Annotated in this window: 102 protein-coding genes, 2 tRNA genes, 2 rRNA genes and 1 pseudogene (2 of these 107 only partly in view); 47 read left to right on the top strand and 60 right to left on the bottom strand. The window is 64.4% G+C overall.

The window, feature by feature from the left end; translation table 11 throughout:
• The 10 genes from GH660_RS05500 to rplM form a co-directional block, all read right to left on the bottom strand.
• Nucleotides 1-577 (bottom strand): 23S ribosomal RNA (locus GH660_RS05500); it reaches 2304 nt to the left of the window's first position.
• A gap of 205 nt (nucleotides 578-782) precedes the next feature.
• Nucleotides 783-858: transfer RNA gene (locus GH660_RS05495), tRNA-Ala, on the bottom strand.
• 9 nt (nucleotides 859-867) lie between these two features.
• Nucleotides 868-944: transfer RNA gene (locus tag GH660_RS05490), tRNA-Ile, on the bottom strand.
• Between the two features lie 62 nt (nucleotides 945-1006).
• Nucleotides 1007-2542, bottom strand: a 16S ribosomal RNA gene (locus GH660_RS05485).
• Together the 16S and 23S rRNA genes with 2 tRNA genes alongside form the textbook arrangement of a ribosomal RNA operon.
• 377 nt (nucleotides 2543-2919) lie before the next feature.
• Nucleotides 2920-3672, bottom strand: a complete 753-nt coding sequence (tyrS, locus tag GH660_RS05480) for a tyrosine--tRNA ligase (protein WP_153145646.1) — start codon at nucleotides 3670-3672, stop codon at nucleotides 2920-2922.
• Nucleotides 3629-3979: an iron-sulfur cluster insertion protein ErpA gene (gene erpA, locus GH660_RS05475; protein WP_153145644.1), complete on the bottom strand. Its 351-nt coding sequence runs from the start codon at nucleotides 3977-3979 to the stop codon at nucleotides 3629-3631. Before erpA ends, tyrS begins: the two co-directional genes overlap by 44 nt.
• 73 nt (nucleotides 3980-4052) lie before the next feature.
• Nucleotides 4053-4445: a polymer-forming cytoskeletal protein gene (locus tag GH660_RS05470; protein ID WP_153145642.1), complete on the bottom strand. Its 393-nt coding sequence runs from the start codon at nucleotides 4443-4445 to the stop codon at nucleotides 4053-4055.
• A gap of 11 nt (nucleotides 4446-4456) precedes the next feature.
• Nucleotides 4457-5191 carry a DUF6776 family protein gene (locus tag GH660_RS05465; RefSeq protein WP_153145640.1) on the bottom strand — a complete coding sequence of 245 codons (735 nt, stop codon included), beginning with the start codon at nucleotides 5189-5191 and terminating at the stop codon, nucleotides 4457-4459.
• A gap of 142 nt (nucleotides 5192-5333) precedes the next feature.
• The gene (rpsI, locus tag GH660_RS05460; RefSeq protein WP_153145638.1) at nucleotides 5334-5726 is read right to left on the bottom strand and encodes a 30S ribosomal protein S9; all 393 of its coding nucleotides are present in this window, start codon (nucleotides 5724-5726) and stop codon (nucleotides 5334-5336) included.
• 9 nt (nucleotides 5727-5735) lie between these two features.
• The gene (rplM, locus tag GH660_RS05455) at nucleotides 5736-6164 is read right to left on the bottom strand and encodes a 50S ribosomal protein L13 (RefSeq protein ID WP_153145636.1); all 429 of its coding nucleotides are present in this window, start codon (nucleotides 6162-6164) and stop codon (nucleotides 5736-5738) included.
• Between the two features lie 501 nt (nucleotides 6165-6665).
• Between rplM and GH660_RS05450 the strand changes: the two genes are divergently transcribed.
• On the top strand, nucleotides 6666-7094 hold the full coding sequence (locus GH660_RS05450; protein WP_153145634.1) for an OsmC family protein: 429 nt from the start codon (nucleotides 6666-6668) through the stop codon (nucleotides 7092-7094).
• 30 nt (nucleotides 7095-7124) lie between these two features.
• On the opposite strand, the gene coq7 is transcribed toward GH660_RS05450, so the two are convergent.
• Genes coq7 through GH660_RS05435 form a run of 3 tightly spaced genes read right to left on the bottom strand, consistent with a single transcriptional unit; the run spans nucleotide 7125 to nucleotide 8827 of the window.
• Entirely contained in the window at nucleotides 7125-7748 is a 624-nt protein-coding gene (gene coq7, locus GH660_RS05445; protein WP_153145631.1) for a 2-polyprenyl-3-methyl-6-methoxy-1,4-benzoquinone monooxygenase, read from the bottom strand.
• A gap of 4 nt (nucleotides 7749-7752) precedes the next feature.
• A complete protein-coding gene (locus tag GH660_RS05440) occupies nucleotides 7753-8286 on the bottom strand; it encodes a CNP1-like family protein (protein WP_228276372.1) in 534 nt (177 codons plus the stop codon).
• A 1-nt stretch (nucleotide 8287) separates the two neighbouring features.
• Nucleotides 8288-8827, bottom strand: coding sequence for an RNA pyrophosphohydrolase (locus tag GH660_RS05435; RefSeq protein ID WP_153145628.1), 540 nt, complete (start codon nucleotides 8825-8827; stop codon nucleotides 8288-8290).
• Between the two features lie 111 nt (nucleotides 8828-8938).
• On the opposite strand from GH660_RS05435, the gene GH660_RS05430 reads away from it, so the two are divergent.
• Nucleotides 8939-10669: a proline--tRNA ligase gene (locus GH660_RS05430; RefSeq protein WP_153145626.1), complete on the top strand. Its 1731-nt coding sequence runs from the start codon at nucleotides 8939-8941 to the stop codon at nucleotides 10667-10669.
• Entirely contained in the window at nucleotides 10657-11268 is a 612-nt protein-coding gene (locus GH660_RS05425; RefSeq protein WP_153145624.1) for a lytic transglycosylase domain-containing protein, read from the top strand. Before GH660_RS05430 ends, GH660_RS05425 begins: the two co-directional genes overlap by 13 nt.
• Before the next feature lie 75 nt (nucleotides 11269-11343).
• Here GH660_RS05425 and ffh read toward each other — a convergent pair whose 3' ends face one another.
• A complete protein-coding gene (ffh, locus tag GH660_RS05420; RefSeq protein WP_153145622.1) occupies nucleotides 11344-12699 on the bottom strand; it encodes a signal recognition particle protein in 1356 nt (451 codons plus the stop codon).
• 29 nt (nucleotides 12700-12728) lie between these two features.
• Between ffh and GH660_RS05415 the strand changes: the two genes are divergently transcribed.
• The 15 genes from GH660_RS05415 to slmA all read left to right on the top strand — a co-directional run bounded on the left by GH660_RS05415 (nucleotide 12729) and on the right by slmA (nucleotide 25561).
• Nucleotides 12729-13568 carry an inner membrane protein YpjD gene (locus GH660_RS05415; RefSeq protein ID WP_153145621.1) on the top strand — a complete coding sequence of 280 codons (840 nt, stop codon included), beginning with the start codon at nucleotides 12729-12731 and terminating at the stop codon, nucleotides 13566-13568.
• A gap of 3 nt (nucleotides 13569-13571) precedes the next feature.
• The gene (locus tag GH660_RS05410) at nucleotides 13572-14843 is read left to right on the top strand and encodes an HlyC/CorC family transporter (RefSeq protein ID WP_153145620.1); all 1272 of its coding nucleotides are present in this window, start codon (nucleotides 13572-13574) and stop codon (nucleotides 14841-14843) included.
• An 80-nt stretch (nucleotides 14844-14923) separates the two neighbouring features.
• Nucleotides 14924-16639 (top strand): type IV-A pilus assembly ATPase PilB, encoded by a 1716-nt coding sequence (gene pilB, locus GH660_RS05405; RefSeq protein ID WP_153145619.1) that lies wholly within the window; start codon nucleotides 14924-14926, stop codon nucleotides 16637-16639.
• 16 nt (nucleotides 16640-16655) lie between these two features.
• Nucleotides 16656-17885 carry a type II secretion system F family protein gene (locus GH660_RS05400; protein WP_153145618.1) on the top strand — a complete coding sequence of 410 codons (1230 nt, stop codon included), beginning with the start codon at nucleotides 16656-16658 and terminating at the stop codon, nucleotides 17883-17885.
• A complete protein-coding gene (locus GH660_RS05395; RefSeq protein WP_153145617.1) occupies nucleotides 17885-18733 on the top strand; it encodes an A24 family peptidase in 849 nt (282 codons plus the stop codon). The genes GH660_RS05400 and GH660_RS05395 overlap by 1 nt, the downstream gene beginning before the upstream one ends.
• A gap of 72 nt (nucleotides 18734-18805) precedes the next feature.
• Entirely contained in the window at nucleotides 18806-19069 is a 264-nt protein-coding gene (locus tag GH660_RS05390; protein ID WP_153145616.1) for an FmdB family zinc ribbon protein, read from the top strand.
• Complete coding sequence (locus tag GH660_RS05385) at nucleotides 19069-19683, top strand: DUF502 domain-containing protein (RefSeq protein ID WP_228276409.1); 615 nt, start codon at nucleotides 19069-19071, stop codon at nucleotides 19681-19683. The genes GH660_RS05390 and GH660_RS05385 overlap by 1 nt, the downstream gene beginning before the upstream one ends.
• 17 nt (nucleotides 19684-19700) lie before the next feature.
• Complete coding sequence (gene aspS / locus GH660_RS05380) at nucleotides 19701-21500, top strand: aspartate--tRNA ligase (protein ID WP_153145614.1); 1800 nt, start codon at nucleotides 19701-19703, stop codon at nucleotides 21498-21500.
• A gap of 6 nt (nucleotides 21501-21506) precedes the next feature.
• Nucleotides 21507-21863: a ribonuclease domain-containing protein gene (locus GH660_RS05375; protein WP_153145612.1), complete on the top strand. Its 357-nt coding sequence runs from the start codon at nucleotides 21507-21509 to the stop codon at nucleotides 21861-21863.
• A 3-nt stretch (nucleotides 21864-21866) separates the two neighbouring features.
• Nucleotides 21867-22295 carry a barstar family protein gene (locus GH660_RS05370; RefSeq protein ID WP_153145610.1) on the top strand — a complete coding sequence of 143 codons (429 nt, stop codon included), beginning with the start codon at nucleotides 21867-21869 and terminating at the stop codon, nucleotides 22293-22295.
• Nucleotides 22292-22756 (top strand): dihydroneopterin triphosphate diphosphatase, encoded by a 465-nt coding sequence (gene nudB / locus GH660_RS05365; protein ID WP_153145608.1) that lies wholly within the window; start codon nucleotides 22292-22294, stop codon nucleotides 22754-22756. The genes GH660_RS05370 and nudB overlap by 4 nt, the downstream gene beginning before the upstream one ends.
• A gap of 116 nt (nucleotides 22757-22872) precedes the next feature.
• Nucleotides 22873-23289, top strand: coding sequence for an Hsp20/alpha crystallin family protein (locus GH660_RS05360; RefSeq protein ID WP_153145607.1), 417 nt, complete (start codon nucleotides 22873-22875; stop codon nucleotides 23287-23289).
• An 85-nt stretch (nucleotides 23290-23374) separates the two neighbouring features.
• On the top strand, nucleotides 23375-24262 hold the full coding sequence (gene argB / locus GH660_RS05355; RefSeq protein ID WP_153145605.1) for an acetylglutamate kinase: 888 nt from the start codon (nucleotides 23375-23377) through the stop codon (nucleotides 24260-24262).
• Complete coding sequence (locus tag GH660_RS05350; protein WP_153145603.1) at nucleotides 24262-24906, top strand: pyrimidine 5'-nucleotidase; 645 nt, start codon at nucleotides 24262-24264, stop codon at nucleotides 24904-24906. The genes argB and GH660_RS05350 overlap by 1 nt, the downstream gene beginning before the upstream one ends.
• 43 nt (nucleotides 24907-24949) lie before the next feature.
• Complete coding sequence (slmA, locus tag GH660_RS05345) at nucleotides 24950-25561, top strand: nucleoid occlusion factor SlmA (protein ID WP_153145601.1); 612 nt, start codon at nucleotides 24950-24952, stop codon at nucleotides 25559-25561.
• 36 nt (nucleotides 25562-25597) lie between these two features.
• On the opposite strand, the gene hemB is transcribed toward slmA, so the two are convergent.
• Both hemB and yihA read right to left on the bottom strand, forming a co-directional pair.
• Nucleotides 25598-26599: a porphobilinogen synthase gene (gene hemB / locus GH660_RS05340; protein WP_153145598.1), complete on the bottom strand. Its 1002-nt coding sequence runs from the start codon at nucleotides 26597-26599 to the stop codon at nucleotides 25598-25600.
• Between the two features lie 132 nt (nucleotides 26600-26731).
• Nucleotides 26732-27394 (bottom strand): ribosome biogenesis GTP-binding protein YihA/YsxC, encoded by a 663-nt coding sequence (gene yihA / locus GH660_RS05335; protein WP_153145597.1) that lies wholly within the window; start codon nucleotides 27392-27394, stop codon nucleotides 26732-26734.
• Nucleotides 27395-27501: 107 nt separating this feature from the next.
• On the opposite strand from yihA, the gene GH660_RS05330 reads away from it, so the two are divergent.
• From GH660_RS05330 to GH660_RS05315, 4 genes are all read left to right on the top strand, one after another.
• Entirely contained in the window at nucleotides 27502-28137 is a 636-nt protein-coding gene (locus GH660_RS05330; RefSeq protein WP_153145594.1) for a cytochrome c, read from the top strand.
• 124 nt (nucleotides 28138-28261) lie between these two features.
• Nucleotides 28262-28696, top strand: a complete 435-nt coding sequence (locus GH660_RS05325) for a CBS domain-containing protein (RefSeq protein WP_153145592.1) — start codon at nucleotides 28262-28264, stop codon at nucleotides 28694-28696.
• Nucleotides 28697-28945: 249 nt separating this feature from the next.
• Complete coding sequence (gene msrP, locus GH660_RS05320) at nucleotides 28946-29899, top strand: protein-methionine-sulfoxide reductase catalytic subunit MsrP (protein ID WP_153145591.1); 954 nt, start codon at nucleotides 28946-28948, stop codon at nucleotides 29897-29899.
• A 3-nt stretch (nucleotides 29900-29902) separates the two neighbouring features.
• Nucleotides 29903-30568 (top strand): sulfite oxidase heme-binding subunit YedZ, encoded by a 666-nt coding sequence (locus tag GH660_RS05315; protein ID WP_153145589.1) that lies wholly within the window; start codon nucleotides 29903-29905, stop codon nucleotides 30566-30568.
• Nucleotides 30569-30571: 3 nt separating this feature from the next.
• On the opposite strand, the gene GH660_RS05310 is transcribed toward GH660_RS05315, so the two are convergent.
• The gene (locus GH660_RS05310; protein WP_153145587.1) at nucleotides 30572-31450 is read right to left on the bottom strand and encodes a methyltransferase domain-containing protein; all 879 of its coding nucleotides are present in this window, start codon (nucleotides 31448-31450) and stop codon (nucleotides 30572-30574) included.
• Complete coding sequence (bioB, locus tag GH660_RS05305; RefSeq protein ID WP_153145585.1) at nucleotides 31447-32430, bottom strand: biotin synthase BioB; 984 nt, start codon at nucleotides 32428-32430, stop codon at nucleotides 31447-31449. Before bioB ends, GH660_RS05310 begins: the two co-directional genes overlap by 4 nt.
• Nucleotides 32431-32513: 83 nt before the next feature.
• Here bioB and GH660_RS05300 point away from each other — a divergent pair, with 83 nt between their 5' ends.
• The 3 genes from GH660_RS05300 to GH660_RS05290 all read left to right on the top strand — a co-directional run bounded on the left by GH660_RS05300 (nucleotide 32514) and on the right by GH660_RS05290 (nucleotide 35140).
• Nucleotides 32514-33224, top strand: coding sequence for a ComF family protein (locus tag GH660_RS05300; RefSeq protein ID WP_153145583.1), 711 nt, complete (start codon nucleotides 32514-32516; stop codon nucleotides 33222-33224).
• A gap of 59 nt (nucleotides 33225-33283) precedes the next feature.
• Nucleotides 33284-33748: a tRNA (cytidine(34)-2'-O)-methyltransferase gene (locus tag GH660_RS05295; protein ID WP_153145582.1), complete on the top strand. Its 465-nt coding sequence runs from the start codon at nucleotides 33284-33286 to the stop codon at nucleotides 33746-33748.
• A gap of 204 nt (nucleotides 33749-33952) precedes the next feature.
• Nucleotides 33953-35140, top strand: a complete 1188-nt coding sequence (locus GH660_RS05290; RefSeq protein WP_153145580.1) for a porin — start codon at nucleotides 33953-33955, stop codon at nucleotides 35138-35140.
• Nucleotides 35141-35274: 134 nt separating this feature from the next.
• On the opposite strand, the gene proB is transcribed toward GH660_RS05290, so the two are convergent.
• The 4 genes from proB to rplU all read right to left on the bottom strand — a co-directional run bounded on the left by proB (nucleotide 35275) and on the right by rplU (nucleotide 38255).
• A complete protein-coding gene (proB, locus tag GH660_RS05285) occupies nucleotides 35275-36396 on the bottom strand; it encodes a glutamate 5-kinase (RefSeq protein ID WP_153145578.1) in 1122 nt (373 codons plus the stop codon).
• Entirely contained in the window at nucleotides 36393-37469 is a 1077-nt protein-coding gene (gene cgtA / locus GH660_RS05280; RefSeq protein WP_153145576.1) for an Obg family GTPase CgtA, read from the bottom strand. The genes proB and cgtA overlap by 4 nt, the downstream gene beginning before the upstream one ends.
• A 189-nt stretch (nucleotides 37470-37658) precedes the next feature.
• Nucleotides 37659-37922, bottom strand: a complete 264-nt coding sequence (gene rpmA / locus GH660_RS05275; protein WP_153145574.1) for a 50S ribosomal protein L27 — start codon at nucleotides 37920-37922, stop codon at nucleotides 37659-37661.
• Nucleotides 37923-37943: 21 nt separating this feature from the next.
• Nucleotides 37944-38255: a 50S ribosomal protein L21 gene (gene rplU / locus GH660_RS05270; protein ID WP_153145572.1), complete on the bottom strand. Its 312-nt coding sequence runs from the start codon at nucleotides 38253-38255 to the stop codon at nucleotides 37944-37946.
• Between the two features lie 127 nt (nucleotides 38256-38382).
• On the opposite strand from rplU, the gene GH660_RS05265 reads away from it, so the two are divergent.
• Both GH660_RS05265 and GH660_RS05260 read left to right on the top strand, forming a co-directional pair.
• Nucleotides 38383-38727, top strand: coding sequence for an FKBP-type peptidyl-prolyl cis-trans isomerase (locus GH660_RS05265; RefSeq protein WP_153145570.1), 345 nt, complete (start codon nucleotides 38383-38385; stop codon nucleotides 38725-38727).
• Entirely contained in the window at nucleotides 38724-39791 is a 1068-nt protein-coding gene (locus GH660_RS05260; protein ID WP_153145569.1) for a pseudouridine synthase, read from the top strand. Before GH660_RS05265 ends, GH660_RS05260 begins: the two co-directional genes overlap by 4 nt.
• A 109-nt stretch (nucleotides 39792-39900) precedes the next feature.
• Here GH660_RS05260 and GH660_RS05255 read toward each other — a convergent pair whose 3' ends face one another.
• Genes GH660_RS05255 through GH660_RS05235 form a run of 5 tightly spaced genes read right to left on the bottom strand, consistent with a single transcriptional unit; the run spans nucleotide 39901 to nucleotide 44631 of the window.
• Nucleotides 39901-40338, bottom strand: coding sequence for a MaoC family dehydratase (locus GH660_RS05255; RefSeq protein ID WP_153145567.1), 438 nt, complete (start codon nucleotides 40336-40338; stop codon nucleotides 39901-39903).
• Between the two features lie 48 nt (nucleotides 40339-40386).
• Complete coding sequence (locus GH660_RS05250; protein ID WP_153145565.1) at nucleotides 40387-41586, bottom strand: ABC transporter permease; 1200 nt, start codon at nucleotides 41584-41586, stop codon at nucleotides 40387-40389.
• A gap of 1 nt (nucleotide 41587) precedes the next feature.
• A complete protein-coding gene (locus GH660_RS05245; protein WP_153145563.1) occupies nucleotides 41588-42796 on the bottom strand; it encodes an ABC transporter permease in 1209 nt (402 codons plus the stop codon).
• Complete coding sequence (locus GH660_RS05240; protein ID WP_153145561.1) at nucleotides 42783-43478, bottom strand: ABC transporter ATP-binding protein; 696 nt, start codon at nucleotides 43476-43478, stop codon at nucleotides 42783-42785. The genes GH660_RS05245 and GH660_RS05240 overlap by 14 nt, the downstream gene beginning before the upstream one ends.
• Nucleotides 43479-43482: 4 nt before the next feature.
• Entirely contained in the window at nucleotides 43483-44631 is a 1149-nt protein-coding gene (locus GH660_RS05235; RefSeq protein ID WP_153145560.1) for an efflux RND transporter periplasmic adaptor subunit, read from the bottom strand.
• A 513-nt stretch (nucleotides 44632-45144) separates the two neighbouring features.
• Between GH660_RS05235 and GH660_RS18120 the strand changes: the two genes are divergently transcribed.
• The 6 genes from GH660_RS18120 (at nucleotide 45145) to GH660_RS05210 (ending at nucleotide 49836) form a co-directional block, all read left to right on the top strand.
• Nucleotides 45145-45270 (top strand): hypothetical protein, encoded by a 126-nt coding sequence (locus tag GH660_RS18120; RefSeq protein ID WP_255478767.1) that lies wholly within the window; start codon nucleotides 45145-45147, stop codon nucleotides 45268-45270.
• A 49-nt stretch (nucleotides 45271-45319) separates the two neighbouring features.
• On the top strand, nucleotides 45320-45793 hold the full coding sequence (locus tag GH660_RS05230) for a hypothetical protein (RefSeq protein WP_153145558.1): 474 nt from the start codon (nucleotides 45320-45322) through the stop codon (nucleotides 45791-45793).
• Entirely contained in the window at nucleotides 45790-47127 is a 1338-nt protein-coding gene (locus GH660_RS05225) for a GAF domain-containing protein (protein ID WP_153145556.1), read from the top strand. The genes GH660_RS05230 and GH660_RS05225 overlap by 4 nt, the downstream gene beginning before the upstream one ends.
• A 135-nt stretch (nucleotides 47128-47262) precedes the next feature.
• Nucleotides 47263-48225, top strand: coding sequence for a thiamine pyrophosphate-dependent dehydrogenase E1 component subunit alpha (locus GH660_RS05220; protein ID WP_153145554.1), 963 nt, complete (start codon nucleotides 47263-47265; stop codon nucleotides 48223-48225).
• A 9-nt stretch (nucleotides 48226-48234) separates the two neighbouring features.
• Complete coding sequence (locus tag GH660_RS05215) at nucleotides 48235-49203, top strand: alpha-ketoacid dehydrogenase subunit beta (RefSeq protein WP_153145552.1); 969 nt, start codon at nucleotides 48235-48237, stop codon at nucleotides 49201-49203.
• Nucleotides 49204-49239: 36 nt separating this feature from the next.
• Nucleotides 49240-49836, top strand: coding sequence for a c-type cytochrome (locus tag GH660_RS05210; RefSeq protein WP_153145550.1), 597 nt, complete (start codon nucleotides 49240-49242; stop codon nucleotides 49834-49836).
• A 7-nt stretch (nucleotides 49837-49843) separates the two neighbouring features.
• On the opposite strand, the gene GH660_RS05205 is transcribed toward GH660_RS05210, so the two are convergent.
• Genes GH660_RS05205 through GH660_RS05175 form a run of 7 tightly spaced genes read right to left on the bottom strand, consistent with a single transcriptional unit; the run spans nucleotide 49844 to nucleotide 56476 of the window.
• Nucleotides 49844-50656 (bottom strand): M23 family metallopeptidase, encoded by an 813-nt coding sequence (locus GH660_RS05205; RefSeq protein WP_153145548.1) that lies wholly within the window; start codon nucleotides 50654-50656, stop codon nucleotides 49844-49846.
• Nucleotides 50653-51192: a protein disulfide oxidoreductase gene (locus GH660_RS05200; RefSeq protein WP_153145546.1), complete on the bottom strand. Its 540-nt coding sequence runs from the start codon at nucleotides 51190-51192 to the stop codon at nucleotides 50653-50655. The genes GH660_RS05205 and GH660_RS05200 overlap by 4 nt, the downstream gene beginning before the upstream one ends.
• 4 nt (nucleotides 51193-51196) lie before the next feature.
• Nucleotides 51197-52078, bottom strand: coding sequence for a neutral zinc metallopeptidase (locus tag GH660_RS05195; protein WP_153145544.1), 882 nt, complete (start codon nucleotides 52076-52078; stop codon nucleotides 51197-51199).
• Between the two features lie 9 nt (nucleotides 52079-52087).
• Nucleotides 52088-52900 (bottom strand): orotidine-5'-phosphate decarboxylase, encoded by an 813-nt coding sequence (gene pyrF / locus GH660_RS05190; protein WP_153145543.1) that lies wholly within the window; start codon nucleotides 52898-52900, stop codon nucleotides 52088-52090.
• A complete protein-coding gene (locus GH660_RS05185; protein ID WP_153145541.1) occupies nucleotides 52897-54081 on the bottom strand; it encodes a class I SAM-dependent methyltransferase in 1185 nt (394 codons plus the stop codon). Before GH660_RS05185 ends, pyrF begins: the two co-directional genes overlap by 4 nt.
• Before the next feature lie 5 nt (nucleotides 54082-54086).
• Complete coding sequence (locus tag GH660_RS05180; protein WP_153145539.1) at nucleotides 54087-54671, bottom strand: DUF924 family protein; 585 nt, start codon at nucleotides 54669-54671, stop codon at nucleotides 54087-54089.
• Complete coding sequence (locus tag GH660_RS05175) at nucleotides 54671-56476, bottom strand: glutamine--tRNA ligase/YqeY domain fusion protein (RefSeq protein WP_153145538.1); 1806 nt, start codon at nucleotides 56474-56476, stop codon at nucleotides 54671-54673. Before GH660_RS05175 ends, GH660_RS05180 begins: the two co-directional genes overlap by 1 nt.
• 73 nt (nucleotides 56477-56549) lie before the next feature.
• Here GH660_RS05175 and crcB point away from each other — a divergent pair, with 73 nt between their 5' ends.
• Nucleotides 56550-56957 carry a fluoride efflux transporter CrcB gene (crcB, locus tag GH660_RS05170; RefSeq protein WP_153145536.1) on the top strand — a complete coding sequence of 136 codons (408 nt, stop codon included), beginning with the start codon at nucleotides 56550-56552 and terminating at the stop codon, nucleotides 56955-56957.
• Nucleotides 56958-56977: 20 nt separating this feature from the next.
• Here the strand turns inward: crcB and GH660_RS05165 are convergent, their stop codons facing one another.
• The 4 genes and pseudogenes from GH660_RS05165 to GH660_RS05150 form a co-directional block, all read right to left on the bottom strand.
• Nucleotides 56978-57364 carry an MAPEG family protein gene (locus GH660_RS05165; RefSeq protein WP_153145534.1) on the bottom strand — a complete coding sequence of 129 codons (387 nt, stop codon included), beginning with the start codon at nucleotides 57362-57364 and terminating at the stop codon, nucleotides 56978-56980.
• Between the two features lie 262 nt (nucleotides 57365-57626).
• Nucleotides 57627-58616, bottom strand: coding sequence for a hypothetical protein (locus GH660_RS05160; RefSeq protein ID WP_153145532.1), 990 nt, complete (start codon nucleotides 58614-58616; stop codon nucleotides 57627-57629).
• Nucleotides 58617-58676: 60 nt separating this feature from the next.
• Nucleotides 58677-58940 (bottom strand): annotated as a pseudogene (locus tag GH660_RS05155) (ankyrin repeat domain-containing protein); the annotation flags it as partial.
• Nucleotides 58941-59023: 83 nt separating this feature from the next.
• Nucleotides 59024-60685, bottom strand: a complete 1662-nt coding sequence (locus tag GH660_RS05150; protein WP_153145529.1) for a nitroreductase family protein — start codon at nucleotides 60683-60685, stop codon at nucleotides 59024-59026.
• A gap of 128 nt (nucleotides 60686-60813) precedes the next feature.
• On the opposite strand from GH660_RS05150, the gene GH660_RS05145 reads away from it, so the two are divergent.
• On the top strand, nucleotides 60814-61548 hold the full coding sequence (locus GH660_RS05145; RefSeq protein WP_153146180.1) for a dinitrogenase iron-molybdenum cofactor biosynthesis protein: 735 nt from the start codon (nucleotides 60814-60816) through the stop codon (nucleotides 61546-61548).
• Between the two features lie 24 nt (nucleotides 61549-61572).
• Here the strand turns inward: GH660_RS05145 and GH660_RS05140 are convergent, their stop codons facing one another.
• The gene (locus tag GH660_RS05140; protein WP_153145528.1) at nucleotides 61573-61836 is read right to left on the bottom strand and encodes a hypothetical protein; all 264 of its coding nucleotides are present in this window, start codon (nucleotides 61834-61836) and stop codon (nucleotides 61573-61575) included.
• 114 nt (nucleotides 61837-61950) lie between these two features.
• Nucleotides 61951-62871: a LysR family transcriptional regulator gene (locus tag GH660_RS05135; protein WP_228276370.1), complete on the bottom strand. Its 921-nt coding sequence runs from the start codon at nucleotides 62869-62871 to the stop codon at nucleotides 61951-61953.
• A 136-nt stretch (nucleotides 62872-63007) separates the two neighbouring features.
• Between GH660_RS05135 and GH660_RS05130 the strand changes: the two genes are divergently transcribed.
• Together GH660_RS05130 and GH660_RS05125 are read left to right on the top strand one after the other, a co-directional pair.
• On the top strand, nucleotides 63008-63304 hold the full coding sequence (locus GH660_RS05130; RefSeq protein WP_153145526.1) for a hypothetical protein: 297 nt from the start codon (nucleotides 63008-63010) through the stop codon (nucleotides 63302-63304).
• A gap of 98 nt (nucleotides 63305-63402) precedes the next feature.
• The gene (locus GH660_RS05125; RefSeq protein WP_153145524.1) at nucleotides 63403-63681 is read left to right on the top strand and encodes a hypothetical protein; all 279 of its coding nucleotides are present in this window, start codon (nucleotides 63403-63405) and stop codon (nucleotides 63679-63681) included.
• Between the two features lie 207 nt (nucleotides 63682-63888).
• On the opposite strand, the gene GH660_RS05120 is transcribed toward GH660_RS05125, so the two are convergent.
• Both GH660_RS05120 and GH660_RS05115 read right to left on the bottom strand, forming a co-directional pair.
• Nucleotides 63889-64041 carry a hypothetical protein gene (locus GH660_RS05120; protein WP_194266231.1) on the bottom strand — a complete coding sequence of 51 codons (153 nt, stop codon included), beginning with the start codon at nucleotides 64039-64041 and terminating at the stop codon, nucleotides 63889-63891.
• Between the two features lie 46 nt (nucleotides 64042-64087).
• Nucleotides 64088-64675, bottom strand: a complete 588-nt coding sequence (locus GH660_RS05115; protein WP_228276408.1) for a pyridoxamine 5'-phosphate oxidase family protein — start codon at nucleotides 64673-64675, stop codon at nucleotides 64088-64090.
• Here GH660_RS05115 and GH660_RS17855 point away from each other — a divergent pair.
• The 4 genes from GH660_RS17855 (at nucleotide 64625) to GH660_RS05100 (ending at nucleotide 70368) form a co-directional block, all read left to right on the top strand.
• Nucleotides 64625-64825, top strand: coding sequence for a hypothetical protein (locus tag GH660_RS17855; RefSeq protein WP_194266265.1), 201 nt, complete (start codon nucleotides 64625-64627; stop codon nucleotides 64823-64825). The genes GH660_RS05115 and GH660_RS17855 overlap by 51 nt on opposite strands.
• A gap of 101 nt (nucleotides 64826-64926) precedes the next feature.
• On the top strand, nucleotides 64927-68880 hold the full coding sequence (gene hrpA / locus GH660_RS05110) for an ATP-dependent RNA helicase HrpA (RefSeq protein ID WP_228276369.1): 3954 nt from the start codon (nucleotides 64927-64929) through the stop codon (nucleotides 68878-68880).
• Entirely contained in the window at nucleotides 68873-69607 is a 735-nt protein-coding gene (locus tag GH660_RS05105) for an EI24 domain-containing protein (protein ID WP_153145523.1), read from the top strand. The genes hrpA and GH660_RS05105 overlap by 8 nt, the downstream gene beginning before the upstream one ends.
• Nucleotides 69604-70368 carry a molybdopterin-binding protein gene (locus GH660_RS05100; RefSeq protein WP_153145522.1) on the top strand — a complete coding sequence of 255 codons (765 nt, stop codon included), beginning with the start codon at nucleotides 69604-69606 and terminating at the stop codon, nucleotides 70366-70368. The genes GH660_RS05105 and GH660_RS05100 overlap by 4 nt, the downstream gene beginning before the upstream one ends.
• A 73-nt stretch (nucleotides 70369-70441) precedes the next feature.
• Here GH660_RS05100 and GH660_RS05095 read toward each other — a convergent pair whose 3' ends face one another.
• From GH660_RS05095 to GH660_RS05070, 6 genes are all read right to left on the bottom strand, one after another.
• The gene (locus GH660_RS05095) at nucleotides 70442-70990 is read right to left on the bottom strand and encodes a phasin family protein (protein ID WP_153145521.1); all 549 of its coding nucleotides are present in this window, start codon (nucleotides 70988-70990) and stop codon (nucleotides 70442-70444) included.
• A 73-nt stretch (nucleotides 70991-71063) separates the two neighbouring features.
• Nucleotides 71064-71618: a phasin family protein gene (locus GH660_RS05090; protein ID WP_153145520.1), complete on the bottom strand. Its 555-nt coding sequence runs from the start codon at nucleotides 71616-71618 to the stop codon at nucleotides 71064-71066.
• Nucleotides 71619-71849: 231 nt separating this feature from the next.
• Nucleotides 71850-72452: a lipopolysaccharide transport periplasmic protein LptA gene (gene lptA, locus GH660_RS05085; RefSeq protein ID WP_153145519.1), complete on the bottom strand. Its 603-nt coding sequence runs from the start codon at nucleotides 72450-72452 to the stop codon at nucleotides 71850-71852.
• Nucleotides 72449-73030, bottom strand: a complete 582-nt coding sequence (gene lptC / locus GH660_RS05080; RefSeq protein ID WP_153145518.1) for an LPS export ABC transporter periplasmic protein LptC — start codon at nucleotides 73028-73030, stop codon at nucleotides 72449-72451. The genes lptA and lptC overlap by 4 nt, the downstream gene beginning before the upstream one ends.
• Nucleotides 73027-73554, bottom strand: a complete 528-nt coding sequence (locus GH660_RS05075) for an HAD family hydrolase (protein WP_153145517.1) — start codon at nucleotides 73552-73554, stop codon at nucleotides 73027-73029. Before GH660_RS05075 ends, lptC begins: the two co-directional genes overlap by 4 nt.
• Nucleotides 73554-74552 (bottom strand): SIS domain-containing protein, encoded by a 999-nt coding sequence (locus tag GH660_RS05070; RefSeq protein ID WP_153145516.1) that lies wholly within the window; start codon nucleotides 74550-74552, stop codon nucleotides 73554-73556. Before GH660_RS05070 ends, GH660_RS05075 begins: the two co-directional genes overlap by 1 nt.
• A gap of 52 nt (nucleotides 74553-74604) precedes the next feature.
• On the opposite strand from GH660_RS05070, the gene GH660_RS05065 reads away from it, so the two are divergent.
• Nucleotides 74605-76566, top strand: coding sequence for a monovalent cation:proton antiporter family protein (locus GH660_RS05065; protein WP_153145515.1), 1962 nt, complete (start codon nucleotides 74605-74607; stop codon nucleotides 76564-76566).
• Between the two features lie 42 nt (nucleotides 76567-76608).
• Here the strand turns inward: GH660_RS05065 and GH660_RS05060 are convergent, their stop codons facing one another.
• A complete protein-coding gene (locus tag GH660_RS05060; RefSeq protein WP_153145514.1) occupies nucleotides 76609-77253 on the bottom strand; it encodes a prepilin-type N-terminal cleavage/methylation domain-containing protein in 645 nt (214 codons plus the stop codon).
• A gap of 131 nt (nucleotides 77254-77384) precedes the next feature.
• On the opposite strand from GH660_RS05060, the gene GH660_RS05055 reads away from it, so the two are divergent.
• Complete coding sequence (locus tag GH660_RS05055) at nucleotides 77385-79079, top strand: ATP-binding protein (protein ID WP_153145513.1); 1695 nt, start codon at nucleotides 77385-77387, stop codon at nucleotides 79077-79079.
• Here the strand turns inward: GH660_RS05055 and GH660_RS05050 are convergent.
• The 4 genes from GH660_RS05050 to GH660_RS05035 all read right to left on the bottom strand — a co-directional run bounded on the left by GH660_RS05050 (nucleotide 79057) and on the right by GH660_RS05035 (nucleotide 82840).
• The gene (locus tag GH660_RS05050; protein WP_153145512.1) at nucleotides 79057-80370 is read right to left on the bottom strand and encodes an adenylate/guanylate cyclase domain-containing protein; all 1314 of its coding nucleotides are present in this window, start codon (nucleotides 80368-80370) and stop codon (nucleotides 79057-79059) included. The two genes, GH660_RS05055 and GH660_RS05050, sit on opposite strands and share 23 nt — an antisense overlap.
• Before the next feature lie 87 nt (nucleotides 80371-80457).
• Entirely contained in the window at nucleotides 80458-81246 is a 789-nt protein-coding gene (trpC, locus tag GH660_RS05045; RefSeq protein ID WP_153145511.1) for an indole-3-glycerol phosphate synthase TrpC, read from the bottom strand.
• Nucleotides 81246-82271, bottom strand: coding sequence for an anthranilate phosphoribosyltransferase (gene trpD / locus GH660_RS05040; protein WP_153145510.1), 1026 nt, complete (start codon nucleotides 82269-82271; stop codon nucleotides 81246-81248). The genes trpC and trpD overlap by 1 nt, the downstream gene beginning before the upstream one ends.
• Complete coding sequence (locus GH660_RS05035; protein ID WP_153145509.1) at nucleotides 82268-82840, bottom strand: aminodeoxychorismate/anthranilate synthase component II; 573 nt, start codon at nucleotides 82838-82840, stop codon at nucleotides 82268-82270. Before GH660_RS05035 ends, trpD begins: the two co-directional genes overlap by 4 nt.
• A gap of 112 nt (nucleotides 82841-82952) precedes the next feature.
• On the opposite strand from GH660_RS05035, the gene GH660_RS05030 reads away from it, so the two are divergent.
• From GH660_RS05030 to GH660_RS05015, 4 genes are read left to right on the top strand one after another with little or no spacing between them, the layout of a single operon-like run.
• On the top strand, nucleotides 82953-83963 hold the full coding sequence (locus GH660_RS05030; RefSeq protein WP_153145508.1) for a glycosyltransferase family 2 protein: 1011 nt from the start codon (nucleotides 82953-82955) through the stop codon (nucleotides 83961-83963).
• Entirely contained in the window at nucleotides 83960-85435 is a 1476-nt protein-coding gene (locus GH660_RS05025) for a glycosyltransferase family 39 protein (protein WP_153145507.1), read from the top strand. The genes GH660_RS05030 and GH660_RS05025 overlap by 4 nt, the downstream gene beginning before the upstream one ends.
• A complete protein-coding gene (locus GH660_RS05020; protein WP_153145506.1) occupies nucleotides 85416-86108 on the top strand; it encodes a phosphatase PAP2 family protein in 693 nt (230 codons plus the stop codon). Before GH660_RS05025 ends, GH660_RS05020 begins: the two co-directional genes overlap by 20 nt.
• A gap of 10 nt (nucleotides 86109-86118) precedes the next feature.
• Complete coding sequence (locus tag GH660_RS05015) at nucleotides 86119-86739, top strand: triacylglycerol lipase (protein ID WP_228276368.1); 621 nt, start codon at nucleotides 86119-86121, stop codon at nucleotides 86737-86739.
• 16 nt (nucleotides 86740-86755) lie between these two features.
• Here the strand turns inward: GH660_RS05015 and GH660_RS05010 are convergent, their stop codons facing one another.
• The 7 genes from GH660_RS05010 to GH660_RS04980 form a co-directional block, all read right to left on the bottom strand.
• The gene (locus GH660_RS05010) at nucleotides 86756-88072 is read right to left on the bottom strand and encodes a sigma-54 dependent transcriptional regulator (RefSeq protein ID WP_153145505.1); all 1317 of its coding nucleotides are present in this window, start codon (nucleotides 88070-88072) and stop codon (nucleotides 86756-86758) included.
• Nucleotides 88069-89991, bottom strand: a complete 1923-nt coding sequence (locus tag GH660_RS05005) for an ATP-binding protein (protein ID WP_153145504.1) — start codon at nucleotides 89989-89991, stop codon at nucleotides 88069-88071. Before GH660_RS05005 ends, GH660_RS05010 begins: the two co-directional genes overlap by 4 nt.
• A 68-nt stretch (nucleotides 89992-90059) precedes the next feature.
• The gene (locus tag GH660_RS05000) at nucleotides 90060-91460 is read right to left on the bottom strand and encodes an aspartate ammonia-lyase (RefSeq protein WP_153145503.1); all 1401 of its coding nucleotides are present in this window, start codon (nucleotides 91458-91460) and stop codon (nucleotides 90060-90062) included.
• Nucleotides 91461-91499: 39 nt separating this feature from the next.
• Complete coding sequence (locus tag GH660_RS04995) at nucleotides 91500-92144, bottom strand: MarC family NAAT transporter (protein ID WP_153145502.1); 645 nt, start codon at nucleotides 92142-92144, stop codon at nucleotides 91500-91502.
• 76 nt (nucleotides 92145-92220) lie between these two features.
• Complete coding sequence (locus GH660_RS04990; RefSeq protein WP_153145501.1) at nucleotides 92221-92949, bottom strand: amino acid ABC transporter ATP-binding protein; 729 nt, start codon at nucleotides 92947-92949, stop codon at nucleotides 92221-92223.
• A gap of 25 nt (nucleotides 92950-92974) precedes the next feature.
• Entirely contained in the window at nucleotides 92975-93655 is a 681-nt protein-coding gene (gene gltK / locus GH660_RS04985; RefSeq protein ID WP_153145500.1) for a glutamate/aspartate ABC transporter permease GltK, read from the bottom strand.
• A gap of 1 nt (nucleotide 93656) precedes the next feature.
• Nucleotides 93657-93912: the 3' portion of an amino acid ABC transporter permease gene (locus tag GH660_RS04980; RefSeq protein WP_153145499.1), read on the bottom strand. The gene runs 482 nt beyond the window's last position; the window shows 256 of its 738 coding nt (coding positions 483-738); the start codon falls outside the window, past its right edge; its stop codon occupies nucleotides 93657-93659.

Here is a 93912-nt window from a genome sequence, read left to right as displayed (position 1 = left end):
GACCCATTATACAAAAGGTACGCAGTCACCCCACAAGGAGGCTCCCACTGTTTGTATGCATGCGGTTTCAGGTTCTATTTCACTCCCCTCCCGGGGTTCTTTTCGCCTTTCCCTCACGGTACTGGTTCACTATCGGTCGATCACGAGTATTTAGCCTTGGAGGATGGTCCCCCCATGTTCAGACAGGGTTTCACGTGCCCCGCCCTACTTGTCGCTAACTTAGTACCACAGCGATGTTTTCGCATACGGGGCTATCACCCACTACGGCCGGACTTTCCATTCCGTTCTGCTAACAAAGCTGCTATCACTAGCAGGCTCTTCCCCGTTCGCTCGCCACTACTTGGGGAATCTCGGTTGATTTCTTTTCCTCCGGCTACTTAGATGTTTCAGTTCACCGGGTTCGCCTCCCATGCCTATGTATTCAGCATGGGATACCTCTTGCGAGGTGGGTTTCCCCATTCGGATATCGGGGGATCAAAGCTTCATTGCCAGCTCCCCCCCGCTTTTCGCAGGCTTGCACGTCCTTCATCGCCTGTGATCGCCAAGGCATCCACCACATGCACTTAGTCGCTTGATCCTATAACCTTGGGGTCTCGGCAGAGACCCGGCTACAGGCAACTCGTTTGTGCTGTCTCGTACTAGCTGTAATACGAGAACAGATGCAATCACAACGTGTATCTGCTGCTCATCACAGCGATACACAACCTTCTTCCGTTTTGTTAAAGAGCGTAGCAATTGATTTCTCAAAAGCCAGAGATAAACACCCGCTTATCTCTGGATTCTGGTGGAGGATGACGGGATCGAACCGACGACCCCCTGCTTGCAAAGCAGGTGCTCTCCCAGCTGAGCTAATCCCCCGTGGTGACGTGGTGGGTCTGGTTGGAATCGAACCAACGACCCCCGCCTTATCAAGACGGTGCTCTAACCGACTGAGCTACAGACCCTCGTCTGTTTGCTACTCATTGAACAACCGATAGGTTGTGGGTGCCAGAGATGCTTTCTCTAGAAAGGAGGTGATCCAGCCGCAGGTTCCCCTACGGCTACCTTGTTACGACTTCACCCCAGTCACGAACCCCGCCGTGGTAAGCGCCCCCCTTGCGGTTAGGCTACCTACTTCTGGCGGAACCCGCTCCCATGGTGTGACGGGCGGTGTGTACAAGACCCGGGAACGTATTCACCGCGACATGCTGATCCGCGATTACTAGCGATTCCGACTTCATGCAGGCGAGTTGCAGCCTGCAATCCGGACTACGATCGGCTTTCTGGGATTGGCTCCACCTCGCGGCTTGGCAACCCTCTGTACCGACCATTGTATGACGTGTGAAGCCCTACCCATAAGGGCCATGAGGACTTGACGTCATCCCCACCTTCCTCCGGTTTGTCACCGGCAGTCTCGTTAAAGTGCCCAACTAAATGATGGCAATTAACGACAAGGGTTGCGCTCGTTGCGGGACTTAACCCAACATCTCACGACACGAGCTGACGACAGCCATGCAGCACCTGTGTTCCGGCTCCCTTTCGGGCACTCCCAAATCTCTTCGGGATTCCAGACATGTCAAGGGTAGGTAAGGTTTTTCGCGTTGCATCGAATTAATCCACATCATCCACCGCTTGTGCGGGTCCCCGTCAATTCCTTTGAGTTTTAACCTTGCGGCCGTACTCCCCAGGCGGTCAACTTCACGCGTTAGCTACGGTACTAAATGGTTTTACCCACCCAACACCTAGTTGACATCGTTTAGGGCGTGGACTACCAGGGTATCTAATCCTGTTTGCTACCCACGCTTTCGTGCATGAGCGTCAGTATCGACCCAGGGGGCTGCCTTCGCCATTGGTGTTCCTCCACATCTCTACGCATTTCACTGCTACACGTGGAATTCCACCCCCCTCTGCCGTACTCTAGCCTTGCAGTCACAAGCGCAGTTCCCAGGTTGAGCCCGGGGATTTCACGCCTGTCTTACAAAACCGCCTGCGCACGCTTTACGCCCAGTAATTCCGATTAACGCTCGCACCCTACGTATTACCGCGGCTGCTGGCACGTAGTTAGCCGGTGCTTCTTATGCCGGTACCGTCATCCGCACAGGGTATTAGCCCATGCGATTTCTTCCCGGCCGAAAGAGCTTTACAACCCGAAGGCCTTCTTCACTCACGCGGCATGGCTGGATCAGGGTTGCCCCCATTGTCCAAAATTCCCCACTGCTGCCTCCCGTAGGAGTCTGGACCGTGTCTCAGTTCCAGTGTGGCGGATCATCCTCTCAGACCCGCTACAGATCGTCGCCTTGGTAGGCCTTTACCCCACCAACTAGCTAATCTGATATCGGCCGCTCAATCAGCGCAAGGTCTTGCGATCCCCTGCTTTCCTGCGCACAGAATATGCGGTATTAGCGCAACTTTCGCTACGTTATCCCCCACTGAAAGGTACGTTCCGATACATTACTCACCCGTTCGCCACTCGCCGGCACCCGAAGGTCCGCTGCCGTTCGACTTGCATGTGTAAGGCATGCCGCCAGCGTTCAATCTGAGCCAGGATCAAACTCTTCAGTTCAATCCAACTTAACTCGCAATTCACTGACGGTAGATTTCTCTACCTCGATGGATCTCTCCATCCGTGTGATTGCCTTAATACTTTGTTGCGACCGAAGTCGCTTCGCATCAAGGCACCCACACCTATCGGTTGTTCAAGTTTTTAAAGATCGTTTGCCGCGCCGTTTCGTTTGATTCGTCAGCAGCAGAGAAGCGAAATTATGAAGCACTCTCTACATCTCGTCAAGCACTTCGTACAAAATTTTTTCCGACTCCCCTCTCCGCCGCACCCGCCAAAAACCCCGGCACCGCAGAGAGGTGCGCATTATATACACATCAAAAAAGACGTCAACAGGAGGAAAAAGAAATCTGAAAACACCAAGGCAACAGCGACGCCCTCTAGCTGACAACCACTCGCGCAAACTTGCGCTTACCAACCTGAAGCACGACAGGCACACCCACTGCCAGACATGCAGATTTGTCAGCAACCTTCTCACCGTCCGTACGAACCCCGCCCTGATCTATCATGAGTAACAATTCGGAGGCACTTCCCGTCAAGCCCGAAAGTTTCAATGCCTGGACAACCGCAAGCGGCCACCCGTCATTCCCCAACTCGCACTCGGGCATATCATCAGGCAACACTCCTTGGCGGAATCGCGCTTCAAAATCAATCAGCGCTGCAGCGGCGTCCTTTTGTGAATGGGAACGGGCAACCAACTCTTGCGCAAGTTGTACCTTGTCATCCCAAGGATTGAGTCCATTTACGACGGCCATCCTCAATCGTTGAATTTCTGCGGCACCCTTAAACGACAGCAGATCGTAATATCGCCACGTCAAATCGTCAGAGATCGACATGATTTTGCCGAATATTTCTTTCGGCGCTTCGTTTATCCCTACATAGTTGCCAAGGGATTTCGACATCTTGTTGATGCCATCCAAGCCCTCCAGTAACGGCATCATCAGCACGCACTGCGCTGGTTGCCCGTAGCGCTTCTGCAATTCACGGCCGACACCAGCAAGGCAATCGCCCGTCTCTTTGGGGAACTCTTTCCAGGCGACGTCAACAAAAAAGGGCGGCCACGGCCGCCCTTTCGGAAGAAGGATGGGGTTATGCGGAGAAAGACGACCCACAGCCACAGGTCGATGTTGCATTCGGATTGCGAATCACGAACTGCGACCCCTCCAGACCTTCCGAGTAGTCGATCTCAGCGCCGACAAGATACTGGTAGCTCATCGGGTCAATCAGCAACGTGACGCCGTTCTTTTCCATGGTCGCATCATCTTCGTTGACCTCTTCGTCAAACGTGAAGCCGTACTGAAAACCCGAGCACCCACCGCCGGTAACGAATACGCGCAACTTGAGGCCGGGGTTGCCTTCCTCTTCGATAAGCTCCTTCACCTTGCTGGCGGCACTATCGGTAAAGACGAGGGGCATGACCATTTCGCTTACAGCATTCATTTGCGGCACTCCTGAAAAAATTCGTTGAAGATTATGGGAGCCGGCTAGGCTCCGGTCAACTGCATTAGGTGGATCAAGCCGGCTTTAGTTCCGCCAACTCTGCAACTGGATGGATAAGGCGCCCTTCGACGACAGCCCCCTGATGCATTTCTATTAGCGAATATTCGACATCACCGACGATCTTTGCTCGGGCCTGCATTTCCAGAGACTCCGTGACAGCCACCCGCCCGACAATCGTTCCATTCGTCACCAGGTGCGCAACAACAACTTCACCTTCCACGCGCGCCTGCTCACTGAGAACCAGCATTGATGCCGCGGCACCTTCGGCGACCTCGACATTGCCCTTGACCACTCCATCGATGCGCAACCCCCCGGCAAAGCGGATATTCCCTTCGACCTGAGTTCCCGCACCAATCAGCGTGTCGATTCGAGCATGCGGCGTGCTTTCGCCCTTCCTTCCGAACATCGCCCCCCCTCCTATAGTTGCGCCAAGCGCTTCGATTTGAGTGTATCACCCTGCAACACGCGAACTTCCACCGACAGCAAGCGCGCTCCTGGCGGCAGCTCGAAACCACCTTCCCGACGCAAAAAATGGCGCACTTCGACCTGGAACTCGCCCGCACTTTCACGCTTTTCTGGAATCCGCAACTCCTGCTGCTTTCCCGCCAGCAAAAAAGCCACAGAAAATTGCAGTCGACCGCGAAAGTCCGCTGCTTGCTTGGTCGACTGGTACGCCAGAAGAACTCGATAACGGAAATGTTGCGGCCCGTCGGGCGCCACCCGGAAACTTTCCACGCGAATCGCCGGTTCGTCGCCGGCAGCCGGAATCAGGCGCTCGAAGAGAAGCATGTCTTCCTTCAACGCCGCATTCTCGGACTCAAGCGTTTTCACCCGATTCAGCAGTTGCTGCTGCGTCGAGCGTTCCATCTCCGCAGCATTCTGCTCGGTACCGGCAGCAGACCGCCGCTTCAATAATTCGTCATCAAGCTGACGAACCTGCTGGCGCAATGAATCGAGTTCCCGCTCCACTTCGCTCACTTCGCCGCGTTGCTGGATCAACCAGACAATCGCAACCACCACCAGGACGAGCAAGCCTCCTCCGATTGCGTACCAAGGCCAGGCCAGATGGGTCCGCACGACAACCCGCGGCGCCGTTATACCGAAGCGGCGCCGAAATTTTTTTACCTTCAGGTTAATGGCAGGTGTTGGCATGGCCCAGTCGTTTCAATCCGGAGCTTCAGCGCGAAAACTAACGATACCAGCTTTGCGCACACCACTATCGACCCAGGATGCGCCACGGATTTCAAAAAAACAAAAAGCCGCCAAACGGCGGCTTTTTCTGGTCGCGACGAAATCAACGCTTGGAGAATTGCTTGCGACGACGCGCCTTGTGGAAGCCAACCTTCTTACGTTCTACTTCGCGGGCATCGCGGGTCACGAACCCCGCCTTGGACAAGGCCGGCTTGAGCGCAGCATCGTACTCGATCAGCGCACGGGTGATACCGTGACGGACAGCACCCGCCTGACCGGACTCGCCACCACCGATCACATTGACCTTGATATCGAAGCCCTTCAACTCATCGACCAGTTCAAGCGGCTGGCGCACGATCATGCGACCGGTTTCACGCGAGAAGAACTGATCCACCGGCTTGCCATTCACAACGATGGCACCAGAACCACGCTTCATGAAGACACGAGCAACGGCGCTCTTGCGACGACCGGTACCGTAGAAATAACTTTCAGCCATGACGACCCCTTAGATTTCCAGCGCCTTGGGCTGCTGGGCGGTGTGAGGATGTTGGGCGCCAGCGTAGCACTTGAGCTTTTTCAGCATGGCATAGCCAAGCGGCCCCTTCGGCAGCATGCCCTTGACGGCGGTTTCCAGGGCGCGCCCAGGAAAACGTTGCTGCATTTTCTTGAAATTGGTTTCGGAAATACCACCGGGGTAACCGGAGTGACGATAGTACTTCTTGTCTTCGGCCTTGTTGCCGGTCACGACCAGTCGCTCGACATTCGTCACGACAATGAAGTCACCCGTATCGACGTGCGGGGTATAGATAGCCTTGTGCTTGCCACGCAGGCGGCGGGCAATTTCGGTAGCGAGGCGGCCGAGCACCTTGTCTGTGGCGTCTACCACAAACCACTCGCGCTTCACCTCATGTGGCTTGGCGGAAAACGTTTTCATGTGTGTGCCGTCCTGAAAATTGGGCGCAGATTGGAGAAAGCCGTGGATTCTAATCGACTTTTCGCTGGGCTGTCAAATGAAATCCACACCCGAGGGCATCGAGCGGACAAAAAAAACGCGGCTCGCTGAGCCGCGTTAAATCCACACCAAAGGAGGAGGGTGGAGGAGACAAACCTGAACGTTGGAACCCACTGAACAGCGAAGAACCTCGGTTCGTACGCTTTGCATTATGCCGAACGATGCCTCACGGCGCAAGGATTTTTAATGCACCGCAACACTATAATTTTTATATATAAACAATTTATATTAATTAATTATAATTAATTGTTTTATATATTAAAAATAATAAAATTTTCAATCTATTCATGATTGTTTAAACACAATAAAGCGACATCTCGGGCTCAGTTTTTAATACGCAAATGTTGCATCGCAACATTTTTTACGGCCCGACAGTATCGGGAAAATTTCGATAAAATCCGCCCACCGCTACAGGAGACTCAAATGGAATGCACCATTAGATGGATGGGAAACGACGCCGGCATGTCGTTCGTGGCTGAAAGCGGAAGCGGACACGCCGTCGTTATGGATGGGGCCCCCGAGGCCGGCGGCCGCAATCTCGGGCTACGGCCCATGGAAATGGTTCTTGCCGGAACCGGCGGCTGCACCGCATTCGACGTCGTCCTTATATTGAAGAAGGGCAGGCATGCCGTCAGCGGCTGCGAGGTCAGTCTCAAGGCTGAACGTGCCGAGACCGACCCCAAGGTGTTTACCGGCATTCACTTCCACTACAAGGTAAAAGGCCGGCAACTCAAGCCGGATGCCGTTGCCCGCGCCATAGAGCTTTCCAAGGACAAATACTGCTCGGCATCGATCATGATCGCCAAGACTGCGGAAATCACCTACGACTTTGAGATTGTCGAAGAGCCCTGAAATTCCGGGCCCGCCGCAACCGTCTCCTCCTCAGAGCCGATAGGCCGTTCCGGTCATCAGTCCTGCCGCAATTTTCATCGCTGTTTTGACGAGGGCCGGCAGTTCGGCGGCACCCAATTGAAGCGCTGTCTCGGCATGCCGGATTTCGTCGATCCGCATCTGGTCGACGATTTCCCGCGAGCGCACGTCGTGTTCGGGCAGGCGCGCCAGATGGCTGTCCAGATGCGCCTCCACCTGGCGCTCGGTCTCCGCGAGAAATCCGAGATTCCACTTGTCGCCAATGCGGCCGGCCAGCAAACCCATCGAAAGCGCACCGACGTACCAGAGCGGGTTGAGGATGCTTTTGCGCCCGCCCAGCTCCACGATGCGCTGTTCTGTCCACGCCAGATGCTCGGTTTCTTCATCCGCCGCCTCGCATAGAGCAGCACGCACGGATGGATTGCGCGACGTCAGGGCCTGTCCCTGGTAAAGCGCCTGGGCGCAAATCTCGCCGACGTGATTGACGCGCATGAGTCCGCAGACATGCGCCTTTTCCTGCTCACTCATGTCGGCTTCCGGGAGACCCGATCCGGGAACCGGACGCTGGCTGCGCGCCGGGGCGAAGACAGTACGCAAGGCGCGGTCGAACTCGATGATGAAACGTTCCGCAGACATGGGCTTAACGACGGCTTTCCGGGTGCCGGCCGCGCTTCAGCGCATCCCGCGCCTCCTCGACACTGCGGACAATGACACCTTCCGGGCAAAAATAATCACTGAAAAGTGCAGCATGGTAGCGATTGGCGGCCACGTTCTGGATGCGTTTCCATTCGTTGTTGCGCGATTTGGACCAGCTTCCGTCGGGCCGGCCGGAAGCGTAGATGCGACGCTCCTGGGTTTCACAGCGCAAGCCTTCGAAACTCACGTTCCGTGCGCCGCCAGAAGTCTGCACAACCAGGACATAGCGAATCACGCCATCGGCACCCACCGCCAAGGATGCTCCGTCGATGAAAAATTCATTGTCGGTCGCCGCGCTGACGTAGAAAGGCAGCAGGTTTTCCTGCTGCGGAGCCGGCGGCAGCTGAACTGCCACCTCCTTCCACTGCTTGTCGTCGTAATCTTCCTCGAAGTCGGCGAGAGCCGACTGCCCGGCCAGCGACGCGAGCACCCCGAACAAAGCCAGAAGGGAAGTGGAGCGAGAGAAGATTGGCCGCACGCTACCCCCCCCCTGTTTGACCGGAGGCATCGGAAGGGCTGCTCTGCTGCCGCTGCCGACCCCGCCGATCATGATCGAGGAAACGCACGAGTTCGCTCAGCGCCTGCTCATAGACGCCGCGCTTGAATTCGATCACGGCGTCGAGCGGCACCCAGTAGTCGTTCCAGCGCCAGGCGTCGAACTCGGGTTTCGCGGTCGCCCGCAGACTGACGTCGTTGTCGCGCCCGACAAGGCGCAACAGGAACCAAATCTGCTTCTGCCCCCGGTAGGAGCCGCGCCATTCGCGCTTGATCCAGTGTGTCGGCACTTCGTAACGCAACCAGCCCTTGGTTCGCCCGAGGATGCGCACATGTTCAGGCTGCAGCCCGACTTCCTCGTACAGTTCGCGGAACATGGCCTGTTCGGGCGTTTCGCCGCGCTTGATGCCACCTTGCGGAAACTGCCAGGAATGTTCACGTATGCGCTTGCCCCAGAAGACCTCGTTTTTGGCGTTACAAAGAATGATGCCGACGTTCGGGCGATAGCCTTCACGATCGAGCATGTCTATCCTGCGAAATTAAAAGTTGCATCAATTCTTTCACAAAGGCCGCCCGCATGCAAAGCACGGCCAGCGTGTAAAATCCATGTTTTGCAACGAATTCAAGAGCATCTCATGCGCACTTCGCAGTTCTTTTTCACCACCTTGAAAGAAGCCCCCGCCGACGCCGAAGTCGTCAGCCAGAAAATGATGCTGCGCGCCGGCTACATCAAGCGGGCCGCGGCCGGTATCTACACCTGGATGCCGCTGGGGCTGCGCGTGCTGCGCAAGGTCGAAGGCATCGTCCGCGACGAGATGAACAATGCCGGCGCACTGGAACTGCTGATGCCCGCCGTACAGCCCTTCGAGCTGTGGGAAGAATCGGGGCGCGGGCCGGCCTACGGCCCCGAGCTGTTGCGCTTCAAGGACCGCCACCAGCGCGACTTCGTCATCGGCCCGACGCACGAGGAAGTCATCACCGACGTGGTCCGCCGCGACGTCAAGAGCTACCGCCAGTTGCCGATCCACCTCTACCAGATCCAGACCAAGTTCCGCGACGAGATCCGCCCCCGCTTCGGTGTCATGCGCGGCCGCGAGTTCCTGATGAAGGACGGCTACTCCTTCCACACTTCGTTCGCGGATCTGCAGCGCGAATACGGCAACATGTACGCGACCTACAGCCGCATTTTCACGCGGCTGGGCCTGAAATTCCGCGCCGTCGCGGCCGATACCGGCTCGATCGGCGGCACCGGCTCGCATGAATTCCATGTCCTGGCCGACTCCGGCGAAGACGACATCGCCTTCTGCCCCGACTCCGACTACGCTGCCAACGTCGAACTGGCCGAGGCCGTAGCACCGGCAACGCCGCGCGCGGCAGCCGCGCAGCCGATGGCCAAGATCGCCACGCCGGGCAAGGCTGCCTGCGCCGACGTCGCCGCGTTTCTTGCGGTCGACATCGCGAAGATCGTCAAATCCATCGCCGTCGTCAGCGAGCGCGAGAACGGCACGAAGAAATTCGCGCTGCTGCTGCTGCGCGGCGACCACGAACTGAACGAGATCAAGGCCGGCAAGATCGCCACCCTCGGCACCTTCCGCTTCGCCTCCGACGGCGAGGTACAGGAATATCTGGGCTGCGCCCCCGGCTGCATCGGCCCGGTTGCGGTCAACCGCGAAAAAGTGGCGATTTTCGCCGACCGCACCGTCGCCGCGATGAGCGATTTCGTCTGCGGTGCGAACGAGGCCGGCTTCCACCTGGGCGGCGTCAATTTCGGCCGCGATCTGCCGGAACCGGAAGTCTTCGACATCCGCAACGTCGTCGCCGGTGATCCGTCGCCGGACGGCAAGGGCAAGCTGGAAATCTGCCGCGGCATCGAGGTCGGCCACATCTTCCAGTTGCGCACCAAGTACGCACAGGCGCTGAATTGCGCCTTCCTCGACGAGCAGGGCAAGAGCCAGGTCATGGAGATGGGCTGCTACGGCATCGGCGTCTCGCGCATCGTCGGCGCCGCCATCGAGCAGGGCAACGACGAGCGGGGCATCGTCCTGCCAGCCGCCATCGCGCCATTCGAAGTCTGCATCGTGCCGATGGGATACCACAAGAGCGATGCGGTCAGGGCGGCTGCCGACCAACTTTACAGCGAATTGCGAAAATCGGGCATCGACGTCGTCCTCGACGACCGCAACGAGCGCCCCGGCGTCATGTTCGCTGACATGGAACTGATCGGCATCCCGCACCGCGTCGTCATCGGCGAGCGCGGCCTCAACGAAGGCAAGCTAGAATACAAGGGCCGCCTCGACGGCGAGGCCACCCTGGTCGCCCAGGGCGAAATTCTCGACCTGCTCAAAGGAAAGTTGTGCACCGGCTGATTGCCTTCCTGCTGTTGCTGAATGTCTCGGGCGCCTTCGCCGGCGCCCAGATCTACGAGCCGCTTTCAGCCAGCGTCCAGGCGGCCCTGCACAAGGCGGTATCGGACGCCCGCCCGCCGTCGAGTTCATTCAGCGACCCGCTGGACGCGGTCGAATGGCTGGCCGAAATGTCACCGCGACTGGAAAAGCGGATTCCCAACCGCGAATACCGCCTCGACCTCCTGCGCAGCGTTCATTACGAAGCCACGCGCGCCGGACTGGACCCGCAACTGGTGCTCGGCCTGATGCAGGTCGAGTCCGGTTTCCGCAAATACGCCGTTTCGTCGGCCGGCGCCCGCGGCTACATGCAGGTGATGCCGTTCTGGGTCAAGCTGATCGGCCGCCCGGACGACAGCCTGTTCGACCTGCGCACCAACCTGCGCTACGGCTGCACCATCCTCCGCCACTACCTGGACATCGAAAAAGGCGACCTCTATCGCGCCCTCGGCCGCTACAACGGCAGCCTCGGCCGGCCGGAATATCCGAATATGGTGCGCGCCGCCTGGCAGAACCAGTGGGGCTACCAGAAGCCGACCCGGCTGGCCCAGGCCACCCGCTGATTTTCGGCCTGAATTTCAGCCATTTCCGGCCGTCGACCGCAGCAGCGCGCGGTCGTCACCCAAACCGCGCCAAAATCAACGCATGCCGGGCAGCATGCCCTTCATGCCGCGCATCAGCTTGCCCATGCCGCCCTTGGCCATCATCTTCATCATCTTCTGCGACTGCTCGAACTGGTTGAGCAGCCGATTCACTTCCTGGACCTGGACGCCGGCACCCATTGCGATCCGCCGCTTGCGGCTGGCCTTGATGATTTCCGGCTTGGCGCGCTCGGCCGGGGTCATCGAATTGATGATGCCCTCGACGCGGCCGACCATCTTGTTCTCGGCGCCTGCCGGCAGCTGACCGGCGGCCTGCGCGATCTGCGCCGGCATCTTGTCCATCAGCGCCGACAGCCCGCCCATGTTGCGCATCTGGGCGATCTGCTCCTTGAAGTCGTTGAGGTCGAAACCTTTCCCCGATTTCAGCTTCTTGGCGAAAGCGACCGCCTTTTCCTCGTCGAGCCCCTTCTTGGCCTCCTCGATCAGCGACAGCACGTCGCCCATGCCAAGGATGCGCGACGCCATCCGTTCGGGATGGAAAGCCTCCAGCCCCGCCAGCTTTTCGCCGACGCCGGCGAACTTGATCGGCTTGCCGGTGATGTGGCGCACCGACAGGGCCGCCCCGCCGCGCGCATCGCCGTCGAGCTTGGTCAGCACGACGCCGGTCAGCGGCAAGGCCTCGTTGAAGGCCCGGGCGGTGTTGACCGCATCCTGGCCGAGCATCGCATCGACGACGAAGAGTGTTTCGATGGGCTTCAGCGCGGCGTGCAGGCGCTTGATTTCGGCCATCATTTCCTCGTCGACCGCAAGACGGCCGGCCGTATCGACCAGCAGCACGTCATGGTAGTGGCGTTTCGCCCAATCGACCGCCGCCAGGGCGATTGCCTCCGGTTTTTCGCCCGCCGTCGATGGGAAGAAATCGATGCCGGCCTGCCCGGCCACCGACTTGAGCTGCTCGATGGCCGCCGGACGGTAAACGTCGCAGGAAACCACCAGCACCTTCTTCTTGTGGTTCTCCTTCAGGAACTTGCCCAGCTTGCCGACGGTGGTCGTCTTGCCTGCCCCCTGCAGGCCGGCCATCAGCACGATGGCCGGCGGCTGGGTGTTGAAGCTGATGCCTTCGTGGGCATCGCCCATGATCCGCGTCAGTTCGCGATGCACGACGCCGACCAGCGCCTGGCCGGGACTCAGCGAACCGATGACTTCCTCGCCGACCGCCTTCTCCCTGACCGCCGCGATGAACTCCTTGATCACCGGCAGGGCGACATCGGCCTCCAGCAGCGCCATGCGGACTTCGCGCAGGGCATCGGTGATATTGGATTCGGTCAGGCGCGCTTCGCCCTTGAGCGTCTTCATGACGCGGGCAAGGCGATTGGTCAGGTTATCGAGCATGGCAGATAGGCTTCTAGTAGAATTCGCGGATGGCCGACATTGTAATTCAGCTTCTGCCCCACATCGCCGCCGCCCTCCTCTACGGCGCGCTCGGCTTCCACTTCTGGAACACCCGCTGGCGCGAAGGGGAGAACCAGTGCGTCGCCTGCCCGATGCAGGTCTGGGAGCGGGTGGCGATTGCCGCGGGCCTGCTCATTCACGCCTACGGCCTCTATGGCGCGCTGTTCTCCGACGCCGGCATGCGCTTCTCGTTCAGTTTCGCGCTTTCCCTGATGATGTGGCTGGCCGTGCTGATCTACTGGCTGGAGAGCTTCATGGCGCGCATGGAGGGCATGCAGCCCATGGTGCTGCCGCTGGCCGCCGTATGCACCGCGCTACCCGTCTTCTTTCCGCAGGTACATGTGGTGGCGCACGCCAGCGCCACCGGTTTCAAGCTGCATTTTCTCGCGGCGATGCTCGCCTACAGCCTGCTGACCCTCTCGGCACTGCACGCCATCTTCATGGGCTTCACCGAGAATGCGCTGCACAAGCGCCTGATGAAGCGCAGCCTGACCAGCCTGCCACCGCTGCTGACCATGGAGTCGCTGCTTTTCCGCATGTTGCTGCTCGGCTTCATCCTGCTCTCGCTGACGGTCGGCAGTGGTGTCTTCTTCTCCGAGGCACTGTTCGGCAAACCGCTGACACTGGATCACAAGACCCTGTTCGCCTTCGCTTCCTGGGGCATCTTCGCGACACTGCTGATCGGTCGCCATGCCTGGGGCTGGCGGGGAAAAAGGGCGTTGCGCTGGACGCTGGCGGGCTTCGCCCTGCTGATCCTCGCCTACGTCGGCAGCCGCTTCGTCGCCGAAGTCATCCTCGGACGACTGTAGGTAGTGGACGATATCCCGCTGTCGGCGCTGTCGCTGGCCCTGGTCGTGCTGCTGGCGATGTCGGCTTTCTTCTCGCTCAGCGAGACGGCGATGATGGCCTCCAACCGCTTCCGCCTGCGCCACCTCGCCTCGTCCGGCCACCACGGCGCCCAGCGCGCCCTTGATCTGCTGAACCGCACCGACAAGATGCTTGGCGTCATCCTGCTCGGCAACAACCTGATCAACTCGGCTGCCGCGACCCTGGTCAGCGTCATCGCCATCGAGATGTTCGGCGAGGAGAAGTGGGCGCTGGGCGCCGGCACGCTGGTGGTCACCTTCGCCATCCTGGTCTTTTCGGAAATCACGCCGAAGATCATCGGCGCGACCCATGCCGACCGTCTCGCCCTCGTTCTCGGCTACGTCCTGACCCCGTTGCTGCGCCTCTTCTATCCGGCGGTCTGGTTCGTCAACCTTTTTGCCAGCGCCCTCCTGAGGCTGCTCCGCCTCGCGCCCAAGGCCAACGCGGAAGCACCTCGTCTCACCCCGGAGGAGTTGCGCAGCCTGGTACTCGAATCCTCGCACCTGATCCCGCAGAAGCACCGGGCGATCCTCTCCAGCCTGTTCGAACTGAACAACATCACCGTCGAGGACGTCATGACCCCGCGCGGGAACATCGAGATCCTCGACCTCGATCTCCCGTGGGAAGAGGTGTGCGCCCAATTGGCGACCAGCCACCACAGCCGCCTCCCGGTGTGCCGCGAATCGCTCGACCAGCTTCTCGGCGTCCTGCCGGTCCGCCGCCTGCTAGGCAGCCTCGGCGACAGCGAATTCGACGAGGCGTCGCTGCTCGAGCATATCCAGTCGGCATACTACATTCCCTCCGGTACCGCCGTCTTTTCCCAACTCGCCTTCTTTCAGGAAAACCGCCAGCGCATCGGTTTCGTCGTCGACGAATACGGCGAGATTCTCGGCCTGCTGACGCTCGAGGACATCATCGAGGAATTCGTCGGCGAGTTCACCACCTCGCTGCCAGGACTGGGCCAGTCGCTGGCCTGGGATGCCGACGGCAGCGCGATCGTCGAGGGGTCGCGCCAGTTGCGCGACATCAACCGCATGCTCGGACTGCAATTCCCACTGGATGGCCCGAAGACGCTCAACGGACTGATCCTCGAGCACTTCCAGGACATCCCGGAAGCCGGCGTCAGCATCAAGCTGACGGGCATTGCGGTCGAAATCCTGCAGACGCAGGACCGCAGCGTCGTCACCGCCCGCATTTTCAGGCCGGCCAGTCGCTGACCCGACCCCCGCGCGGTCTTTACAAACCGGGGGCTACGTAGCATCATCGCCCAATCTAAACGGCATCTGTCCAGCAATCAATGTCCGCCACACCCCAAGCAAGCCCTCTCAGCGGTCTCGCCCGTGCCCTGGTCCAGGCGGGACGGCTCAAGGAAGCCGAGGCGGAACAGTTGCTCATCCAGGCCAATCACGAGAAACGCTCGCTGATCGAACAGATCATCGCGAGCCAGAAGATTTCGTCGCTCGATCTCGCACGCTTCGTTGCCGACACCTTCGGCTACCCGTTGCTCGATCTCGCCGTTTATGACGACACCCATATTCCGGCCAACGCCATCGATCGCAAGCTGATCGCGACCCATCGGGTGATCCCCCTCAACAAGCGGGGAAACCGGCTGTCCGTCGCCATCGCCGACCCGACCAACCTGCGGGCGCTGGACGAAATCCGTTTTCAGACCGGACTGGGCGTCGACCCCATCGTCGTCGAACAGCCCAAACTGGCGCCGCTCGTCACCAAATATGCCGAATCGGCCGAAGAAACCCTGAAGAACCTGACGTCGGACGACATCAATCTGGATTTTCTCGACGAGGAATCGGCAGCGAAGGCCGACGAGGCCGCGTCGCAGGAAATCGACGATGCCCCCGTCGTCCGCTTCATCCAGAAGATGCTGCTCGACGCGATCAATGACGGCGCCTCGGACATCCATTTCGAACCCTACGAAAAGTATTACCGCATTCGCGTCCGAATCGACGGCGTTTTGCGCGAAGTGGCGACCCCGCCCCTGGCGATCAAGGAAAAGATCGCTTCGCGGATCAAGGTCATCTCGCGCCTGAATATCGCCGAAAAGCGCATTCCGCAGGACGGGCGAATGAAACTGGTTCTCTCGAAGAACCGGGCGATCGATTTCCGGGTCAGTACCCTGCCGACGCTCCAGGGCGAAAAGATCGTGATGCGTATTCTCGACCCGACCTCGGCAACGCTCGGTATCGAGGCGCTCGGCTACGAGCCGGAACAGAAGGCCGTCCTCCTCGATGCGGTTAGCCGCCCCTACGGCATGGTGCTGGTAACCGGCCCGACCGGTTCCGGCAAGACGGTTTCGCTCTATACCTGCCTGAACATCCTGAACAAGGATGGCGTCAACATCTCCACTGCAGAGGATCCCGCCGAAATCAACCTGGCCGGGATCAACCAGGTCAATGTCGATGACAAGGTAGGGCTGACGTTCGCGACGGCGTTGCGGGCGTTCCTGCGCCAGGATCCGGACATCATCATGGTCGGCGAAATCCGCGACCTGGAAACGGCCGAGATCGCGATCAAGGCAGCCCAGACCGGCCACATGGTGATGTCAACGCTGCACACCAACGATGCACCCGCAACGCTGACGCGCCTGATGAACATGGGCGTGCCAACCTTCAACATCGCCTCCAGCATCCTGCTCATCACGGCCCAGCGCCTGGCGCGTCGCCTGTGCACCTGCAAGAAGCCGATCGATGTGCCGAACCAGACCCTGCTCGAGGCGGGATTTACCGAAGCCGACCTCGACGGTTCGTGGACGCTGTACGGCCCCGGCGGCTGCGACCGTTGCAAGGGAACCGGCTACAAAGGGCGGGTCGGCATCTATCAGGTCATGCCAATTTCCGAGGCGATGCAACGACTCATCATGAGTGGCGCCGGAGAAATGGATCTGGCCGAACAGGCCTCACGCGAAGGGGTCAAGAATCTTCGCGAATCGGGACTGCTAAAAGTAAAACAAGGCCTGACCTCGCTCGACGAGGTTCTGAGCACAACGAACGTATAACGGGGAAGGACGAGGGATGGCTACCGCCGCAAAAGCTAGCAGGATCCTTGTGGTCAAGGAATATACCTTTCTCTGGGAAGGAAAGAACCGGGACGGAAAAGCCGTTCGCGGCGAAATGCGTGCTGCCAGTGAAGCGGTCGTCCAGACCAGCCTGCGCCGCCAGGGCGTATTCAACGCCAGGGTAAAGAAAGCCCGCTTCAAGGTCGGCGGCAAGGTCACCGAAAAGGACATTTCCCTGTTCACCCGCCAGCTGGCCACGATGATGAAATCCGGCGTGCCCCTGCTCCAGGCCTTCGACATCGTCGGCCGCGGTCATGCCAACCCGGCTGTCGCCAAGCTGCTGCTGGACATCAAGGCCGACGTCGAAACCGGCAGTTCGCTGTCGCAGGCATTCCGGAAATATCCGCTGTACTTCGATGCCCTCTACTGCAATCTCGTCGCTGCCGGCGAACAGGCGGGCATCCTGGACACATTGCTCGAACGTCTCGCGACCTACAAGGAAAAGATTCTCGCCATCAAGAGCAAGATCAAGTCTGCGCTGTTCTACCCGATCGCCGTGATCGTGGTGGCGTTCATCATCACCGCGGTCATCATGATCTTCGTCATCCCGGCGTTCAAGGACGTCTTCAAGAGCTTCGGCGCCGACCTGCCGGCACCGACCCTGCTGGTGATCGCCATTTCCGACTTTTTCGTCGCCTACTGGTGGGCCATTTTCGGCATCATCTTCGGCGGGCTCTACGCCTTCTTCGCAGCATGGAAACGTTCGGAGAAGGTGCAAATGGCGATGGACCGCTTTCTGCTCCGCCTGCCAATCTTTGGCGACATCATCCGCAAGGCGGTCATCGCGCGCTGGTCGCGAACATTGTCGACGATGTTTGCAGCCGGCGTACCGCTGGTGGAGTCGCTCGATTCGGTGGGCGGCGCCGCCGGCAACTATGTCTACAAGGCTGCCACCAAGCAGATCCAAGGTGAGGTCGCCACCGGCACGAGCCTGACGAATGCGATGACCAACGTCAATCTGTTCCCCAACATGGTAACGCAGATGGTCGCCATCGGCGAAGAGTCCGGCGCGCTCGACTCGATGCTGGCCAAGGTCGCCGACTTCTTCGAACAGGAGGTGGACGACGCGGTCGAAGCAATGTCCAGCCTGATGGAGCCGATCATCATGGTGGTGCTCGGCACCCTGATCGGCGGCATGGTCGTCGCCATGTACCTCCCCATCTTCAAACTTGGCGCCGTGGTCTGATGCCTGTCGAATCACTGGGCGGCCTGGCTGCCGTGGCCGGGCTGCTCGGCTTGTGCGTCGGCAGTTTCCTCAACGTCGTCATTCACCGCCTGCCCAGGATGATGGAGCAGGAGTGGCATGCGCAATGCGCGGATTTGCGTGGGGAAACGCCGTCGACCGCAGCGCCCCTGTCGCTGGCCCGTCCGCGCTCGCGTTGCCCGGCCTGCGGCCACCAGATCACCGTACTGGAAAACATCCCGATCGTCAGTTATCTGCTTCTACGCGGCAAATGCTCGAATTGCGCCGTACCCATCCCGCTACGCTATCCGGTCGTCGAGGCGCTCGCCGGCCTGCTTTCGGCGTATGCCATCTGGCACTTCGGACCGACGCTACAGGCGATCGGCGCCCTGTTCCTGATCTGGGCCCTGATCGCTCTCACCGCCATCGATTTCGACACCCAGTTGCTCCCCGATTCGATCACCCTGCCGCTGCTCTGGCTCGGATTGACGATGAATATCGCCGGCACCTACGTCGATCTTCATTCTGCGGTCATCGGTGCGATGACGGGCTATCTGAGCCTGTGGTCCGTCTTCTGGGCATTCAAGCTGGCGACCGGCAAGGAAGGCATGGGGTACGGCGATTTCAAGCTGCTCGCCGCGCTCGGCGCCTGGCTGGGCTGGCAAATGCTTCCGACAATCATCCTGCTCTCGTCGGTCGTCGGCGCGGCGGTTGGCATCGGCCTAATCGTCGCCGCTCGCCACGGACGGAACACCCCCATTCCGTTCGGCCCCTACCTTGCCGCTGCCGGCGTCATCGCCCTTTTTTGGGGACCACAGCTGACGCGCAGCTATCTTGGATTGCTGGCTTGAAATTCTCCCGCCGCACCACAACTTAGGCTCCACTGTTTTCTCGGTTACAATTCAAGGTTTTGGAGGATTCTCATGCCGATTTACGAATATCGCTGTGACTCCTGCGGCTCCCAGAAAGAACATCTGCAAAAGATGAGCGACCCGCAGCTCACGACCTGCCCCGAATGCGGCAGCGAAAGCTACAACAAGCTGCTCTCCGCCGCCGGTTTCCAGCTCAAGGGTAATGGCTGGTACGCCACCGACTTCAAGGGCGGCGGCAAACCCGCGCCGAAAACCGAAAGCGCCCCGCCTTGCCAAGGCGGATCGGGAGCATGCACTCCGTGCGCGGCCAGCTGATCAAACGCTATTTCATTACCGGACTATTGATCTGGGTACCGCTGGTCATCACCGGCTGGGTACTCTCGTTCATTGTCAGCACGCTGGACCAGTCGCTGCGCCTGCTACCCGAAGCCGTTCATCCGCAAACGCTGTTCGGCATCGCCATTCCAGGCGCCGGTGCGCTGCTGACGCTGGTCATGATCCTGCTGACCGGCCTGCTGGCCGCCAACTTCATCGGCCAGAAACTCGTCGTCTGGTGGGAAATGCTCCTGGCGCGCATTCCGGTAGTCAACTCCGTCTATAACAGCGTCAAGCAGGTCTCGGACACGCTTTTTTCGTCGAGCGGCAACGCCTTCCGCAAGGCCCTGCTCGTGCAGTATCCGCGCGAGGGCAGCTGGACCATCGCCTTCCTGACTGGCAAGCCCGGCGGCGACGTGGTCAATCATCTCGACGGCGACTATGTCAGCGTTTACGTGCCGACCACCCCCAACCCGACCTCCGGCTTCTTCCTGATGATGCCCAGGCGCGATGTCGTCGAACTCGACATGACGGTCGACGAAGCCCTCAAATACATTATCTCGATGGGTGTCGTGGCCCCGCCGCCGCATACCCGCGTCATTACCAACACTTGAAACAACCGGATAGCTTCATGCGTACCCATTATTGCGGACAACTCAATGCCGCCCTCGACGGGCAGATCGTCACCCTGTGCGGCTGGGCCCACCGCCGCCGCGACCATGGCGGCGTCATCTTCATCGACCTGCGCGACCGCGAAGGACTGGCCCAGGTCGTCTGCGACCCCGATCGTGCAGCAACCTTTGCCATCGCCGAATCGGTTCGCAACGAGTTCTGCCTGAAGATCACCGGCAAGGTTCGTCCGCGCCCGGCCGGCACGACCAACGCCAACCTGGCCTCCGGCGAGATCGAGGTACTCTGCCACGAAATCGAGGTCCTGAACCCGTCGGTCACGCCGCCATTCCAGCTCGACGACGAGAATCTGACCGAAAACGTCCGCCTGACCCACCGCGTCATCGACCTGCGCCGGCCGCAGATGCAGAATAACCTGATGCTGCGCTACAAGACCGCCCGCGCCTTCCGCCGCTTCCTCGACGACAACGGCTTCATCGACGTCGAAACGCCGATGCTGACCAAGTCGACCCCGGAAGGCGCCCGCGACTACCTGGTGCCGTCGCGCGTCCATCCGGGCCAGTTTTTCGCGCTGCCGCAATCGCCGCAGCTGTTCAAGCAACTGCTGATGGTCGCCGGCTTCGACCGCTACTACCAGATCACCAAGTGCTTCCGCGACGAAGATCTGCGCGCCGACCGCCAGCCGGAATTCACCCAGGTCGATATCGAGACCTCGTTCATGAGCGAGGCCGAGATCACCGCGCTGATGGAAAAGCTGATCCGCACCGTGTTCAAGGAAGCGATCGACGTCGACCTGCCGGAATTCCCGCGCATGACCTACGCCGAAGCCATGCGTCGTTTCGGTTCGGACAAGCCGGACCTGCGCGTCACCCTCGAACTGGTCGACGTCGCCGACGCCTTCAAGGATGTCGCCTTCAAGGTCTTCGCCAACATCGCCAACAGCGAAGGCGGCCGCATCGCCGCCATGCGCATTCCGGGCGGCGCTTCGCTGACCCGCGGCGAGATCGACGAATACACCAAGTTCGTCGGCATCTACGGCGCCAAGGGCCTGGCCTACATCAAGGTCAACGACGTCACCCAGGTCAACGAAACCGGCCTGCAGTCGCCGATCGTCAAGAACCTCTCCGAAGCCTCGCTGCGCACCGTGCTCGAACGCACCGGCGCCCAGTCCGGCGACCTGATCTTCTTCGGCGCCGACAAGGCCAAGATCGTCAGCGACGCCCTCGGCGCGCTGCGCATCAAGATCGGCCACGAGAAAGGTTTCGTCACCGGCGCCAAGTGGGCGCCGCTGTGGGTCATCGACTTCCCGATGTTCGAGTACGACGACGAATCGAAGCGCTGGACCGCCTGCCACCACCCCTTCACCAGCCCGAAGGACGAGCATCTCGACCTGCTGACGAGCGATCCGGGCAAGTGCCTGGCCAAGGCCTACGACCTGGCACTGAATGGCTGGGAACTGGGCGGCGGTTCGGTGCGTATCCACCGCGCCGACGTGCAGGAAAAGGTCTTCGTCGCGCTCAACATCGGTCCGGAAGAACAGCAGGCCAAGTTCGGCTTCCTGCTCGACGCGCTCAAGTACGGCGCCCCGCCGCACGGCGGCCTGGCCTTTGGCCTCGACCGCATCGTCACCATGATGACCGGTGCCGAGTCGATCCGTGACGTGATCGCCTTCCCCAAGACCCAGCGCGCCCAGTGCCTGCTGACCGACGCGCCGTCGGCAGTCGACGAGAAGCAGCTGCGCGAACTGCACGTCCGCCTGCGCCAGAAGGTCGAGACCCAGGTCGAAGTCGGCACGGCCTAAGCTGACATGAAAATCTGGCTGCGCCTCCTGATCGTCACCTGGCTGGCGATCGGTGGCGCGCTGGGACTGGCGCGCGAGAATGCTGCGGTCGACTGGGTTTTACTGGCCGATTTGCCGCGTGAGGCGCAACAGACGCTGGTCCTGATCAAGCATGGCGGACCGTTTCCCTACAACCGCGACGGCATCGTCTTCGGCAACTACGAGAAGCGCCTGCCGTTGCGCCAGCGTGGCTACTATCGCGAATACACCGTGCCAACCCCGGGCAGCCGCAACCGCGGCGCTCGGCGTATCATCGCCGGAAGCTACGACGAGTTCTACTACACCGATGACCATTACCGCTCCTTCCGGCGCATTCGGGAATAGCCCATGAGCGAGAAGCTTCTGGCCAATGCCCAACGAGCCGGCGTTTACCACGTTCCGGCGAGCATGCGCGACGCAATCGGGCTGGCCGCCAAGCGTGGCCGGCTCCGGCAATGGCACATGGCGATCGCGCCGGGACAGAAGTCCGGCTCGGTGCTTCATGAGATCGGCAAGACCCTGCAGTTTCCCGAGTGGTACGGCGCAAATTTCGATGCCCTGCGCGACTGCCTGACCGACCCCGAAATCATGCCCGGCACCGGTCACCTGCTCAGCATCAGCGGCGGCGACCACCTGCGCGCGGCCGATCCGGCGGGCTTCGCCACCCTGCTCGAGGTCCTGGAGACCGCCGCCGACGAGCGACGCCAGGCCGGTAAGCCGCTCTGGATACTGTTCGACGAGCCGGTCACGGGCATTCGACCGCTGCCCGCGGCATGACCGGCTACAAGCAGCCAATCTCGGTCCTCGTCGTCATCTACACGCCGGCGCTCGACGTCCTGCTGCTCGAGCGCGCCGCCCATCCCGGGTTCTGGCAGTCGGTCACCGGCAGCCGCGAGGCCGACGAGGCGCTGATCGCCACCGCCTGCCGCGAAGTGGCCGAAGAAACGGGCATCGACACCATGCGCCACCAGCCGGTCGACTGGCAACTCACCAACACCTTCGAAATTTTCGAGGAATGGCGGCATCGCTATGCGCCGGGAGTCACCCGGAACACCGAGCACGTCTTCGGCCTGCAACTGCCCGACAAGTGCCCGATCGCCATCGCCCCCGGCGAACATCGCGACTGGCTGTGGCTGCCCTGGGAGCAGGCAGCCGCCCGCTGCTTCTCCTGGAGCAACCGCGACGCCATCCTTCAGTTGCCGCAGCGCCTGGCCATGCCTCGGCAGGGTCGTTTCTGAAAGCCGGAACGCCCGAACCCGCCACCGGCTTCCGGCGCGTCGCCCGACGCACTTGAAACCGCGACGACGCCCCCTATATTGGTCTCAGCAACACCTGAACCACAAAGGAGACCACCATGGCAAACATCACCCGCTTCGACCCCCTCGACGACCTGTTCCGTGGCTTTTTTGTCCGGCCGGTCGATTTCAACGGCACCCAGCAACAAGCCCCCTCCATAAAAATGGATGTCAAGGAACAGGGCGACAACTATCTCGTCCACGCCGAACTGCCCGGCGTCAAGAAGGAAGACATCCACGTCGTCGTCGACGGCAACCAGGTATCGATCAACGGCGAAATCAAGCAGGAAAAGGAAATCAAGGAAGGCGAACGCGTCCTGCGCTCCGAACGCTATTTCGGCAAGGTTTCGCGCTCGTTCCAACTAGGCCAGGAAATCGACGATGGCAAGGCGGTCGCCAAATTCAACGAAGGCGTCCTCGAACTGACGCTGCCCAAGCGCGCCGCCAGCCCGAACAAGCGCCTCACCGTCGAATGATCGTCATCACCCAAGACGCCAAGGCCGGACCCCGTTCCGGCCTTTTTCTTTGTACAATCCGCGGCGATCACACCCGGAGCCTGCCATGAGTCTCGACAACCTCTCCCCCGGCATCAAGGCCGCCGTCCTGGCCGAAGCCCTGCCCTACATCAAGCGCTTCCACGGCAAGACCATCGTCGTCAAATACGGCGGCAACGCGATGACCGACGAGCACCTGAAGAACTGCTTCGCGCGCGACGTCGTCCTGCTGGAACTGGTCGGCTTCAACATTGTCGTCGTCCACGGCGGCGGCCCGCAGATCGAGAACCTGCTGGCCCGCGTCGGCAAGAAGGGCGAGTTCGTCCAGGGCATGCGCGTGACCGATGCCGAAACCATGGAAGTGGTCGAGATGGTGCTCGGCGGCCAGGTCAACAAGGACATCGTCAACCTGATCAACCAGCATGGCGGCAAGGCCGTCGGCCTGACCGGCAAGGACGGCAACTTCATTCGCGCCAAGAAGCTGATGCTGGAGGACAAGGACAACCCGGGCGACCTCATCGATGTTGGCCAGGTCGGCCAGATCACCCAGATCGACCCGTCGCTCATCGACCACCTCGACAAGGGCGCCTTCATCCCGGTCATCGCGCCGATCGGCGTCGGCAAGGATGGCGAAACCTACAACATCAACGCCGACGTCGTCGCCGGCAAGATCGCCGAAGTGCTGAAGGCGGAAAAGCTGGTGCTGCTGACCAATACCCCGGGCGTGCTCGACAAGGCCGGCAATCTGATCACCGGCATCACCCCCAAGCAGATCGACGAGATGGTCGAGGACGGCACGCTGTCCGGCGGCATGCTGCCGAAGATCGGCTCGGCGCTCGATGCGGCGCGCAACGGCGTCAAGGGCGTGCATATCATCGACGGGCGCGTCGAGCACGCGCTGCTGCTGGAAATCCTGACCGACCACGGCGTCGGCACGATGATCAAGTCGCACTGATGCGTTGCCAGGGGAAGGTCTGGCTGTTCGACCTCGACAATACCCTACACCACGCGACGCCCCACATCTTTCCCCACATCAACCGCTCGATGCGCGACTACATCGAGCGGCATCTGGGTGTCGACCGCCACGAAGCCACGCGCATCCGCCAGGACTACTGGGTCCGCTACGGCGCCACGCTGCTGGGCCTGATGCGCCACCACGGCACCGACGCCGACCACTTCCTGCGGGAAACCCACCGCTTTCCAGATCTGGAGCGCATGGTCGTCTTCGAGCGCCCGGTCATCCATGCACTGCGCCGCCTGCCGGGGCGCAAACTCATCTTTTCCAACGCCCCCCGCCATTACGCCGAGGCCATCCTCGACATCACTGGGCTCGGCGCCTGCTTCGACGCCGTCTATTCCGTCGAGAATGTCCGCTACCAGCCCAAGCCGATGCCTGCCGGCTTTCGTACCCTGCTGCGCGCCGAACGCCTCGACCCGCATCGCTGCATCATGGTCGAGGACAGCCTTCCCAACCTGATCGCCGCCAAGAAGCTCGGCATGGCGACGGTGTGGGTAAGTACCAGCTATCGCCAATCGCCCAGCGTCGATGTCAAAATCCGCTCGGTGCTGCAACTTCCCGAGCGCTGCGGTCGACTATAATTTTCGGGCAAAAATCAAAACCATAACGGAGGGAGAGAAGACCATGGCCAGCAAGCCCGGCGAGCGGCGCCTGCAGATCCTGCAAACGCTGGCGCAGATGCTCGAAGTCCCGAAAGGGGAAAAAATCACCACCGCCGCCCTTGCCGGCAAACTGGAATGCTCGGAGGCTGCGCTCTATCGCCACTTCGCCAGCAAGGCCCAGATGTTCGAGGGCTTGATCGAATTCATCGAGCAGAGCCTGTTCAGCGTCATCAACCAGATCACTTCGGAAGAAGCGCAGGGAATCAGGCAGGTCGAACTGATCCTCGGCCTCCTGTTGCGTTTTGCGCAAAAGAACCGCGGCATGACGCGCGTCCTGATCGGCGACGCCCTGGTCAATGAACACGAACGCCTGCAGGTGCGCATCAACGCCCTGCTCGACAAGATCGAGGCGGCGCTGAAACAGGCCTTGCGCATTGCCGCGACGCAGGAAAACCTCAAGCCGGATGCCGACTTCGGCGCCCTCGCCAACCTGTTGCGCTGCTACGTCGTCGGCCGCTGGGAACAATACGCGCGCAGCGGCTTCGCCCGCGAACCGCTCGCGCAATGGCCGCAGCAGTGGCCGATGCTGTATTTCGCCTGCCTGTCGCAATCGGGCGCGACCGCAGCCGCCTGAAACCGGGCCGGGCGGCTCGCATCGCCGCGGGTCGGCTCAGCGCTTCAGGTACGCCGCCGCGTCCAGCGCGAAGTAGGTCAGGATGCCGTCCGCTCCGGCCCGCTTGAAGGCGAGGAGGCTTTCGAGCACGCAGGCCTCCTCGTTCAACCAGCCGTTCTGCGCGGCCGCCTTCAGCATCGCGTACTCGCCGCTCACCTGGTAAGCATAGGTCGGCACCTTGAACTCGTCCTTGACGCGGCGGACGATGTCCAGATAAGGCATGCCGGGCTTGACCATGACCATGTCGGCGCCCTCCTCCAGATCCAGGGCGACCTCCTTCAGCGCCTCGTCGGTATTCGCCGGGTCCATCTGGTAGGTGTATTTGTTGCCCTTGCCGAGGTTGCCGGCCGAACCGACCGCATCGCGGAACGGGCCGTAGAAGGCGGACGCGTACTTGGCGGAATAGGCGAGGATCCGCGTGTAGATCTGGCCGGCCGCGTTCAGTTCGCTGCGGATGCGGCCGATGCGGCCGTCCATCATGTCCGACGGCGCGACGACGTCGGCGCCCGCCTCGGCGTGGCACAACGCCTGTTTGGCCAGGACGTCCAGCGTTTCGTCGTTGAGCACATAACCCGTTTCGTCGATCAGGCCATCCTGCCCGTGGCTGGTATAGGGATCGAGGGCGACGTCGGTGATCACGCCCAGCTCCGGGAACTCGCGCTTCAGGGCGCGAACCACGCGTGGCACCAGGCCGTGGCTGTTGTATGCCTCTTCCGCCCCCAATGACTTGAGCGATGCGTCGACCACCGGGAACAGTGCCAGCGCCGGGACTCCCAGCTTGGCCGCACGCTCGGCGGTCTTCAGCAGCACGTCGAGCGACTGTCGCTCGACGCCCGGCATCGACGCCACGGGCTCGACTCGCCCCTCGCCTTCGAGGACGAAAACGGGATAAATGAAGTCGTCGACCGTAAGCACCGACTCGCGCATCAGCCGACGGGAAAAATCATCGCGCCGCATCCGGCGCATGCGGGTGGCAGGAAAACGCCCGGTAGCACTCATCTTTCGACCTCAAACCATTCAAATTGCAGATTTTTGTTCAGCGCGGAACTTTTCGCATTGACCCACGTCAGACTCAGCAGATGGCACGCGCTGTCTCCCGCTTCACCTCCCTGAGCGGGCGCCTTGACCACGTTAAGGCATTTTGGCCCCCGGACCCCCCTTATCCGGGGGTCTTTTGTTTTCCGACGGCTTTCTCTCGATGCCCAGCCAGCCGGCCAGCACGCCTTCGGCCTCGTCGACGCCCGTCTTCTTGAGACTGGAAAAAAGCTGCACCGAGTACAACTCGGCATCGCCCCAGGTCGCCAGCTCCGCCTTCACCGAGCGCAGGACCTTGGTCTGCTCCTGGCGACTCAGCTTGTCGGCCTTGGACAACAGGACGTGGATAGGGCGGCCGGTCGGCCGGAACCAGTCGATCAGGCGCAGGTCGAGATCGGTCAGCGGGCGCCGGATGTCCATGATCACGACCAGTCCAGCCAGTTGCTCACGCTTGCTGAGATAGGGGCCGATCAGCCCTTCCCACTGCGAGCGGATTTCTTCCGGCGCCTTGGCATAGCCGTAGCCGGGCAGATCGACGAAATACCTGCCTTCGGCCAGCGTGAAGTAATTGAGATGCTGGGTGCGGCCGGGCGTTTTGCTGACGTAGGCCAGGCGCGTCCGCCCGGCCAGGGTGTTGATGGCGGAGGACTTGCCGGCGTTGGAGCGACCGGCGAAGGCAACCTCGCGGACCGCATCGCTCGGCAGGTCGCGAAGATGGGCGACCGTCGTAAGAAAAGTCGCCTGCTGGAACAAAGGCATAAAAACTCTCGAGAGCCGCCTAGGCGGCGAAGAATTGATATAGAATAGCAGGTTTGTAACTTCCGTTCCGGCCAAAGCGCCCATAAACGCGCACTAGGAGTTCGAAAATGATCCGTACAGCGGCAATCGCAATCCTTCTTGCCACCAGCTTCATGTCCCACGCGGCTGAAGAAGCCAAGGCCAAGGCAGACCCCGCCAAGGGCAAGGCCATCGCAGAAACCGTCTGCGTTGCCTGCCATGGTGCCGACGGCAACAGCGCAGCGGCGGCCAACCCGCATCTCGCCCAGCAAGGCGCAGATTACATCTACAAGCAACTGAAGGATTTCAAGGCCGCCGACGGCAAACCGGCGGCGCGCGTCAACGCCATCATGGGCGGCATGGCGGCCCCGCTTTCCGACGAAGACATGCGCAATGTGGCTGCCTGGTTCGCCAGCCAGACGCTGAAGCCTGCCGTCGCCAAGGACGAGTCGAAGATTGCCCTCGGCCAGAAGATCTGGCGTCAGGGCGACTTCCGCAAGGGCATCCCGGCCTGCGCCGGCTGCCATGGCCCGGCCGGTGCCGGCCTGCCCGCCCAGTACCCGCGCTTGGCCGGCCAGTTCCCCGAATACACCGAAGCGCAGTTGAAGGCCTTCCGTGTCGAGGAGCGCGCCAACGACCCGGAAAAGATGATGCGGATGATCGCCGCCAAGATGTCGGATGTCGAAATCAAGGCAGTGGCGGAATACGCTGCCGGTCTGCGCTGATTGGGCGAATTCCCCGGGAAAAGGCAGCTGCGGCTGCCTTTTCTTTTTTCCACTCTTGGCATCCGCGCCGCTGCCGGCTAGACTGCGCTGAGAATAACGTTCAACCTCGCCGAGGAGACCAAACATGAAAACGCTGAAGCAAATGCTGGCCGGCAAGCATCGGCCGCTCGCCGTCGTATCGCCCAACGACTCCGTCTTTCATGCCCTGACCTTGATGGCCCAGCATAACGTTGGCGCGCTGATGGTGCTCGATGGCGAACAGTTGGTCGGAATTTTTTCGGAACGCGATTACGCGCGCAAGATCATCCTGCACGGCAAGAGTTCGAAGGAAACCCTGGTCAGCGAAATCATGAGCGACAAGGTCGCCTACGTGACGCCCAGCACCACGCTCGACGAATGCATGGCCCTGATGACCGAAAAGCATTTCCGCCATCTGCCGGTGCTGTCGGACGAGGATGGCAGCGTGGTCGGCATCATCTCGATTGGCGACCTGGTCAAGGAAACCATCAGCAGCCAGCAGTTCCTCATCTCCCAACTGGAACGCTATATCGCCGGCTGATGCCGTGTGGTGGATTCCCTCCGCGGCCAAACCACAATCGCCCGCGCATAGCCGGGCGATTTTTTTGCCTTGCTCCGGCAGGTTTTGACCGGTTTCCGGCGACCGACCAGAACCGTCCCGCAGCGAGGCTGTCTGAGCTTCGCCATGGCGCGCTCAGGCTACCGGCCAATCCACGCACCGGCTATGCGACTGTAAGTTTCCCGGCCCCTCGCGCGACTAATGGGCAAATGAAACGCGAGAGGCGACACCATGCTGATACTGCACCGACCTGACCCCCTTCCGTCCGAAATCACACCACCCGAGGTCTATGGCGCGCGCCGCAGCTTCCTGCGCAGTCTCTCGGTCGGCATCGGTGCCGCCAGCTTCGGGCTGCTTGGCGAAAGCCATGGCGCACCAGTCGAACGCGTGCGCTTCGATACCGTCACTCCAGGCCCGTTTTCGGCGGTCGACGAAAAACCGACGCCCTACACCTCGGTGACTGAGTACGGCAATTTCTACGAATTCGGCCCCGACAAGGACAGCCCGGCCCGCAACGCTCACCGCCTGCGCACGCGGCCATGGACGATCAGTGTCGAAGGTGAGATCAGGAGGCCAAAGACCTTCGCCATCGAGGACATCCTGAAATGGGCGCCGCTTGAGGAGCGCATCTACCGGATGCGCTGCGTCGAAGGCTGGAGTGCCGTGATTCCTTGGGTCGGCATCCCGCTCACCGAGTTGATCAAGCGCTGCGAAGTTACCGGCAATGCGAAATTCGTCGAATTCTGGAGCCTGGCCGACCCCGAACAAATGCCCTATGTTCGCTTCCCGTTTCTCGATTGGCCTTACATCGAAGCCCTGCGCCTCGACGAGGCGATGCATCCGCTGGCCCTGCTCGGCCTGGGGATGTACGGTGAACACATGCCGAAGCAGAACGGCGCCCCGTTGCGCGTGGTCGTTCCCTGGAAATATGGCTTCAAGGGGGCAAAGTCGATCGTCAAGGTGCGTTTTGTCGAAAAGCAGCCACCCACGGTGTGGACCAAGGCCGCCCCCGACGAATACGGCTTCTATTCCAACGTCAACCCGGACGTGCCACACAAGCGCTGGAGCCAGAGCCATGAACGCCGCCTGGGCGAATTCTTCAGACGCAAGACCCAGCCATTCAACGGTTATGGCGACCAAGTGGCCGGACTTTATGCCGGCATGGATCTCCGCAAGAATTTCTGAACGATGAACACTCCGAAACCAACGCCACCCATCGCCGCAATCAAGGCCGGACTCTTCGTCATCACCCTGCTGCCGTTCGCTCGTTTGCTATGGGCAGCCCACACCGGCGATTTCGGCCCCAACCCGGTCGAATTCGTCCAGCGCTGGACCGGCACCTGGACCTTCAACCTGTTGTTGCTGACGCTCTGCATCACGCCGCTACGCCACTACACGCAATGGCACTGGCTGCTCCGCCTGCGGCGCATGCTCGGCCTGTTCACGTTCTTTTACGCGACGCTCCACTTCCTGTCCTTCATCGGCTTCGACCACTCCTTTGCGGTCGACGCCATTGCCAGGGACATTCTCAAGCGCCCCTTCGTCACCGTCGGCTTCGCGGCCTTTTTGCTGCTGATTCCGCTCGCCGCGACCTCCAACCAGTGGGCCATCCGCAAGCTGGGCGGACGCAAGTGGCAGGAACTGCATCGCAATGTCTACCTGATCGGCATTCTCGCCTGCGTGCATTATTTCTGGCTGGTCAAGGCGACCGCCCTGCTCTGGCCGCTGGCCTATTCGGTCGCCCTCGCCTTCCTGCTTGGCTGGCGGGTGCGCGAGCGGCAGCGCAAGGCGGTCCCGGTACCGCAGTTCCAGAGCGCCAAGCCGCTCAAGTTCTTCAGGCAAAAGCCGGATTAGCGGTTACTTCCGGCGTGGCGCATCGAAGCGGATGATGGCGCGCCCGTCGGCAGTCTGCTTCGGCGCCGCCTTCCAGGCGTGGCCGTAGACGACCTCGAAGGTCGCCGGCAATTTTCCGTTGCTGCGCAGGCGCTCGTAAGCGTCGCGCGCGCCAGCCCAGGCCTGGCGCCCGGTCAACCCGTGGCGCCGCGCCTTCATGGCGCAGCCGGAACCGGCGGCACGCAGTTCGCCGAGCATCTCGTCGAAACTGTCGTAGGTCAGCGTCAGCACTTCCATGTCCATCACGGGGTCGGCAAAGCCGCAGGCGACCAGCATGTCGCCCAGGTCATGCATGTCGATGAAGCGCTGGGTGTGGGCATAGCCGTCGGCAAATGCCGAGCGCAACTCTTTCAGGGAATCGGGCCCCAGCGTCGAGAACATCAGCAGGCCGCCGACCTCCAGCACGCGATACACCTCGGCCAGCGCCGGTAGCGGGTCGTCCAACCAGTGCAGCAGCAGGTTGGACCAGACGACTGCGGTCGACTGCGAATTGAGGGGCAATTTCGCTGCATCGCCCGCCAAGCGCTGCACCCCGTTCTGACGCCCCAGGTTGAGCCAGCGCTGCCAGCCCGGGCGTACCGGGAGCCCCGCCTGCAACATGGCCGGGGAAATATCGATGCCGAGCAGTTCGGCCGCCGGGTAACGCGCCGCCAGGCCAGCGAAACTGCCCCCCCGGCTACAGCCAAGATCGAGAATGCGCCCAGGCTCGACCTTTACGTAGTCAAGCCGCTCCTGCATCCGGCGATCGATCTCCCGCGCGAAAAAGTCCGCCCGATCATAACTTGCCGCAACGCGTGAAAAGCGCCGGCCGACCTGCCGGCGGTCGACAAAACCGTCGCTCAAACCGCCTTGACGCCAAGCCGCGCGAACAGGGCATCGTCGCGGTCGACATCCGGGTTGCCGGTGGTCAGCAGATGATCGCCGTAGAACATCGAGTTGGCGCCAGCGAGGAAACACAGGGCCTGCAATTCGTCGCTCATTTCCTGGCGGCCGGCCGACAGGCGAACCCAGGAAGTCGGCATCGTGATGCGGGCGGCGGCGATGGTGCGCACGAACTCGAACGGGTCGAGCCGCGGCTTGTCGGCCAGCGGCGTGCCGGGGATCGGCACCAGGTTGTTGATCGGCACCGACTCCGGCGCCTGAGGCAGGTTGGCGAGCTGCACGATCAGCGCCGCGCGGTTCTTGCGCGACTCGCCCATGCCGATGATGCCGCCCGAGCAGACGTTGATCCCGGCATCGCGGACCTGATCGAGGGTATCGAGACGGTCGTCATGAGTATGGGTCCTGATGACCTGGCCGTAGAACTCCTTGTCGGTATCGAGGTTGTGGTTGTAATAGTCGAGACCGGCATCCTTGAGTTTTTCCGCCTGACCTTCCTTGAGCATGCCGAGCGTCACGCAGGTCTGCATACCGAGCGCCTTGACCTCGCGCACCATCTCGAGCACGCGGTCGAGATCGTTGTCCTTCGGGCCCTTCCACGCTGCTCCCATGCAGAACCGCGAGGCGCCCTTCTCCTTGGCCACCTTGGCGGCGGCGACGACTTCGTCGAGCGGCATCAGGCGCTCACGCTCGAGATCGGTATCGTAACGGGCCGACTGCGAGCAGTAACTGCAGTCCTCGGAACACCCGCCGGTCTTGACCGAAAGCAGGGTCGAGCGTTGAATGGCGTTCGGATCGAAATGCGCGCGGTGCACGCCCTGCGCACGCCAGAGCAAATCCATCAACGGCATCTCGTAAAGCGCGAGCACTTCGTCGACCGTCCACCGGCGAGCCGGAACGGACTGGGAAACAGGGGAAACCGCGGCGAGAGAGCTAGCTTGCATGAGAGGCCTTGCTTGAGAAAAATACAGAAAAATCAAAGACGAAGCATACAGATAATTATGAATTATCGAGTAGGCCTGTAACGATGTCAATTTTACCTCAGTCGCTGCGCCATGCCCTGAACCGGATCGCCGAACGCATCCTGCCCGGCACCTGTCTGCTATGCGCCGCCGACAGTTCAGGCGCCCTCCTCTGCGCGGAATGCGAGACCGACCTGCCCATACCTCCCGATGCGACGTGCCCCCAATGCGGCGTCGAAACAACGCTGGGCGAACGCTGCGGCGCCTGCCTCAAAGACCCGCCGGCCTTCAACCGCACCATCGCCCTGTTTCGCTACGAGTTCCCGGTCGACCGCCTGATCCAGGCACTCAAGTATGGCCACCAACTGCCCCTGGCCAACTGGTTCGGCCAGGGGCTGAGCGAGAAAATCGTCGCCACCGAGCACGACCTGCTGCTGCCGCTCCCGCTCCATCCATCGCGCCTGGCGAGCCGTGGCTTCAACCAGGCAGTCGAGATCGCCAGAACAATCAGCCGGCTGCGCAACATCCCGATCAGCGTAGACCATCTGACCCGAATCCGGGCCACGTCGCCGCAGGCCGCCCTGCCGCTCAAGGAGCGCCCACGAAACGTGCGCGGCGCCTTTGAATGCAGCGCCGACCTTGGCGGCCGGCGAGTCCTGCTGGTAGATGATGTCATGACCAGCGGCTCGACTCTACGGGAATGCGCCCGCATACTTAAAATGCACGGCGCCGCCGAGGTTACGCTGGCGATCGCCGCACGCGCCTTGCGTCACTGACTCACCGGGCTCGGCGAAACCAAGCACCACCCCCGGCTCAACCCTTTCAACCAATCCCGATGATCGCCGTCGTCCTCTACCAGCCCGAAATTCCGCCCAACACCGGCAACGTGATCCGCCTGTGCGCCAACACCGGCGCCGAACTGCATCTCGTCGAACCGCTCGGTTTCGACATCAACGACAAGACCCTGCGCCGCGCCGGACTCGACTACCACGAATACGCCCGCGTCTTCCGCCACGCCGACTGGAACGCCTGCAAGGCCGTGCTCGGCCGGCGCCGCCTGTGGGCGATGACCACCTCGGGCCATGGCAGCCCGTTCGACCAGCGCCTGGAGCAGGACGACGTCTTCGTCTTCGGACGCGAAACCAGCGGCCTACCCGGTGAAGTTTTGGGCGAATTTCCGGCAACGCAACGTCTGCGCCTGCCCATGCAGGCCGGGCAGCGCAGCCTCAACCTGTCCAATGCCGTTGCCGTGACGGTATTCGAAGCCTGGCGCCAGAACGGCTTTGTTGTCGGGAAGTGATCGCGAACACAGATATGATGGAAGCACTGGAAACCAATGTTGCGCCAAAGCAACAACATCATCTCAAAGCCAGGCTTCATCGCAATCTTCAATTGCCCGCATGCCCGCTCTTTGCCAAAATCGCCTCAACTTCTCAATCCGAGAGGTAAAGCTTAATCGACTCGCAAGAGCAGATTAAAAACTAACCACTAAGGAGATTTTCTGATGCAAAAGAAACTCATCGCTCTGGCTGTCGCCGGCCTGGCCTCCACCGCCGCCTTCGCGCAGACCAACGTCACCATCTACGGTCTGGTCGACTACGGTTACACCTACCGTTTTGACGGCAAGAACGCCGGCTCCACCATTCCGGGCGTCAACACCGGCACCCCGAACTCCCAAAGCCAGTTCAACGGCGGCCAGTCCCTCGGCAACCGCATCGGCTTCAAGGGCACCGAAGATCTGGGCAACGGCCTTAAGGCTGTGTTCCTGCTGGAACAAGGCTTCATGCTTGACACCGGCCTGCAGCAAACCTCCGGCTCCCAATTCACCCGTCAAGCCTACATGGGCCTGAGCGGCAACTTCGGTACCGTCGTCGGCGGCCGTCTGTACACCCCGCACTACACCTTCGTTTCCGGCCTGGATCCGTTCGGCGCCGGTACCGTTGGCCGTTACAACAACGTGTACAGCTCCCAACAGATCGTTTCTATCGCCAACGTCGGCAACCTGACCGACCCGGTTCGTGTTGACAACGCCATCGCCTACGTCTCCCCGTCCTTCCTGGGCGGCCTGACCGCAACCCTGGCCTTCTCCAACAACGCCAACCTCCAGGAAGATTCCAACAGCAACTCCAATAACAACACCGTCTACGCCGGTCTGCTGAAGTACGAAAACGGCCCGATCACCGCTGGTGTGAACTACCACTACATCAACGCTGGTAGCCGTGCGTCGGAAGCTACGCTGCTTGCTCCGGGCCTGAAGAACGTTCAGAACGCAACCATCGGCGGTTCGTATGACTTCAAGGTCGCCAAGGTCATGGCGTTGTACTCCTACAACGACGTTGATTTCGTGAACGCTCTTGCTGCTGGTTCCGACAACAAGAACGCCACCCTGAACAACTACATGATTGGCGTCACGGCTCCGTTCGGCAAGTTCACCGGCAAGGCCTCCTACCTTTACTCCGACGGCAACTCTGCCGCTGGTGGCGATGCCCAGCAGTTCGCGATCGGTCTGGACTACAGCCTGTCCAAGCGTACCGTGGTCTACAGCGCCTATTCGTTCATCAACAACGACGACCAGCGCTTGGGCGCTGTCGGCGACGCCTCCAACAGCGGCGCCTACTCCGCTGGCAACGGCTACACCCTGCCGGGCGTGTTCCAGCAAGGCGTGCAGGTTGGCGTTCGTCACTCCTTCTAATCCAGCGTAAGCCGGATTTGCAAAGGGCGCTTCGGCGCCCTTTTTTCATTTCCGGCCCGCGACATATCCGGAATTATTCCGAACAAAAAAATGGGCGCCTCGCAGGCGCCCTTCGTTTTCTTCAAGTCGGTAATCTAACCGAGAAGAATCAGGTTATCGCGATGGATGATTTCGGGTTCGTCCACATAGCCGAGCAGGCTTTCGATCTCCTGGCTGGACTTGCGGGCGATCAGGCGGGCTTCGCCGCTACCGTAATTGCTCAGGCCGCGGGCAATCTCCCGCCCTTCGCCATCGACACAGGCCACTGCCGCCCCCCGCTCGAACTCGCCTTCTGTTGCAACGACGCCAATCGGCAGCAGGCTTTTGCCCGCCTTGAGGGCGTTGACCGCACCCGCGTCGAGAATCAGGCGGCCGGCCAGTTGCAGGTGATCAGCCAGCCACTGCTTGCGCGCCGCGAGCGGCGGTGTCTGCGACACCAGCAGGGTGCCGACCGATTCGCCGTTGGCCAGCCGGATGATCGGGTCGCTCTCGCGGCCGCTGGCGATCGCCGTGTGCGCCCCGCTCTTGGCGGCGCGCTTGGCGGCGATGACCTTGGTGATCATCCCGCCCTTGCCGATTGCGGTGCCGGCGCCGCCAGCCATCCCTTCCAGCGCCTCGTCGCCGGCCGTGGCCTCGGCGATCAGGGTGGCATCCGGGTCCTTGCGCGGGTCGGCGGTGAATAGTCCGATCTGGTCGGTCAGGATGATCAACGCATCGGCTTCGATCAGATTGGCGACCAACGCGCCGAGCGTATCGTTGTCGCCGAACTTGATCTCGTCGGTAACGACGGTGTCGTTCTCGTTGATGATCGGCACGACGCCAAGTTCGAGCAGGGTCGTCAGCGTCGAGCGGGCGTTCAGGTAGCGCTTGCGGTCGGCGAGGTCGTCGTGGGTGAGCAGGATTTGCGCGGTATGCAGCCCATGCTTGGCGAAGGCACCTTCATACACCTGCACCAGTCCCATCTGGCCGACGGCTGCCGCGGCCTGCAGTTCATGGACCGACTTCGGCCGTTTGCTCCAGCCGAGGCGCTGCATGCCGCAGGCGATGGCGCCCGAGGAAACTAGGACGACCTGCTTGCCCTGGCCGCGCAGCACGCTGATCTGGCGCGCCCAGTCGTCGATGGCGGCGAGATCGAGACCGCTGCCGTTATTGGTGACGAGGGCCGAACCAACCTTGACGACCAGGCGTTTGGCACCAGCCAGGCGAGTTTTTTTCATGCCTCTTCGCCGTCCGCAGTTTCGGGTTCGTCATCGTCGACCTCGGGGCGCGCCATCTGCTCCAGCGCCTCCTGGATGGCGTAGATCAGCGGCCTGGTGCCCTCGCCGTTGATCGCGGCGATCGGAAACACCGGCCCGTCGTACTTGGTCGCCTTCTTGTAGGCCTTGAGGAAATCCTTGATGCGCTGTTCGCGCTCCTCCTCGGGAATCAGGTCGAGCTTGTTGAGAACCAGCCAGCGCGGCTTTTCGGCCAGCGCCGGGTCGTGCTTGAGCAACTCGCCGACGATGGCCCTGGCGTCGCGTACCGGATCAGCATCCGGATCGAGCGGGGCGATATCCACGAGATGCAGGAGGATGCGCGTGCGCTGGAGGTGCTTCAGGAAGCGGATACCGAGCCCGGCGCCGTCGGCGGCCCCTTCGATCAGCCCCGGCACGTCGGCCATCACGAAGCTTTTTTCGGCATCGACACGGACGACGCCGAGGTTCGGGTGCAGCGTCGTAAACGGGTAGTCGGCCACTTTCGGGCGGGCGGCCGAAATGGCGCGGATCAGCGTGCTCTTGCCCGCGTTGGGCAGGCCGAGCAGCCCGACGTCGGCCAGCACGCGCAACTCAAGGCTGACCTCGAATTCCTGACCTTCTTCGCCATTGGTTTTCTGCCGCGGCGCGCGATTGGTCGAGGATTTGAAATGAATGTTGCCCAGGCCGCCCCGACCGCCCTTGGCGAGCAGGACTTTCTTGTCATGCACGTCGAGGTCGGCAAGGATCTGGCCGGTGTGCAGATCGGTAATCACTGTGCCGACCGGCATGCGCAGCACGATGTCTTCGCCGCCGGCGCCGTAGCAGTCGGCGCCCCCCCCGTTTTCGCCGCGCTTGCCGATGAATTTGCGGGTATAGCGATAGTCGACCAGGGTGTTGATGTTGCGGTCGGCGATCACGTAGATGCTGCCGCCACGCCCGCCGTCGCCACCGTTGGGGCCGCCCATCGGAATGTATTTTTCGCGGCGGAAGGTGGCCGCGCCGTTACCGCCGTCGCCAGCTTTTACGTAGATTTTTGCTTCGTCGATGAACTTCATGCTGGACCTGCCTTCTTCCCGATGCCTGCGTTGGCTGCGCCCGTCGGCGCCTCGCCGTACAAATGTACTGTCTCGTTGCCGCCGGACTTGCCCCCTTGGCCTCGGATCGAATCCAGGTCCAGTTTGGCGAGCTACAAACTAAAAAGCCCTATCCGGCGGATAGGGCTTTGCGGTTCCGCCTGCCGACGCTTATTCGGCGGCCGGAACGATGGTCACCGTGCGGCGTGCCTTGGCACCCTTGACGGAGAACTGGACGGTGCCGTCCTTCAGCGCGAACAGGGTGTGGTCCTTGCCGCAGCCGACGTTTTCGCCCGGATGGAACTCGGTGCCGCGCTGGCGAACGATGATGTTGCCGGCGAGAACGAACTGACCGCCGTAGCGCTTGACGCCAAGACGCTTGGCCTGTGAGTCGCGGCCGTTACGTGAACTGCCGCCTGCCTTTTTGTGTGCCATGTTTTAGCTCCTTGTCTGAACTTAGGCAGCGATCGTGTCGATGCGCAGTTCGGTATAGTTCTGACGATGGCCCTGGTGCTTCTGGTAATGCTTGCGACGGCGCATCTTGAAGATCTTGACCTTGTCGTGGCGGCCGTGGGAAACCACGGTGCACTTGACGGTGGCGCCAGCAACGAGGGGGGCGCCGACCTTCACCGACTCGCCTTCGCCTACCATGAGGACCTGGTCAAGGGTGACTTCTGCGCCAACGTCTGCCGGTATCTGTTCTACTTTGAGTTTTTGGCCAGCGGAAACGCGATACTGCTTGCCGCCGGTTTTTATGACCGCATACATGGGTTGGACTCCGAAAATAAACCAAAGGGTGCTACGAAGAACCGCGCATTATACGGAAATTCTCTGAGAAGTCAAAGCCTTGACGGTGCATTGTGGTAGACTTTTCCCCTTTCCCAAGGAGCTAAGCATGGCTGAAATCACCACGGCCTCGGGCCTCGTCTATGAAGATACCGTCGTCGGCGCGGGCGCTGAGGCCAAGGCCGGCGACCACGTCGTCGTCCATTACACCGGCTGGCTGACCAACGGCAACAAGTTCGACTCGAGCAAGGATCGCAACGATCCCTTCGACTTTCCGCTCGGCCAGCGCCATGTCATTTCCGGCTGGGACGAAGGCGTTCAGGGCATGAAGGTCGGCGGCACGCGCAAGCTGACCATTCCGCCGCACCTCGGCTACGGCGCCCGCGGCGCCGGTGGCGTCATCCCGCCGAATGCGACGCTGGTCTTCGAGGTCGAACTGCTCGGCGTGCAATGAGCGGTTCCGGACGGACCGGCGGGCAGCCGCCGCAGAATCCTGGCGCGGATGATCCGTGGGCGAAGTGGCGCAAGCCGGAAACGCCTGCTGCGGTCGACACCGAAAAAACACCCAAATCCGTGCCGGCGGACGAAGCGAAGGCCAAGCCGACCGGCACCCTGAGCGTCAACCGAAGCACCGCAACGCCGCCCCGGGCGCCGGCCAAAAAGCCGTTCACGGGCGCAGCGACGGCAAAATCGGCGCCGCCGACCAAGGCGGTGCCGGCCGCGCGCAAGCCGCTCGCGGCGAACCCGCCGGCAGAACCCCGCCGCCCGGCCGGGTCGGGCGGCCAGCCACCGGAGGGCGTCCGCCTGTCCAAGATCATGTCCGAGCGCGGCATCTGTTCGCGGCGCGAGGCCGATCTGTGGATCGAGCGCGGCTGGGTCTTCGTCGACGGCGAACGGATCAGCGAGCTGGGTACCCGCATCAGGCCGGACGCGGCGATTTCGATCTCGCAGGAAGCGAAGCTGGATCAGGCCAAACAGGTCACGGTGCTGCTCAACAAGCCCGTCGGCTACGTGTCCGGCCAGCCCGAGCCAGGCTGCACGCCGGCGATCACGCTGATCACCGCCGACAACCAGCTCCGGCAGTCCGGGGATCCTGAGTTCAAGCCGTGGATGCTGCGCAACCTGGCCCCTTCCGGGCGTCTCGACATCGACTCCACCGGCCTGCTGGTGCTCACCCAGGACGGCCGTGTCGCCAAGAAGCTGATCGGCGACGACAGCCCGGTGGAAAAGGAATACCTGGTCCGCGTCGCCGGCACGATGATTCCGGGCGGACTCAAACTGCTCCAGCACGGTCTGGAACTGGACGGCAAGCCACTCAAGCCGGCCTGGGTCAAGCAGTTGAACGAGGACCAGCTGCACTTCATCCTGAAGGAAGGCAAGAAGCGCCAGATCCGCCGCATGTGCGAACTGGTCGGGCTGCGCGTCACCGGCCTCAAGCGCGTGCGCATCGGCCGCGTCAAGCTGGGCGACCTGCCGCTCGGGCAGTGGCGGTTCCTGAGGGCCGACGAGGCATTTTGACCCTTTTTCGACGGTCGACCGCAGCGATCCCTTCGACCGCAAACAGCAAAAACGCCGGCCGGTGATTTACCCGGCCGGCGTTTTTTTCCTGGTTTCCCGAAACAGCCGATCAGGCCGTGCCGGCCGGGGCGGCAGAGCGTGCCGGCGGCATCATCAGCGCCTCGCCCTCGATCACCACCTTGCCGGCGACCGTGCACACGGTATCCAGCGTCACGCGGTTCTTGGCGACGTTGACTTCCCTGACGGTGACGGTGGCGGTAACGGTATCGCCCGGGCGGACCGGCGCCTTGAACTTCAGCGTCTGCGACAGGTAGATGGTGCCGGGCCCGGGCAGCTTGTTGGCCAGCACGGCGGAAATGAAGCCGGCCGACAGCATGCCGTGGGCGATGCGCCCGCCGAACATCGTGCCCTTGGAATATTCCTCGTCGAGGTGCGCCGGATTGACATCGGTCGAGATGCCGGCAAAGAGGACAATGTCGGCTTCGGTGACGGTCTTGGCCAGGCTAGCGGACATGCCGGGCTGCAGTTGATCGATGTGATACGTCATGCTGGGCTCCTGTGATTGTTGGTCGAATGGAAGGCGAACTCTACCATGTCATTCCGTGCGCAAGGCGTCGACCGGATCGAGCCGGGCGGCGCGCCGGGCGGGCAGGACGCCGGCGGCGAGGCCGATGGCGATGGCGACGAGCTCGGCGAGCAGGACGAAGCTGAGCGGCGTATGCACCGGCAGGGCGGGCAGCGCCAGATGGATGGCCTGCGCCAGGCCGATGCCGAGCAGCAACCCGAGCAGCCCGCCGAGCGCCGAAAGCGCCACCGCTTCGCCGAGGAAGAGCGCGAGGATGGTCCGCCGCGGCGCACCGAGGGCGACCAGCAGGCCGATCTCGCCGGTGCGTTCGGCCACCGCGATGGTCATGATGGTGACGATGCCGACCCCGCCGACCAGCAGCGAGATGCCGCCCAGTGCGCCGACCGCCATGGTCAGCACGTTGAGGATGTTGGACAGCGTCTTCAGCATCTCTTCCTGGGTGACGATGGTGAAATCCTCGCGCCCGTGGCGGTCGATCAGGCGCCGCTTGATGGCATCGGCGACGATCGCCGAGGGCACGCCCTCCTCGGCGGCGACGTTGATCTCGTCGACGCCCTCGCGGTTGAACAGCTCCTGCGCGCGGGCCGCCGGAATGAAGGCGGTGTCGTCGAGGTCGATGCCGAGGAACTGGCCCTTCGGCGCCATGACGCCGATCACCCGGAAATGCAGGCCGCCGATGCGCAGGCGCTGGCCGAGCGGGTTCTCGCTGCCGAACAGCTCCTCCTTCAGCTTGCTGCCGAGGACGACGAAGGCGCGCGCGCTGCCCTCATCGTCGGCCGGCAGGAACTGGCCGCTTTGTACGGTCGACTTGAAAATAACCGGCAATTTGGCAGTGACCCCGTAGACCAGCGTGCGCCGCGTGCGGCCGTTGCCCTCGACCTCGGCGTTGCCGCGCACGTTGGGCGTCACCGCCACGACGTGCGGCAGGCGCTCCAGCGCGCGGGCGTCGTCGAGCGACAGCGGCCGCGCGCTCGACGGCAGGCCGGACGGCGTGCCGCCGGTCTTGGTCTTGCCGGGGACGGCACTGATCACGTTGGTCCCGAACTGCGTGAACTCGCCGAGCACGAAACGGTGGATACCCTCGCCGATCGAGGTGAGCAGGATCACCGCGGCGATGCCGACGGCGATGCCAAGCAGGGTCAGGAAACTGCGCAGGCGCTGCGCAGTGATGGCGCGGACGGCAAGCTGGAGGGAATCGGCGACGAGCATCTCAGTGCTTCATCAGCGCCTGCACCGGGTCGAGCCGGGCGGCCCGGCGCGCCGGCATGACCCCGAACAGCAGGCCGGTGACGAGCGCCGTCGACAGCCCGGCGATGACTGCCCAGTCCGGCGGATAGGCGGGAAAGACGGGAAAGGCCTGGCGCAGGCCGAACGCGCCGAGCTGGCCGAGCAGGTAGCCGACCAGGGCGCCGACCGTGGACAACATCGCCGCCTCGGTCAGGAAAGCCAGGCGGATGGTGCGCGCCGGGGCGCCGAGCGCCTTGAGCAGGCCGATTTCGCCGGTCCGCTGGGTGACGGCGACAAGCATCACGTTCATCACCAGGATGCCGGCCACCGCCAGGCTGATCGCGGCGATGCCGGCGACCCCCAGGGTCAACGCGCCGAGCAGCTTGTCGAAGGTGGCGAGCACGGCATCCTGGGTGATGACCGTGACGTCCTCCTCGCCGCGATGGCGCTGCCTGAGGATTTCCAGGACCTGATCCTTGGCCTCGGGAATCGCCTCGCGGCTGCGCGCCTCGACCAGGATGCGGAACAGGGTGTTCGAATTGAACATCGCCTGGGCCAGCGACACCGGGACGATGACCAGTTCGTCGGTATTCATGCCCAGCCCCTGGCCGATCGGCTTGAGCACGCCGGCGATGCGCAGGCGGCGGTCGCCGACGCGGATCAGCTGGCCGACCGCCGGGCCGCCGGGGAACAGCTCCTCGCGGATCTTGCTGCCGATGACGGCGACCGACGAGCCGCGGCTCCAGTCCTCCTCAGGCAGACCGCTCCCCTGCCCGACTTCGAAATTGCGGATCGGGATGAAGTCGCTGGTCGAGCCGGCGACCATGACCTCGCGCAGGCGGCCGCCGAAACTGATCTCCGAGGTGCCGACGGCGAGCGGCGCGACGCGGCTGACCGCCGGCGCGCGACGCAGCGCGGCAGCGTCGTCGATGGTCAGGTCGCGCGGCGTCGTGGTGATGGCGTTGGCCGGATTGAAGCCGCCGGTGCCGGAGCGGCCGGGCAGGACGATGACCAGGTTGGTGCCGATCGACGAGAACTGGCCGACGACGTAGCGCCGCGCCCCGTCGCCCAACGCGGTAAGGATGACGACGGCGGCGACGCCGATAGACATGGCGAGCACCGAGAGCGCCGTGCGCAACGGGTAGCCGGTCGCCGCATCGCGGGCGAAGCGCAGGGTGTCAGCCAGGCGCATCGGGACTCCGGCTATCGCTTTTCAGCCGCCCGTCCTCCATGACGATCCGGCGCCGGGCGCGGGCGCCCATGGCCTGGTCGTGGGTGACGACGACCAGCGTGACGCCGGCGGCGTTGAGCGCCTCGAGCAGGTCGACCACCTCTTCGCCGGTGTGGCGGTCGAGGTTGCCGGTCGGTTCGTCGGCGAGGATCAGGGCCGGCTGCATGATGGTGGCGCGGGCGATGGCGACGCGCTGACGCTGGCCGCCGGAAAGCTGGTCGGGCCGATGGTCGGCGCGGTTCTCCAGGCCGAAGCTGGCCAGCGCCCGCGCCACGCGGGCGTTGCGCTCGCGGGCCGGGATGCCGGCCAGCGTCATCGGCAGGGCGATGTTTTCGGCAGCCGTCAGGCGCGGCACCAGATGGAAGCTCTGGAAGACGAAGCCGATGCGCTCGCTGCGCACGCGCGCCTGCTCGTCCGGTGACAGCGTCGTCACGTCGCGCCCCTCCAGCCGGTAGGTGCCGGCGTTGGGCCGGTCGAGCAGGCCGAGCAGATTGAGCAGCGTCGATTTGCCGGAGCCGGAAGGGCCCATCACGGCAACGTATTCGCCGGCCTCGATGCGCAGGTTCAAGGCGGCCAGCGCGTGCACCTCGGCATCTCCGAGCTGGAAGACGCGCTCGATGCCGGACAGTTCGATCAGCGCCATGCGCTCACTTGGCCCTGGCCTTGTCGTCGGGCACGACGGCAGCGCCCGCCTTGACCCCCTCCTTCTCCAGCGAGGTGACGATGCGGTCGCCGGCCGCCAGGCCGTCGAGAACTTCGGTGTATTCCCAGTTGGCCAGCCCGGTCCTGACCTTGCGCTCTTCGAGCTTGCCGCTGTCGGCGTTGAACAGCAGCACGCGGCCGCCTTCCTGGATCGCCGCGGTCGGGATGCGCAGCACCTGCTCGCGGCCGTCGAGGATGATCTCGACGTCGGCGCTGTAGCCGACCAGCAGCTTGCCGGTTGCTTCCGGCTGCACGAAATCGACTTCGACATCGACCGTGCGCGCCTGCTTCTCGACGGCGGAAACATAGGGCGCGACGCGCCGCACCTTGCCCGGGATGACCTTGCCCGGCAGCGCGTCGAGGGTCACCCGCACCGGTTGGCCAACGGCGATCTTCGGCGCGTCGACCTCGTCCATCGGCGCCTTGACGTAGAGGCAGGAATCGTCGATCAGGTCGATCGCCGGCGGCGTCGGCACGCCGGGCGGCGACGGCGTCGAGTATTCGCCTAGCTCGCCGACGATTTTGGCGACGGTACCGTCGAACGGCGCGTAAAGCGCGACGCGCCCCTGCTCGACGCGCGTCGCTTTCAATTTGGCCTCGGCCTGCGCGACATCGGCCTTGGCGGTGTTGCAGGCGGCGCGCTTGACCTCGGCCTCGGTGCGGGCGATCTCCTCGCGGCTGGCCGAGACGAAGCCCTTGTCGCGCAGCTCGGCCTGCCTTTTGGCCTCTTTTTCGGCGTTGACCGCAGCGATGCAGACTTCATCGACGCGCTTGCCGGCCAGCGCCACCTGGGCCTGCGACAGGGCGGCCTGCGCCTGCTGGTCGTCGTTCCACAGCTTCAGGAGCAACTGCCCCTTCCTGACACGGTCGCCCTCCTTGACGCCAAGGTACTCGATGCGCCCGCCGATGATGGTCGACAGCTTGGTGCGCTGGCAGGCTTCGACAGTGCCGGCCCGCGTGTTGGCCAGTGTCGCTTCCACCTTGCCGACGGCGACCTCCCTGAGCGCGACGGGAATCGGCTTGGGCCGGCTGAACCAGGCGAAGGCGAGGCCGAGCACGGCGACGATGGCAACGACAACGGCAATGCGGCGCATGGAAATTCCTTGGCAAAGGCCGGCGCGCGGCCTGAACGAGCAGCGAATGCGCCCATTTTCGCGCAAGCCGGCGGTTTGACCAACGGATGCGGAGACAACAGGCGACCGATCGGCAAAAAGCGTCGCATTCCCGGGGCGTATTCACCGTAACCGGCGGGACTGCTTCGCTTACGGTAAACACGCCCTGGCATTTCCGGATTCCTGTGCTAATCTGGAATTGTGCTGTGGCACGCAGCAATCCCGGCACTGCTTGGCAGTATCAGCTGCGTATCAGGGGATTCAATGAACGCATTCCCGGAAACCAATCTTGAGAAGACCGAGTAGCAACAGTTTCGGCGAGATGCCGATTGCTCAAGCCGGTGTGGCGAGAGCCGCAGTCAAGGAAGCCCATGTTCCCTTAGTGCATGGGCTTCTCGTTTCAGGGATGCGTAGACGCTCTCGGGCTTGTGCAATGAACCAAAGCCAGCCGGATTGATCGAACTTCGACAGCCAACCCAACCCAAGGAGATCACGATGAAAAAAACCGTTGCCGCCCTGCTCGCCGCCATCTTCGCGGTCGCCAGCGTTTCCGCCCTTGCCTGCGGCGACAAGGCCAAGGACGAGAAGCAGATGAGCACGCCGTCCAAGCCGAAGATCTGATACCGGTCGGCTCGCTAACAGAGGCGCCCCCGGGCGCCTTATTCTTGCCATGCTCGACAGCGAAAGCGCCGCCTTCATCCAGACCGGGGTCAGCATCAGCCTGGCCGCCTGCGGCCCCGACCGCCTGCCGAGCATGAGCCGCGGCCTCGGCTGCAAGGTGCTTGACGGCGGCCGGCAGGTCAGCATCTTCCTCCGCCGCTCGCAATCGCTGGAACTCATCGAGAACATCCTTAACAGCAGCCGGGTGGCCAACGTCTTCAGCCTGCCGAGCAGCAATCGCACCCTGCAGCTCAAGGGCAGCGATGCCCGCATCGTCCCGTTCGCGGCGGAAGACCTTTGCATCATCGAACGGCATGTCGCCGACTTCGTCCTCGAGGTCGTGCCGCTCGGCATGTCCGAGGCCGTGGTGCGCGCGATTCTCGCCTGCCCGCCGGACGACCTGGTCGCCGTGACCTATTCGCCCGCGGCCGCCTTCTCGCAAACCCCCGGCCCCAAGGCCGGCGAACCGCTCGCCGCCCCGTGACGGTGCGCCTCGACACCATCCGCGAATGCCTGGAAGGGGTGATTCCCGGGCATATCGCCACCTGCGACGCTGAAGGCATGCCCAACCTGGCCTATCTGTCGCAGGTCCAGTTCATCGACAACGAACACGTCGCGCTCTCCTACCAGTTCTTCAACCGTACCCGCCAGAACATCCTCGCCGGCTCGCCGGTGCGCCTCCTGCTCACCAGCCACCTGACGGGCGCCCAGTACCGGCTGACCCTCGCCTATCTGCGCACCGAAACGGCCGGCCCGCTGTTCGAGCAGATGAAGGCCAAGCTGGCGGGAATCGCGTCACACGAAGGCATGAGCGAGGTGTTCCGCCTGCGTGGATCGGATGTCTACCGGCTGCTCGGCATCGAGCAGGTTCCCGGCGCCACCCTGGCCCTGCCGCCGCCGGCGGTGAACTATCTCACCGCGCTGCGCCGCGCCACGGGCCGCCTGGCCGGCTGCGGCAGCCTCGCGCGCCTGCTCGAAACGGCGCTCGACTGCCTCGGCAGCGAGTTCGGCATCGGGCATGTCATGTTCCTGATGCTCGACGAGAGCCGGGGCTGCCTGTACACCCTGGCCAGCCGCGGCTACCCGCAGTCCGGCGTCGGTTCGGAAATCCCGGTCGGGGCCGGCGTCATCGGCATCTGCGCCCGCGAACGCATCCCGATCCGCATCGGCTTCATGACCAGCGAGTACGGCTATGGGCGCACGATCCGCCGCAGTGTCGAGGCCGACGGCCAGGGCGACAGCCTGGAAACCGCGATTCCTCTGCCCGGGCTGCCGGAAGCCGGCAGCCAGATGGCCATCCCGGTCACCGCCTTCGACCGCCTGCTCGGCGTGCTTTACATGGAGAACGTCGCCGACCTGCATTTCGGCTACGACGACGAAGATGCCTTGGTGGCGTTTGCCGCGCAGCTCGGCCTGGCGATGCATCACCATCAGCAGGCCGAGGAGCTGGACGAAGAGGCCCCGACCACCGAAAACCCCGCCGTCCAGGTCGCCGGCCCGCCCCTGCGGGTGCGCCATTTCGCGGCCACCGACAGCGTCTTCCTCGACGACGACTACCTGATCAAGGGGGTCGCCGGCGCCATCCTGTGGACACTGCTCAGCGATTTCGTCGAACGCCGGCGCACCAGCTTCACCAACAAGGGGCTGCGCGTCGACCCGCGCATCCGCCTGCCGGGCGTCAGCGACAACCTGGAGGCGCGTCTCGTGCTGCTGCAGCGCCGCCTCGACGAGCGGGCGGCCGGTATCCACCTCGCCAAGACCGGGCGCGGGCGCTTCTCGCTCGCGGTCGACCGCCCGCTGCAGCTCATTTCCGGCTGATTTTTGCGGCCGTGAGCCGCGAATCTTAAATCTTCATTCAGCGCTTCTTAAAAGATTCATAAGCGCCGGCCGCCCGTCTTGTCATGGCTTTCGGGCGGTCTAGACTGCAATCACCGACCAACCACGGGAGCAGCCATGACCCCAGCACCACACGAAATCGACCCGCGGCACCTGCTCGAGCAGATGCTGCTCATCCGCGCCTACGAGGAAGCCATCGTCGCCGGCAGCGCCGCCGGCAAGGTGCCCGGCACCTGCACCTCGGTCGGCCAGGAAGCGGCCGCCGTCGGCGTCGTCAACGCCCTGTCCGGCGACGACCTGATCCTCACCAACCACCGCAGTGCGGGCCACCTGCTGGCGCGCGGCGCCAACCCCGGCCGCCTGCTGGCCGAGGTGATGGGCCGCCGCGACGGCTATTGCGGCGGGAGGAGCGGCTCGCTGCACATTTCCGTGAAGGAACTGGGTGTCGTCCTCACCTCGACCATCGTCGGCGCCGAACTGTCGCTGGCGCCGGGCGTCGCGCTGTCGCAGACCATGCTCGGCAAACCGGGCATCGTCGTCTGCTTCCTCGGCGACGGCGCAGCCTGCGAAGGCAGCTTCCACGAATCGCTCAACCTCGCCGCCCTGTGGAACCTGCCCATCCTCTACGTCTGCGAGAACAACCACTGGCAGGCCTTCGTCCATCGGCGCGAGGCCATGAGCCGCGAACACGTCGCCACCTGGGCCCAGTCCTACGGCATCCCGGCGAGCACCGTCGACGGCAACGACGTCAGCGCCGTCCTGACTGCCGCGACAGCCGCCGCCGCCCAGGTGCGCGCCAGCCGCCGCCCCTATCTACTGGAAACCTGGACCTACCGGACGCGCGGCCATTTCGAGCCGGACGACCAGGGCTACGTGGACCCGGCCGAACGCGACGCGTGGCTGGCGCGCGACCCGATCGCCCTGTGCCGCGACCGCCTCGTTGCCGCCGGCAGCCTGGACGCGGCGGGCGCCACGGCATTGGCCGCCAGGGCCGCCGACCACATCGCCGGCGCCCTGGCTTTCGCCGAGGCATCGCCCTACCCGGCACCCGACGCCCTGACCGACAACGTTTACGCCTGAGGAGCCGCCATGCCTGCAATGACCCTTTACGATGCCATCGGCGCCGCCCTTGTCGAGGAAATGCGCCACGATCCCCGCGTTCTCGTCTTCGGCGAGGGCGTCGCCACCAAGCGCCACGACCTGGTCCAGGAATTCGGCGCCCTGCGCGTCCGCAACACCCCGCTCGCCGAAGGCATCATCGCCGGCACGGCGGTCGGCGCCGCCGGCACCGGCCTGCGCCCGGTCATCGACCTGCTGTTCGCCCCCTTCCTCTGCTACGCCATGGACGAACTGGTCAACAGCGCCGGCAAGCTGCGCTTCATGTCCGGCGGCCAGTTCTCCTTCCCGCTCGTCACCCTGGCCATGACCGGCGCCGGCTGGGGCGTCGGCGCCCAGCACAACCACAATGTCGAGGCCTGGTTCGTCCACAGCCCCGGCCTCAAGGTGGTCATGCCGAGCAACCCGGCGGACGCCAAGGGCCTGCTCAAGGCGGCCATCCGCGACGACAACCCGGTGCTCTTCTTCCTCGACATCGGGCTGCTCTACCAGCCCGGCGAAGTGCCGGCCGGCGAGCACATCGTTCCCCTCGGCCAGGCCGCCGTGCTGCGCGAGGGCAACGACGTGACGCTGGTCTCCTACGGCAAGACCGTCCACGGCTGCCTGGCAGCGGCCGAAACGCTTGCGGCTCAGGGCATCGCCGCCGAGGTCATCGACCTGCGTAGCCTCAAGCCGCTCGACGAGGCCGCCATCCTCGCCTCGGTCACCCGCACCGGGCGCCTGGTCGTCGTGCATGAGGCCAACCGCCTGTGCGGCATCGGCGCCGAAATCGCCGCGCTGGTGGCGGAAAAGGCCTTCGCCCGGCTCAAGGCACCGATCGTCCGCCTCGGCGGCCCGGATGCGCCGGTCGCCGCCAGCTACCCGCTCGAACAGGCTTTCGTTCCCCAGGCCGCGGCCATCGCCACCGCTGCCGCCACACTCTGCCAGCGGCAAGCCACCTGACCCGCACCACCCCAACCCCAACCCAGGAGAACAACCATGACCAAGCGCTTCATCGCCCAATCCCCCCTCCTCGCCGCCGCCCTTGTCTGCGCCGTCGCCCACTCGTCTGCCGCCCTGGCCGACGGCGGGAATACCGCAAAGGTCAAGCGCGGTGCCCTGCTGGTCGCCGCCGGCGACTGCGTCACCTGCCACACGCCTTTCAAAATGGGCGCCAACGGACCGGAAAAGGACATGGTCCGCGGGCTCTCCGGCCACCCGGAAAGCCTGCGCCTGCCGCCCCCGCCCAAGCTGGACAACGACTGGAACGGGGCCGGCTCGGCGACGATGACCGCCTTCGTCGGCCCTTGGGGCACGACCTACGCGGCCAACCTGACGCCCGACCGCGAAACCGGCATCGGCGCCTGGAAGGAGAAGGATTTCGTCCAGGCCATGCGCACCGGCAAGCACGTCGGTGTCGCGCGCCCGATCATGCCGCCGATGCCTTGGCAGGCGATCGCCGCGCTGCCTGACAGCGACCTGCGCGCCATCTACGCCTACCTGATGGCGCAGCCGGCGGTGAAGAACAAGGTGCCCGAGTACGCGCCGCCGGCCAACGCCACCGCCCGGGCGGTCGGCGGCAAGAACCCGGGGTAATGGCCGCTCAGGGGCGAAGCAGGAACAGTTCGGGATCGACCGGCGTGTTGTTGAGGATGACCGCCCAGTGCAGGTGCGGGCCGGTCACCCGCCCGGTGGCGCCGACGGCGCCGAGGATCTCGCCCTTCCTGACCGGTTGACCGGAGCGGACGTCGATGCGCGACAGGTGCATGTAGGCGGTGATCAGCCCCTGGCCGTGGTCGATGAAGACGGTGTTGCCGTTGAAGAAGTAGTCGCCGGTGTTGGCCACGACGCCCACAGCCGGCGCCCTGACCGGGGCGCCGGTGCCGACGGCGACGTCGAGCCCGGCATGCGGGTTGCGCGACTGGCCGTTTAAGACGCGGCGTAGGCCGAAGCGCGACGACAGAGGGCCGGCAGCCGGCAGGGCGAAATCGGCATCCGGCGCCGCCGCGCTGAAGCGGCGCTTGATCGCTTCGGTGATCTCCCGTTCGCGCTCGATGCGCGCCAGATCGTCGGCATTCGGCTCTACCTTGCGCTTGTCCCGGATCGTCAGGCGCTGCTCCGGGTAGTTCTTCACGCCGACCTGCACGCTGCGGGCGGTTGCGGTCGACCCGCTGAAAACATCGATTTCCAGCGTACCCGGCAGGGTGTCTAGCGGGATACCGAGCAGCGCCACCCAGCGACCGTTGTCGCGCAGCACGGCCAGCGGCTGATCGCCCCAGCGCGCGGTCGGCGCCGTCGGCCCCGCCGCGCCGAGGTCGATGACGGCGACGCCGCCCGGCACCGGCGCATGCTGCGGCAAGGCAGCGGCGGCAAGGCTCAGGCCGAGCCCCGCCAGCAGTACGTACACCCGCCTCATGCGCCGCTCCAGGTCGCCCACCAGAGACGCAGGCGCAGGCCGATTTCGCTAGTGTAGCCGAGCGTGACGAAACGGACGTCGCCGCGCGGGTCGATCACGACGAAGGCGGGCACGCCGGGCACGCCGAACCGCCGGAGGATATCGGCGCGCGGATCGGCGAGGGTCGGCCACGAGTGGCCGGCAGCCCGCAGGTGGCCGGCCACCTGCGCCGCGGGACCGGACTGGCTGGCGACGCTGGTCACTGGCCAGTCTTCGGTGACCGCCGTGACATTGCCGGCCGTGGTCTTGCAGATCGGGCACCATTCGGCCCAGAAGTAAAGCAGCGTCGCCCGTCCGTGCTGGCCGGCGCGCCAGGCGGCGAGGTCAAACGGACTGCCGTCGAGGCGCTCGCCGGCGACAGCCGGTGCCGGGCCGCGCACAGCGTCGCGCAGCTGCCATAACTGGAAGGCGGCCAGCGCGACCAGGACGATCAGGACTTCCAGCGCCCAGCGGCGCCAGCGCGGGCGCGGCCGCGGCGATGGCGGGACGTCCGGCATGCGCTTACAGCTGGGCGGCCTTGAAGGTGTTGCACTGGTTGAGGTCACCGGTCTCGAAGCCGCGCTTGAACCAGCGCACACGCTGCGCCGAGGTGCCGTGTGTGAAGCTTTCCGGCACGATGCGGCCCTGCGCCTGCTGCTGCAGGCGGTCGTCGCCGATGGCGGTGGCGGCGGTCAGCGCCGCTTCGAGGTCGCCCGGTTCGAGGATGTTCTTCATCGTGTCGGTATGCTTGCCCCAGACGCCGGCCAGGCAGTCGGCCTGCAGCTCCATGCGCACCGAGAGGGCGTTGGCCTCGCGCTCGCTGCTGCGGCGCCGCGCCTTCTCGACCTGGTCGGCGATGCCGAGCAGGTTCTGCACGTGGTGCCCGACCTCGTGGGCGATGACGTAGGCCTGCGCGAACTCGCCCGGCGCGCGGAAGCGCTCCTTGAGGTCGCGGAAGAAGGAAAGGTCGATATAGACCTTCTGGTCGCCGGGACAGTAGAACGGCCCCATCGCCGCCTGGCCGGTGCCGCAGGCGGTCGGCGTGACGCCGGAGAAGAGCACCAGCTTGGGCTCCTCGTACTGGCGGCCGCTGGCGCGGAAGACCTCGATCCAGGTGTCCTCGGTGGAGGCCAGCACCTTGGAGACGAAGATCGCCGTCTCGTCGTGCGCCGGCGGCTTGTGGGCCGGCGGCGCGCTTTGCTCGACGGCCGGCATGCCGCCGCCGCTCAGCATGCTGAGGACGGTCAGCGGGTTGATGCCGAGGAAGTAGCTGGCAACGAGGGCGATGACGATGGTGCCGATGCCGAGGCGCCCGCCGCCCAGCCGCAGGCCGCCACCGCCGCCGAAACCGCCGCCGCGGCGGTCCTCGATGTTGTCGCTTTCGCGTTGGTCATCCATGCGCATGGCGGTTCCTCAGCGGTAGAGATTGATGGTGGCGCGCGTTTCCTGTGCCGCGGCGCGGGCGGCGATGTAAAAATTCTCGTCCTTGCCGGCGTAGAGGATGGCACGCGAGGAGTTGATCATCAAGCCGGTGGCGTCGGCGGTGCGGCCGGCCTTGACGGTCGCCGCGACGTCGCCGCCCTGGGCGCCGATGCCCGGCACCAGCAAGGGCATGTCGCCGACGATCTCGCGCACGCGGGCGATCTCGGCCGGGAAGGTGGCGCCGACGACGAGGGCGATCTGGCCGGTCGTGTTCCATTCGCCGGCCGCCAGGCGGGCGACGCGCTCGTACAGTTTCTCGCCCCCGACGTCGAGAAACTGCAGATCAGAGCCACCGGGGTTGGAGGTGCGGCAGAGCAGGATGACGCCCTTGTCCGGGTAGGCCAAGTAAGGATCGACCGAATCGCGGCCCATGTAGGGGTTGACCGTGACGGCATCGGCCCGGAAGCGCTCGAAGGCCTCGATCGCGTACTGCTCGGCGGTCGAGCCGATGTCGCCGCGCTTGGCGTCGAGAATGACCGGGATGCCGGGATGTTTGGCGTGGATGTGGGCGATCAGCGCTTCCAGCTGGTCTTCGGCGCGGCGCGCGGCGAAGTAGGCGATCTGCGGCTTGAAGGAACAGACGAGGTCGGCGGTGGCGTCGACGATGGTCCGGCAGAATTCGAAGATGGCATCGTCGCGGCCCTTGAGGTGGGCGGGGAATTTCGCCGGGTCGGGGTCGAGGCCCACGCAGAGCAGCGAATCGTTCTTCCGCCAGGCGGCGGCGAGCATCTGGGTAAAGGTCATGCGGCATCCTTTTTCGCTTCGGGCGGGAGGAAGCGGGAGAATTTGTCGGGCAGCACGCAGGTCTGCAGGCTGCGCTGGGTGAACAGGAAACGACCGTCGCAGACGAAGCCGAGTTCCTGCCAGTCGACTTCGCGGTTGAGCATCAGCGTGCATTCGATCAGCTCGCGGCGTTGCATGCGGCGGTTCTTCGTGAACAGCGCCAGCACGGCACCGTCGAAGCTGTTGCAGTCGTGCAGGAAGAACGGCTCGCGCTTGCGCGTGCGGCCATTGACGTAGATGCGCGGATGCAGGTTGATCGGAAAATGCCGCCCCCACTGCCACCAGTTGCCTTCGTCGAAGGTTTTGACGCGGCGGGCAAGCAGTTCGTCCTTGTGCTTTTCCAGGTGCGGATGCTTGATGCCGTACAGCATGCGGCGCGTTTCGCCGGTTTCCACGGTCTTCGAGCAGACGAACTCCATGTTGCCCTTGGGGTGCGTGAAGATGTGGTCGGCCCCTGAAACGGCGCCGACCTTGACGGTGAACACATCGGCAAAGCGCACGCCGTAGTCATCGCGCAGGAACATCAATTGGCCATCCACCTCGACGAAGCGTCGCCCGTCGGCCATGTGACGGTCCATGCGCCCCTTCTCGAAGCGGAAGATGGCGCAGTTCGGTGTGTGCTCGCCGAAGACGCGGGTGTCGCCGGTCTCGAAGAAATGCGTGATGCTGCCCTGCGCGTAGAGCCAGGCATTGAGCTTTTTCGCGGCGGTCAGCTTGATGAATTCGCGCGGCACGATGAAGACCAGCTCGCCGCCCGGCTTCAGGTGACGGACGCATTTCTCGATGAAGAACAGGAAAAGGTTGCTGCGCGCGTCGAAGAGTTCGGATTTGAGCCGTTTCTTGGTGTCGACCGCGACATCCTGGTAACGCACGTAGGGCGGATTGCCGACGATGGTGTCGAACTGCTCGCTCAGCGGGTAATCGAAGAAATCGCGGATTTCGGCGCCGGCCGGCGCGACGCGCGGGTCGATCTCGATGCCGACGCAGTCGCTGCGCCGCTGCTTCAGTTCGGCGAAAAAGGCGCCGTCGCCGGCCGAGGGTTCGAGCGCCCGGCCGCTGTTGCCACACAGGTCGAGCATGAACTCCACCACCTTGGGCGGCGTGAAGACCTGGCCGAGCCGTTCGATGTCACGCGCCGACATGCCGGTCAGAAGCTGCTGCCCGGCTGGGCGAGGAATTCCACCTCGGCGGGTGTCGACGGGCGCCCGAGCGCGGCGTTGCGGTGCGGGAAGCGGCCGAAGCGGGCGATGATTTCGTGGTGCCGGCGCGCGTAGTCGAGAAAGCCGTCGTTTCCGGCGTGGCCGGTGGCCAGGGCGGTGAAAAGCGCCAGCGAGCGTTCCTGGTCGGCGAGCGACTCGCTGTGCTCGAAGGGCAGATAGACGAACAGTTTTTCGACGGCCGCCAGCGGCGCGTCCCAACCCCGGTCGATGGCGACGGCGGCCAGCTGGCGCGCCGGAGCATCGCCGGCGAAGGCTTGCGCCGTGCCGCGGAAGAGATTGCGCGGAAACTGGTCGAGCAGGAGCAGCAGGGCGAGCAGGCCGTCCGGCGTTGCCGCCCAGTGCGCCAGTTGCCCGGCCAGGGCGGCCTTGACGGATGGCAGGAAACGGCGGCGGATCTCATCGTCGAAGGCGGCGTCCTTGCGGAACCAGACGCTGCGGGGCCGGCCGTGCTCCGGCTCGCCCGGCCGGCCGAACCAGAAGGCGAGGATGTCCGCCGGGCCGACAACACTCATCAGCCGGCCTTGCCCCACGAATCCTTGAGCGTCACCGTGCGGTTGAAGACCGGCGCGCCATCCCGGGAATCGACGCGGTCGACGGTGAAGTAGCCGTGGCGCTCGAACTGGAAGCGTTCTTCCGGCCGGGCATCGCGCAGGCCAGGTTCGAGCTGGGCGGTAATCGTCTGCCGGGAATCCGGGTTGAGGTCGTCGAGGAAATTGCGTTCCAGTTCCGGCGCATCGCCCTCGCGGCGGGCGCCCGGCGCCGGCACCCGGAACAGGCGGTCGAAAAGGCGGATTTCGGCCTGGCAGGCATGAGCGGCGGAAACCCAGTGCAGGTTGCCCTTGACCTTGACGCTGTCGGCACCCGGCGTGCCGGACTTGGTTTCGGGCAGGTAATTGCAGTGGACCGCGACGACCTTGCCGTCGGCGTCCTTGTCGCAGCCGGTGCACTCGACGACGTAGCCATAGCGCAGGCGCGCCTTGTTCCCCGGGAACAGGCGGCGGAAGCCCTTTTCCGGTACTTCCTGGAAATCCTCGCCCTCGATCCACAGCTCGCGGGAAAACGGAACGCTGCGCTGGCCGAGTTCCGGATGCAGCGGGTGGTTGGGCGCGAAGCATTCCTCGACCTGGCCGTCCGGGTAGTTGTCGATGATCAGCTTGAGCGGGTCGAGCACGGCGATGCGGCGCAGGTCGGATTCGTTCATAACTTCGCGCATGGCGTCCTCGAACAGCGCGTAGTCGATCAGCGAGTCGTTCTTCGAGACGCCGATGCGTTCGGCGAACAGGCGGAAGCCCTCGGGCGAATAACCGCGGCGGCGGGCGCCGACCAGGGTCGGCATGCGCGGGTCGTCCCAGCCCGCGACGTGCTTTTCCTCGACCAACTGGATCAGCTTGCGCTTGGAGAGCACGACATAGGTCAGGTTGAGGCGCGAGAACTCGATCTGCTGCGGCAGCGGCCGCTGCAGCAGGCCGCCTTCGGCCAGGCGTTCGAGCAGCCAGTCGTAGAACGGGCGCTGGTCCTCGAATTCGAGCGTGCAGATCGAGTGCGTGATGCACTCCAGCGCGTCCTCGATCGGGTGGGCGAAGGTGTACATCGGGTAGACGCACCACTTGTCGCCGGTGTTGTGGTGGGTGGCGTGGCGGATGCGGTAGATCGCCGGGTCGCGCAGGTTGATGTTGGGCGCCGCCATGTCGATCTTGGCGCGCAGGATGTGCGCGCCGTCGGCGAACTCGCCGGCCTGCATGCGCTTGAAGAGGTCCATGTTCTCTTCGACCGAACGATTGCGGAAGGGCGAATCCTTGCCCGGCTGGGTCAGCGTGCCGCGGTTGGCGCGCATTTCGTCGGCCGACTGGCTGTCGACGTAGGCGTGGCCGGCCGAGATCAGGTATTCGGCGAAACCGGCCATCCAGTCGAAGTAGTTGGACGCGTAGTAGAGATTGGTTTCCCCGTCGCTCTCCCAGGAACAGCCGAGCCAGTGCACGGCGTCGATGATCGAATCGACGTACTCCTGCTCTTCCTTTTCCGGGTTGGTGTCGTCGAAGCGCAAGTGGCAGCGGCCGCCGTACTGCTGCGCGAGGCCGAAGTTGAGCAGGATCGACTTGGCATGGCCAAAATGCAGGTAGCCGTTCGGCTCGGGCGGGAAGCGGGTGCGGATTCTGGCCGGATCGAGCGGCCCGGCGGCATGGTCGGCGGCGGTGCCCGGCTGTCCGGCCCAGTGGCGCCGGGCATGTTTGCCGGCGGCGAGATCGGCCTCGACGAGGTTCCTGATGAAGTTGGCGGCGGGCGCCGGGGCGTTGGCGGGTTGGCTGGGGCTGCTCACGGTAAAAAAACCTGTTCGGGTAATCGCGCTATTTTAACCGGCAGAGGCCCTCCGGCCGCTACAATTCCCCCTTATGTCCGCCCTGCACAACCTGACCGCCCTCAATTTCCTCGCCGTCGGCGCCGGCGCCGCGCTCGGCGCCTGGGCGCGCTGGCTGCTCGGTCTGGCGCTCAACCCGCTGCTCATCGCCCTGCCGCTCGGCACGCTGGCGGCCAACCTGATCGGCGGCTACCTGGTCGGCGTGGCGGTCGGCCTGTTCCACATCAACACGCATTTCCCCCTGGCCTGGAAGCTCTTCGCCATCACCGGCTTTCTCGGTGGCCTGACCACCTTCTCCACCTTCTCGGCCGAAGTCGTCGAACGCCTGCTGGCCGGCCAGCCGGCCTTGGCCATCGGGCTGGCCTCGGTGCATCTGGTCGGTTCGCTGACGGCGACTTACCTTGGCCTGTTGACGGTCGGCGCGACGAAGATCTGGGCCTGAAACGGTAGCCGGCGCCCCATTCAGACGAGCACCGCCAGGCTGAGGGCGATCCCGAAAATGTAGGTACCCAGCGCGCCGGCGAATCGCGCCGGGTTGGGCCGCGCCAGCGTCGGCCAGGCCAGCAGGCCGACGACCAGGAGCACCCGGCTGGCAGTGGCGGCAACCATCAGACCGAGGATCGCCGCCGAAGGCGTCTGCGTGCCGAGGTATAGAATCAGGACGGCCAGGAAGGGGGCGAACTCGGTAGTGTTGCCATGCGCCCGGACCAGCTTGTGCAGCATGTTGGCCGGATCGTCGACGTGGCCCATGCTCCGCCGTTCGCGAAAACGGAATATCGAAACGGCAAGGCCGAGACCGAACACCAGCAATCCGAGGATCGCTGCGCAAACGAGCGCAATGATATGCATTGGAGCTCCGATCAGGATCAGGTTCGACAGGCGAAGCGGCAACCGGACCGGCGCGCCGCATCGATCGGAAAACTAGCACCCCGCCGCGGAAAACCGCAAGGCTTCCGGTCAAGCCGCCTTCTTCAGTAATCCCGGGCGCTCAACGGCATATAGGTCGCTACGATGCGGCTCTTCCTGGTGGCCATCAGCGAAGGTGCGCCCGGCGCTGCAAGCATATCGTCGCGGTCGACTGTCCAAAAAAGCCAAAAAAGACCACCCGCGCTCAGAACAGGCGGGAGAGATGCTCGGCCAGCCGCTGTTCGTTGACGAAGCTGATGTCGTACATGGCGGTGTAGGCGCGCGCCTTGTCGTCTTCCAGGCCGGCAATGCACATCACGAATTGTTTGCCGGCCAGCCCCAGGCGCTTTTTCAGCGCCAGGTAACGATCGATGTTCTGGCGGAATTCGCCGCTCTTGCATTCGATGCAGATCGGCGTCGTGCCGTCGACAAGCATGAAGACATCGAGTTCGTACGGATCGCCGTTGGCCAGCACAATCTCGAGACCACGGGCGCAGGAAATGCGGCGACCGCGCTCCTTGGCATGGCGCAAGCTGCTCATCAGGGCATGCCATTCCAGCCATTCGCCATTGAAAAACTGGCGGACCGCCGGCGCGCTTTGCAGGATCAGGCGGATATTGTTTTCCTGCTTGTTGTGAAAGCATTTGGCGACGAAGGAAAAGTCATACAACTGCTGACAGAAAACGAGGAGCGCCCTGGCCTCGTCCGGCGTCTTCTTTTCCAGCTTGATGGTGGTGCCGTTGTATTCCTTCTGTTGCGACCAGCGGATGCGGTCGACCACTTCCTTGAACAGCGTGAGATTGCCGCCGATGGCCTCCGCCACTTCGTCGAAAAAGCCGCTGGTATCCACACCGCGCAGATCGGCCTGCACCTTGATCTGGCGCTTGTGAAACCAGTCGTAGATCGGGCCGTGCTGGATTTCCGTCGCCAGTTGATCGGTATTGCCGAGGTCCAGACCAGCCAGCGGCGCAGAGGACCTCACCGGCTGCGGTGTGCTCTGTACCGTTGGCGCGGACTTGAGGCGGATCAGTTCGCGCTGGGCATCGAAATACTTGTCGAGCAGTTTCTCGATGAAGAACAGCGTCGGATAGACCTTGGCCGGGTCGGCGCATTTGGGGCAGGCGACACTTTGTCCGGCTAGGCCGTCGCCTTGCTCGGCGAGCAGCCCGCATTTGTTGCAGCGCAGGATGGCCATGGATCGGTCACGGAAGGGAAATAATGACCGGAGTATAACCCCGTGATCATCGGCATGCCCTCAGGCGGCCCTCCTCAGCAGCTTCACCAGGTCCGGCTTGCTGTTCGAGGAAACGTACATCAGGCAGGTGGCGCCGTTGCCGTTCTGCAGGTCAAGGTCGATGCCGGCGGCGATCAGGCGTTCGATGATGGCGTGGCTGCCTTTGTAGCAGGCCAGCCAGAGGGCGTTGCAGCCGTCGGCGTTGGTCACGGCGAAATCGACGCCGAGCGCCAGCAGTTCGTCAACGATGTCGAGCCGGCCTTCCTTGCAGGCGCGCATGAGCGGCGTGAAGCGGCGGTCAGCCTGCGGTTAGGAAAGCCGGTCGCGGGGGAAGCCGTGTTCGTCGAGAAAGGCGGCGAGGGTCGGGGTCATGGGTTTTCCTTCCGGCGTTGCGGGTAGGGCGGTGAGGTTTCGATGCGGGCGTCGCCGATGGGCGTGCCGACGGTGAAGTGGTAGACGCTCTGCCAGCGCGGGTCGGCGATGCCGAAGGCCTGGTGCACCGGGTCGTCGAAGAAGCAGCCTATGCCGGTGCCGCGCACGCCGGCGGCTTCGGCTTCGAGGTAGAGCGCCTGGCCGACCAGCCCGGCTTCGCGCAGCAATTTGCGGTAGTTGGCGGCGTCGCCCGCGAGCGACGAGAAATCGCCGAGCATGCCGAGCGAAAAGGCGCTGGTCGCGGCGATGTCCTGATGGCAGGAGAGCGCCCGCGCCAGACGCTGCATTTCCTGCAGGCCGAGGGCGCCGAGCAGGATCAGGCCGAGGTGGCGCGGACAGTCGGGATCGACTTCCGCCACCGGGCAGCGGCCGGCGAAACGCGCGTCGCCCTGCCCGAGGGCGGCGGGCAGCTCCAGCGCGGCCTGCGGCGTGCGCGGCAGCAGGTAGAGGCCGGTCGGCAGACCGTCGACGCGCAGCACGAAAAGCAGCAGGTGGATGGCCGAATCGGCTTCCTGGCCGTCGAACGGCGCCTGCGGGCGCGGCAGCGTGGCATCGAGCAGGCGGTAGAAGGCGGCCTTGTCGAGCGTGCATTTCGGGTCGAAGCGCTGGCCGCTGCGCCGCTGGCGGATGAGCTGCGCGGCGCCGGCCGTAGCGGAATGCGCGGCGAGCGGCGGCAGTTCGGCGAAGGCCGGCGAAATCTGGCCGTTTTCCGGGGTCGACCGCAACGAACGGCTGGCGGCCGCCGCCTGGTCGATGGCCGGCCAGCGATAGCCAGGCGCCGGGTCGATGCGGCTCGGCTGCCCGGCCCATAGCGCGCCATCAAGCGCGGCAGCGAGCGCCTCGCCGGCGGGCGGCGCGGCCAGGCCGGGGCCGTGCACGGCGAGCAGGATTTCCGGCTCTTCGACCTCGGTGAAGGCGTAGCGCCCGCTCGGGAAATCACCGGGACGATCGATGCCCAGGCAATGGGCGAGCGTCGCCGAGGGCACGGCCAGCGGCACGACCTGCCAGCCGAGCAGTGCCGCCGCGTAGTCGAGGGCGCCGACGGCATGGCCGACGTCGAGCTGGCAGTAGCGGAAGGCGCGTTCGCCGTACTTCCACGCCTCGCGCCACATGACGCTGCTCAGGCCGACAGCCAGCCACGGCGCCGGGCCGCCGTCGGCAAGGGCGGCGCGGGTTTCGAGGACGTGCGCTTGCGGGTCGTAGTGATGCAGCCCGGCCGGCACGCCGGGCAGGCCGCCGGCCAGCACGTAGGCCTCGACCGGGTGCAGGTTGCCGGAGGAAGGATTGCAGCGCAGCGCCCAGCGGCTCGGCCCCCAGCTTTTCCAGGCGGAGATGCCGAACGACAGTTCGAGCAGCGCGCCCAGGCTCTCCAGGTCGGGGACGACCGGGTTTTCCGGTTTTTCGGCCAGTCGACCGTAGCAGCGCTCGAAGCGGTCGGCGCTCAGCGGCAGTTCGACGCGCGGCGCCCCGGCGTAATGGCGGAAGGCCGCCGGCTGGGCGTCCCAGTCGAGCTGGCCGGGGCCTTCGGCGTAGGCGGCGAAGCGATGCTTGGTGCGCTCGTGGTAGGCGCGCACGACCTGTTGTGAGGTATCCGACACGATTGCGGGGCTTTCCTTGGTTGACGATGGCCTACGCAAGCCCTGTGCCCGTTTGAAAACAGGGGCTTGGCGCTGCTGGCACTGTACCTGCGAGTCAACACTACCCCAACCCCACCGAGGAGAAGATGATGGAACAGACCACGCCGCCGATCACCCGCGAGGCCGCCTTGCGCATTGCGCTGGCGGCGCGGGCGATGCCCAGCGCGAGCCTGCCGGCGCTGATCGAACTGCTGCAACGCCGGCTGGGCGACGAGATCGACGAGGACAAGCTGCGCCAGGTGACGGTGACCATGCTCAAGACCGGCTTCGCCAGCGCCGACGGCGAGGAGGACGGCGAAGACATCGGCATCGGGCTGGAGGCGATGAAGCTCGCTGTGCGCATCCTGTGGGGCGAGACGCAGGGCGACGATTCGCTGCCCAAGATCCAGGCCTGCGCCGCGGGCGACATGCCCGGTTCGGTGCGCATCGCCATCGCCTCGGACAAGGGCGACACGCTCTCCGGCCATTTCGGCTCGTGCCTGCGCTTCCTCGTCTATCAGGTGTCGCCGGGGGAAATCCGCCTGGTGGACATCCGCGACACCATGGACGCCGAATTCGCCGAGGACCGCAACCTGTGGCGCGCCCGGCTGATCGGCGACTGCCACGTCTGCTACGTCGTCTCGATCGGCGGCCCGGCGGCGGCCAAGGTGATCCGCGCCGACGTCTATCCGATCAAGGTGCCCGAGGGCGGTCCGGCGCTGGAAATCCTCCAGCCCTTCCAGAAGGCGATGCTCGAGTCGCCGCCGCCCTGGCTGCTGAAGATCCTCGGCGTGGCGGCCGAGAAGCGGCTGAAAAACTACAACGCTGCGGTCGACGATGAATAAGGGGCAAAAATGGCGGCCGCCGGTTCAGGCCGCCTTTTCCATCTGCCCCGGCGCCAGCCCGACGGTGGTCAGCAGCGGCCCGTCGAAGCCGTTCCACCAGATCGCCACCCAGGCGGCGCCCTCGGCGTCGATGCGTTCGACCTCGCAGGTGGCACCGATCATGTCGTAGAACATGTCGAGATCGTCCTCGTCCATCTCCAGGTCGGGCGTGATGGCGAGGATCTTGACCCGGTCGCCGAGGGTGACCGGCTGACCGTGACGGTCGACGGTGGCAGGCAGTGCGCGCATGAAAGACTCCGCTTGAATGGTCGGACCCGCCGCCTTGTCGGAAAGTCGACGCCGGCGGCCGCCCTGCAACGGGTTCCGCAACAGCCGTGCCAGCCCGCGGCCGGCCGATCGGCGCTACGCCCGGCTGTGGCGCTGCCGCTTGCCCGCCGCAGCGCGGCGCCACGGCGCGTCGCCGAACTGCTCGACGAGAAAATCGACCATCGCCCGCACCTTGGGCGAAAGATGACGGCCGCTCGGGTAGGTGGCGTAGAGCGGCACCGGCTCGACGTGGTGCCAGTCGGTCAGGATCGGCACCAGTTCGCCACGGCGGATGGCATCGCCGACGATGACGTCGGCCAGGCGCGTGATGCCGACGCCGGCAACGGTCAGCTGGAGGACGGTTTCGGCATTGTTGGCGACGACGTTGCCATCGATGTGGACGACGCGGATGCCGTCGTCGGTGTCGAACGGCCAGCGGCGCAGGACGGGCAGCGCGGTGATCCACAGGCAGTTGTGCTGCTGCAGGTCGTCCGGCGTGCGCGGCGTCCCGTATCTGGCCAGATAGGCAGGCGCGGCGCAGATCACGCGCTCCAGGTTGCAGATGCGGCGCGCCACCATCGACGACTCGTCGAGCGCGCCGATGCGGATCGCCAGGTCGATGCCCTCCTGCAGCGCCGCCAGCGGTTGGTCGCTGATCGTGATGTCGAGCTCGACCCCCGGATGGCGTTCGAGAAAGCGCGGGATCGCCGGCGCCAGCTGGTGCATGCCGAAGGCCGAACCGCAATGCAGGCGCAACAGGCCTTGCGGGCGGGTGCCGGCCTGCACCACCTCCGCCTCGGCCTCGTCCATGTCGGCCAGAATCTGCCGCGCCCGCAGGTAGAACGCCTCGCCCTCGGGCGTCAATTGCAGGCGCCGCGTCGTCCGCTGCAGCAGGCGGGCATCGAGACGATCCTCCAGGCGTGTCACCAGCTTGGACAGCGCCGACGGCGTCAGGCCCAGCTCCCGCGCCGCAGCAGAAAAGCCGCCGGTCTCGACGGAGCGGACAAAGGCAGTCATTTGGGCAGCGCGATCCATGACTTTATTATGGATGAAAATTCACAAATGTTTTTCCATTTGACGAGATTGTTATCCATAAAAAAGATAATTACAGTGGGCTCCGTGCCATGTTGCACCGCATCAACAGGAGTCAATCATGCATCCTATCGACATCCCCGCCATTGAACGCCATGCCCGCGAACTGCGCGCTGCCGAAATTCGGCGCATCGAGGGCTTGTTCGCCGAACGCACCGCCCTCCTCCTGCGCCTGGCGGCCGGGAGCCTGCTGGCCGGACTGGCCGCGGCTGGCGAAGCCCTGCGCCCGCTGTTTTCGTGGAACCCGCAAGGCGCTTCCCCGACCCCGGCGAAAGCGCACGTCGCCATCCTCACCCGCCTGAACCGCGGCGCCCGCGCACTGTTCTCCTGGAATCCGCAACGCCACCGCTCCTGCTGAGCTGCACCCCCTGCCCCGCAGCGGGGGTGATGCCAGTCTTCGCAAGGTGATAGACTTCCCTGCAAGGGAAACTTATTCACCACCGTCAGGAGAAAAACATGACCACCCCCCAGGACGAAAAAGGGCTCCTCGCCGTATTGGTTCAACGCCTCGAAAGCCACCGCATTCCGCGCGCGCTGGAGATCAAGGAAGTTGTCGACCGGGGTGAAAAGCTGAACGAGCACGACCTGAGATTCCTGCAGGAAATCATGGCCGACGCCAAGAACATCGCCCCCATGCTCGCCAGCCACCCTGAACTCCGCGAACTGGCCAGCAAGGTCACCACGCTGTACCGCGAAATCACCGAAAAGGCGCTGGAGAACGAGAAGGCCGGCTGAGCCGGGCCCGCTTCAGGCAAGGGGTGGCGGCCGGCAACGCCACGCCATTCAATTCGGGCAGTTGCCGACTGCCCTCCTTTCGCGCTTAAGCAGGGTGCTCGCTCCCGCCCGGCCTCGGCCGCCGCGGGCGGCAAACCGTCTCTTATGGTCGACGCCCCGAAAATGGCAAAAATGAGCGCGGCCAAAGCTCATGGAACGCTGCCCCGATCATCGCGCCGGATTCAGTGCGTTCGCGGCTCGCAGCGCCGCGACGATGAATTGCTCGGTGTGACTGCTGACCGCCAGCATCCGGAACGCGGCGATGGTAACGTCGGCGATGGCGCCGGCATCGGCGGCGGTCTCGTCGCGGATCGTGGTCATGCTAGCCAGCGTGCCGCTTGTCGGGGCATCGGTCTCGAGTGAGCAGTCAGGGCTTTGCGGCCTTCTCTTCAAGGCTGACATTATTGATATCCGCCTGGTCACGCTCCGGCAGCGCGTCCCTGAAATCGTCGAATTTCTTCCATTCAGGTATCGGCGGCGTGTAATTTGCCTGGGGCACGTAGGCCGAGTGCTCGACGAGATGCATTTTGTGAATGTAGCGCGGGCAGGCCGGGAAGATTTTTTCCGCTGTCATTCGAATGATGAAGACGGCGCCGGGATATTCCGAACGGACAGGGTCGTCGTCACTGATCCTTGCCGTTCCATTGACGCGCAGACGGGTCTGGTTTTCAAAATCAATGAAGAGCAGTCCGATGTGGGGATTCACGACGAGGTTTCCCCAGGACCGATACATTCCGTTTCCGTCGTAGTCGGGAAACACGAGCGTTTTCTCATCCAGGACACGCACGAATCCGGGGAGACCGCCTTTATAGGAACAGTCAGGCCGGTTATCGGCGTCTGCGGTAGCGACGAAAACCATGGGGCACTGCTGAATGAATGCCCGATCGCTGTCAGTGAAGGATTGATGAACGATGACCTGTTCGAGTCGATCAGCGATGCGCCGGGTTTCGCGCATATCCTGAAGCTTCCGCATTCCGTCATGAAACATCGAGTCATTACCCATAAATCACCTTGTATTGTTCGGAAAGACCCGGAAAGACAGGGATGGATCACGATTTTCCAAGCAGCTGCCGGTACGGCAGATTATTTTGGGCATGTTGCCTGATTCAGCTACGAGCAACCTTACCGCAAATTCTCCTTGCTGCGGTCGACATGGAAAATAGGCCAAAAATGCCCGGTCGGGTTGGCGGACTATAATGCTGCCCCATGGTTCAGCAAGTACGCGACAAGCCCCTTTCCCGCCCCGCCGATTTCCGCTCCGAGACGCTGACGGCCGATGCGCGCCGGTTGCGTGCCTTGTCGCGGGAACTGCAGCAGGCGGCCGGGCCGAAACGCGACAAGGTACAGGCCGACCTGGCTGCGTTGCTGATGGCGTCACGGACAGCGACGGCCGAACGGCGCGGCAAACTGCCCAAGCCGGAATTCCAGAGCGACCTGCCGGTCAACGAACGGCGTGCCGACATTGCCGAGCTGATCGCCAAAAACCAGGTGGTCATCGTCTGCGGCGAAACCGGCTCGGGCAAGACGACGCAGTTGCCGAAAATCTGCCTCGATCTCGGCATTGGCGCCCGCGGCCTGATCGGCCACACCCAGCCGCGCCGGCTGGCTGCCCGCTCGGTGGCGACGCGCCTAGCGCAGGAGCTGAAGACCCAGGTCGGCGCCGGGGTCGGCGTCAAGATCCGCTTCCACGACAAATCGACACCTGACAGCTGGGTCAAGCTGATGACCGACGGCATCCTGCTGGCCGAGTCGCAGTCCGACCCGTATTTGAACGCCTACGAGGCGATCATCATCGACGAGGCGCACGAGCGCAGCCTGAACATCGATTTCCTGCTCGGCTACCTGAAGCAACTGCTGCCCCGGCGGCCCGACCTGAAGCTGATCATCACCTCGGCGACCATCGACGCCGAGCGCTTCTCGCAGCATTTCAACGGCGCGCCGGTGATCGAAGTGTCCGGCCGGCTCTACCCGGTCGAAGTGCGTTACCGGCCGGTGGCGGATATCGACAAGAAGGACGACGAGCGCGACCTCTACGACGCGATTGTGGACGCTGCCGACGAACTGTCGCGCCTCGGCGCAGGCGACATTCTGGTCTTCCTGCCTGGCGAGCGGGAAATTCGCGAGGCGGCCGAAGCCTTGCGCAAGCACGCGCTGGCCCGGCCGGGGCTGAGCACGGCGCACGCGCCGGAAATCCTGCCGCTGTTCTCGCGCCTGTCGGCTGGCGATCAGGACCGCATCTTCAAGCCTTCCGGCGGCCAGCGGCGTATCGTGCTGGCCACCAACGTCGCCGAAACCTCGCTGACCGTGCCCGGCATCCGCTACGTGATCGACACCGGCCTGGCCCGCGTCAAGCGCTACTCCTACCGCAACAAGGTCGAGCAGCTGCAGGTCGAGCCGATTTCGCAGGCCGCGGCGCGCCAGCGGGCCGGCCGTTGCGGCCGAGTGGCGGCCGGCGTTTGCGTGCGGCTCTACGACGAGGCCGATTTCAACGCACGGGCGCCGTTCACCGATCCGGAAATCCTGCGCTCCTCCTTGGCCGGCGTGATCCTGCGCATGAAGTCGCTGAAGCTGACCGATGTCGAGAGCTTCCCGTTCATCGAACCGCCGCCGGCCAAGGCGATCAGCGACGGCTACGCCTTGCTGCAGGAACTCGGCGGGCTGGATGACGACAACCGCCTGACCAAGGTTGGCGACGCGCTGGCCAAATTGCCGCTCGACCCGCGCATCGGCCGCATGCTGGTCGCCGCCCGCGACCTCGGCTGCCTTAGCGAAGTGCTGATCATCGCTGCCGGGCTATCGACGCAGGATCCGCGCGAGCGGCCGCAGGAGCGCCAGCAGGCGGCCGACGAAAAGCACAAGCTGTTCGCCGACGAGAAATCGGAATTCCTCGGTTGGGTGAAGCTGTGGGGGTGGCTCAAGCAGGCGGTCGACCACAAAAAGTCGAACAAATCGCTGGTCGATACCTGCCACGCCCATTTCCTCTCCTACCTGCGCCTGCGCGAGTGGCGCGAGGTGCATGGCCAGCTGCACGCCATGGTCACCGAGCTGGGCTGGAAGGAAAACGACATCCCCGGCACCTACGACGCCGTCCACATGGCGCTGCTCTCCGGCCTGCTCGGCAACATCGGCTGCAAGTCCGACGAATCGGGCTACTACCTCGGGGCGCGCGGCATCCGCTACCTGATCCACCCCTCGTCGCCGCTGCAGAAAAAGGCCGGCAAGTGGATCATGGCGGCCGAGATCACCGAGACGACGCGGCTGTTCGGCCGCTGTGTGGCTCGCATCGAGGATGGCTGGATCGAGAAAGTGGGCGCTCACGTCATCAAGCGCCAGTACTTCGACCCGCATTGGGAAAAGAAGGCGATGCAGGTTGCCGGTTGGGAGCGTACGACGCTCTACGGCATCGTGATCAACCCGAAGCGGCGCATCCATTACGGGCCGCTGGCGCCGGCCGAGGCGCGCGAGATTTTCATCCGCCAGGGCCTGGTCGCCGAGGAAATCGACGAGAGTTTCGCCAAACGCTGGCCCTTCTTTCAGCACAACCAGAAGCAGATCCGCGACATCGAGAAGATCGAGCACAAGCAGCGCCGGCAGGACGTGCTGGTCGATGACGAGCTGATCTACGCCTTCTACGACTCGATCATTCCCGAAGGCATCCACAACGGTGCCACCTTCGACCACTGGCGCAAGACGGCCGAGCAGGAAAACCCGAAGCTACTCTTCCTGGCCAAGGACGACCTGATGCGCCATTCGGCGGCCGGCGTGACCACCGAAGCCTTCCCGCATCACCTCAAGGTCGGCGGCGTCGAATATGCGCTGAGCTACCACTTCGAGCCGGGTTCGCCGAAGGACGGCGTGACGCTGACCCTGCCGCTGGCGCAACTCAACCAGATTCCGGCCGCCCGCATGGAATGGCTGGTGCCCGGGCTGTTGAAGGAAAAGCTGGTGCAGCTGATCAAGACGCTGCCACAGAAAATCCGCGCCAAGCTGGTGCCGGTGCCGGAGTTCGTCGACGAGTTCATCGCCGCCACGGCCGGCAACGACAAGAAAATGAACCAGGGGCTGATCCCGCCGCTGATCGACTACATCCTCGAAGCGCGTGGCCTGAATGCGCGCGGCTGGGCGGTGACCCCCGACGCCTTCCGCCCCGATGTGCTGCCGCCGCATTTCTCGATGAACTACAAGCTGATCGACGAACATGGCCGGCAGCTGGACATGAACCGCAGCCTGGTCGCGCTGCGTGGCGAGTGGGGCAAGGAAGCGAAAGAAGAATTCGCCGAACTGCACGAAACGCCGTCCGAATACACGCAACTGACCGACTGGACCTTCGGCGAGCTGCCGGAACTGATGGAAGTGCCGGTCGGCAAGCAAACGGTGCTCGGCTACCCGGCGCTGGTCGACGACGGCGAAACGGTCAGCCTGAAGGTCTTCGATTCGGCCGAGGAAGCGGCCGACACCCACCGCAAGGGCCTGGCCCGGTTGTTCATGCTGCAGTTCCGCGAGCAGGTGAAGTACTTCGACAAGAACGTGCCGGGCATGAGCCAGATGGGCATGCAGTTCATGGCGCTGGGCACGACCGACGAACTGAAGCGGCAGATCGTCGACCTGACCTTCGAGCGCGCCTGCCTGACCGAGCCGCTGCCGACCACGCCGGAAGCCTTCAAGGCGCGCTGTGCAGAAGCCAAGGCGCGGCTCGGGCTGATCATGCAGGAGGTTTGCCGGCTGGTCGGCACCGTGTTGACCGAGTGGCAGGCGGTGAGCAAGAAACTGCCGGCCTTCAAGGCGCAGGCGGCGGCGGTCGCCGACATCGAGGCGCAACTGAAGCGACTGGTGGGCAAGCGTTTCGTCGTCGACACGCCTTTCGAACGCTTGCAGCAGTTCCCGCGCTACCTGAAGGCGATTGTCGTCCGTCTCGACAAGCTGAAAGCCAACCCGTCGCGCGATGCGCAGTTGATGGCCGACTACGGCCCGCTGTGGACCAACTACGAGCGCCGCGCCATCCAGCTGGCGAAAATGGGCACGGTCGACCCGCAGGTCGAGCAGTTCCGCTGGCTGCTCGAGGAGTTGCGCGTCGGCCTCTTCGCGCAGGAATTGCGGACGCCGGTGCCGGTCTCCGTGAAACGCCTGGAAAAACAATGGGAGGGAATCAGGCATGGGTGATGTCGTTCTCGCGCTGATGCGCACGCTGGGCAGCTTGCGCAACGGCCGCATCTGGGTGCATGTGCTGGCGCCGGCGCTGATCTCGCTGGTACTGTGGATCGCCCTGGCGGTCTGGGGCCTCGGTCAGATGGTCAACTGGCTGCTCGGGCACCAGCCCCTGACGCTGCTCGTCGCCTGGGGCGTCGCCTGGCTGGCGACGATCCTTGCCTACATGGGGGCCTGGATGGCGATCTTCGCGCTCGCCTACCTTACCGCCTCGTTGCTCGCGGCGCTCATCGTCATGCCGCTGCTGCTCAAGCATCTGGCGGAAGCCGATTACGCCGACGTGGCGGCGATGGGCAAGGACAGCTTCGCGGCCGCTGCGGTCAACAGCCTGGGAGCGTCGATTCTGTTCGTCGCCGGCTGGCTGCTGACCCTGCCGCTGTGGATCATTCCCGGGCTCTCGCTGATCCTGCCGCTGCTGCTGATGGCCTGGTACAACCGGCGCACCTTCGCCTACGACGCGCTGTCGATGCATGCCAGCGAATCCGAATGGAAGGCGCTGCGCCCGCAAACCAAATGGCCGATGTTCATGCTCGGCCTGACCATGGCGCTGCTCGCCCACGTCCCGCTGCTGGGGCTGCTGGTGCCGGCGCTGGCGGCGCTATCATTCGTTCATTTCGGGCTGGAGGCGCTGCGCCGTTCGCGCGGCGGCGCCGTCGTCACCATCGAGGGAGAAGGACCATGAGCCGCAGCTTCGGCGCCATCATCATCGGCGACGAAATTCTGTCCGGCAAGCGCCAGGACAAGCATTTCGCCAAGATCGCCGAACTGCTCGCCGCGCGCGGCCTGCGCCTGTCCTGGGTCGAATACCTGGGCGACGACCGCCGGCGCCTGAGCGAAACCTTCCGGCGCACGATGGCGGCCGGCGACGTCGTCTTTTCCTGCGGCGGCATCGGCAACACGCCCGACGACCACACCCGGCAGGCCGTCGCCGCGGCGCTCGGCGTCGAACTCGAACTCCACCCGGAAGCCTACGAGGAGCTGAAGATCCGCTTCGCCGGCGAGGAGATCACCGACCAGCGCCGGCTGCTGGTCACCTTTCCGGCCGGCGTGCGGATGATCCCCAACCCGTTCAACCGGATCGCCGGCTTCATGGTCAACGACCATTACTTCGTACCCGGCTTTCCGCAGATGGCGCATCCGATGATCGAATGGGCGCTCGATACCTTCTACCGCAACGAGTTCCAGCCGGTCGCCGGCAAGGTCGAGAAGGCCTTCCTGCTGACCGGCCCGACCGCCTACGAAAGCGCCCTGCTCGACCTGATGGACCGCATCGTCAGGAACTACCCGACGCTGCGCCTGTTTTCGCTGCCCTCGCTGGTCGGCAAGGAACGCAGGCACCTCGAACTCGGGGTCGAGGGTGAGCCGGCGCTGGTTGACCTGGCCATGGCGGAAATCCGCCAGGAGGTCGAAAAGCGCGGCATCGCCTGGACCTGGCGGCCCTAGCCGGCAGCTGCGGTCGACGTAAAAAAACCCGCGAAATTCGCGGGTTCTTTCTTGCCACCTGCAGCGACCGGGATTACTTGGTCTTCTTGGCGGCCGTGACGGCCTTGCCGGTGGCCGAGGAAGCGGCCTTGATGTTGGCTTCGGCGACGTCGGACAGCTGCTTGGCCATCGAGGTCATGTTGTCGAAAGCCTTGGTCGATGCGTTGAGCATGGACTGCATGGTCGCCGCGAACACGTCGCCACCGACCGGAGCCGAGCCCTTGGCCTGCTCGACGGCGCTGGCAGCGCTCTTGGTAAAGCTGCTGTACTGGCTTTCCATGACCGAAGTGACTTCCTTCTGCATGCTGCTGACCAGGTCATAGACGCTGCGGGAATAATCCATCAGCTTGTCGACGTTCGGCTTGGCCAGTTCGCTGTTCAGCTTGGCGACGTCGTTGGCATCCTTGGCACTCAAAAGCTGCTGGGCGTTGGCGACCGTATTATTGAAAAACTCGCGCGAGGCAGCCATGTTGAGGGCGGTCAGGCGCTCGACGCCGTTGAAAGCGGTGCGCAGCAGAGCCATCATCACTTCGGCGTTGGCCTTCTGGGCGGCAGCCAGTTGTTCCATGTTCGGTTTGCTCATCATCTTCTCCAGTCTGGTTTTTGGGTGTGGATGAAACAAGGCCCCCGCGGTAGCGGAGGCCCTTTACTGCTGATTACTTCTTCTTGCCGGTGGCGGCGGTCGCGCCGACAGCCTTGACGGTGGCGTTGGTCGCGGCGGCAACGTTGGCTTCGGCGATCTCGGCAACCTGCTTGGCAGCCTTGTTCATGTTGTCGAAGGCGGAGGTCGCGGCAGCGATGGCGCTCTTGACGGCAGCGACGGCAACGTCGGAACCGGCCGGAGCGGACTTGGCAGCCTTGTCGAGCAGGCCGGCGACGGTCTTCTGGAAGTCGGCGAACTGGGCTTCGATCATCTTGGACAGCTCTTCCTGGGTCTGAGCGGAGATCTCATACACGGAACGGGAGTAGGCAACGGCCTTCTCGACGTTCGGCTGGGCCAGAGAAGCCTGGATGGACAGGGCTTCCTGGACGTCCTTGGCACCCATCAGGGCCTTGGCGCCGGAAACGGAATCTTCCATCACGGAACGGGCGGTGTTCAGGTTCAGGGCGGCGATGCGCTCGGCGGAAGCCAGGGCGGTGTTGGCCACGGACAGCAGGGAGTCGACGGTAGCCTTGTTGGCGGCAGCGAATTGCTCAGGGGTGGTAAACATAGTGGAATCTCCTAAATTGAAAGTTAATGCAAAACTGGATCAACCGTTGCAGCGCCCACATCGATTTGTTGCACTGCACCATGCGCACCATTATAGGGATCGCATTCCGAATGTCAAGCAGTTTTGTGCACTGCACCAATTTATTTTTGGGTTATTCAAATCAGCAACTTATACTCATTCCCGAGACGCTTGAGCGCGCACCATTGTGCGCCGTAACCCGGCAAAAATCCATCACTTTCCGGGAGGCGAAGACGTCGTTCCGGCAGATGGCTTGAGCTCCAGGCGCTGGCCGCCATCGGCCGGCTGATCGCCCTGCGCGGTCTTGTTCTTCGGCTGGATGATCGCCCGCACCCGCGCCGGCTGGCCCTTCGCATCGTTGCTCTTGCCGGCCGTCACCAGATACTTTTCGCTGATCGCGTCGTACCAGATGTAGTCACCCCTGACCTGATCCTCGCCGCTCTTGACCCAGGCCCGGTGGAAGAGCTCGGCGACTTCGGTATTGGTGTTGTACTCGATGCGCTCCGCTTCGCCTTCGATGTATTCCTCGCGCCCCTCGCGCTTCTGCCGGATGCGCGCCAGGCCATCCTTGCCCCCCGTCGCCACGCCCTTCTGGAAGCCGTAGCGGTCCTCGGTGACGACCACGCGGTCGGCCTTGAGCACCATCGTCCCCTTGATCAGGACGACGTCGCCTTCGAGAATCTGGATCTTCTTGGCATCGTCGATCGAGATGCGGTTGGCCTCCAGCTGCAGCGGCTTGTCGCGGTCGGCCCGTTCGGCGAACGCGGGCAGGCTCAGGGAGGCGAGGAGCAACAGGAAGACGGGACGGAGGTTCATTTTTTTGCTCGGCGTGGATAGGACAGGCCGGTGACCTGTGATTGCAGCTCGAAGGTTGAGGTGTTGTTGTCCAGATGCATGCCGACCCCCTTGACCCAGGATTTGTCCTCGGTGATCACCACCGGACTCTGGGTGAAGGCGATGCCGTCGTCGGGCCGGACGGTCAGGTCGGGCATGCGGGCGACCAGTTCGGGACGCTCCGCCGTCGCAGCCCGGGCGGCCTTGACGTCGTCCCACAGGAAGATCGTCTGGCCCTTGCTGCTGACCTTGGCGTTCTTGCCAGACAGCGTCAATGCCGGGGCGTTCGGCCGGTAGTGGATGAGCGTCGGCGATGTCAGTTGCGACGTATCGTCGTCGGGAAAATGCGTCAGGTAGGGCGCCGTCAGGCGGTACTTGACCCGCCCCTGTTCGTCGAACTGGCGTACCAGGAAATTTTCCGCGATGGCGTCCGGATCGTGGCGCAGCTTTCCGTCCTGCACGGTCTCGACCGGCGCCACCGCCCGTTGCAGCCAGAAGCTGAGCCCCGCCAACAGGGCGAGCAGGACGATGACGAAGAGCTGGCTCGACCCGTATCTCATCGTGGCTCGAGATAATCCGCGAACAGGCCGTCGAGGCGTCCCTGGGCGGCGAGGATGAATTCGGCCGCCTCGCGGACCGCGCCATGGCCGCCGGCGGCGTCGGTCACCGCATGGGCGCGCTCGCGGACCAGCGGCCGCGCATTGGCCGGCGCGATCGCCAGCCCGCACTGCGCCATCACCCGCAGATCGATCAGGTCGTCGCCCATGAAGGCGCAATCCGCCCAGTGCAGGTCGAGCCTGGCCAGCAGTTCGCCGACCGTCGCCTGCTTGTCGCCGACGCCCTGGAAGACGTAGGCGATGCCGAGATCGGCGGCGCGAGCGGCAACGACGCCCGACGTGCGCCCGGTGACGATCGCCAGCTCGATGCCGGCGCGCTGCAGGAGCTTCAGCCCGAGGCCGTCCTGGACGTTGAAGGTCTTCATCTCGCGGCCGTCGTCGGTATAGTGCAGACCGCCGTCGGTCATCACGCCGTCGATGTCGAAGGCAATCAGCCTGATGCGGCTGGCGCGGGTCCGGGTATCCATCAGATCACCTTGGCCGTGAACAGGTCGTGCATGTTGAGGGCACCGAGCAACCGGCCGTCCGGTCCGGTCACCAGCAGGGCGTTGATCCGGTAGCGCTCCATCATTTCCACCGCCTCGACCGCCAGGCGCTCGGGAGCGATCGTCCGCGGACCGGCGTGCATGACGCTGGCGATGGACGCGGACTGCAGGTCGACGCGCTTCTCGAAGGCGCGGCGCAGGTCGCCGTCAGTGAAGATGCCGAGCACCCGCCCGGCGTCGTCGACGATCGCCACGAGGCCGAGGCCGCCGCGCGACATGGCGAGGATGGCATCGGTCACCCCGGCCTGCGGCGCGACGGTCGGCACGCTGTCGCCGGCGCGCATGACATCGCTGACATGCGTCAGCAGGCGCCGGCCGAGCGAGCCGCCCGGGTGAGAGCGGGCGAAATCGTCCGGCCCGAAGCCGCGCGCATCGAGCAGCGCGACGGCGAGGGCATCGCCGAGGGCCAGCGCTGCCGTCGTGCTGGCGGTCGGCGCCAGGTTGTGCGGGCAGGCCTCCTGGGCGACGCCGGCATCGAGGTGCACATCGGCCTCGCGCGCCAGCGTCGAGGAGGCGACGCCGGTCATGGCGATCAGCCGCGCCCCCTGCCGCTTGACCAGCGGCACGATGCGCAGCAGCTCTTCCGATTCGCCGGAATTCGACAGCGCGAGAAGCACGTCGTCGCGGGTGATCATGCCGAGGTCGCCGTGGCTGGCTTCGGCCGGGTGCACGAAATAGGCAGGTGTGCCGGTGCTGGCCATGGTCGCCGCGATCTTGCGCGCCACATGCCCGGATTTGCCCATCCCGCTGACGATCAGGCGACCGTGGCAACCGAGGATCAGCTCGACCGCCGCCACGAAGTCGCCGTTTATCCGTGCCACCAGCGCGTCGACCGCAGCAGCCTCGATGCTCAGCGTCTGGCGGCCCAGCGCCAGCGCGCGTTCAGGCGAGAATTGATGGGAGGCGGAGCTTGGGCTCATGGGCGGGCTGCGGTTATGATGCCCCAAGTATACCTGACTTAGCGAAACGGCCTTGAGCGCGCTCTCCCTCGTTCTCCTGCTTCTTGGCGCCTCGGTGCTCGCGGTGGTGATCTTCCGTCGCTTCAACCTGCCGCCGGTCCTCGGCTACCTGCTGGTCGGTAGCGTCATCGGACCGCATGCGCTGAACCTGATGCACGACGTGCATCGCGCCGAATATCTCGCCGAGTTCGGCGTCGTCTTCCTGATGTTCTCGATCGGCCTCGAGTTTTCGCTGCCCAAGCTTTACGCCATGAAGCGCATCGTCTTCGGGCTCGGCCTGTTGCAGGTCGTCGTCAGCATGGCGCTGATCACCGGCCTCGCCATGCTGTTCGGCATCAGCTGGCAACTGGGTATCGCCCTCGGCGGCGTGTTCGCCATGTCGTCGACGGCGGTGCTCACCAAGTTGCTGGCCGAGCGCATGCAGCTCGATTCGGTGCACGGACGCGAGATCATGGGCGTCCTGCTGTTCCAGGACCTGGCGGTGGTGCCGCTGCTGGTGCTGATCCCCTCGTTGACCCAACCGCCGGAAAAACTGGCGATGCTGCTCGGCATCGCGCTGGTCAAGGCCGTCGTCGCCCTTGCCGTGATCCTCGTCTTCGGCCAGCGGCTGATGCGCAAGTGGTTCCATTTCGTCGCCCGCGCCAAGTCCTCGGAGGTGTTCATCCTCAACGTGCTGCTGATCACGCTGAGCCTCGCCACGCTGACCGAACTGGCCGGCCTGTCGCTGGCGCTGGGGGCCTTCGTCGCCGGCATGCTGATTTCCGAAACCGAGTACCGCCTGCAGGTGGAGGAGGACATCAAGCCCTTCCGCGACGTACTGATGGGCCTCTTCTTCGTGACCATCGGCGTCAAGCTCGACCTCCACATCCTGGTCGGTCTCTGGTGGCAGGTGCTGCTGGCCCTCGGCGGCCTGCTGCTAGTCAAGAGCGCGGTCGTCGGCCTGCTCTCGTGGCGCCTCGGGTCGACGCCGGGCAACGCCATCCGCTCGGCGCTCTGGCTGTGCGCCGGCGGCGAGTTCGGCTTCGTCCTGCTCGGCGAAATCACCCGCATGCCGAAAGCCATCGAGCAGGTGGCGCTAACCGCCCTCGTCCTTTCCATGCTGATCGCGCCCTTCATCGTGCAGTACAGCGAGAAGCTGGTCATGCGCTTCGTCGCCGGCGAATGGCTGCTGCGTTCGATGCAATTGACGCAGATCGCCGCCCAGTCGATGGGTACCGAAAAGCACGCGATCCTCTGCGGCTTCGGGCGCAACGGTCAATACCTGGCGCGTTTTCTCGCCCAGGAGGGAATCAACTACATCGCCCTCGACCTTGACCCGGATCGCGTGCGCGAAGCTGCCGCCGGCGGCGAAACCGTCGTCTTCGGCGATGCCGGGCGCAAGGAAGCGCTGATCGCGGCCGGCCTGATGCGCGCCAGCGTCGCCATCGTGACGGTCAGCGACACGCCGCTCGCCGAGAAGATACTCTTCCACATCCAGGCCCTGCGCCCGGAGATCCCGGTTATCGTCCGCACGGCGGACGAACGCGACATCGCGCGCCTGTCACGCGCCGGCGCCACCGAAGTCGTTCCCGAGGCGCTTGAAGCCAGCCTGATGCTGGCATCGCACGCGCTCGTCCTGCTCGGCATCCCGCTCAATCGCGTGCTGAAGCGCATCCGCCAGACACGCTCGCAACGCTACAGCCTGTTGCGCGGCTTCTACCGCGGCGCCAGCGACCACGACCTCGACGAAGCCGACGACCATCACCAGCCGCGCCTGCACTCGGTGCTCCTTGGCCCCGGCTCGGGATCCATCGGGCGCACCCTCGACCAACTCAACCTCGATCAACTGGGCTGCGAAGTCAGCGCCATTCGTCGCCGCGGCATCCGCGCCGTCGAACCCGCCCCGGAAACGCGGCTCGAGGAAGGCGACGTCGTCGTCGTTCTCGGCAATCCGGAAGCGATATCTGCGGCCGAGGAAAGACTGCTGCAAAAATGAAAAAAGCCCGCCGAGGCGGGCTTGAAATGGATTCCCTGCTGATCAGAGCGATTTGCAGACCACATACACGGTGCTGCCATCATCGACATAGGCGACGTTAGCGGCGAGCGCAGTGTCCAGAGCTGCGGGATTGTTCGTCCCACGCACCTGACCGGTTCCGGGCCTGCCGTCATCGAACTGGGAATCGATCGCACTGGCGATCTTGCCCAGCAGGTTCGTCGAGCAAATGGTCAGCCCGGCCAGACCGAGGGCGCCATTCTGGGCCTGAAGTATACCGCCGCCTGCATTCTGCGGAGAGAGGACGCTGGCCGAATCCCCACCGACGAAGCCGGCGAGGCGCAGATGCTGCCAGAAGCGGCAATTTTCCAGACCGGCATTGCCAGCAGCGGAGCAATCGATCACCGCCGCCACGCCGTTGGCGCCGACCGCACCGTTCCCATTGCCGGAGACGGTGGCCGGATTGAGCCAGCGCCCGGCAGCCTGATCGTCATCGCCAGGGAATTTCTTGAAACGGTCCTGGTAGCCATAGACCGCCGCCGACATGCCGGTCAGGTCATTGGCGACGTTCTTGATCTTGGCCTGGGTGATCAGTTCCTGCCCCTTCAGCACGCCGCCGAGCAACAGGCCGATAATTACCAGTACGATGGCGATTTCGACGAGGGTAAAGCCGCCTTGGTTGTTTTTCATGTCATTCTCCGGTTGAATCTGTCTGGCTTACCCTCCGCAAGGTCCGTGCCAACCAAAAATACCCAAAAATTGCCCCTGCAGCCCCGAAAACACCTTTGCAACCTGTCGAAATATCGACAGTTGTCGAAAACATGAACACCACCGACACTCCCATCTCCCTCCCCTGGTGGTCGCGCCGCCCGCATTTTCTGCTTGCCGGCCACCTCCTGCTGCTGCACGCCCTGGCCTTCGGCGGCTGGAAGCTGCCGGACGTGCGCATCCTGTGGTTCGTCGCGCTCGGCCTGTTCCTGATCTGGCAGCCGTTCGTCGCCGGCGAGCGGCGGATGAACCTGCGCCAGGGCGGCGTGGTGCTCGGCATCGCGCTGGCCTCGACGTGGCTGCTCGGCCCCTGGCTGATGCTGATCTGGTGCGGCGCGCTGGCGGCTGTGATCGGCGGCCGGGTGCTGTGGACCAGCCAGCGCATTGAACGGGCCGGCTACCTCCTCGCCTTCGGCTACCTGGTCTGCCTGATCATTTTCGGCGTCGTCCCGGAAATCTCCCCGACCGTCGTCCTCGCCCCGCTGCCGCGCGACGCCATCGCCCGCTACATGCCGGTCCTGCTCCTCGTCCTGCTGCTCTTCCCGGCGCACCCGCTGCGCCGCCAGGCCGGCGACGCCTTCGACCTGTTCTACGGCATGCTGGTCTTCCTCGCCCTCGCCGTCTTCGTGCTCGGCGCCCTCGCCTTCACGCTGGTCGGCGGCGTCAGCTATGTCGAGGCGCTGGCCAAGACGTCGCTGACCATCGCGGCGGCGCTGCTGGTGCTGGCATGGGCATGGAACCCGCGCGGCGGCTTTTCGGGCGTCGGCTCAGCGCTCTCGCGCTACCTGCTGTCGGTCGGCCTGCCGCTGGAACAATGGCTGATCCATCTCGCCGAGACCAGCGAGCGCGAGACGCACCCAGTGCGGTTTCTGGCGGCAGCGCTCGAGCAGCTTGATCGCATGCCCTGGGTCGTTGGCTGCCGCTGGCAGGCTGGCGCCGAAACCGGCGAATTCGGTACGCCCTCCGCCCACAGCCAGGACTATCGCCGCAACGACGTCGCCCTCACCGTCTTTTTCCGTTACGCCCCGTCACCCGCCATGTGCTGGCACGTGGAATGGCTGCTGCGCCTGGCCACCGAGTTCTACCTGGTCAAGTTCCAGACGCACGAACTGCAGCGCATGGGCTACCTGCAGGCGGTCTATGAAACCGGCGCCCGCGTCACGCACGACGTCAAGAACCTGCTGCAGTCACTGCAGACCCTGTGCTACGCGGCAGCCCAGCCCGGTGACCCAGCCGCCGTCGCGCAACTGCTGGCGCGCCAGTTGCCGCAGATCGCCGAGCGCCTCAAATCCACCCTCGACAAGCTGCAGCGCCCGCAGACCGAGGACACCCGGACGATTTCCGCGGCTGCATGGTGGGATCGCCTGCAGGAACGCCACGCCGGCGACAGCCTCACCTGGGAGGAGGAACTCCACGGCGACGCCGAGCTGCCGAGCGCCCTGTTCGACAGCATCGCCGAAAACCTGCTGCAGAACGCGCTGACCAAGCGCCAGCGCGAGAGCGGCCTCGAAATATCGGTCAAACTGGCGGTCGACCGCAACCGTGCCCGATTCAGCGTGCACGACAACGGTCAGCCGGTCGCTCCGGGTCTGGTCGAGTCGCTGCTGCAGGCCCCCGTCCAGTCCGCCTACGGACTGGGCATCGGCCTCTACCACGCGGCACGGCAGGCCGAGGAAACGGGTTATTCGCTTCGCCTGGCCGAGAACCAGCCGGGCGCGGTGTGCTTCACGCTGACGCCGCGGAGCTGACTGCGGCGACCGGCGACGGGTCGGCGCGCGGCCCGAGCAGGCAATAGACCGGGGTGTTGCCCTTGCCCTTCAGGTGGATGATCTGCGGTGCCTTGAACTCGAAGCACTCCGCCAGCCGCCGATAGGTCGTCTCGTCCACGTGGACCATGCCCGGTACCCCTTCGCTGGTGATGCGGCTGGCCAGATTGACGGTATCGCCCCACAGGTCGTAGATGAATTTCTTCTTGCCGACGACGCCGGCCACCACGGGCCCGGTGCCGATGCCGATGCGCACTTCAAGGTGCAGGCTATTGACCTCGAAGTCGGTACGCAGCAAGTCGCGCATGGCGAGCGCCAGCTCGGCGATCGCCTGCGTGTAGCCGCCCTGCTCGTTGTTCAGCCCGCCGGCCACCATGTAGGCGTCGCCGATGGTCTTGATCTTTTCCATGCCGAACTGTTCGGCCAGCTCGTCGAAGGAGGAAAATATGCGGTTGAGCATGGCGAAGACCTGCTGCGGCGACATGCCCTCGGCCAGCTTGGTGAAATTGACGATGTCTACGAACATCACCGTCACGTCGGCGAAGCCGTCGGCGATGGTCTGCTTCTCGTACTTCAGGCGTTCGGCGATCGGGCCGGGCAGGATGTTGAGCAACAGGCGCTCGGAGCGCTCCTGCTCGTCCTGCAACAGGCGGTGCGTCTCCTCCAGGCTGGCCTGGGCCTTGGCCTTCTCCTGCGTCGAATAGCGCAGCAACAGATAGACGATGGTCGACACCGCGGCGAAATTGAGCGCGAAGAAGAAGACGCTGACGCGAATCGGCACGCGCGACGCGGTGGCCGCAAAACTGTCGGCCAGGAAGTAGTCGAAGAAGCCGGAGAGCGCGGTCAGAAAGAGGTAGGCGAAGAACCATGCGGCGGATTCGCGCACGCCAAAGAACAGCACGGCGCCGATCGGCGCCAGCAGGCCCCACAGGCTGATGCCGCTGGCCGTGATGAAGTTGCCGATGCTCCACTGCACGACGAAAGGCATGAAGAGAAACAACGCCAGCTGCGAATAGCGAAAGAAGCTGAAGTTGCCGCTCTTGAGGAAGAACACCAGGTTGGAAACCAGCAGCAGCTGGAAAACGAACGGCGCCGTGGACGAAAATTGCGGCCCCATCTGCCAGTAGAGGAAAAGCCACAGCATCGACCCGAGCGAGACGAGACCGGTGGCGAAGATCAGCAGCGATTTCTTCAGGCGTGTTTCGGCGTCGTCATCCGGGTTGAAACCCGCGGTACTGAGCGCGCGAAACAAGGTAGGCTGAGGCTGGTTCATGGCATCCCTGCCGTCGGAACGACGGTACGCAATCAGTTTGGCAGTCGTCAACGGCGCCGTCAATAAGCCGCCGACATGACCGGGAGGTCAGGAAAACAGGCGCGCCAGCTCTTCGCCGGGCGACGGGGCGCGCATGAAGGCCTCGCCGACCAGGAAGGTTTCGACCTGGTTGGCGCGCATCAGCGCCACGTCTTCCGGCTTCAGGATACCGCTTTCGGCAACCACGATGCGCTCGGCCGGGATGCGTGGCAGCAGGTCGAGCGTCGTCTGCAGCGTGACCTCGAAGGTGCGCAGGTTGCGGTTGTTGATGCCGAGCAGCGGCGTCTGCAACTGTAGCGCGACATCGAGTTCCTCGCCGTCATGGACCTCGACCAGCACTGCCATGCCGTAGCCATGCGCCTGCGCTTCCAGCGCCTGCATTTCAGCGAGCGACAGGCAGGCGGCGATGAGCAGGATGCAGTCGGCGCCCATCGCCCGCGCCTCGGCGACCTGGTAAGCATCGACCATGAAGTCCTTGCGTAGCACCGGCAGTTCGCATGCGGCGCGGGCGGCCTGCAAGTAGTCCGGGCAGCCCTGGAAATACTGGCGGTCGGTCAGCACCGACAGGCAGGCAGCACCGTGCGCGGCATAGCTGCGGGCGATTTCGGCCGGCTGGAAGTCGGGGCGGATGACGCCTTTCGACGGGCTCGCCTTCTTGATTTCGGCAATGACGGCCGGCCGACCGCAACCGATCTTGCGGCGGATGGCGCCGACGAAATCGCGCGGCGCCGGCTGGGTCGCGGCTTCGGCCTCGACGGCGGCGAGCGGCTTGACGGCTTGTGCGGCAGCGATTTCCTCGCGCTTGGTGGCGACGATCCGGTCGAGAATGTCGGCCATTACTTCGCCAGCCGCTGCGTGCATTCGACGAACTGCGCCAGCTTGGCGCGCGCGGCGCCGCTGGCAATGGCTTCGCGCGCCCGGACGATGCCGTCGCCGATGCTGGCGGCGACGTTGGCGACGTAGAGCGCGGCGCCGGCGTTCAGGCAGACGATCTCGCGCGCGGCGCCCGGCTTGTTGTCGAGGGCGCCGAGCAGCATGGCCTTCGACTCCTCGGCGCTGCCGACGCGCAGGTTGCGCAGCGACAGCATCTGCAGGCCGAAGTCCTCGGGATGCACCTCGTATTCGCGCACCTCGCCATCCTTCAGCTCACCGACCAGGGTCGCCGCGCCGAGCGAGATCTCGTCGAGGTTGTCCTTGCCGTGCACGACCAGCACGCGCTCGGCGCCGAGGCGCTGCATGACGCGGACCTGGATGCCGACAAGATCGGGATGGAAGACGCCCATCAGCGTGTTCGGCGCGCTCGCCGGGTTGGTCAGCGGTCCGAGGATGTTGAAGATGGTGCGCACCCCCATTTCACGGCGCACCGGCGCGACGTGCTTCATCGCGCTGTGATGGCTCGGCGCGAACATGAAGCCGATGCCGGTTTCGGCGATGCAGGCGGCGACCTGTTCCGGCGACAGCATGATGTTGGCGCCGAGCGCTTCCAGCACGTCGGCGCTGCCCGAACTCGACGACACGCTGCGCCCGCCGTGCTTGGCCACCTTGGCGCCGGCGGCCGCGGCGACGAAGATCGAGGTGGTCGAGATGTTGAAGCTGTGCGCCGAATCGCCGCCGGTGCCGACGATGTCGACGAAACGGTTGTCGTAAGGCACATCCACCTTGGTGGACAGCTCGCGCATGACGCTGGCGGCAGCGGCGATCTCGCCGATGGTTTCCTTCTTGACGCGCAACCCGGTGACGATGGCAGCGATCATGACCGGCGTCACTTCGCCGCCCATGATCTGGCGCATCAGCGAGACCATTTCGTCATGGAAAATTTCGCGGTGTTCGATGACACGCTGAAGGGCGGCTTGGGGGGTCATTTCTTGAATTCGTCCAGGAAGTTCTTGAGCAGGTCGTGACCGCGTTCGGTCAGGATGGATTCGGGGTGGAACTGCACGCCCTCGACGGCCAGCGTCTTGTGGCGGACGCCCATGATCTCGCCGTCGTCGGTCCAGGCGGTGATGTCGAGGCAGTCGGGCAGTGTCTCGCGCTCGATGGCCAGCGAGTGGTAGCGGGTACAGGTCAGCGGGTTGGGCAGGCCCTTGAAGACGCCGACATCCTTGTGGCGCACCGGCGACACCTTGCCGTGCATCAGTTGCTTGGCGTGCACGATCCTGCCGCCGAAGGCTTCGCCGATCGCCTGGTGGCCGAGGCAGACGCCAAGCAGCGGAATCTTGCCGGCGAACTCGCGGATCGCCGCCAGCGAGATGCCGGCCTGAGCCGGGGCGCAGGGGCCGGGCGAAATCACCAGATACTCGGGTTTGAGGCGGGCGATGTCGGCGACGCCGATGGCATCGTTGCGGTAAACCTGCACCTCCTGCCCCAACTCGCCGAAATACTGGACGATGTTGTAGGTGAAGCTGTCGTAATTGTCGATCATCAGCAGCATGCTGTTGATTCCTTGCCTGTTTCGTGAGCCCCTGATTCTACATTAAAGGCCCACTGCACAGCCGGGCGGGGGCTTTTCGATTAAAATGCCGCCTTTACCGCCGGATTCGCTTATGAACGCCGCCCATACCGTCCCGCCGCACGCGCTTTCCATCGTCGTCCCGTTCTACAACGAGGAAGACAACATCGCGCCGCTGGTCAAGCGCGTGCATGAAGCGTTGACCGGCTACGAGAATCCGTGGGAACTGGTGCTGGTCGACGACGGCAGCAGCGACGCGACGGTCGAGCGCGCCCTGCAGTCGGCGAAGGAATACGGCCCGCATGTGCGCATCGTCGAGCTGACGCGCAACTTCAAGCAGACCGCCGCCATGCAGGCCGGCATCGACGCGGCGCGCGGCGATGTGATCGTGACCATGGACGGCGACCTGCAGAACGACCCGATCGACATTCCGCGCATGGTCGCCCGCCTGTTGAACGAAGACCTCGACCTGGTCGCCGGCTGGCGCCAGAACCGCCAGGACGGCCTGGTGCTGCGCAAGATCCCCTCGAAGATCGCCAACAAGCTGATCGCCCGCATGACCGGCGTCAAGCTGCGCGACTACGGCTGCAGCCTCAAGGCCTTCCGCGGCGACGTCATCAAGCGCGTCCGCCTGTATGGTGAAATGCACCGCTTCATCCCGGCCTGGCTGGCCACCGTGACGACGCCGCGCCGCATCGCGCAGGAACCGACGACGCACCACGCGCGCACTGCCGGCGTCTCCAAGTACGGCATCTCGCGCACCTTCCGCGTCATCCTCGACCTCATCGCGGTGTTCTTCTTCATGCGCTTCCGTGCCCGCCCCGGGCATTTCTTCGGCAGCATCGGGCTGGCCCTGACCGCGCTTTCCGGCCTCGTGTTGGCCTGGCTGGCGTGGGTAAAGTTCGGCCTCGGCAATCCGATCGGCGGCCGCCCGGCGCTGATCGTCGGCATCGGCGGCCTGATCGCCGGCGTCCATTTCATCACCACCGGCGTGCTCGCCGAACTGCTCGCCCGCATCTACTTCGAGTCCGGCACCATCCGCTCCTATTCGGCGCGCCCGGAGACCCCGCTGGCCGCCGATGAAGGCTGGCACAGGCCGGCGTGACGGCTGTTGCGGTCGACGCCGGAATTTACGAGAAATCCGGCGGCAAGATCCTGCTCGGCCTGACGGCCCTCCTGCTCGCCTGGCGCTTCTGGGTCGTTCCGCGCATGGGCGTCACGCTCTACGTCGACGAGGCGCAATACTGGACCTGGGCGCAGCACCTCGACTGGGGCTATTTCTCCAAGCCACCCGGCGTCGCGGCGCTGATCGCCCTGTCCACCACGCTGTTCGGCGACGGCCTGCTCGGCGTCAAGGCGCTGGCCATGCTCTGCTACCCGCTCGCCGCCGCCGCCTGCTGGGCCATCGCCCGCCGCCTCTACGACGCGCGCGTCGCCTTCTGGTCGGCACTGGCCGTGCTGACCCTGCCGATCTTCGCCTGGCTCGGCCTCTTCGTCTCGACCGACGCCCTGCTCACCCTGTTCTGGGCGCTGGCGCTGTGGGCCTACCTGCGTGCGCTGGACAGCGACGCCTGGGGCGACTGGCTGCTGCTCGGCGCCATCTGCGGCCTCGGCCTGCTCTCCAAATACACGATGGCCGCCTGGCTGGGTGCCGCCTTCCTGCACCTGCTGGCCTTCCACCGCCGCCGCCTGGCATCGCCCAAACCGTGGCTGGCCACCGGGGTGGCGCTGCTCATCCTCGGACCGAACCTGGGGTGGAACGTCGCCCACGATTTCCCGACCCTGAAGCACACCGCTGACATCACCGTGAACCGCAAGGCCGGCGGCGGCCTGAAGGCGCTAGGCGAATTCTGGGCGGCGCAATGGGGCGCCTTCGGACCGGTGCTCGGCAGCGTTTTTTTCATCCTGCTCTTTCAGGTGCGCAAGAGCTGGTCCGACGAGCGCACGCGGCTCCTGCTGTGGTTCGCCCTGCCGCTGTGGGCGGTCGTCTCGGCGCAGGCCTTCAAGAGCACCGCCAACGCCAACTGGGCGGCGCCGGCCTTCGCGCCGGCCGCCATCGCTGTAGTCGCCTGGCTGCTGCAGCGCGGCAGGCAGCGGCTGCTGATCGCCGGCATCGCGCTCAACATCGCCCTGATCGGCGTCGCCTACCATTGGCCGCTGGTGCTTGCGGCGGTCGACGGCCAAAAACAGGCAAAAATGAATTTCTACGCCCGCGCCCAGGGCTGGGACGACCTCGGCCGGCAACTGACGCCGCTGCTGCAGGCCTACCCCGACGCCGTGCTGATCGCCGACAACCGCACCCTCCTCGCCCACATGCTCTACGAAGTGCGCGACCTGCGGCGACCGGCCGCCAGCTGGAACCCGGCCGGCATCGCCAGCGACCACTACAAACTGACCACCGACCTGCGCCCGTGGCTCGGCCGCGACGCCATCCTGATCCGCGAAGACCCGATCGACGAGGAGTTCACCCGCCGTTTCGCCAGCAGCGAACAACTCGCCGCGCTGCAGGCGCCGCTGCCGGGCGAACAGTCGCGCACCATGAACGTCTATCTGCTCCGTGACTTCAAGGGCTACTGAATTTCGCCTCGCGCTGCTCGCGTTCGGCCTGCTGGCCGTGCTCTTCGTCGCCTTCCCGCAGCTCGACCTGGCGGCCAGCGGCCTGTTCTACCGGGGTGACGGGCAGTGGCTGCTGAACAACGAATCGTGGTGGCTGAAAATCCCCTACCGCGGCCTGCCGCGCGTCGGCCAGGGGTTGCTGGTCGTGCTGCTGGCGCTCCTGCTGCTCAGCTTCTGGCACCGTTTCCCCGGGCTCAAGGCGCGCCGCGCGGTGATCGGCTTCATGCTCGCCGGCGGGCTGCTTGGCCCGATCCTGCTGGTCGACGCGACGCTGAAGGAACATTCGGGGCGGACGCGCCCGGTCAATACGGTGAATTTCGGCGGCAGCAAGCAGTTCACGCCGGCCTTCATCCCGGCCGACCAGTGCGCCAAGAACTGCTCCTTCGTCAGCGGCCACGTCGCCACCGCCTCCTTCATCATGGCCTTCGGCTGGCTCGGCGCGCCGGCCGTGCGCCGCCGCTGGCTGCTCGCCAGCATCGCCTTCGGCGGCCTCTTCGCGCTGGTGCGCATGGTGCCGGGCGGCCACTTCCTGTCCGACACCATCTTCGCCTGGTTCGCCACCTACTTCAGCCTGTGGGTCACCGAATGGCTGTTCCGCAAGGCAGGCTGGCTACCGACGGCGCAGCAAGCCTGAACCCCGGCCGATGGACATCATCCTGATCCACGGCATGGGGCGTACGCCGGCTTCCATGCTGATCCTGAAACGGCGTCTGGCAAAGCTGGGGTACGGCACGTACCTGTTCGGCTATGCGGCATGGGCCGAGAATCTGGACGGCGTCAGCGCCCGGGTGGTGCGCAAGATCGAGCAACAGGTCGGCTCGCTTCCTTACGCAGTCATCGGCCACTCGCTGGGCTCGGTGATCCTGCGCCGGGCGCTGGCCAAGCTGACGAATCCGCCGCGCCATACCTTTCTGCTGGCGCCGCCGATGCGCGCCTGCAAGGCGGCGCGGTTTTTCTCGCGCTACGGGCTCTACCGGGCGCTGACCGGCGAGATGGGCAGCCTGCTCGCCGACGAGGCGTTCATGCACAGCCTGCCGCTGCCGCCAAATACCGTCATCTATGCCGGCACCGCCGGTCCGCGCGCCCGCTGGCTGCCGTTCGGCAACCAGGCCAACGACGGCATCCTGACGCTCGACGAGGTCGCGAGCGAAAGCGGCGAGCGGGTCGAGGTCGCCGCAAGCCACACCTTCATCATGAATTCCCGCGCCGTCCTCGACGACATCGTGCGCCGGCTGGCAACGTCGCCATCAACAGCGACCCGCTGACGCCGATACCGGCGGCTCAGATCAGTCCGTACTTCTTCAGCTTGTCGTGCAGCGTCGTGCGCGCGACTTTCAACGCCTCGCTGGTGCGCGCCACGTTGCCCTGCTGGCGGGTGAATTCGGCGGCGATCAGCAGGCGCTCGTAGTTTTCCACGGTTTCGGTCAGCGACAGCGGCTCGCCACCCGCAGCCGGCGCGTCGCGGCCGATGCCGAGCGCATGGCATTCGGCGGCGTTGCGCAGTTCGCGGATGTTGCCCGGCCAGTCGAGCGCCATCAGCCGGCGCAGATGCTCCGGCGTCACCGCCGGCGGCGGCCGGTTGTAGCGCTTGGCCGCCTGCAGCAGGAATTCGTCGTAGAGCGCCGGGATGTCCTCGCGCCGCTCGCGCAGCGGCGGCAGCTCGATGCGCACGACGTTGAGCCGGTAATAGAGGTCGGCACGGAAGCGCCCCTGGTCGGCGAGCACGCGAAGGTCTTCCTTGGTCGCGGCGATGACCCGGCACGACACGGGAATCTGCTGGTTCGAGCCGAGGCGCTCGATGACCCGTTCCTGCAGCACGCGCAGCAGCTTGATTTGCATGTTCATCGGCATCGACTCGACCTCGTCGAGGAACAGCGTGCCGCCGCTGGCGTACTCGATCTTGCCGATGCGCCGCTTCTGGGCGCCGGTGAAGGCGCCCGGCTCGTGGCCGAAGAGCTCGCTGTCGAGCAGGTTGTCGGCCATGCCACCGCAGTTGAGGGCGACGTAATTCTCCTGCTTGGCGCCCGAGAGGTCGTGCAGGCAGCGCGCGACCATCTCCTTGCCGGTACCGGTTTCGCCGAAGATCAGCACGTCGACCGCGGCACCGGCGACGTCGAGGATCAGCTGGCGGACTTTGGCCATCTGCGGCGAACGGCCGATCAACCTAGCTTCGAGATCGTCCCGGTAATCGAGGCGGCGGCGCAGGGCCTCGACTTCGAGGACCAGCTCCCGCTTTTCCAGCGCCCGCCGCACGACGTCGACCAGGTCGCCGGTCGAGAACGGCTTCTGCATGAAGTCGTAGGCGCCGCTGCGCATCGCCTCGACCGCCAGCGTCACGTCGCCGTGCCCGGTGATGATGATGACCGGCAGGTCGGGCGACAGCTGGCCGACCCAGCGCAGCAGGGCCATGCCGTCCATGCCCGGCAGCCGCATGTCGGTGACGACGATGCCGGCGTAGTCGGCGCTCAGCCGGCGCTGCGCCTCCTCGGCGGTGGCGACGGCGTCGACCGGGATGCCGGCCAGCTGCATGGCCTGCTCGCAGCCGAGGCGGACATGGGGGTCGTCCTCGACGAGCAGGACGGAAAGTGGGGGCGTCATGGCGGATCTTTTTCGGCAGGAGAAGTCGATGGCACGGGCGGCAACAGGATAACAAAACGCGCCCCGCCACCGGGGGCCGGACCGGCCAGCAGGTCGCCGCCGAAATCGCGCAGGATGTCGCGCGAAATGGTCAGCCCGAGGCCCAGGCCTTCGCCCGGCTGCTTGGTCGTGAAGAAAGGCTCGAACAAATGTTCGAGCGCCGCCTCTGTGAAGCCGGCACCGCTATCGCTGACGGCCAGGGCCACCTGCCCCGAACTGGCGCGCTCCACGGAAAACGTCAGCCGCCGTTCCGGCTCGTCGGCCATCGCGTCGATGGCGTTGCCGATCAGGTTGACCAGCACCTGCTGCAGGCGGTTGCGGTCGCACCAGGCGATCCAGGAATTGGCCGCGATTTGCCGGTCGACCACAATCGACTGCTTGCGCAGCCGCTGCTCGAAGAGGAACAGCGCGGCGTCGACCGCCTGCGCGACGTCGACCGCCGCCGGCACCGCCGGCGACTTGCGCGCGAAGGTCTTGAGCGGCCCGATGATGCCGCCCATCTGCTCGGACAGCTGGCCGACGATGGCGAGATTCTTTTCCGCCGTCGCTAGGTCGCCGCGCCGCATGAACTCGGCGGCGTTGGCCGACAGCGTGCGGATGGCGCCGAGCGGCTGGCTCAGCTCGTGCGTGATGCCGGTCGCCATCTGGCCGAGCACCGCCAGCTTGGCCGCCTGCACCAGTTCGTCCTGGGCGGCGCGCAGCGTCTGCTCGGCGCGCTGGCGCTCGCCGACTTCGCGCTGCAGGCGGGTCACCGCCTCGGAAAGGTCGGCGGTGCGTTCGGCGACGTTGCGCTCCAGCTCCTGATTGGCCCGCTCCAGCATCGCCCGCGCTTCCTCGCGCCCGCGCGCCAGCCGCCGGCGCTGGTTCAGGTAAAGCAGGCCGAGCAGCAGACAGCCGATGGCGGCGGTCGCCAGCGCGGCGTGCGTCGCCGCCTGCACGGCCACCGGCCGCAGGTCGGAGAAGACGACGATGCGCCACGCCGTCCCCGGCAGATTGCGCGACAGCGCCAGATAGGGGCGGGCGCCGGGCAGTGGATTCATGTCCTCGCGCAGATGCCTGGGCAGGCGGACGATGACGCCCTCGTCGGCGCCTTCGAGCGCGATGTCGAGGCTGACTGCACCGACCGGCTGGCCGGCGAACTGCTCGCGGCTGATCCGCGCCAGCGCTTCCCTGCCCGGCGCCTGCAGCGTCGCGTAGCGCCATTCCGGCGGCGAAGCGAGGAGGACGATGCCATTACGGTCGACGATCAGCGCCGGCGCTTCCTGGCCCAGCCAGCGCCGCTCGATCTCGCGCAGGCTGGACTTGACGACGGCGACGCCGATCACCTTCCACTCCTGCCGCTCGTCGCGGATCGGCAGCGCGAAGAAATAACCGGGCTCGTGGCGCACCTTGTCGACCGCGTAGTGGCGCGCCGGCGTGCCGCCAACCGCGCTGCGGAAAAAGGGCATGTAGGAGACGTCGGAGCCGAGCAGGTTGTCGGAAAAGATCCAGTCGCTCGACGCGACGACCTGGCCGCGGGTATCGAGCACGAAGATGGCCGGCCCGCCGAGATGGTCGTTGAGCTGCTGCAGGAAGCGGTTGGCTGCCGGCTGCAGCGTGTCCTGGCGCTCGGCCGGGGCGCGCAGCAGGGCCAGCACGTCAGGATTCAGCTCGACGGCACTGGGAATCGAGGCATGCCGCGTCACCTCGCTGTCGATGGCCGCGGCCAGGATGTCGAGCTGGTGGCTGGCCTCGGCCCGCATTTGGCGCAACCCGGCACGCTCCGAGGCGCGGTAGGCAAGCAGCCCGACCGCCAGCAGGAGCAGCAGCACCAGCGCGACCGCCAGCGGCCGATGCGGGCGGGGCAAGGCAACCGGGATCGTCTGGCGGGTTTCGGGCATGGTTTGGCGGCGGGGCGGACGGCGCATTGTAACCGCTGAAAATCGCCCCTTTTTGACGGTCGACCGCGTCAGTCCATCCGGCGCGGCGCGGTGAGCACCTCCGGGGCCAGCACAGCATCCAGCTCGGCGCGCCCCATCAGCCCCATCTCCTCGACCAGTTCGGCGACGCCGCGGCCGGTGCGCAGGGCTTCCTGGGCGACGCGGGTGGCGTTTTCGTAGCCGATGTGCGGGTTGAGCGCCGTCGCCAGGCCGGCGGAGGTGCGTACCCGATCGGCGAGCAGTTCGCGGTTGGCGGTGATGCCGCGCACGCAATGCGCGGTCAGCGTGCGGCAGCCGGCGGCCAGGTGCTCGATGCTCTTGAACAGGCTGTGGGCGATGATCGGCTCGAAGGCATTGAGCTGCAGCTGGCCGCCCTCGGCCGCCATGGTGATGGTTATGTCGTTGCCGATGACCTCGAAGGCGATCTGGTTGACCACTTCCGGGATCACCGGATTGACTTTGCCCGGCATGATCGACGAGCCGGCAGCGCGCGGCGGCAGGCGGATCTCGTTGAGCCCGGCCTGCGGGCCGGAAGACAGCAGGCGCAGGTCGTTGCAGGTCTTCGACAACTTGCAGGCGACGCGCTTCAGCACACCCGAAAGCTGGACGAAGGCACCGCAATCCTGGGTCGCCTCGATCAGGTTGGGCGCCGCTTCGAGCTCAAGGTCGGACAGGCGCGACAGGTGGGCGATGGCCAGCTTGGAGTAACGCATGTCGGTGTTGATGCCGGTGCCGATGGCGGTGGCGCCGAGGTTGATCTCGCGGATCAGGGCGATCGCCTCGCCGAGGCGCAGCTCGTCCTCGTGCAGCATCACCGCGTAGGTCGAGAATTCCTGGCCGAGGGTCATCGGCACGGCATCCTGCAGCTGGGTGCGGCCGATCTTCAGCACGTCCTTGAACTCCTCGGCCTTGGCGGCGAAGGCTTCACGCAGCCCGGCCATCGCCGAGAGCAGGGCGCGGATCGACAGGCAGGTGGCGACGCGCAGCGCCGTCGGGTAGACGTCGTTGGTGCTCTGCGACATGTTGACATGGTTGAGCGGATGCAGGTGCGCGTAGTCGCCCTTCTTGTGGCCGAGCAGTTCGAGCGCCCGGTTGGCGATCACCTCGTTGGCGTTCATGTTGGTCGAGGTGCCGGCGCCGCCCTGGATGACGTCGACGACGAACTCGCCGTGCAGCTTGCCGCCGGCGATTTCCTGGCAGGCGGCGACGATGGCGTCGGCGCGCGTCTTGTCGAGCTGGCCGAGCTCGGCATTGGCCAGCGCCGCCGCCTGCTTGGTCAGCGCCAGGGCGCGCACCAGTTCGGCGTAGCTACCGATCGCCTTGCCGGTGATCGGGTAGTTCTCGACGGCGCGCAGGGTGTGGATGCCCCAGTAGGCGGTGGCCGGCACTGGGGCGTCGCCCAGAAGGTCGTGCTCGTTGCGGTAGGTCATGCTGTCTCCTTGTTGAATACTCATGGTTGGCGTAGCCGGTCAGGTGCCGGCCACGAAACTGCGGGTGCCCGACGCGACGAACTGCACACCGATACAGATGAGCAGAAAGCCGGTCAGGCGGGTGATGACGTTGATGCCTTCGCTGCCCAGGCGGCGCGACACCCAGCGCGCGGAACGCAGGACCAGCCAGATCAACAGGCAGGTCGCGGCGATGCTGGCGACGGTGGCGGCATAGGCCAGCAGGCGGCGCAGGCCGCCCGAGAGCTCGGCAATTTCCGACGAGATGCCGATCACCGTCGCCAGCGCGCCCGGCCCGGCGATACCCGGCATCGCCAACGGGAAGAAGGCAAAGCTGCCGTCGCCGCCGATCAGCGCGGCATCGCTGCTGCCGAACAGCATGCGGTAGCCGATCAGGGCCACGGTCAGCCCGCCGGCGATGCGCAAGGCGCCGAAGGAAATACCGAACACCTCAAGGATGAAGACGCCGGCGAACAGCCCGACGGCCAGCAGCAGAAAGCCGTAGAAGCAGGCCCGCCGTGCCTCATGCGAGGAAGTCACGGCATCCAGATCGGCGGCCAGGGTCAGGAAGACGGGGATTTTCGAGAGCGGATTGGTGATCGTGCTCAGACTGATCAATCCGCCGAGAAAAAAGCTGATGGCCAGCCGGTTCAGGCTGTCGTCCATGGTCGGGTGCTTCCTGATGAGAGTCCGGATGATGCCCCTGCCGCGCCGCGAACGGTGAGGCCAGGGGCCGGATGAATCAATGGTGAAGGATCTTCGCCAGGAACTGCTGCGCCCGCTCCGAGCGCGGGTTGGCGAAGAAGGCCTCCTTGCTGTCGTCCTCGACGATGCGCCCCTGGTCCATGAAGATGACCCGGTTGGCGACGCGTTTGGCGAATCCCATTTCGTGTGTCACGCACATCATGGTCATGCCTTCACGCGCCAGTTCGGTCATCACGTCGAGCACTTCGTTGACCATTTCCGGGTCGAGGGCCGAGGTCGGTTCGTCGAACAGCATGCAGATCGGGTCCATCGCCAGCGCCCGGGCGATCGCCACGCGCTGCTGCTGGCCGCCGGACAGCTGGCCGGGGAACTTGTGGGCATGCGCCTTGAGGCCGACGCGGTCGAGCAGTTTGAGGCCCTTGTCCATCGCCTCCTCCTTGCCGCGCCCGAGCACCTTGGTCTGGGCGATGGTCAGGTTCTCGGTGATACTCATGTGCGGGAACAGCTCGAAGTTCTGGAAGACCATGCCGACGTGGGCGCGCAGCTTGGACAGATTGGTTTTCGGGTCGCCGACCGAGGTGCCGTTGACGATGATTTCGCCGGACTGGAAGGGTTCGAGGCCATTGACGCACTTGATCAGGGTCGACTTGCCGGAACCGGAGGGACCGCAGACGACGATCACCTCGCCCTTGCTGACTGAGGTCGTGCAGTCGGTGAGCACCTGGAAGGCGCCGTAGTGCTTGCTGACGTTGGAAATCTGGATCATGGAATTTCTCCTTGAAGGCGGGCAATCAGGCCGGGTGGTATTTTTTCTGGAGGCGCTTCACGATCTGCGAAGCGGTGTAGCAGATGACGAAATAGACGGCGCCGGCGAACAGCAGCATCTCGACCAGGCGGCCGTCGCGGTCGCCGACCTTGTAGGCGGCGCCGAAGAAGTCGGCCAGCGCCGAGACATAGACCAGCGAGGTGTCCTGGAACAGGATGATGGCCTGGGTCAGCAGCAGCGGCACCATGTTGCGGAAGGCCTGCGGCAGGATGACGAGGCGCATGGCCTGGCCGTAGGTCATGCCGAGCGCCGAGCAGGCGGCCATCTGGCCCTTGGGCACGCTCTGGATGCCGGCGCGGATGATCTCGGAGTAGTAGGCCGACTCGAACAGCGCGAAACCGATCATCGCCGAGGTCAGGCGCAGGTCGCTGCCGGGCGGCAGGCCGAACAGCTGCTCGATGAACTTGGGAACGATCAGGAAGAACCAGAGCAGCACCATGACCAGCGGCACGGCGCGGAACAGGTTGACGTAGCCGGCGGCGAACCACGACAGCGGCCGGAACGACGACAGCCGCATCATGGCCAGCAGCGTGCCCCAGACGATGCCGATGACGACTGCGGTCAACGTGATTTCGAGGGAGATTTTCATGCCTTCCCAGAGGAAGGGCAGCGCCCCGGGGATGGAGGACCAGTCGAATTCGTACATGTTATTTGCCTCCGATGTAGCCGGGCACCACGATGCGGCGCTCGAAGCGATGCATCAGGAACATCACGGTGACGTTGATCAGCAGGTAGGCCAGGGTCACGGCGATGAAGGATTCGTAGGGCTGCGCCGTGTAATCGACCAGTTGGCGGCCCTGGGCTGCGAGTTCGAGGAGGCCGATGGTCGAGCAGACGGCGGAATTCTTGAAGATATTCAGGAATTCCGAGGTCAGCGGCGGGACGACGAGGCGGAAGGCCATC

The sequence above is a fragment of the Dechloromonas sp. H13 genome, assembly GCF_009469615.1.
Classification (GTDB): Bacteria; Pseudomonadota; Gammaproteobacteria; order Burkholderiales; family Rhodocyclaceae; genus Azonexus.
The sequence above is the reverse complement of the archived record's forward strand: the minus strand, read 5'-3'. Positions and strand labels throughout refer to the sequence as shown.

Coding starts and splice junctions, on each gene's coding strand:
- GH660_RS05230 (WP_153145558.1), top strand. CDS start 45,320: ATGCTCGACAGCGAAAGCGCCGCCTTCATCCAGACCGGGGTCAGCATC.
- gltK (WP_153145500.1), bottom strand. CDS start 93,655: ATGTACGAATTCGACTGGTCCTCCATCCCCGGGGCGCTGCCCTTCCTC.
- GH660_RS05030 (WP_153145508.1), top strand. CDS start 82,953: ATGAACGCCGCCCATACCGTCCCGCCGCACGCGCTTTCCATCGTCGTC.
- pilB (WP_153145619.1), top strand. CDS start 14,924: ATGTCCGCCACACCCCAAGCAAGCCCTCTCAGCGGTCTCGCCCGTGCC.
- GH660_RS05205 (WP_153145548.1), bottom strand. CDS start 50,656: ATGAGGCGGGTGTACGTACTGCTGGCGGGGCTCGGCCTGAGCCTTGCC.
- rplM (WP_153145636.1), bottom strand. CDS start 6,164: ATGAAAACGTTTTCCGCCAAGCCACATGAGGTGAAGCGCGAGTGGTTT.
- GH660_RS05240 (WP_153145561.1), bottom strand. CDS start 43,478: ATGGCGCTGATCGAACTGTCCGGCATCGAGCGCGTCTTCCAGCTCGGA.
- GH660_RS05245 (WP_153145563.1), bottom strand. CDS start 42,796: ATGCGCCTGGCTGACACCCTGCGCTTCGCCCGCGATGCGGCGACCGGC.
- GH660_RS05055 (WP_153145513.1), top strand. CDS start 77,385: ATGAACACCACCGACACTCCCATCTCCCTCCCCTGGTGGTCGCGCCGC.
- GH660_RS05250 (WP_153145565.1), bottom strand. CDS start 41,586: ATGCTCGTCGCCGATTCCCTCCAGCTTGCCGTCCGCGCCATCACTGCG.
- GH660_RS05260 (WP_153145569.1), top strand. CDS start 38,724: ATGAGCGGTTCCGGACGGACCGGCGGGCAGCCGCCGCAGAATCCTGGC.
- rplU (WP_153145572.1), bottom strand. CDS start 38,255: ATGTATGCGGTCATAAAAACCGGCGGCAAGCAGTATCGCGTTTCCGCT.
- GH660_RS05130 (WP_153145526.1), top strand. CDS start 63,008: ATGCATCCTATCGACATCCCCGCCATTGAACGCCATGCCCGCGAACTG.
- tyrS (WP_153145646.1), bottom strand. CDS start 3,672: ATGCAACATCGACCTGTGGCTGTGGGTCGTCTTTCTCCGCATAACCCC.
- msrP (WP_153145591.1), top strand. CDS start 28,946: ATGCTGATACTGCACCGACCTGACCCCCTTCCGTCCGAAATCACACCA.
- coq7 (WP_153145631.1), bottom strand. CDS start 7,748: ATGTCTGCGGAACGTTTCATCATCGAGTTCGACCGCGCCTTGCGTACT.
- GH660_RS05435 (WP_153145628.1), bottom strand. CDS start 8,827: ATGCTCGATCGTGAAGGCTATCGCCCGAACGTCGGCATCATTCTTTGT.
- GH660_RS05450 (WP_153145634.1), top strand. CDS start 6,666: ATGGAATGCACCATTAGATGGATGGGAAACGACGCCGGCATGTCGTTC.
- GH660_RS05070 (WP_153145516.1), bottom strand. CDS start 74,552: ATGAGCCCAAGCTCCGCCTCCCATCAATTCTCGCCTGAACGCGCGCTG.
- GH660_RS05180 (WP_153145539.1), bottom strand. CDS start 54,671: ATGAGTGTTGTCGGCCCGGCGGACATCCTCGCCTTCTGGTTCGGCCGG.
- GH660_RS05075 (WP_153145517.1), bottom strand. CDS start 73,554: ATGGATACCCGGACCCGCGCCAGCCGCATCAGGCTGATTGCCTTCGAC.
- GH660_RS17855 (WP_194266265.1), top strand. CDS start 64,625: ATGAACGATGACCTGTTCGAGTCGATCAGCGATGCGCCGGGTTTCGCG.
- GH660_RS05060 (WP_153145514.1), bottom strand. CDS start 77,253: ATGAAAAACAACCAAGGCGGCTTTACCCTCGTCGAAATCGCCATCGTA.
- GH660_RS05415 (WP_153145621.1), top strand. CDS start 12,729: ATGGCCGACATTGTAATTCAGCTTCTGCCCCACATCGCCGCCGCCCTC.
- GH660_RS05115 (WP_228276408.1), bottom strand. CDS start 64,675: ATGCGCGAAACCCGGCGCATCGCTGATCGACTCGAACAGGTCATCGTT.
- GH660_RS05005 (WP_153145504.1), bottom strand. CDS start 89,991: ATGCCCGAAACCCGCCAGACGATCCCGGTTGCCTTGCCCCGCCCGCAT.
- GH660_RS05255 (WP_153145567.1), bottom strand. CDS start 40,338: ATGACGTATCACATCGATCAACTGCAGCCCGGCATGTCCGCTAGCCTG.
- GH660_RS05095 (WP_153145521.1), bottom strand. CDS start 70,990: ATGAGCAAACCGAACATGGAACAACTGGCTGCCGCCCAGAAGGCCAAC.
- GH660_RS05050 (WP_153145512.1), bottom strand. CDS start 80,370: ATGAACCAGCCTCAGCCTACCTTGTTTCGCGCGCTCAGTACCGCGGGT.
- GH660_RS05195 (WP_153145544.1), bottom strand. CDS start 52,078: ATGCGCATGGATGACCAACGCGAAAGCGACAACATCGAGGACCGCCGC.
- GH660_RS05370 (WP_153145610.1), top strand. CDS start 21,867: ATGAGCGAGAAGCTTCTGGCCAATGCCCAACGAGCCGGCGTTTACCAC.
- ffh (WP_153145622.1), bottom strand. CDS start 12,699: ATGCTCGATAACCTGACCAATCGCCTTGCCCGCGTCATGAAGACGCTC.
- GH660_RS05360 (WP_153145607.1), top strand. CDS start 22,873: ATGGCAAACATCACCCGCTTCGACCCCCTCGACGACCTGTTCCGTGGC.
- aspS (WP_153145614.1), top strand. CDS start 19,701: ATGCGTACCCATTATTGCGGACAACTCAATGCCGCCCTCGACGGGCAG.
- GH660_RS05210 (WP_153145550.1), top strand. CDS start 49,240: ATGACCAAGCGCTTCATCGCCCAATCCCCCCTCCTCGCCGCCGCCCTT.
- GH660_RS05375 (WP_153145612.1), top strand. CDS start 21,507: ATGAAAATCTGGCTGCGCCTCCTGATCGTCACCTGGCTGGCGATCGGT.
- GH660_RS05215 (WP_153145552.1), top strand. CDS start 48,235: ATGCCTGCAATGACCCTTTACGATGCCATCGGCGCCGCCCTTGTCGAG.
- GH660_RS05430 (WP_153145626.1), top strand. CDS start 8,939: ATGCGCACTTCGCAGTTCTTTTTCACCACCTTGAAAGAAGCCCCCGCC.
- pyrF (WP_153145543.1), bottom strand. CDS start 52,900: ATGACCTTTACCCAGATGCTCGCCGCCGCCTGGCGGAAGAACGATTCG.
- GH660_RS05100 (WP_153145522.1), top strand. CDS start 69,604: ATGAGCCGCAGCTTCGGCGCCATCATCATCGGCGACGAAATTCTGTCC.
- GH660_RS05325 (WP_153145592.1), top strand. CDS start 28,262: ATGAAAACGCTGAAGCAAATGCTGGCCGGCAAGCATCGGCCGCTCGCC.
- hemB (WP_153145598.1), bottom strand. CDS start 26,599: ATGAGTGCTACCGGGCGTTTTCCTGCCACCCGCATGCGCCGGATGCGG.
- GH660_RS05200 (WP_153145546.1), bottom strand. CDS start 51,192: ATGCCGGACGTCCCGCCATCGCCGCGGCCGCGCCCGCGCTGGCGCCGC.
- cgtA (WP_153145576.1), bottom strand. CDS start 37,469: ATGAAGTTCATCGACGAAGCAAAAATCTACGTAAAAGCTGGCGACGGC.
- GH660_RS05400 (WP_153145618.1), top strand. CDS start 16,656: ATGGCTACCGCCGCAAAAGCTAGCAGGATCCTTGTGGTCAAGGAATAT.
- rpmA (WP_153145574.1), bottom strand. CDS start 37,922: ATGGCACACAAAAAGGCAGGCGGCAGTTCACGTAACGGCCGCGACTCA.
- GH660_RS05330 (WP_153145594.1), top strand. CDS start 27,502: ATGATCCGTACAGCGGCAATCGCAATCCTTCTTGCCACCAGCTTCATG.
- GH660_RS05125 (WP_153145524.1), top strand. CDS start 63,403: ATGACCACCCCCCAGGACGAAAAAGGGCTCCTCGCCGTATTGGTTCAA.
- GH660_RS04990 (WP_153145501.1), bottom strand. CDS start 92,949: ATGATCCAGATTTCCAACGTCAGCAAGCACTACGGCGCCTTCCAGGTG.
- hrpA (WP_228276369.1), top strand. CDS start 64,927: ATGGTTCAGCAAGTACGCGACAAGCCCCTTTCCCGCCCCGCCGATTTC.
- GH660_RS05120 (WP_194266231.1), bottom strand. CDS start 64,041: ATGACCACGATCCGCGACGAGACCGCCGCCGATGCCGGCGCCATCGCC.
- GH660_RS05390 (WP_153145616.1), top strand. CDS start 18,806: ATGCCGATTTACGAATATCGCTGTGACTCCTGCGGCTCCCAGAAAGAA.
- GH660_RS05265 (WP_153145570.1), top strand. CDS start 38,383: ATGGCTGAAATCACCACGGCCTCGGGCCTCGTCTATGAAGATACCGTC.
- proB (WP_153145578.1), bottom strand. CDS start 36,396: ATGAAAAAAACTCGCCTGGCTGGTGCCAAACGCCTGGTCGTCAAGGTT.
- GH660_RS05135 (WP_228276370.1), bottom strand. CDS start 62,871: ATGACTGCCTTTGTCCGCTCCGTCGAGACCGGCGGCTTTTCTGCTGCG.
- GH660_RS05010 (WP_153145505.1), bottom strand. CDS start 88,072: ATGACGCCCCCACTTTCCGTCCTGCTCGTCGAGGACGACCCCCATGTC.
- GH660_RS05105 (WP_153145523.1), top strand. CDS start 68,873: ATGGGTGATGTCGTTCTCGCGCTGATGCGCACGCTGGGCAGCTTGCGC.
- rpsI (WP_153145638.1), bottom strand. CDS start 5,726: ATGGCTGAAAGTTATTTCTACGGTACCGGTCGTCGCAAGAGCGCCGTT.
- slmA (WP_153145601.1), top strand. CDS start 24,950: ATGGCCAGCAAGCCCGGCGAGCGGCGCCTGCAGATCCTGCAAACGCTG.
- GH660_RS05300 (WP_153145583.1), top strand. CDS start 32,514: ATGTCAATTTTACCTCAGTCGCTGCGCCATGCCCTGAACCGGATCGCC.
- GH660_RS05465 (WP_153145640.1), bottom strand. CDS start 5,191: ATGCCAACACCTGCCATTAACCTGAAGGTAAAAAAATTTCGGCGCCGC.
- GH660_RS05185 (WP_153145541.1), bottom strand. CDS start 54,081: ATGTCGGCGCGTGACATCGAACGGCTCGGCCAGGTCTTCACGCCGCCC.
- GH660_RS05220 (WP_153145554.1), top strand. CDS start 47,263: ATGACCCCAGCACCACACGAAATCGACCCGCGGCACCTGCTCGAGCAG.
- GH660_RS05470 (WP_153145642.1), bottom strand. CDS start 4,445: ATGTTCGGAAGGAAGGGCGAAAGCACGCCGCATGCTCGAATCGACACG.
- lptC (WP_153145518.1), bottom strand. CDS start 73,030: ATGAGATACGGGTCGAGCCAGCTCTTCGTCATCGTCCTGCTCGCCCTG.
- GH660_RS18120 (WP_255478767.1), top strand. CDS start 45,145: ATGAAAAAAACCGTTGCCGCCCTGCTCGCCGCCATCTTCGCGGTCGCC.
- GH660_RS05035 (WP_153145509.1), bottom strand. CDS start 82,840: ATGCTGCTGATGATCGACAATTACGACAGCTTCACCTACAACATCGTC.
- GH660_RS05090 (WP_153145520.1), bottom strand. CDS start 71,618: ATGTTTACCACCCCTGAGCAATTCGCTGCCGCCAACAAGGCTACCGTC.
- crcB (WP_153145536.1), top strand. CDS start 56,550: ATGTCCGCCCTGCACAACCTGACCGCCCTCAATTTCCTCGCCGTCGGC.
- GH660_RS05290 (WP_153145580.1), top strand. CDS start 33,953: ATGCAAAAGAAACTCATCGCTCTGGCTGTCGCCGGCCTGGCCTCCACC.
- GH660_RS05165 (WP_153145534.1), bottom strand. CDS start 57,364: ATGCATATCATTGCGCTCGTTTGCGCAGCGATCCTCGGATTGCTGGTG.
- GH660_RS05350 (WP_153145603.1), top strand. CDS start 24,262: ATGCGTTGCCAGGGGAAGGTCTGGCTGTTCGACCTCGACAATACCCTA.
- argB (WP_153145605.1), top strand. CDS start 23,375: ATGAGTCTCGACAACCTCTCCCCCGGCATCAAGGCCGCCGTCCTGGCC.
- GH660_RS05395 (WP_153145617.1), top strand. CDS start 17,885: ATGCCTGTCGAATCACTGGGCGGCCTGGCTGCCGTGGCCGGGCTGCTC.
- yihA (WP_153145597.1), bottom strand. CDS start 27,394: ATGCCTTTGTTCCAGCAGGCGACTTTTCTTACGACGGTCGCCCATCTT.
- GH660_RS05315 (WP_153145589.1), top strand. CDS start 29,903: ATGAACACTCCGAAACCAACGCCACCCATCGCCGCAATCAAGGCCGGA.
- lptA (WP_153145519.1), bottom strand. CDS start 72,452: ATGAACCTCCGTCCCGTCTTCCTGTTGCTCCTCGCCTCCCTGAGCCTG.
- bioB (WP_153145585.1), bottom strand. CDS start 32,430: ATGCAAGCTAGCTCTCTCGCCGCGGTTTCCCCTGTTTCCCAGTCCGTT.
- trpD (WP_153145510.1), bottom strand. CDS start 82,271: ATGACCCCCCAAGCCGCCCTTCAGCGTGTCATCGAACACCGCGAAATT.
- trpC (WP_153145511.1), bottom strand. CDS start 81,246: ATGGCCGACATTCTCGACCGGATCGTCGCCACCAAGCGCGAGGAAATC.
- GH660_RS05140 (WP_153145528.1), bottom strand. CDS start 61,836: ATGCGCGCACTGCCTGCCACCGTCGACCGTCACGGTCAGCCGGTCACC.
- GH660_RS05295 (WP_153145582.1), top strand. CDS start 33,284: ATGATCGCCGTCGTCCTCTACCAGCCCGAAATTCCGCCCAACACCGGC.
- GH660_RS05160 (WP_153145532.1), bottom strand. CDS start 58,616: ATGGCCATCCTGCGCTGCAACAAATGCGGGCTGCTCGCCGAGCAAGGC.
- GH660_RS04995 (WP_153145502.1), bottom strand. CDS start 92,144: ATGGACGACAGCCTGAACCGGCTGGCCATCAGCTTTTTTCTCGGCGGA.
- GH660_RS05015 (WP_228276368.1), top strand. CDS start 86,119: ATGGACATCATCCTGATCCACGGCATGGGGCGTACGCCGGCTTCCATG.
- nudB (WP_153145608.1), top strand. CDS start 22,292: ATGACCGGCTACAAGCAGCCAATCTCGGTCCTCGTCGTCATCTACACG.
- GH660_RS05000 (WP_153145503.1), bottom strand. CDS start 91,460: ATGACCTACCGCAACGAGCACGACCTTCTGGGCGACGCCCCAGTGCCG.
- GH660_RS05145 (WP_153146180.1), top strand. CDS start 60,814: ATGGAACAGACCACGCCGCCGATCACCCGCGAGGCCGCCTTGCGCATT.
- GH660_RS05235 (WP_153145560.1), bottom strand. CDS start 44,631: ATGCGCCGCATTGCCGTTGTCGTTGCCATCGTCGCCGTGCTCGGCCTC.
- erpA (WP_153145644.1), bottom strand. CDS start 3,979: ATGAATGCTGTAAGCGAAATGGTCATGCCCCTCGTCTTTACCGATAGT.